Here is a 112,183-nt window from a genome sequence, read left to right on the forward strand (position 1 = left end):
AATGGGGTTTCCGCACCTTCAGCAAGGAGAAGCCGGTTTTCCTGCAGTCGCGGCTAAGCGCGGGAGGCTTGCTGCGTCCGCCCTACGGCAAGACGTTCGAGCGGATTTTCAGCCTGCTCCGGCACATCACCTGACAGAGGACAGCCATCGGTTGTACGGCGCGTTAAGCCTATCTTCACCATGATGCGGCAGGCTTCACATCTGCGGTCATGTCTTGAGTACCGCGGCGCCACAAACGCCCAGGCAACAACCCGCGCCTCTTTTGGGGCGCGGGTCATTCGCCCGCGCTCGATCTCCCAGCCTGGCTAGTCTAGACTAGGCAAGAAATCGGCCCGGCGGGGCGTGAAACTGTCAACGAGCCGCCCCGCTTCCAGTGCCTTGACGCCGTGCACCAGATTGGACGGCACGATGAAGCTGCCGCCGGCCGCGAGGATTTCGGTCCGGCCGTCGATGGTCACCTCGAAGCGGCCCTCGGCGACGTAGCTTGCCTGGACATGCGGGTGCGAATGCAGGGCGCCGACGCCACCCTTGTCGAAGCCGAATTCGACCATCATCAATTCATCGGTGTGCAGGAGAACGCGCCGCCTGTTGCCATCCGGCGTCGCCGTCCAGGCGCTTTCGCCGGCATGCGCGAAAATCTTCGGCTCAGTCATCACCATCTCCTCATCGCGCCAGCCAGCCGCCATCCACCGGCACCACCGCGCCATGCATGTAGTTCGACGCCGGCGCCAGCAGGAAGACGGCGGCGTCGCCAATGTCCCCCGGCTCGCCCCAGCGGCCGGCCGGGATACGCCCCAGGATGGCGGCACTGCGGTCGGGATCGGCACGCAATGCCTGCGTGTTGTTGGTCTCGATATAGCCGGGCGCGATGGCGTTGACGTTGATGCCCTTTGCCGCCCATTCGCAGGCGAGCAGCCGGGTGATGCCGAGCACGCCATGTTTCGAGGCGGTGTAGGACGCAACGCGGATGCCGCCCTGGAAACTCAGCACCGAGGCGATGTTGACGATCTTGCCCTGGCGTCCACCGGCAAGCGCGCGTCTGGCGAAGGATTGGCAGAGCAGGAAGACCGTCTTCAGATTGACGTCGATGACGTCGTCCCAGTCGGTCTCGCTGAGATCGACGGCATCGGCGCGCCGGATGATGCCGGCATTGTTGACCAGCCCGTCGAGCGGGCCGCTTTCGTCCCAGACCCGGTCCAGCATCGGGCCGGCGGATGCCGTGTCGGCAAGGTCGGCGCTCACCGCCTCGAATTGCCCGCCGAAGGCGGCGACCTTGCTTGCCGTATCGTCCATCGACGAACGGCCGACGCCGATCACCACGCCGCCAGCACGAGCGATCGAGACGGCAATGCCCTGGCCGATGCCAGTGTTGGCGCCGGTGACGAGAATGCGTTTGCCGGCCAGGCTGAAGGCAGAAAGGTCGCTCACCGCAATTCGTCCAATGCCACCGGGTCGACATCGGTATAGTCGACATTGTCGCCGGCCATCGCCCAGATGAAGGCGTAGTTCGAGGTGCCGGCGCCCGAATGGATCGACCAGCCCGGCGACAGCACCGCTTCCTCATTGCCCATGACGATATGGCGCGTTTCGTCCGGCTCGCCCATGAAGTGGAAGACACGCGCCGTTCCGGCCAAGTCGAAATAGAGATAGGCCTCCATGCGCCGGTCATGCACATGGCACGGCATGGTGTTCCACACCGAGCCCGGCGCCAGCTGCGTCATGCCGACCACCAGCTGGCAGGTTTTTGCGCCCTCGGCGTGGATGAACTGGAAGATCGAGCGCTCGTTGCAGCTATCCTTGCTGCCGAGATCGAGACGCTTGGCGTCGCCGATGCGGATCAGCCGGCTGGGCCAGGCCTGATGCGCCGGCGCGCTGAGCAGGTAGAATTTAGCCGGCACGGCTTTGTCCGCCGAGGCGAACGACACATCCTTGCTGCCCATGCCGAGATAGAGCATGTCGCGCGCCTGCAATTCATGAGGTTGGCCGCCGGCCTCGATGACACCGGCGCCACCGATGTTGACGGCGATCAGCTCGCGGCGGTCGAGAAAATCCTTGGTCCCGGTCGGCTTGATCGCCTCCAGCTGAAGTGGTGCGTCAGTCGGCAGGGCGCCGCCGACGATCATGCGATCGTAATGGGTGTAGGTCAGGCTGATACGGCCGGGTTGGAACAGATCTACGATGTGGAAATTGTGGCGCAGTTCGTCGGTTCCCATCGCTGCGGCGGCGACCGGGTCGATGGCAAAGCGCGATGTGTAGTCGGTATGGCTCTGGCTCATTGCTGTCCTGACTTGAGATGGGTCATTCGCCGCCAGCGGCCTTGACCGAACTGGCATAAAAAACCTGCCTTGCATGCAGGCGCTCGCGATAGCGCTGCTGGCTGGCGGTGAGATGCGCGCGCATCGCCTCGCGCGCGGCTTCGGCATCGCCTGATGTAATCGCGTTGAGGATCACCAGATGCTCGCGCTGCAGCCCGCGCTGGTAGCTGTCGGATTGCACCAGCTCGGTCGACCAGGGCGAGGTCACGTCGCATGGAATGGCGCGCCGGCCGAGCACGTCGAGCATCTCGACATAGAAGGGATTGTTGGTGGCGCTGGCGATGGCGCGATGGAAGGCGAGATCGGCAGGACCGGTCGGCTCTGAGGCGAGCAGCAGCCGTTCGAATTCGAAGAAGGCTTCCTGGATCGCCGCCTCCTGCGCGGCGTTGCGGCGGATGGCGGCGAGCCCGGCCGATTCGATCTCGATCGCCAGGCGCACCTCGAGCACGTTGAGCGCGATCGAATCCTTGCTGCCCATGTCGGCGGCAAGTGCGCCGAACATCGTTGAGATGTGCTCGGTGACGAAGACGCCGGCACCCTGGCGCGGCTCGACCAGGCCGTCGGCGGCAAGCTTGGCCAAAGCCTCGCGGATGACGGTGCGGCTGACGCCGAAGGTCTCGGTCAACTGGCCTTCGGTCGGCAGTTTGTGGCCGGGCAGGATCTCGCCCGCCTGAAGCTGCTTGCGGATCGCCGCGACGACGGTCTCCGACAGTTTTGGTTTTCTCTCGACCCTGAGGTCGGTTGCGGTATCCGATGCCATATCGCCCTCTATTTGAACACGCTCGGCAACCAGAGCGAGATGGCCGGAATATAGGTCACAAGCCCGAGAACCACGAGGCTCGCGCCGTAGAACGGCCAGATCGAGCGCATCGCTTCCCACACCGTGATCTTGCCGACCGCGCAAGCGACGAACTGCACCGTGCCGACCGGCGGCGTGTTCAGCCCGATGCCGAGGTTGAGGATGGTGATGACGCCGAAATGCACGGGGTCAACGCCATAATGCGTGACCAGCGGCAGGAAGATCGGCGTGCAGATGATGATCATCGGCCCCATGTCCATGAAGGTGCCGAGCAGCAGCATCAGAACGTTGAGCAGCAAGAGCACGACCAGCGGGTCGGTGGAGATGGCGTTCATGCCGGCAATCAGCAGCACCGGCACCTTGAGATAGGCCATCAGCCAGCTGAAGGAGGCCGCCGTGCCGATGATGAGCAGCACCATCGACGTCGTGCGCACGGCGCCCTTGGTGGCATGGACGAAATCGCCCCAGGCCATCGAGCGATAAACGAAGACGGTGACCAGCAAGGCGTAAAGGATGGCGATGCAGGAGCTTTCCGTCGCCGTGAAAATGCCCGAGCGGACACCGCCGAAGATGATGCCGATCAAAAGAAGTCCGGGAACGGCGATGACCGCCAGCTGGCCGACGCGCGCGAAGCCGGGGAACTGCTCGACCGGATAGCCGCGGCTGCGGGCGACGAAATAGGCGGTGACCATCAGTGAGGCGGCGAACAAAAGGCCGGGCAGGATACCGGCGGTGAACAGGTCGGCGATCGAGATCTTGCCGCCGCCGGCGATCGAATAGATGATCATGTTCTGCGACGGCGGCAACAGAAGCGCGATCAACGCCGCCATCGAGGTGACGTTGACGGCGTAGTCCGCACCATAGCCGCGTGCCTTCATTTGCGGAATCATCAGCCCGCCGACGGCCGCCGCTTCCGCCACCGCCGAGCCGGAAATGCCGCCGAACAGCGTGGCGGCGATGATGTTGACCTGGCCGAGCCCGCCCCGGACATGGCCGACCAGTGAGCCGGCAAAGGAAACGATGCGTTGCGCGATGCCGCCGCGCACCATCAGATCGCCGGCGAAGATGAAGAACGGGATCGCCATCAGCGAAAACGCTGACATGCCCGACTTCAACTGCTGGAACACCACCAGCGGCGGCAGGCCGAGATAGAGCACCGTGCCGAAGGATGCGGCACCGAGGCAGAATGCGATCGGCGTGCCGGCAAACATCAGCAGCGTGAAGACGCCGAACAGGATCCAGAGTTCCATCTAGGCCTCCTGAACCGCCGGCATTTCCGGCACGTCTTCGAGATTGATATCCTTGTCGATATCCAAGCCTGACCAGCGCTGTGCAATGCGCTCCGCCGAGAACAGGCAGATCAGCACGCCGCCGGCGACCAGTGGCAGATAGTCGAAGCCACCGGGCAGTTCGAGCGCCGGAATGATGGTGTGCCAGGTCAGGCCGACCAGCTTGCAGCCGTACCAGACCATGCCGAAGCCGAAGCCGAGCGCGATCAGGTCGGAAAGCATGCGCAGCGCGCCTTTGCTGCCCTTCGGCAGGACATAGAGCAGCACGTCGAACCCCATATGGTAGTTCTCGCGCACGCCGACCGCGGCACCGAGGAAGATGAACCAGTTCATCAGCATGATGGCGCTGGTTTCGGTCCAGCTCGGTGACGAATTGAGCACGAAGCGAGAAAACACCTGGTAGGCGACGAGCGCGGTCATCGCGACCATGCCGATGCCCGCCAGATACAGCGCGCCATCGCAAATCCTGGAAAGAACGGCGCTGACGCGCGCCATCGGCTGCGTCTCGCTTTTTACCGATCCTGTCGCCATCCGGTCCTCCCGATGCTTGCTAGGAACGGCGCGGGGCGGGGCGCAGAGCCCGGCCCCGCAACCGGCCTACTTGGTTGCCTGGATTCGGGCGGCGAGGTCCTTCAGCTCGGGTGTCGACAGATACTTGTCATAGACCGGCTTCATGGCATCGATCAGCGGCTGCTTGTCGATCTCGCTGACCTTGACGCCGGCCTTCTCGACGAGATCGCGCGACTTCTTCTCCTGCGCGTCCCACAGTTCGCGCATCTTGACGACGCTGTCCTTGGCCGCTTGCCGGACGATCGCCTGGTCTTCCGGCGTAAGCTTGTCCCAGCTCGCCTTCGACATCACCAGCACTTCCGGAACGATCTGGTGTTGGTCGGTGGTGTAGTGCTTGGCGACCTCATAGTGCTTGGCGGATTCGAAGCTCGGCCAGTTGTTCTCGGCGCCGTCGATGACGCCGGTCTCGAGTGCCGAATAGACCTCGCCATAGGCCATCGGCGTGGCGTTGGCGCCCAGCGCATTGACCATGTCGACGAACACGTCCGACTGGATGACGCGGAACTTCATGCCCTTCAGGTCGGCGATCGAGGTGATGTCCTTCTTGGTGTTGTAGAAGGAGCGCGCCCCGGAATCGTAGAAGGCGAGGCCGACGAGGTCATGCGCCTCGAAGGCTTTCAGGATGTCGTCGCCGATCGGTCCGTCCATCACGTGGCGCATCTGCTCGACCGAACGGAACATGTAGGGCAGCGATGGCACCGCGGTTTCAGGCACGATGCCGTTGAACGGCCCCATCGAGGCACGGTTGAGGTCGATGACGCCGGTCTGCGTCTGCTCGATCGTGTCCTTCTCCTCGCCGAGCTGCGCCGAATGATAGACCTCGACCGAATAGCGGCCATTGGTGCGCTGCTTGATCAGGTCGCCCATGTATTTGACCGCCTCGACCGTCGGATAGCCGTCCGGGTGCGTGTCAGCCGAGCGCAGCACGGTGTCGGCATTGGCAATGCCGACCAGCAGTGAGCCGAAGGCGAACGTGGCTGCGGTCAACTTAGAAAAATGCAACATGACTTCCTCCCTTTTATAAACCGAATCGCCCGGCTCAGAGCCGGTACGCCTTCTTCGCAAGCGTGTAGGCAAGCTCCCGCGCCAGCTCATGCGCCTCGTCCTCGCGCAGCCGATGCTCGGCGACGAGACGCGCCAGGAACGCGCAGTCGACCCGCCGCGCCACGTCGTGACGCGCCGGTATGGATGGAAAGGCGCGGGTGTCGTCGTTGAAGCCGACGGTGTTGTAGAAGCCGGCCGTTTCGGTGGTCATCTCGCGGAAGCGCCGCATGCCTTCCGGGCTGTCGTGGAACCACCAGGCCGGCCCGAGCTTCAGCGCCGGGTAGGTGCCGGCTAGCGGTGCCAGTTCGCGCGCATAGCTGGTCTCGTCGAGCGTGAAGAGGATGATCGTCAGGTCCCGTTCCAGGCCGACACAGTCAAGCAGCGGCTTCAGCGCCGTCACATAGTCGGTTCGGGTCGGGATATCGAAACCCTTGTCGCGGCCGAACTTCTGGAAAATAGAAGGCGAATGGTTGCGCCACGAACCGGGGTGGATCTGCAGCACCAACCCGTCATCCCAGCTCATCTTGGCCATTTCGGTCAGCATCTGGGCGCGGAACAATTTTCGCTCGCGCTCGTCATCCGAGCCGCGACGGACACGATTGAACAGCTCCTCGGCCGCCGCATCCGAAAGATTGGCGGTCTCCGCCGTCGGATGGCCGTGATCGGACGAGGTCGCGCCAAAGCTTTTGAAGAAGGCGCGCCGCTGCCGGTGGGCGTCGAGATAGCCGGTCCAGTTGCCGGTGTCGCAGCCGGTGATCTCGCCAAGCCGGTCGAGATTGGCCGAGAACCCCTCGAAATCGGGATCGACGACGGCGTCCGGCCGGTAGGCGGTGATGACCTTGCCCTCCCAGCCGCTGTCGCGGATCATCTGGTGCCATTTGAGATCGTCGAGCGCGCCTTCCGTCGTTGCGATGACCTCGATGTTGAAACGCTCGAACAGTGCTCGCGGGCGGAAATTCTCCCACTGCAGCAGGGTTGCGATCGTGTCGTAGTGACGGTCGGCGGTGCTGGCAGTCAGCGGTTCGTCGATGCCGAACAGATGCGCCAGCACATGGTCGAGCCACAGCCGGGTCGGCGTGCCGCGGAAGAGGAAATAGTTTTCGGCAAAGCGCCGCCAGATCGCCCTGCCGTCGGTCTCCACCGGTGCGCCGTCCAAGGTCGCGACGCCGAGATCCTCGAGGCGGACGCCCTGGCTGAACAGCATGCGGAAAATGTAGTGGTCCGGCACGATGAGCAATTGCGCCGGATCCGGGAAAGGCTCGTTCAGCGCATACCAGCGCGGATCGGTGTGACCGTGCGGACTGATGAGGGGCAGATCCTTGATCCCGGCATAGAGATCGCGGGCGATCGAGCGCGAATGCGCTTCGGCGGGAAACAGCAAATCCGCATCGGTCAGTGCCACGACGATCCTCCCAGGGCCGCTATCGGTAGGGTCGGCAAGAAATAATGTCAACATACAAAAATTAGATTGTTGTATGATGACTTTCACCATTGCATGGCAAGAAATCGGATGTTACGCCGCTTGCCAACCATCCCCGAGGCGAGTTCATGCCGTCCGACCAGACCAGCCGAGCCACGACGACAAAACGCCTTTCCGGCGAGGCGGCACAAACATTGCCGGCTTCGGTCGCGACACCTTCGTATGATCGCAGCCGCGTCGTCCCGGGCATCGTGCATCTCGGCGTCGGCGCCTTCCATCGCGCCCATCAGGCCGCCTATGTCGACGACTGCCTGGCGGCTGGCGAGACCGGCTGGGGTATCGTCGGCGTCTCGCTGCGCAGCGCCGACACACGCGATGCGCTCTCGCCGCAGGACGGGCTCTACACGCTGGCGATCAGGAGCAGCGGCGAGGAGAAGCTTCGCATCATCGGCTCAATCGGTGCGCTGCTGGTGGCCCCGGAAGACCCGGACGCGGTGCTCACCGTGCTGACCGATCCCCGCACTCGCATCGTGACGCTGACGATCACCGAAAAGGCCTATCTAAGGTCCGCCAGCGGCGGTCTGGACACCGCTCATCCCGATATCGTCCACGATCTGGCAAATCCGCAAACGCCGAAGACAGCGCATGGTTTCCTGACCGAGGCGCTTGCGCGGCGACAGGCCGTCGGCACGCCGCCTTTCACCGTGCTGTGCTGCGATAACCTGCCGGCTAATGGTGCGACGCTGCACCGGCTGCTGATCGAATTCGCCAGGTTGCGCGATGCCGAACTCGCCAGTCAAATCGCCGACCAAGTCGCGTTTCCCTCCAGCATGGTCGACCGCATCGTGCCGGCGACCACCGACGCCGACCGGGCGCGGATCGCTGTCGAACTCGGCGTCGAGGACGCCTGGCCGGTCATGACCGAGCCGTTCTGCCAATGGGTGATCGAAGACAATTTCCCTGGAGGCCGGCCAGCCTGGGAACAGTTCGGCGTCACCATGGTCGACGACGTCCGGCCGTTCGAAGACATGAAGCTCAGGCTGCTCAACGGCTCGCATTCGGCCATCGCCTATCTCGGCCTGCTCAGCGGTCACGCCACCGTCGACCGCGCCTTCGCCGATCCGGCGATAAGAGCCTTTGTCGATGCGCTTTGGGCCGAAGCCATCCCGACGCTGCCCAAAAATGCCGGGCTGGATACAGCGAGCTATACGGCAGAGCTCGCCAAGCGCTTCTCAAACACAGCACTTGCCCACCGCACGGCACAGATAGCCAACGACGGCAGCCAGAAACTGCCGCAGCGCATCGTCGCCTCCGCTATCGAGCGCCTCCGTGCAGGCGCCTCGCCGGCGCATCTCATGTTGGTGGTAGCCGCCTGGATCGCCGCTTGCGAGGCGCGTGGCAAATCCTTGCCCGAGGCGCATTTCACCGATCCGCTCGACACATCGATGGCGACGATTCGGGACAGGCGCTTGTCGGCCACCGAAACAGTCAACGCGGTGTTCGATCTGGCCGGCTTTGCCAAAAGCGCGCCGGAGCGCCAAAGATTGATGGAGCTGACAATCGTCCACCTCGAACAGCTGCAGCGTGGCGGGCCAGCAGCAGCCTTCGCTGCATTGGACATCTAAACAAAAAAGCGAGGCAAGGCCCCGCTTTTCACTTAGTCATCTGAAGCGAATTCTACGCCGGCAGAATGGCGCCTTCCAGCGTGGTGAGCTGGCTAAGGAACTGCTCTGCCTTGCTCCGGACCTGGTCGTCCTTGGCGTCGGCGGCGTCTTCCCTGGCTTCCTGGATGCGGCGCGCGAGATCGGCGCGGTCGACGTCCTTCACGGCGACAGCCGATTCCGCCAGCAGCGTGCAGCCGGAAGGAACGATGTCGGCGAAGCCGCCGAACACCACATAGCGCTCTTCGCCACCCGACGCGGCCTTCACCGTGACGACGCCCGGCTTGATCGTGGTCATGACCGGCGCGTGATGCGCCAGCACGGTCATCTCGCCCTCGGCGCCGGGAATGACGACGGATTCGACCTGCTCGGAAACCAGCAAACGCTCCGGCGAGACCAGTTCGAACTTGAAAGCTTCAGCCATGATCAATCTAGCGAATAGGGAATAGTGAGTCGCGAGTAGTGAAAAAACGCGCCCGGCTCATAAACCCCTATTCGCTACTCCCTATTCGCTATTCGCTTCTTATGCCGCTTCAGCCGCCAGGCGCTGTGCCTTCTCGACCGCTTCCTCGATGCCGCCGACCATGTAGAAGGCAGCTTCCGGAAGGTGGTCGTAGTCGCCGTTGCAGAGGCCCTTGAAGCCCTTGATGGTGTCGGCGAGGTCGACCAGCTTGCCCGGCGCGCCGGTGAACACTTCGGCGACGAAGAAGGGCTGCGACAGGAAGCGCTCGATCTTGCGGGCGCGGGCAACCGTCTGCTTGTCCTCTTCCGACAGCTCGTCCATGCCCAAGATGGCGATGATGTCCTGCAGCGACTTGTAGCGCTGAAGGATCGACTGCACCTGGCGTGCGACGCCATAGTGCTCGTCGCCGACGACCAGCGGGTCGAGCATGCGCGAGGTCGAATCGAGCGGGTCGACGGCCGGGTAGATGCCCTTCTCGGCGATGGCGCGGTTGAGCGTCGTCGTCGCGTCGAGGTGGGCGAACGAGGTCGCCGGCGCCGGGTCGGTCAGATCGTCGGCGGGCACGTAGATCGCCTGCACGGACGTGATCGAGCCCTTGGTGGTGGTGGTGATGCGTTCCTGCAGCGCGCCCATGTCGGTGGCGAGTGTCGGCTGATAGCCGACGGCCGAGGGAATACGGCCGAGCAGAGCCGACACTTCCGAACCCGCCTGCGTGAAGCGGAAGATGTTGTCGACGAAGAACAGCACGTCCTGGCCCTGGTCGCGGAAATATTCCGCAACCGTCAGGCCGGTCAGGCCGACGCGGGCGCGCGCGCCCGGCGGCTCGTTCATCTGACCGTACACCAGAGCGGCCTTGGAGCCTTCGCCGCCGCCCTTCTTGTTGACGCCGGACTCGATGAACTCGTGATAGAGATCGTTGCCCTCGCGGGTACGCTCGCCAACACCGGCGAACACCGAGTAGCCGCCATGCGCCTTGGCGATGTTGTTGATCAGTTCCTGGATCAGCACGGTCTTGCCGACGCCGGCGCCGCCAAACAGGCCGATCTTGCCGCCCTTGGCGTAGGGAGCCAGCAGGTCGAGCACCTTGATGCCGGTGATCAGGATCTGTGCTTCAGTCGACTGCTCGACATAGGTCGGAGCCGGCTGGTGGATGGAGCGCATTTCGGTTGCGTCGACCGGGCCTTCTTCGTCGACCGGCTCGCCGATGACGTTGATGATGCGGCCGAGCATGCCCGGGCCGACCGGTACGGTGATCGGCGCGCCGGTGTCGCGCACTTCCTGGCCGCGCACCAGACCTTCGGTCGAGTCCATGGCGATGCAGCGCACGGTGTTTTCACCCAGATGCTGGGCCACTTCGAGTACCAGGCGGTTGCCGACATTGGTCGTCTCGAGCGCGTTCAGGATCGCCGGCAGGTGATCGCCGAACTGCACGTCGACAACGGCGCCGATGACCTGGCGGACCTTGCCGACAACGCCGGTTGCCTTGGTGGCCACTGCCGGTGTCCTGGCCGCGGCGGCCTTTGCCGGTGCTGCCGCCGTCTTGGCCGGAGCCGCCTTCGCGGCTGCTGCCGGAGCCTTGGCCGCCTTCGCGGGGGCTGCGGTCTTCGCGGCTGCTGCCTTGGGGGCCGCCGTCTTGGGGGTCGCTGCTTTCGCCATCGTCTTTACCCTTTTTCGTCCTTTGTTTCTCACGCGGTTCGCTCGCGGGCCGATGACCCGCGAACCGCGCCTAGAGCGCCTCGGCGCCCGAAATGATTTCGATCAGTTCCTTGGTGATCTGCGCCTGCCGCTGGCGGTTGTAGGTGATCGACAGCTTGTTGATCATCTCGCCTGCGTTGCGCGTCGCATTGTCCATGGCGCTCATCTTGGCGCCCATTTCGCCGGCCGCGTTTTCGAGCAGCGCCCGGAAAACCTGCACGGAGATGTTGCGCGGAATGAGATCGGCGAGGATTTCGCCCGGCTCCGGTTCGTATTCATAGACGGCGCTGCCGCCATCCACCGCCTCGGCCGGAGCCGAAGCGAGACCGGCCGGAATGATCTGCTGCGCGGTCGGGATCTGGCTGATCACCGACTTGAACTGCGAATAGAACAGCGTGCAGATGTCGAAGCCGCCCTCGTTGAAGAGGTGGATAACCTTCTTGGCGATGGCGTCGGCATTGACGAAACCTAGCGTCTTGACCTCGCGCAGGTCGACACGGTCGATGATCATCGATGCGTAGTCGCGGCGCAGGATATCGAAGCCCTTCTTGCCAACGCAGATGATCTTGACCTGCTTGCCGTCGGCCAAAAGCCTGCGGATGTGGTCGCGGGCAAGACGGGCGATCTGCGAATTGAAGCCGCCGCACAGGCCGCGCTCGGCGGTGCAGACGACGAGCAGATGCACGTCGTCCTTGCCGGTGCCGGTCATCAGCGCCGGGGCATCGCCACCGCCGCCGATTGCCTGGGTGATGTTGGCGAGCACCGAACCCATGCGCTCCGAATAGGGGCGCGCCGCTTCCGCGGCCTCTTGCGCACGGCGCAGCTTCGCCGCGGCGACCATCTGCATCGCCTTGGTGATCTTCTGCGTCGCCTTGACCGAGGCGATACGGTTACGAAGGTCTTTTAATGAAGGCATGCTTCAAACCTGATCCCGTCTTGCGCTTCGCTCAGGCGAAGGTCTTGGCGAAAGCGTCGATCTCGGCCTTCAGCTTGGCGCGCAGATCGTCCGACAGCGCCTTTTCCTTGCGGATGGCCTCGAGAACGTCCTTGCCGGCCGCACGCATGTGGCTGAGCAGGCCATGCTCGAACTTGCCGACCTGGTTGACCGGCAGCTTGTCGAGATAACCGTTGACGCCGGCGAAGATCACCGCGACCTGCTCTTCCGTCTTCAGCGGCGAGAACTGCGGCTGCTTCAGGAGTTCGGTCAGGCGCGATCCGCGGTTGAGCAGGCGCTGCGTGGCGGCATCGAGATCCGAGCCGAACTGCGCGAAGGCCGCCATTTCGCGGTACTGCGCGAGCTCGCCCTTGATCGAGCCGGCAACCTGCTTCATCGCCTTGATCTGCGCGGCCGAGCCGACTCGGCTGACCGAGAGGCCGACGTTCACCGCAGGACGGATGCCCTGGAAGAACAGGTTGGTTTCGAGGAAGATCTGGCCGTCGGTGATCGAGATCACGTTGGTCGGGATATAGGCCGACACGTCGTTGGCCTGCGTCTCGATGATCGGCAGGGCGGTCAGCGATCCGCCACCCAAATCGTCGTTGAGCTTGGCGGCGCGCTCGAGCAGGCGCGAGTGCAGGTAGAAGACGTCGCCCGGATAGGCTTCGCGGCCCGGCGGGCGGCGCAGCAACAGCGACATCTGGCGGTAGGCGACGGCCTGCTTCGACAGATCGTCGTAGCTGATCAGCGCATGCATGCCGTTGTCGCGGAAATATTCGCCCATGGTGCAGCCGGCGAACGGCGCCAGGAACTGCATCGGCGCCGGATCGGACGCGGTGGCAGCGATGATGATCGAGTATTCGAGCGCGCCGCGCTCTTCCAGCACCTTGACGAACTGCGCCACGGTCGAGCGTTTCTGGCCGACGGCGACGTAGACGCAGTAGAGCTTTTCCTTCTCGGGGCCGTTGTCGTGCACCGATTTCTGGTTGAGCATCGTGTCGAGGATGATGGCGGTCTTGCCGGTCTGGCGATCGCCGATGACCAGCTCGCGCTGGCCGCGGCCGACCGGGATCAGCGCATCGATGGCCTTGAGGCCGGTCGACATCGGCTCGTTCACCGACTTGCGCGGGATGATGCCGGGCGCCTTGACGTCGACGCGCTTGCGCTCGACTGCCTTGATCGGGCCCTTGCCATCGATCGGATTGCCGAGCGCGTCGACGACGCGGCCGAGCAGGCCCGGACCGACGGGGACGTCGACGATGGCGCCGGTGCGCTTGACGATGTCGCCTTCCTTGATGTCGCGGTCGGCGCCGAAGATGACGACGCCGACATTGTCGGCTTCGAGGTTGAGCGCCATGCCGCGGATGCCGCCGGGGAATTCGACCATCTCGCCGGCCTGGACATTGTCGAGGCCGTAGACGCGGGCGATACCGTCACCGACGGACAGCACCTGTCCGACTTCGGAGACCTCGGCCTCCTTGCCGAAATTCTTGATCTGGTCTTTCAGAATTGCGGAAATTTCCGCGGCGCGGATGTCCATCAGCCGACCTCTTTCAGTGCAAGCTTGAGCGAATTGAGTTTGGTTTTGAGCGACGTATCGATCTGGCGCGAGCCCATCTTGACCACCAGCCCGCCGAGCAGCGACGGATCGACGGTGACGGAGATGGCCACGTCCTTGCCGGCAACGCTCTTCAGCGCCGCCTTGAGTTCGGTCTGCTGGGCAGCGGTCAGCTCATGCGCCGACGTCACTTCAGCAGCGGTCTCGCCACGATGTTCGGCGGCGATCTGGCGGAACGCCCTGATCATGCCGGGAATGGCGAACAGCCGGCGGTTGCGGGCGACGACGCGCAGGAAATTGCCGGTGAGGCCGGTAATCCCGGCCCTGTCGGCGATCGCCGCGATGGCCTTGGCCTGGTCCTCGCTGGAAAACACCGGGCTGTTGATCAGCCGGGTCAGGTCGGCGCTGCCCGCGAGCATCGCTTCGAAACTGCTGAGGTCTGCCTCGACCTTGGCGACTGAATTTGCCTGCAGGGCGAGTTCGAACAGCGAACCCGCATAGCGCTCTGCGACACCTGAGATTGGCGATGACGATTGGGCCACGGACCGTCTTTTCTCTTGTCTGACAGGCCGCAGATTGTTGGCGCGAGCAAAAACTCTGGCTAAATCTTTGACCTTACTGCATTTTTCCAAGCACGGAGGCGCGGCTTCCGCTATCCCCGGCCGAAAGTCGATTGCCGTCTAGCACAGGCATTTTAAGACCGCAATGCGTCGTTCCGCATGGTTTTCAGGCACTATTGTCGCATCTGGCGAAAGAACCCCGTCTTCCGCCCCGGAAACCCCAAGGATTCAAGGCAGAAAGCCGAAGGCGAAGGCGAGTGGCAACGCCGCCAATGCCAACTCCACCACAATGGACACCCAATTGAAAGGCGTATTGGCGCCATCCGACATCATCGACAGCAGCCGGCCGAAGGCGGTGAACAGCCAGGAGAAGCCAAGCGTCATGTAGATCAGCGGCTGCGCGAGCAGGATGCAGCACAGGCCGACGCCCAGATAGAAGCCCGACATCCTGCCGCGCCCTTCGGCGATCGCCGCCACCTTCTCGGGCTTGACCTGCAGCCGAAGGATCCGGAAGGCCAGGCTAGGCGCCAGAAAAAACAAAAGGCCCAGCAGCACGGTGACGACGGCGCTCGACCAGGCCAGCCATTCGCCCTGGCTCATCGGCCACGGAAACGCAAAATCCATCTTGCCTCCCCCTCACAGCAATTCTGGATGCATTGAATGTCGCCCGTGGAGGAAGTCAAGCGCGCAGCCGGAAAGTCGGGGGTTCGGCAAGGCCGCATTGGAAATGTCATCGCCTGATATGGGCTGCCCGCTCGCGGCTTCGCGGCCGATTCGGCTGCCAGGCAAACAACCTCTGGACAAGAGGATCCGCGGCACAATTTCTTCAACAGTATAGATTGCATGCCTTGCCGTAACGTAACGCAAGTATTATGCTTCAAATGTACCTTTCGCCGACTTCTTGTTTAGTTTAGCAAATTCACATGTTTCACGATCACTTGTGAAATCTGCGCGGACGGAGTGCGGCAGGCAGGATCTCGAAATTCGGAGACGATCATGCCGGATCTTTGTCGGGCGTTGCATCTGGCCAGCATCTGGGTCGTTGCGGCAGCCCTTGTCGGGATCACGCAGGGCGCACGCGCGGACTGCATCGCCGAACGGCCGACGGTCATGGCTCCCGCCGATCCTTTGGTCTGCCAGCAGCTCGAGGCCACGGTCAGGAAGCCCTCGGCGCTGTCGCTGGGAGACTACGAGAACAAGCTCAACCAATATCTGGGCAGTTACTGTTATCGCGACGAGGCTGCCGGATGGGTACACGACAAATACGTGCGCCAGGCCGGGCCGCGCATCGCGACCCTGGTCAACGGCGCCTGGCAGGGCCTCGACCAGGGAACCCATGCACCGGTGATGATCTGGTATTCGCCTGACATGATGGACTGGCTTCGCAAGAACCGCTCGGCCGACGGCGAGGCCGATCATCCGCCGCCGGTTCCCGACGGCGCCATCATGGTGAAGGAGATGTTTTCGGAGCCGGCGTCGGATTGCCGGACGGTCGATCCCCTCAGACTTTTTCCAACCAGCGGCGCCGCGATCATGATCCGCGATGCCAGCGACTCTTACGATGGCTGGTTCTGGGGCTGGTACGGCTTTGGCAGCCAGAGCGGCTGGACTCCGGATTGGCCAGCTCTCCCGGCCGACAACAACAGCCTGCCCAACATGGGCTTCGCCCAGTACTGCATGAACTGTCATGCCTCGGCGGCCGACAATCTGACCTTCGCATCTCCCAAGAACATCGCGGGTGAGCCAGGCAAGCCGCTCAACTATCTCGCACAGGATTTCTTCAAGGGAGCGCCGGCAACGACCTTGCACCAAGCCGTCGTTTTGCCGGTCAATGCCAACCCGCGTCTTGGCGAACCGCTCTACAGTCCGAACGCCGACGTGATCGTCGCGCTGCAGGCCTATGTCCGCGAGATGCCGACCTATGAGACCGTCTCGCGCATGCCTTCCGAAACTTACGACAACACCTGGGTCGGGGCCAAAGGTCCCGATGCGTCCGATACGTTCCTGACCTCGAGCCAGTGCCTCGGTTGTCATGATGCCGGCAGCACCGGGCTGCAGTTCGACATGACCAAGCCAAACCCGCATGGCGATGGCTTGATCAATCTGTCGCCGCTGGCGACCTGGCGAACCTCGCCGATGGGGCTGGGAGGCCGCGACCCGATATTTTTCGCGCAGCTGGCCAGTGAAACGCAAAGCTTTCACCCCAAAATGTCCGGTGTCGTGCAGGACGTTTGCCTTGGCTGCCACGGCATCGCCGGAGAACGGCAGTTTCACATCGACGAGAAGGCGCGCTCGGGCAAATGCGAACTGTTCTCGCGCGACATGGTCGATGCGACTCCCTGGCCCGCCGACAATCCAAGTGCCGCGCACGCCAATTACGGCATGCTTGCCCGCGATGGCATTACCTGCACCTCCTGTCACCGCATGGTGCTCAACAGCAAGGCCAGCGGACCGCTCGGCGATGCGCCGCAGAACACCTGCGTCGACGAGCGGCAGGCGCTGCTCAATCCGCACGCGACCGGTTTTGCCAAGACCTTCACCGGCAGCTTCATGGTCGGTTCGCCCGATACGCTCATCGGCCCCTTCGAGAAACCGGAAGTCGGGCCGATGCATACGGCGCTGGGCATCAAACCGGTCCACGACGCCACGATCATGAGCTCCGAGGTTTGCGGGACGTGCCACACGGTTCATTTGCCGGTTCTGCAGGGCACCAACACCTTGGCGCATATCTACGAGCAGACGACCTATCCGGAATGGGCGTTCAGCGCCTATCGAACCGGCAGCACGCCGGACGGACCGCTTCCGCTGGGCGCCGGCGCCACACCGCGCAGCTGCCAGGGCTGTCACATGCCATCGACGGAACAGGACGGATCGCCGACGATGAGCAAGATCGCCAGCATCCAGGAAAATCTGAATTTCCCGCAGACCGAGTCCAGCAACGCACCGGATCTTTCGGTTCGCGCGGGATTTGCCCGCCACACGCTCGTCGGCCTCAATGTCTTCCTGGTCAAGATGGCGCAGCAGTTTCCCGATGTCTTCGGCATCAGGACGCGCGATCCGATGATGGGCAAGAAGGCTCTCGATCCTCTCGTCCTCACCGAGCAGGCAATGCTGGACCAGGCCTCGCAGGCGACCGCCACCGTCGCCATCAGCGACCTTGCCATGAGCGCCGAAGCGCTCGATGCCAAGGTGACGGTGAAGAACCTGGCCGGTCACAAGTTTCCCTCCGGAGTGGGTTTCCGGCGTGCGTTTCTCACCTTCAGCGTGCTCGACCAGAACGGCGAGCAGCTCTGGGTCTCCGGTCGCACCAACGCCGCCGGCGTGATCGTCGACGCCGACGGCAAGCCACTCGATGGCGAGCTTTGGTGGAAGGATGATTGTTCCGGCCGCGTCCACCCTGGCGAACGGCCGCATCAGCCGCATTACCAGAAGATCACGCGGCAGGATCAGGTTCAGATCTATCAGGAACTGGTCTCCACGCCGCCCGCCAATACGCCCAATCCGGTCTGCAATGCTCATGCGAAGCCGGAAGGCGAACTGACGACCAGCTTCCTGTCGATCTGCACGGAGGTTAAGGACAACCGGATATTGCCGGCGGGCTTCCTCCCGGTCGAAAGCCGGCTCGAAATCGCCAAGGCATTGGGCGCCGATGAGGAACTCGCCGTCGATGTCGGCACGACCGCTGTCGAGGACGACCCCGACTACATATCGGGCGGCAGCGACACGCTGAGCTACTCGATACCGCTTGCCGATTTGCCGAAGGGCGCACGCCCTGCCAGCATCGAGGCTGACCTCTACTACCAGGCGACGCCTCCGTCCTATCTGCAGGATCGATTCTGCACCGCCAAGGGCCCCGATACCGATCGCCTGTATTTCCTGGTCGGGCATCTCAATCTCGCCGGCACGCAAGCAGACGGATGGAAGCTAAAAGTGGTCGGCAGCGGAAATGTCGCCGTCCAGCCCTGATCTCTGCTTTGACGCAATTCCCCAGGGAAAGCGCTAGGCGCTTTTCCAGGGAAAACCGTTTCACACTTTTTTTGGAATTGCTTCCGGCAGCATGAAGGCCACCGCGGCCTCGGCATGGATGCGCGTCGTGTCGAAGACCGGAATGTCGAAATCCGGCTGGCCGATCAGCATGGTGATCTCGGTGCAGCCCATGATGACGCTGTCGGCGGCCTCGTCGCGCCGCAGGCGTTCGGTCTCGGCGATATAGGCCACTTTCGAGGCTTCGGTGACGACGCCCTGGCACAGTTCCTCGTAGATGACGCGATGGACCATGTCGCGGCCGGCTGCATCGGGCACGACCGGCCGCAGACCATATTTGTCGGCAAGCCGGCCCTTGTAGAAATCCTGCTCCATCGTGAACCGCGTTGCCAGCAGCGCCGGGCGCTGCATGCCGGCGCGCTTGACGGCCGCCGCGGTAGCGTCGGCGATGTGGATCAGCGGGATCGACACCGATGCTTGCACCTGGTCGGCCAGCTTGTGCATGGTGTTGGTGCACAGTAGCAGGCCTTCCGCGCCGCCCGCCTCAAGTCTGCGCGCCGCTTCGACGAGAAGCACGCCGGCGCCGTCCCAGTCACCGTGATGCTGCCGCTCGGCGATCTCGGCGAAGTCGAACGACCACAGCAGCAGCTTCGCCGAATGCAGCCCGCCGAGACGCTCGCGCACGATCTCGTTGAGCAGGCGATAATAGATCGCTGTTGATTCCCAGCTCATGCCGCCCAGAAGGCCAAGGGTTTTCATATGATCTTCCTGTCTCGCCGGCTTTGAGGCAGCCTAGCGCTGAAATCGCGACCTTACAAAAAGCTCTGCGGATCGATGTCGACCTGTACCCTGACCGAGCCGCGCTGTTTCGGGCCATTGGCCAACATGGCGCGGATGAAGCCTTGCATGTCGGCGCGCCGCTCGCCCTGGATCAGCAGGCGAAAGCGGTGACGGCCGCCGAGCAATGACAACGGCGCCTCCGCTGGTCCCAGCACGAACAGATCGGTGGCCTCGGGCGCGGCACGGCGCAGGCCGCGCGCATGGCCCTCGGCTTCCGCCCGCGTCACGGCGCTGACGATGACGCCGGCGAGCCGGCCGAAGGGCGGCAAGGCTGCCCGTTCACGCTCGGCGATCTCGCGCTCGTAAAAAGCCTCGGCATCGCCGGAGACGATCGCCCGCATCACCGGATGGTCGGGCTGAAAAGTCTGCAGCAGGCCGAGGCTCTTCTTGCCGGTGCGGCCGGCGCGGCCGGTGACCTGGCTGAGCAGCTGGAAGGTGCGCTCGGCGGCGCGCGGATCGCCATTGGCGAGACCGAGATCGGCATCGACGACACCGACCAAGGTCATATTGGGGAAGTTATGCCCCTTGGCGACAAGCTGCGTGCCGATGACGATGTCGGCCTCGCCATTGGCGATCGCCTCCAGCTCCAGCCGCAACCGCCGCACGCCGCCCATCAGGTCGGATGACAAAACGATGGTGCGCGCATCCGGAAAATGCGCGACGACCTCTTCGGCGATGCGTTCGACGCCGGGTCCGCAAGCAACCAGATGGTCCAGCGTGCCGCATTCCGGGCAGGCTTCGGGGCGGCGCTCATTGTGTCCGCAATGATGGCAGACCAGCTGGCCGCGAAAGCGATGCTCGACCAGCCAGGCCGAGCACACCGGGCAGCCGAAGCGGTGGCCGCAGACCCGGCACAGCGTCAGCGGCGCATAGCCGCGCCGGTTGAGGAACAGCAGCGATTGCTCCTTCCTCTCCAGCGTCTGGCGCATTTGGTCGAGCAGCGCCGGCGACAGGAAGCCGCCGCGCGCTGGTGACGCTCGCCGCATGTCGACTGCCTTGAGATGAGGAAGAGCCGCCTCGGCAAAGCGGGCGGAAAGCACGGCCCTGTTGTAGCGGCCCTGGCTGGCGTTGACCCGGCTTTCGACCGATGGCGTCGCCGACGCCAGCACCACCGGAAAGCTGCCGATATGGCCGCGCACCACCGCCATATCGCGCGCATTATAGAAGACGCGGTCTTCCTGCTTGTAGGCGGGGTCATGCTCCTCGTCGACGACGATCAGGCCAAGCTCCCTGAACGGCAGGAACAGCGCCGAGCGCGCGCCGGCGACGACGCGCACGCCGCCTTCCGCCACTTGCCGCCAGACCCGTTCCCGCATCCGTGGCGGCAGGTCCGAGTGCCATTCGCCCGGCTTGGCGCCGAAACGCTGCTGGAAGCGCTCGAGAAAGGCGTGCGTCAGCGCGATTTCCGGCAGCAGGATCAGCACCTGCTTGCCCTGGTCGAGCGCGGCCGCCACCGCCTCGAAATAGACTTCCGTCTTGCCCGACCCGGTGACGCCGTCGAGCAGCGCGACATTGAACACACCAGCCGCGACATTGGCGCGCAACATCTGCGCGGCGTCATTCTGGTCCGGCATCAGTTCCGGTATCGCGTAGCTGGTGTCGGGCGTTGCCACCACCGGGCGCGGCGGGATCATCACCGTCTCGAACACGCCCTGTGCCCTCAACCCGTCGATCACCGTCGACGATACGCCGGCCGCGTGCGCAAGGCCGGACCGCGTCCAGGCAAGGCCGCCTTCGGCCGTCTCCAGCACGCGTTCTCGGGCCCCCGTCATCCTGTCGGGCGTTAAGAGGGTGCGCTGCAGCCCCTCGATCCATGGTTCGGGGTCGAAAGCCTCCGGCGCCCTGAGCAGCATTCGCGCCACCATGCCGGGCGGCGACAGCGTGTACTGCGCCACCCAGTCGACGAAGCGGCGCATGGCGCGGTCGATCGGCGGGCAGTCGAAGACCTGCTCGATCGGGCGCAGCTTTTTCGCATCGACCTTCTCGACCGCGCCATCCCAGACGATGCCGGCGACCTGGCGCGGACCGAGCGGCACGCGCACGATCGAGCCCGGCACCACGCGCATGCCGGCCGGCACGGCATAGGTGTAGGGGCGTTCGGCGGGCATCGGCACCAGCACCGGTGCGGCTGCGACAAAGGGCGAATCTTCGATCATGAGGCGTGACCTTGCCCCGACTTTGGTCTAGATCAAAGCGCAACGCTGAACGTGCCTTTCCCAGCACGACGAAATCGTCAGGAGACCGCCATGAAATTTTTTGTCGACACCGCCGACGTCAAGGATATCCGTGAGCTGAACGATCTGGGCCTGCTTGACGGCGTCACCACCAACCCATCGCTGATCCTGAAATCCGGCGGCAAGATCGCCGATGTCACCAAGCAGATCTGCGACATCGTCAAGGGTCCGGTCTCGGCCGAAGTCACCGCCACCGAATATTCCGAGATGATGCAGCAGGCCAGGGTTCTGGCCAAGATCGCCGACAATGTCTGCATCAAGGTGCCGCTGACGCTGGACGGCCTGAAGGCCTGCAAGACCATCCGCACCGAGATGAACCGCCTGGTCAACGTCACGCTGTGCTTCTCGGCCAACCAGGCGCTTCTGGCGGCCAAGGCCGGTGCGTCCTTCATCTCGCCCTTCGTCGGCCGCATCGACGACATCGGCATCGACGGCATGGAGCTGATCCAGGAGATCCGGCAGATCTACGACAATTACGATTTCCAGACCGAGATCCTCGTTGCTTCGGTTCGCACCGTGAACCATGTCAAGCAGGCGGCACTCATCGGCGCCGATGTTGTTACCGCGCCGCCGGCGACGCTGAAGGCACTGGTCAAGCATCCGCTGACCGACAAGGGCCTGGAACAGTTCCTCGCCGACTGGGCAAAGACCGGCCAATCTATCGGCTGAGATGGCGATCGGCTGAGGCCAATACCGTTTCAAATAAAAAAGGCCGAGCAATCGGCCTTTTTTGTTGATCCAGGTTTGGAAGGGGTCTAGCCCGCCGTCTTGCCGTGCCTGACCAGGTCCTGGGCGATGGACAGCTGCAGCGCTTCGGCCAGTTCGCGCGCGGCACGGTTCTCGGCGTCGATCTGCGCCCGGTATGAGGCGAATTCCTGACGCGGCCTGTCGAAGGACGAGGTGATCGAGCGCCTCCCGGACGCGATCTTCGCACCGGTCTTGGCATCGCTCAGCGTATAATTGGCGGTCAGCGTCACGGAACCGGCGGTCGGCTCGTCTTCGTCGGTTCCGACCTGCACGAGTGCCGAGGACTCGACGGCTTCGCCCACACCGAGAAAGAGCGAATAGACGGGCGAGGCCGGTTCGCCGGCGCCTCGTCCAAACCCAAAGATCAAATTGTTGCGCACCTGCTGGCCGAAACGCGTGTTGACCGGCTTGATGCCGATCGACGCCAGTTCGGCATTGGCGCTGACGGTCGAGCCGGTCGACAACGGCGCGTTCGAATAGAGCGGCCGCACCGTGCAGGCTGAAACCAGCGCAAGCGAGCCGACAAGGCCGGCAAGCGCCATGCGGCGCAGCAAGCGGTTCAGCTCTGTCTTTTCCCGATCAGGCAACGACATTGACGATCCTCTGCGGCACGATGATCACCTTGCGCGGAGCCTTACCTTCGAGCGCTTTCTGCACGAAGTCGAGAGCCAATACCGCTTTTTCGACCGCACCTTGGTCCGCGTCGCGGGCAATTGTCAAATCCCCCCGCTTCTTGCCGTTGACCTGTACCGGATAGATAACTTCGTTGTCGACGACCAGTGCCGGATCGAAGACCGGCCAAGGCCGTTCGGCGACCAGATCGGTGCCGCCGAGCGTTTCCCAGCACTCCTCGGCCAGATGCGGCATGACCGGCGCGATCAGATGCACGAGTAGCTCCACGGCCTGCCGGCAAGCGCCTTTCAGCGCCGCATCGGCCTTGCCTTCGGCCACTTCGTTGAGCGGCGTGGTCAGTGCGTTGGCCAGTTCGTAGATGCGAGCGATGGCGCGGTTGAAGGCGAGCTTCTCGATATCTTCGCCGACCGCTTTCAGGATCTTGTGCGCCGCCTTGGAGACCACTCCAGCTTCGCCGCCACCAGCCGCCACGGGCTCGACACCCACCAGCGTTTCCGCCGCCGTCGACACCAGGCGCCAGATGCGCTGGATGAAGCGATGCGCGCCGGCGGCGCCATCGTCGGTCCATTCAACATCGCGCTCGGGCGGCGAGTCCGACAGCATGAACCAGCGCGCCGTGTCGGCGCCGTAGCCGTCGGTGATGTCTTCCGGGCTCACCGTGTTCTTCTTCGACTTCGACATCTTTTCGAGCGGGCCGATCGTCACGGCTTCGCCGGTGGCGATGTCGATGGCCTGGCGCTTGCCGTCAACGTCCTCCAGCCGCACTTCGGTGGGCGCCAGCCAGCGGCCATTCGATGACGAGCCGACTCGGTAGGTTTCGTGCACCACCATGCCTTGCGTGAACAGGCCCTTGAACGGCTCGGCCAGGCCGACATGGCCGGTCTCGCGCATGGCGCGAGTGAAGAAGCGCGAATAGAGCAGGTGCAGGATCGCGTGCTCGATGCCGCCAATATACTGGTCGACCGCCAGCCACTCATTCGCTGCCTTGGGATCGGTCGGCTCATACGCCCAGGGCGCCGTGAAGCGGGCGAAATACCAGGACGAATCGACGAACGTGTCCATCGTGTCGGTTTCGCGCCGCGCTTCCTTGCCGCATTGCGGGCACTTCACATGCCGCCAGGTCGGATGGCGATCGAGCGGATTGCCCGGCCGGTCAAAATCGACATCGTCGGGCAGCCTGACCGGCAGGTCGGCCTTCGGCACCGGCACCACGCCGCAATCCTCGCAATGGATCATCGGGATCGGGCAGCCCCAGTAACGCTGGCGCGAAATGCCCCAGTCGCGCAGGCGGAAATTCACCTTGCGCTCGGCCATCGGCCGGTTGCCGATGGTCTTCTGCTCCAGCAGTTTCGCGACCTCGTCGAAGGCCTGGTCCGGCTTCATGCCGTCGAGGAAGCGCGAATTGATCATCACGCCGTCGCCGTCATAGGCTCCATCGATGATTTGGAAGCTCGCTGGATTCTCGCCTTCCGGCATCACCACCGGGATCACCGGCAGGCCGTATTTGTTGGCGAAGTCGAGGTCGCGCTGGTCGCCGGACGGACAGCCGAAGATGGCGCCGGTGCCGTATTCCATCAGCACGAAATTGGCGACATAGACGGGCAGCGTCCAGCTGTCGTCAAACGGATGAACGACGCGGATGCCGGTGTCAAAGCCCTTCTTCTCGGCCGTCTCCAGCGCCGCCACCGAAGTGCCCATATGGCGGACCTCGTCGACGAACTTGGCCAGCCCCGGATTGGTCTCCGCAGCCTTCCTGGCCAGCGGATGATCGGCGGCGACAGCCATGAAGGAGGCGCCGAAAATGGTGTCGGGCCTTGTCGTATAGACTTCCAGCTCATGCTCGCCACCGATGGCGTCGGCCAGCGGCCAGCGGATCAGCAGGCCCTCGGAGCGGCCGATCCAGTTCTGCTGCATCAGCTTCACTTTTTCCGGCCATTCGTCGAGGCCGTCGAGCGAATCCAGCAGGTCCTGCGCGAAGTCGGTGATCCTGAAGAACCACTGCGTCAGTTCGCGCTGTTCGACCAACGCGCCCGAACGCCAGCCGCGCCCGTCGATGACCTGCTCGTTGGCGAGCACGGTCATGTCCTCCGGATCCCAGTTGACCTTGGAGGATTTGCGCGTCACCAGCCCCTTCTCGACAAAATCGAGGAACAGCATCTGCTGGCGGTGGTAATAGTCGACGTCGCAGGTGGCGAATTCACGCGCCCAGTCCAGCGACAGGCCCATGACCTTGAGCTGCTCGCGCATCGTGGCGATGTTCTGGTAGGTCCATTCCTTGGGATGGACCTTGTTCTGCATCGCCGCGTTCTCGGCCGGCATGCCGAAGGCGTCCCAGCCCATCGGATGCAGCACGTTGAAGCCCTTGGCTCGCTTGTAGCGCGCCACCACGTCGCCCATCGTGTAGTTGCGGGTGTGGCCGATATGGATGCGCCCCGACGGATAGGGGAACATCTCCAGCACGTAGTATTTCGGACGCGGATCGTCGTTGTGCGCTTCGAAAAGCTTCTTGGCGTCCCAGGCCTTTTGCCATTTGGGCTCTGACGCGCGCGGATTGTATCGTTCGGTTGCCATGGGACGTTTTTCACTTAAAAGCATGCGGACTGCGGGCGACAGCTCGGCAGTTCATTGGATATGGTCCGGGTGTTCACCATGGTTTGGCAAACCCGTCAACCATATGGGTCTCGCGTCGATCAAAAACGCGGATCAAAACAGCGGGATTTGCATATGGGCGACGCAGTTCAGCAGTTTTTCGCGGTCAAGGCGAAGATCGCCGCCGCCGAGCGCGAGGCCGGTCGCCAAGCTGGCGCGGTGACTCTGGTCGCGGTTTCCAAGACCTTTGACGCCGCCGATATAAGCCCGGTCATGGAGGCCGGCCAGCGCGTCTTCGGCGAAAACCGCGTGCAGGAGGCGCAAGGAAAATGGCCGGCGCTGAAGGAGGCTTTTCCCGACATCGAACTGCATCTGATCGGCCCGCTGCAGTCGAACAAGGCGAAGGAGGCGGTGGCGCTGTTCGACGTCATCGAGACGGTCGATCGCGACAAGATCGCCGTTGAACTCGCCAGGGAGATCACCAGGCAGGGCCGCGCGCCAAAGCTCTATGTCCAGGTCAACACCGGCTCCGAGCCGCAGAAGGCCGGCATCGAACCGCGTGACGCGGTCGCCTTCGTCACTCGTTGCCGTGATGTCCATGGCCTCGCCATCGAAGGCCTGATGTGCATCCCGCCGGCCGACGAGAACCCTGGTCCTCACTTCGCCCTGCTGGAGAAGCTTGGGCATGAGGCCGGCGTCGCCAAACTGTCGATGGGCATGTCCGGCGATTACGAGACGGCGGTCGCCTTTGGCGCCACCAGTGTCAGGGTCGGCTCGGCGATCTTCGGCAGCCGCTGACACGCCACGGCCTTTGGGCCAATTCGGCAGGTACGTTGTGCCAGCACTGGAAACGAAACGTACCGTTCCTATTTGCTTGGTGTCATCACGATTCTCCTGGAGCCTCTACCCATGCGTTACAACCAGCTTGGAAATACGGGGATGTTCGTCTCCGAACTTTGCCTCGGCACCATGACCTTCGGCGCCGCCGGCGAAAACGCCCAATGGGGCCTGATCGCCAGCCTCGACCAGAAGGGCGTCAACGAGATCGTCGCCCGCTCGCTCGCCGCCGGCGTCAATTTCTTCGACACGGCCGACGTCTATTCGTTCGGCGAGTCCGAGCGGTTGCTCGGCCAGTCGCTGAGGGATCTCGGCGTCGACAGGCAGAAGGTGGTTATCGCCACCAAGGTCCACGGCGCCATGGGCGACGGTCCGAACCAGCGTGGCTCGTCACGCGGCCACATCATGGATTCGGTCGATGCCAGCCTCGAGCGGCTGCAGCTCGATCATATCGATCTCTATCAGCTGCACGGTACCGACACGGTGACGCCGATCGACGAGACGCTGCGGGCTCTTGACGATCTGGTTGCCAGCGGCAAGGTCCGCTATGTCGGCGTTTCCAACTGGCAGGCATGGCGCATCGCCAAAGCACTCGGCATCGCCGACCGCAAGGGCTTTGCCCGTTTCGAGACCGTCCAGTCCTATTATTCGATCGCCGGCCGCGATCTCGAGCGTGAAATCGTGCCGCTGCTCAACGAGGAGAAGCTTGGGTTGATGGTGTGGTCGCCGATGGCGGGCGGGCTGCTCTCCGGCAAATACGGCCCCGGCGCGCCCGGCAATGGCGAGGGCCGCCGTGCCTCCTTCAACTTCCCGCCGGTCAACGAGGAGCGCGCCTGGGCGGCCGTCGCCGTCATGCGCGAGATCGCCAGGAAGCACGATGTGAGCGTTGCCACGGTGGCGCTCGGCTATGTCCTGGCCAAGCCTTTCGTGATGAGCGTTATCATCGGCGCCAGCCGCATGGAGCAGCTGGAACAGAACCTTGCCACCACCCAGCTGAAGCTCGACACCGACGATCTCGTCCGCCTCGATGAGGTCAGTGCCTTGCCGGCCGAATATCCCGGCTGGATGGTGGAGCGCCAGGCAGCCGGCCGCCGCCCGGCACCGTTCACGCCAAAAGCATAGAAGCTGCCAGCGCAGACATCTCGGGAGCCCGTCGGCTCCCGAGAGCCCGCTCACCTCAAGTCAGCTCGGGTCAGCCGCACGCTCTCTCCCAGAAAATCGAGAAAGGCCCGCACCCGCGCCGGCAGATGCCGGCCCTGGCCGACATAGACGGCGTGAGTGGCTTCCTCGTCGCCCGGATTGAAATCCTCAAGCAACCGCACCAGCCGGCCGGCCGCGATATCGGCTGCCACGTGCCAGTGCGCCAGCCGGGCAATGCCTGCGCCCGCCAGCGCCATCAGCCGCATCGCCTCGCCGTCGCTGACCAGCGTGTTGCCGGTGATCGGAACCATGATGGGGTTGCCGGCCGCATCGAGGAACGGCCAGCCATCGAGATGCCGCACGAAGCCGAAGCCCATGCGGTTGTGCCTGTCGAGATCGGCCGGTGTCAGCAGCGTGTCATGCGTGCTGAGGTATGAGGGCGCGGCAACGACGACCACCGGGCTTTGCCCGAGCTTGCGCGCCACCAGCCGTGATTCGCCGAGCGGGCCGGCACGGATGGCGACATCTGCGCGTTCCGCCATCAGGTCGATGACGCTGTCGGTCAGCACCAGATCGACCGAAATCTCGGGGTAGCGTTCGAGGAAGCGCGGCAGAAGCGGGATCAGCCGGTGCACCCCGAAGGGAACGTAAGAGTTGACGCGCAGCCGTCCGCGTGGCGCCGCACCTGCCGCTGCCTCCTGTTCGGCCGCCGCCAGGTCGGCCAGGATGCGCAGGCCGCTGTCGTAGAACGCGGTGCCTTCCGGCGTCAGTTGCAGTTTTCGCGTCGAACGGCTGACCAGCCGAGCGCCAAGCCGGGCCTCCAGCCGCGCGATCAGCTTGCTGACCGCCGACGGCGTCATGCGCAGTTCGCGCGCCGCCGCCGAAAAGCTGCCCGCCTCGACGACGCGTACGAACACTTCGATCTCGCCGGAGCGATTGATGTCGGGCCTGGCCATCTGTGAATCTATTTCACAGAAAATGTGCCCAAAGCAAGTCTGGTTCACAATGCATCGCAACACGATCTTTCGGGTCGGGGCGCGGGACGGCGCTCTTCGTCATCGAAGTGGAAATCGCCATGCCTCTTGCTCTCTACGCCCTCGCCGCCGGTGCCTTCGGCATTGGCGTCACCGAATTCGTCATCATGGGTCTGCTGCTCGACGTCAGCAAGGATCTCGGCGTCTCGATTTCGGCCGCCGGCCAGCTCATTTCAGGCTATGCGCTCGGCGTCGTCATCGGCGCGCCCCTGCTGACCATCGCCACCGGCAACTGGCCGCGCAAGACCGTGCTTCTGGCGCTGATGGCGATCTTCACGCTGGGCAATCTGGCCTGCGCGCTGGCGCCCGACTATTGGACGCTGATGGGCGCCCGCATCATCACCGCCTTTGCCCATGGCACCTTCTTCGGTGTCGGCTCTGTCGTCGCCACCGGGCTGGTCGCGCCCAACAAGAAGGCCTCGGCGATCGCGCTGATGTTCACCGGCCTGACCATCGCCAACATCCTCGGCGTGCCCTTCGGCACCTGGCTCGGCCAGGCCTTTGGCTGGCGGGCGACCTTCTGGGCGGTAACCGTGGTTGGCCTGGCGGCCTTCGCCGTTATCCTGCTTCTGGTGCCACGCAGCCCGACCGCGCCTGAAAAAAGCGACCTGCGCGCCGATCTCGCCGTGCTGCGCCGCACGCCCGTGCTGCTCGGTCTCGGCACCACCGTGCTCGGCTATGCCGGCGTCTTCGCCGTCTTCACCTACATCGCCCCGTTGCTGACGCAGATCAGCGGCTTTAGCGAAGCGGCCGTGTCGCCGATCCTGCTCGTCTTCGGCGGCGGTCTCATCGCCGGCAATCTCGCCGGCGGCAAGGTCGCCGATCGCTGGCTGGTGCCGGCTGTGGTGGGCAGTCTCGTGGTGCTGGCCCTGGTGCTCGCAACCATGACCTTCGCCATCCACAGCCAGGTGATGGCCGTGATCTATGTCGGCCTGCTGGGTGCCGCCGCCTTCGCCACCGTGGCGCCGCTGCAGATGTGGGTGCTGGAAAAGGCGCAAGGTGCGGGCCAGAGCCTCGCCTCGTCCTTCAACATCGCCGCCTTCAATCTCGGCAATGCGGCAGGCGCCTGGCTTGGCGGTGCGGTGATTGCCCATGGCCTTGGCCTCGGTGCGCTCACCTGGGTCGCCGCCCTGCTGCCGCTCGCAGCACTCGCCGTCGCAGGGCTGGCCTTGCGTCTCGATCGCACCCCTACGATCGGCGAGCCTGTCTCCGTCCGATCGTAACGCTCGCCGGGAAAACCGGATCGCTTTTTTGACATCCCTTCCACACCATCAGGAGCCAAGAAGATGGACTTTCGACCTCTCGGTGCATCGGGCCTGAAAGTGCCCGCACTCTCATTCGGCGCGGGAACCTTTGGCGGCTCCGGCCCGCTGTTCGGCGCCTGGGGCAACAGCGACGCCAGGGAAGCGCGGCGGCTGATCGACATCTGCCTCGAAGCCGGCGTCAATTTGTTCGACACCGCCGACGTCTACTCGAACGGCGCGTCGGAAGAAGTGCTTGGCGAAGCCATAAAGGGCCGCCGCGATGCCGTGCTGATCTCGACCAAGACCTCGCTGCCGATGGGCGACGGCCCGGCCGATTACGGCTCGTCGCGTTCGCGGCTGATCAAATCCGTGGACGATGCGCTGAGGCGCCTCGGCACCGATTACATCGACCTGCTGCAGCTGCATGCCTTCGATGCCGGCACGCCGATCGAGGAGGTTCTGTCGACGCTGGACGGGCTCGTGCGCGCCGGCAAGCTTCGCTATGTCGGCGTCTCCAATTTCTCCGGCTGGCAAGTGATGAAGTCGCTGGCGCAAGCCGACAGCCGAGGCTATCCGCGTTATGTCGCGCACCAGGTCTATTATTCGCTGGTCGGCCGCGATTATGAGTGGGAACTGATGCCGCTTGGCCTTGACCAGGGCGTCGGCGCGCTGGTGTGGAGCCCGCTCGGTTGGGGCCGCCTGACCGGCAAGATCCGCCGTGGAGCAAAGCTGCCGGAAAAGAGCCGGCTGCACGACACCGCCAGCTTCGGCCCGCCAGTCGAGGACGAGCATCTCTACCGGGTCATGGATACCCTTGACGCGGTGGCCGAAGAAACCGGCAAGACCGTGCCGCAGATCGCCATCAACTGGCTGCTGCAGCGCCCGACCGTGTCCTCGGTCATCATCGGCGCCCGCAACGAGGAACAGCTGCGCCAGAATCTCGGCGCCATCGGCTGGACCTTGATGCCGGAGCAGATCAGGAAACTCGACGCCGCGAGCGAAGTAACCGCGCCCTACCCCTATTTCCCCTATCGTCGCCAGGAAGGTTTCGCCCGCCTCAACCCGCCGGCGGTCTGAGCGTCGCGACACATCAACCGTTCGGGATCAGGGAGATTCAGGTCAGGCCGAGTCGAGAATGGTGGCTTCCGAGAACCGGAGCGGAGCGTACTTAAAGTACGTGGGCACCGGAAGCGCAGGAACCCGCCATTCGCAGGCCGGCCTCACCTGAATATCGGCACGTCCTAATGCAGCACGAACTCGCCGTCGACCTTGCGCCATTCGTTCGGCGCGATCAGCTTCTGGTGCGTGTAAACAACCGAATGCAGCGGCCCGTCGAGCCTGGTCTTCCAGAATTCGATGAACCGGATCAGCACCGGAAATTCCGGCGCCAGATCATAATCCTGCCAGATGTAGCTCTGCAGCAGATGCGGATGGTCGGGAAAGTGATAGAGAATCTTGGCCGTGGTCAGGCCATAGCCCTTGAGCATCAGGTCCATTTCGGAATGGTCGCGCATTGCTATCCCCTTGGGCGGTCCTTGGTTGAGTCTCCTTTCCTCCCAACGTCAGAGTGTGCGCGCCGTTGCTTAACTGTCTATTGATTTTTCCTGATCGAAAACGGGTTTTCCGCGCGAAAACATGCAGTTAGCAGCGGTATCGCCCGAGTGCTGACAGCAGGCGCAAGCCTGTCTGCGGCATCCCGCCGCGCAAACCCAACGTCTAATATTGCCGTGACGGCGGAACTGGTAATAATGCCGCCGAATTCGCGGCCGCGTCGCCGCGATCCCGCCGGCGTTTCAAGCCCGCGGATTGGTTTGGGAGGAAAGTGAAGAAATGTCCGAGGTTCATGTCCATCGCGTCCAGCCGGCGTGGAAGAAAAACGCGCTGATCGACAATGACACCTACCTGAAATGGTATGCCGACAGCGTCAAGAACCCGGACAAGTTCTGGGGCAAGCACGGCAAGCGCATCGACTGGTTCAAGCCTTTCAGCAAGGTCAAGAACACCTCCTTCGATGGCAAGGTCTCGATCAAATGGTTCGAGGATGGGCTGACCAACGTCTCCTACAATTGCATCGACCGGCACCTGAAGAAGCGCGGCGACCAGACCGCCATCATCTGGGAAGGCGACAACCCCTACGACGATAAGAAGATCACCTACAACGAGCTTTACGAGCATGTCTGCCGGCTCGCCAATGTGATGAAGAAGCACGGCGTCAAGAAAGGCGACCGCGTCACCATCTACATGCCGATGATTCCGGAAGCCGCCTATGCGATGCTGGCCTGCACGCGCATCGGCGCCATCCACTCGATCGTCTTCGGCGGCTTCTCGCCGGACGCGCTGGCCGGCCGCATCGATGACTGCAAGTCGACCTTCGTCATCACCGCCGACGAGGGCCTGCGTGGCGGCAAGCCGATCCCGCTGAAGGACAACACCGACAAGGCGATCGAGATCGCCGCCAAGGCCGGAACGAAAGTCGAAAAGGTGGTGGTCGTGCGCCGCACCGGCGGTAAGACCGGCTGGGTGGCCGGACGCGACGTCTGGTACCACGACGAGGTCGCGACGGTGAAGGCCGAATGCAAGCCGGAGAAGATGAAGGCCGAGGATCCGCTGTTCATCCTCTACACCTCGGGTTCGACCGGCAAGCCGAAGGGCGTGCTGCATACCACCGCCGGCTACCTCGTCTATGCCTCGATGACGCACCAATATGTCTTCGATTACCATGATGGCGACATCTACTGGTGCACCGCCGATGTCGGCTGGGTCACCGGCCACAGCTACATCGTCTACGGGCCGCTCGCCAACGGCGCCACCACGCTGATGTTCGAAGGCGTGCCGAACTATCCGTCGCAGTCGCGCTTCTGGGAAGTCATTGACAAGCACAAGGTCAACATCTTCTACACCGCGCCGACGGCATTGCGCGCGCTGATGGGCGCCGGCGATGCGCATGTCGCCAGGACGTCGCGCAAGTCGCTGCGCGTGCTGGGTTCGGTCGGTGAGCCGATCAATCCGGAAGCCTGGGAGTGGTATTACAACGTCGTCGGCAACGGCAAGGTGCCGATCGTCGACACCTGGTGGCAGACCGAGACCGGCGGCATCCTGATCACGCCGCTGCCCGGCGCCACCGACCTCAAGCCAGGTTCGGCGACCCGGCCGTTCTTCGGCGTCGAGCCACAACTGGTCGACGGCGAAGGCAAGGTGCTGGAGGGTGCCGCCGACGGCAATCTGTGCATCACCGATTCATGGCCCGGCCAGATGCGCACCGTCTATGGCGACCACGACCGCTTCGTGCAGACCTATTTCTCGACCTACAAGGGCAAGTACTTCACCGGCGACGGCTGCCGCCGCGACGCCGACGGCTATTACTGGATCACCGGCCGCGTCGACGACGTCATCAATGTCTCCGGCCATCGCATGGGCACGGCGGAAGTCGAATCGGCACTGGTCAGCCACGACAAGGTTTCGGAAGCCGCCGTCGTCGGCTACCCGCACGACATCAAGGGCCAGGGCATCTACTGCTACGTCACGCTGATGGCCGGTGAGCAGCCGAGCGAGGAATTGCGCAAGGAACTCGTCGCCCATGTCCGCAAGGAGATCGGTGCCATCGCTTCGCCCGACAAGATCCAGTTCGCGCCCGGCCTGCCGAAGACGCGCTCGGGTAAGATCATGCGCCGCATCCTGCGCAAGATCGCCGAGGACGATTTTGCAGCACTTGGTGACACCTCGACGCTCGCCGATCCGGCCGTCGTCGAGGACCTGATCGCCAACCGGCAGAACAAGAAGGGCTGATGCAGGGCGAGGCTTTGTTGGGCACTGTCAGCGACCTATGGCGCTATCCGGCGAGTTCGCTCGCCGGCGAACGCCTGGACGCGATTTTGGTGGATCAGGAAAGCATCGACGGCGACCGCATGTTCGGTCTCGTCGATGTTTCCGACAACGAAATCGCGCGGCCGGACCGCGACGTGAAATGGCACAGAGTGCCGCGCATCAAGACCCGTTTGTCGCCAAACCGCGAATTGGAGGTTGCCGTTCCGGACGGCGACTGGCTGGCGGCGCCTGGGGCCGAAAGCGATCGCGCCGTTTCGGCCTATCTCGGCTTCGCAGCCTCTATCCGGCCGTTTCGGAGGGAAAACGCGGCGCCCGGCTATTCCGGACCGTTGACCGCAGAGCGTTACCGCAAGGCCCCGATCCACCTGCTGACTACGGCGTCACTGGCACGGCTGAAGGCATTGCACCCCGAAGGCGTCCCCGACCCGCGCCGCTTCCGCCCCAACATCGTCGTCGACATGGCGCCGATCGAAGGATCGTTCCCGGAGACGGAATGGATCGGCCGCAAGCTGGCGATCGGCGACCTGCTGCTGACCATCTCCGAGCCATGCCGCCGCTGCGGCTTCACCATCATCGCCCAGGATGGTTTCGATCACGACCCGGCCATCCTGCGCAATCTGGTTCGTCACAACGCGCACAATCTCGGCGTCTACTGCACGGTCGACCAGCCCGCCCGCGTCGAAATCGGCGCAGCGATGCGATTCATCTGATCATCGGTAGAGATCAGCCCGCGTCGGCGGCAGGCCGCTCGGGCCGCGTGCCCGTCTGGTGACAACGGTCTGAAAAATCTGCGCCGAGGCGCGTTCGAAGGTGATCGAACAGCCGGTGAGATAAAGCAGCCACAGGCGTGCCTTGGCTTCGCCGACCTCGGCGATCGCCTCGTCGAAGCGGGCGTGCAGACGCTCCGCCCACAGCCTGCAGGTGCAGGCATAGTGCTCGCGCAGGTTCTCGACATCATAGACGAGGAAGCCATGCGCTTCGAAATTGCCGAGCGTCATGCCGATCGTGTCGAGTTCACCGCCGGGGAAGATGTATTTGATCAGCGCCTTGTATTCCGGTCCCTTGCGCAGGGTTTTCTTGATGTCGCCCTTGCTGCGCCTGGTAATGGCGTGATGCAGATAGACGCCGCCCGGTTTCAGCAACCGGTGGATGGTGGAGAAATAGGCGGCATGGTTGGCGAGCCCCAGATGCTCGAACATGCCGATCGACGATATCTTGTCGAAGCTACCGGAGAGCTCGGCGTAGGATTTTATTTCGATGGTGATCTTGTCCTCCAGCCCTTCGGCGCGGATGCGTTCGCGGGCAAGGTTGGTCTGTGCCTCTGACAGCGAGACACCGTGGCCGACAACACCATAGTTCTTCACGGCATGGATCAGCATCGCTCCCCAGCCGCAGCCTATGTCGAGCAGCCGCTCGCCGGGCTTCAGCCGCAGCTTGCGGCAGATATGGTCGAGCTTGTCGATTTGCGCCTGATCGATGCTGTTGGCGAAATCCTTGAAGTATCCGCAGCTGTAGACCATGCGCTCGTCGAGGAAGAGCTGATAGAAGGCATTCGAGATGTCATAGTGATGCTGGATCGCTTCCTGGCTCGAACCGCTGACGAAGGGATTGCGCCCCGAAAGATCGGTCCGCGCCGTCATCTGTTTCCTTGAAAACAGCACGGCCGGCAGGTCACGCAGGATCGCCAGCTTTGGCAATGCCTTGAGTTTCGACCTGAGCTTGCCTTGCGAAGGCAGTGCGTAGAAATCAAACAGCGATCCGTCTTCGACATCGACCGCCTTGGAAATCCACATCTCGATCAGCGTCGAGAAGTTGGGTCGGCGAACCATCTGCCAGACAATGTCGGGGTCGTTGACGGTGAGCACGGGGCCGGTGGCGGGACCAATCCGCTCGCCGGTCCAGAGCTTGACAGCAAAGCCCGGCTTCAACGTTTCAACAACCGTTCGAACGATCCGCGCGGCCTTGTCGGTGGCGTCCATGCTTCCTCCCAGAAGGCAGAGCGCCAATGTTGTCTGTTTGCCCCCGGACCGCAAGCCGCCCGTCTGGCCAGCCTGTCTGGAAAGACACACATCCGGCTTTTTGACGGAGCCGCCTTGCCATTTGCCAAATCAGACCCCATCATCTCGGTGTGTTCAACAAATCGAAAGGAGGTGATCCGATGTCGAGTGATTTCGTTTTCCAGAACGTGGCCTCAGCGGATTGCACTTTCGGGAAGCAGTCTTCCCGTTAAGGCGCGAGATGCGCGGCGGGTGACCTCACAGGTCGCCGCCATTGGCCGCGCCACGGACGGAAACACGGAAGGCCGCGGCTTCGAAGGAAGCGGCGGCCTTTTCCTTTTGGACCAAAATCACGCAGAACTGCCCGGCTTCTCAACGACTCATTTGGCGACGGTGATCTTCTCGATGTTCCGGACGATGTCGTCGAACGCCTGCTTCAATTCCGCGCCGGTGGCAGCCTCGTAATAGTGTTTCAGAGACGACGTGTCCGCCGTGGAGCAGTCCTGAAGCACGCTTTTTGCCTGGTCCCGTTCGGTCACCGTCATGGTCGGATCGTTCAAGTCGAAGCCGATCGTGAATATCTCGATACCGTCGCGCTTCATCTCACCGCAAATGCCTTCGGCATTGCCGCGCGACATCTGGCCCGCATTCTGTGAATTTGGCGCACCGCGCCCGCCGGCGAAGGCTGTGTTGAACTGGCCGTCGGTCATCAGGATGGCGACCTTGGCGACTTTCCTCTTGTCGAAATTGGCGGGACCCGCACTGAGCCCGGCATTGACGATGGTCGAGCGCCACGAGGGTGAAAGCATGTAGTAGCCCCACTGCGCAGCGATGCCGCCGGCGGTCACGCCAGCCGCGCTGAAATCGTCGATTGTGTCGAGCAGCTTGTCCTCGTCGGCCGACAGCGGGATGAGTTCCGGCGTCGGGCAGGTTTTCATGTGATCGTCCCGATTGATTTTGGCCAGGTACTCTTTGCCATTGTTGTCCCACCGCGATGTGAAAGGCCCGTCGGACGAAGTGTCGGCATAGCCATCCTTGTCCTTGCGTTCGGTGGCACATTTGTCCGGCGCTAGTGTCACCGACACCGAAACCGGAGCATCCACAGGTGGCGGCAGATCCGGCCCGCCCTTCGTCTCAACGAAGACGCTGTCAGCAAGACCGCCAGTGTTCACTGCTTCGGCATAGGGAACAATCGCCACACGCACACGCGGATTTTTCGGATCGATGTTGTTGTCCAGCAGATCCTTGACAGCCCCAGACGCGGCAACTTTCAGGTCGCCGATCTTGTTGGTCTTGGCCCATACATTCGGCCCCATCGACCCGGTCACATCGAGCATCATCGCCACTTCGATGGTCTTGTCCGAGTAGAGCGCCGTTGTGGAAGCGGCGACGCGTTTCATGTCACCCATGTTGAAAATCGGGAAATACAGGGCGACATCGACATGGGCGTCCGCCCGGACCGTCTTGGCGGTCCTGTTGACAATCAGCCTGTCCATGACGATCTGGTCGGCCGGCAGGATGCCTGCCTGGCTGTTGGCGTCGAGAAAGGCCTGCACCGATGCGTTGGCATCGGCTTCCCTAGTGACGCCGGTCGTCAGGTCGCGCGCCGTCGACGTCACAGCGGCGTCGACCACGCCCTGCAGGCTCGATCTGGCATTGTAGAGCTGCGTTACGTTGACGGAAAAGCCAACAGCTAGCGCCAAGACCGAGGCGGTAAGGCCGAACAGGACCGCGAAATTTCCACCGCGATGTCTGGCGAAGACGCCAACCGCGTGAACAAGACCCCCGTAATTCCGCATCCTACAGCCTCCACTCGCCTCGGCCTCGTCGCCGCAGGAAGGACAATGCAGGATTCCAGCCGGGTGACGCCGCCACGGGGCAGAAGACCAGCCGTGTGCCAACAACTTGTTGTTTTTGTTTGGTTTCGAGCTGCGTAAAGGTGAACGACTGGTAAACAGAAAAACGATCTTGCGGCTTCGTTTACGAGCCGCTTACCATGATCAGACCAAGGGATCCCGGAATGCACGATGACGTCCTGTTGCGGCACAGGACTTCTGTGCCGAAGCGGACCAGCTGTTCCTAAATCGCAGCTGTCCCGAAAACGAAGTGCAAAATGATGCGGCTGCCGGGACCTAGGGTGTGTTGAGATTGAGGTCAGGCCGGCTTCACCTGAATATCTGCACACCTTAGGCAAGCATTTGCGCGCTGACGGTCCTGTCGATGCCGTGATAGGGCGGGTTGAACAGATTGCCTTCCTGCTCATAGGTCCACACCTTGAACAGGCTCAGCCGGTGCGGGCCGAAGCTGTGCAGCAGCGGTACGTCGGTGGCGTCGCGGCCGCGCGCGATGACGACGCGACCGATCCTCGGCGTGTTGTGGCGGGGATCGAACGTGTACCATTTGCCGTCGAGGAACACTTCCAGCCACGCCGAGAAATCCATCGGCGCCGGATCGATCGGCACGCCGATGTCGCCGAGATAGCCGTTCACATAGCGCGCCGGAATGTTCATGCAGCGGCAGAGCGTGATCGCCAGATGAGCAAAGTCGCGGCAGACGCCGACGCGTTCCTCATGCGCCTGGGCCGCGGTGCGGGTCGGACGCGCATAGCCATAGCCGAACGATAGCCGGTTGTGGACATAGTCGACGATCGCCCGCACCCGCGCCCAACCCGAGGGGACATGGCCGAAAAGCTGCCATGCCAGGGCGCTCAGATGATCGGTCTCGCAATAGCGGCTGCCGAGGAGATAACCGAGCACCTCGTCCGGCAGTTCCGCCACCGGCACTTCCCTGGCCAGTGTGTTGACTTCGTCGGTCTCGCCGCTGTCCTCGATGACTGCATCGTAAAGAATGCGAAAGCCGCCGGCGGGCGCGGTGAAGCGACGGCAGGCATTGCCATGCAGATCGTGGTAGAGGCTGGTCGGCACGGCAGGCGACGTCAGCACCCGCGTCTGCCGCTTGATGTCGGCCTGCCTGTCCTTGTGGATCTCGAGCAGTGAAATCACCGGGGTGGCCGCGGTGCATTCGATGGCGATTTCGTAGCCGAGCCGGATCAGCATCGCAGTCCCCCCTCGATTATCGCGGAAAACAGTTTTGTTGAAACGCGAGAGGCGGGCTGTGGTTCCCTGGAATCATCGAAAAGATGATCCCTCGCACCTTCCCATAAAGAGGCCGCAACGTTAGGTTCGGCGATCGCCGCAAGCGCTCCCCCCCAACTCAAGGAAAACCATGTTCGCAGGCAAGAAATTCGCGGCCTTCCTCTTCGATATGGACGGCACGCTGCTCAACTCGATCGCCGCCGCGGAGCGGGTGTGGAGCGCATGGGCGACCCGGCACGGCCTCGACGTGGCGGCTTTCCTGCCGACGATGCACGGCATCCGGGCGATCGAGACCGTCCGCCGGCTGGCGCTTCCCGGGCTGGATCCCCAGCACGAGGCGGACGAGATTTCGCGGGCCGAAATCGCTGACGTCGAGGGGATCCATGCCATTGCCGGCGCTGCTGCTTTCCTGGCTTCGTTGCCGCCGCAGCGCTGGGCGATCGTCACCTCATCGCCGCGCGCGCTTGCGCTGCGGCGGATCGAGGCGGTGGGGCTTCCGCTTCCCGCCACCCTTGTCACAGGCGAAGACGTGTCGCACGGCAAGCCGGCGCCCGACTGCTTCCGGCTGGGCGCCGAGCGGCTCGGCGTCGACCCGCGCGATTGCCTGGTTTTCGAGGATGCAACGCCTGGCATCCAGGCGGCCGAAGCAGCCGGCGCCACGGTGGTCGTCGTCACAGCGACACATCAGCACCAGATGGAAACGCCGCACGCCACCATTTTTGACTACAGCAACCTGACCGCAGTCGCCGACGCCCAGGGCCGGCTTGGTCTGGAGCGTATCCAAAGCGCGGCGGCTTCCTGATGCAGGTCGCCCAAAACTGCGCAGCGGTTTTGGGACAACGACATGCCTAAAAACAAAACCCGGCAAACGCCTAGAAATCGCTGGTCAGGCCCTTGACCTCCCAGTCGCCGTAGCGGCCGGGTTCCTTGCCGCCACGGCCGCCGATTTCCTTCGGCGCCGCGGCTTCCTTCTCCAGATACTTCACCCGCCTTGCTTCGGCTTCCGCGAGGGCACGGCTGGCTTCCGGCGTCAGCGCCTTTGGCTGGACGTCATGGCCAAGGTCGGCATCGGTTTTACTGGTTTCGTCGTTCATGCGATATTTCCGGCGGATTGAAACGGGAACTGGCATTTCCCATCATATAGCGATGAGCCCACAGGGATCGAGCCCCCTTCACCAGCTGGACAGGAGCAGACGATGAACACACTTCGCACCGCCATGCTTCTTGCCGCGATGACGGCGCTGTTCATGGGAGTCGGCTTTTTGATCGGCGGATCGGGCGGCATGATGATCGCGCTGGTCATCGCCGCCGGCACCAATCTGTTCAGCTACTGGAACGCCGACAAGATGGTGCTGTCGATGAACCGCGCCGTCGAGGTCGACGAAAAGAACGCGCCCGAATATTACGCCATCGTTCAGTCACTGGCCCAACAGGCCGGCCTGCCGATGCCGAAGACCTATCTGATCGACAATCCGCAGCCGAACGCCTTCGCCACCGGCCGCAACCCGCAGAACGCGGCGGTTGCCGCCTCCACTGGCCTGCTGCAGCGGCTGAGCCATGAAGAAGTCGCCGCGGTGATGGCGCACGAGCTCGCCCATGTGCAGCACCGCGACACGCTGACCATGACGATCGTCGCCACCTTTGCCGGCGCCATCTCGATGCTCGGCAATTTCGCCTTCTTCCTCGGCGGCAACCGCGACAACAACAATCCGTTCGGCTTTGTCGGCGTGCTGGCGGCGATGATCGTGGCGCCCTTCGCGGCGATGATCGTGCAGATGGCGGTCAGCCGCACCCGCGAATACGAGGCCGACCGGCGCGGCGCCGAAATCTGTGGACACCCGCTCTGGCTGGCGTCCGCCCTTGACAAGATCGCCCGCGGCGCCGAACGCATTCCAAACCCCGATGCCGAGCGCAATCCGGCAATGGCGCATCTCTTCATCATCAATCCTCTTTCCGGCGAGCGCATGGACAGTCTGTTTTCCACCCACCCGAGCACCGAAAACCGCATCGCCGCGCTGCAAGCGATGGCGCGCGAGATGGAAGGCGGCGACACTCGGGTCGCACCGCGCCAGGCGCCGATGCCGCGGCAGGCGGACGAACAGCGGCCATCGGGCCCGTGGGACCACGCAGCTCGGCCCGAGCAGCCGGCAGAACCGGCCGGGCCGAAGCCCAATCCGTGGGGGCGCAACCCGACCGGGCCCAAAGGCCGGTGGTCGTGAGCGTGGCGGACAGAGGACCTCGACGCACCGTCTCAGGCGATCCGGAACACAATGCCGGCGGCGACTTCGTTGCCGGTCTCGCCGCCCGCAAGGCGGCGGCGCGCCTGCTTGCCGCCGTCATCGACGCCAGGACGCCACTCGACGGACTGACCGATCATGAAAACGGCCACCCGCAATACAAGGCGCTCGACCTGCGCGATCGCGGCCTGGTGCGCGCCATTCTGGTCACCGCACTGCGCTATCGCATGACCATCACCGGGCTGCTGGCGCGGCGCCTGGAAAAGCCGCTGCCGCCCAACGCCACCGCGCTGTCGCACATATTGCATGTGGCGGCGGCACAGATCCTGTTCCTCGACATTCCTGACAGCGCCGCCGTCGACCTGGCGGTGACCCACGCCAAGTCCGATCCGCGCACGGTGCGCTTTTCCGGTCTGGTCAACGGCGTGCTGCGCACGCTCGCGCGGATCAAGGAAGCCGAACTTCCGACAACCCTTGCCGCTACCGACGAAGCGCCGAAATGGCTCTCCGAGCGGCTGAAGGCTGCCTATGGCAATGAGAAGGCCAGGCAGATTCTCGCCGCCCATCGGCACGAAGCGCCGGTCGATTTCTCGGTCAAGGCCGATCCCGAGCTGTGGGCCGAACGGCTCGGCGGCATCGTCCTGCCGACCGGCACGGTGCGCGTGGAAAAGCTTGCCGGACCGGTCACCGAATTGCCCGGCTTTGCCGATGGCGCCTGGTGGGTCCAGGACACCGCGGCCAGCCTGCCGGCGCGGCTGTTCGGCGATGTCGGAGGGCTCCGCGTCGCCGATCTCTGCGCCGCCCCTGGCGGCAAGACCGCTCAGCTCATTCTCGCCGGCGCCAAGGTCACCGCCGTCGACACCTCGAAAAACCGGCTGGCGCGGCTGACGCAAAATCTCGAACGTCTCGGCCTGTCGGCCGACATCGTCCAGGCCGACCTGCTCAAGTACGAGCCGGAGGAATTGTTCGACGCCGTGCTCCTCGACGCGCCCTGCTCATCGACCGGCACGGTGCGGCGGCATCCCGACGTGCCATGGACCAAGACGGCGGCCGATGTCGAGAAGCTCGCCGACCTGCAACGCAGGCTGCTCGCCCGCGCCGTCACGCTGGTAAAACCCGGCGGCAGGATCGTCTTTTCCAACTGTTCGCTCGACCCGATCGAGGGCGAGGACCTCTATCGCGCCTTTCTGGCCTGCACGGCTGAAACAGCCAACGATCCGCTGCAGCAAGGAGAGATCGCCGGCATCGATCCGTTCCTGACGCCGCAAGGCACGCTGCGCACCACGCCCGCCGATCTGGACCTCGGCGCGCCGGAACGCTCGGGCCTGGACGGCTTCTTCGCCGCCCGCATACGCCGAGCCGGCTAAGGATTTAACCACCCGGATTTACTGACTTTTTTAGGGAGGGTCGGGGGCAAAACCGGGTGACCGGCGCCGCCCGATGGAATTCGCCTTCGCACGAGTCGTGCAATCATGTAAACTTGCGCCGGGGTAGAGGACGATCAGGAGGGGATTTGGCACTTGCTGCCAGCAACACGACGCGTCTATGGACGCTTGTCGCGAAGGAGTTCTGGCGCAAAACGCGCCGGCGCCTGCGTGCCGGGCCGATGTATCGTTGGCGCTATTCCGGCCGCACGCCCGAACGTGTGCTGATCGCACCGCCGGACCTGCGTCTGGCCGACCCCCAGATCGCGCTCGAGATCTACTACGGCCGTTATCCCTTGTCGGGGCATCTGGTCGAGACCGGCGGCAAGTCGCCCTTCCAGATCAACGTGCCCAACCATGGCTGGCAAAAGACGCTGCACGGCTTTCGCTGGCTGCGCCACATGCGTGCCGCCGGCACTGAGCTCGCCGCCGCCAATGCCCGCGCGCTGGTCTCCGACTGGATCACCATGCATGGCAGCCATATTTCCGGCATCGCCTGGGAGCCCGGCACGACGGCCAAGCGCATCATCGCCTGGCTGCAGCATTCCCCTGTCGTGCTGCAGGGCGCCGAATTCCCCTTCTACCGCGCCTTCCTGAAGTCGCTTGCCGTCCAGATCCGCTACCTCAGGTCGATGACGCGCGAAATGCCGGATGGCAAGGACAGGCTGCGCGCCCGCATCGCGCTGGCCTTCGCCGCCCTGTCCTTGCCGGCGCCGGCATCGGCGCTGCGCGGCGCCACCCGCAACCTCGCCGGGGAGCTCGACCGCCAGATCCTTGCCGATGGCGGTCACATTTCGCGCAATCCGATGGTCGTCCTGGAAATCCTCGCCGACCTTTTGCCGCTGCGCCAGACCTATGCCAACCAGGCCGAAACGCCGCCGCAGGCCCTCATCGGCGCCATCGACCGCATGCTGCCGGCGCTGCGCTTCTTCCGCCATCAGGACGGCAGTCTAGCCCGCTTCAACGGCATGGGCGCCACCATCCACGACCGGATCGCCACCATCCTGCGTCACGACGACACCGCCGGCTCGCCGCTGCTGCATGCGCCGCATTCCGGCTATGAGCGCCTGTCGATGGGCGGCGTCACTGTTATCGCCGACACCGGCCTGCCGCCGCCGGTCGACGTGTCCAACGCCGCGCATGCCGGCTGCCTCGCCTTCGAACTGTCGTCCGGCCGCCAGCACTACATCGTCAACGCCGGCATCGACACCTATGGCGTCGCCGAGTTCCGGCCGCTGGCACGCGCCACCGCCGCGCACTCGACCGCCACCATCAACGACACCTCGTCGGCACGCTTCACCCATTCGCTGCGCGTCAACGACCTGCTCGGCTCGCCGCTGATCGGCGGCCCGCAGCATGTGCAGTGCAAGCGCATCGACCAGAAGGGCGTTCAGGGTTTCATCGCCCGCCATGACGGCTATGTCCCGCGCTTCGGCTTCCTGCACGAGCGCGAGCTGAAATTGTCGTCGAACGGCAACGTGCTGACCGGTAGGGATCGCTTCCAGCGGCCCGGCAATGCCACGATCCGCAACAACGGCCGCGACTTCGTCACCGTCCGCTTCCACGTCCACCCCGACGTCAATCTGCTGCAGGACGAGCACGATCGACTGGTCCTGGCCGGCGATCAGGCCGACACCTGGGTGTTCACCTCCAGCGAAGTGGTGCCGGAGGTCGAGGAATCGATCTATTTCGCCGGTCTTGGCGGCCCGCGCCGCAGCCGCCAGATCGTGCTTGCCTTCAAGGCCTCGGAAGTCGCCGAAGTCCAGTGGCAACTGACGCGCACCAGCATCGCCGGTTACCCGGAAAACAACTGATCGTATCTGCCTCGCGCATGAGGCCGAAAAGTTGCAGACTTTTCGGATAAACATCATGCGGCAACAAGAGCCAGGCAGCGCTTCCGGTTTGATTTCCCGATATCCTGTGCTAGGGCGCGGGCACCCACCACACCAGCCGTGAAAGGCCGCCAGCCCATGGCCGTCGCCGCCAAGAACATTCCAGCACCCGACCTCGTTCCGGTCCGTCGCGCCCTGCTCTCCGTTTTCGACAAGACCGGCCTGATCGATTTCGCCAACGCGCTGGCGGCCGCCGGCGTCGAGCTGGTCTCGACCGGCGGCACGGCAAAGGCGATCGCCGAGGCCGGCCTGGCCGTGCGTGATGTCTCCGAGCTCACCGGTTTTCCCGAGATCATGGATGGCCGCGTCAAGACCTTGCATCCGTCGGTACATGGCGCGCTGCTTGGCGTGCGCGACGACCCGGAGCATGCCGCGGCAATGCGCAAATACGGCATCGAGCCGATCGATCTCGTCGTCTCCAATCTCTATCCGTTCGAGGAGGTCCGCCGCTCCGGCGCCGACTATGCCGCGATCGTCGAGAACATCGACATTGGCGGCCCTGCGATGATCCGCGCCTCGGCCAAGAACCACGCCTATGTCGCCATCGTCACCGACCCCGGCGACTACGCCTCGGTGCTGAATGCGCTGGAGATGAACATCGGCTCGCTGTCGCTGGATTTCCGCAAGAAGCTGGCCGCCAAGGCGTTTGCCCGCACCGCCACCTATGACGCGGCGATCTCCGGCTGGTTCGCCGAGGCGCTGGAGATCGAGCATCCGATGTGGGGCGCCTTCGGCGGCAGGCTGGTCGAGGTGATGCGCTACGGCGAGAACCCGCACCAGAGCGCCGGCTTCTACGTCAATGGCGACAAGCGGCCGGGCGTCGCCACGGCACGCCAGCTGCAGGGCAAGCAGCTCTCCTACAACAACATCAACGACACCGACGCCGCCTTCGAGCTGGCCGGCGAGTTCGATCCGAACCGCTCCGCCGCCGTCGCCATCATCAAGCACGCCAACCCGTGCGGGGTGGCCGAGGGCACGTCGCTGAAAGCAGCCTACGCCAAGGCGCTCGCCTGCGATCCGGTCTCGGCCTTCGGCGGCATCGTCGCCATGAATCGCACCCTCGACGCCGAAGCTGCCAAGGAGATCGTGAAAACCTTCACCGAGGTGATCATCGCGCCCGACGCAACCGACGAAGCAGCCGCAATCATCGCGGCGAAGAAGAACCTGCGCCTGCTGGTGACCGGTGGCCTGCCGGACCCGCGCACGCCTGGCATGACGGTCAAATCCGTCGCTGGCGGCATGCTCGTCCAGGGCAGGGACAATGCCGTGGTCGATGACCTCGAGCTGAAAGTGGTGACCAAGCGCGCACCGACACCGGCCGAAATGGCCGACCTCAAATTCGCCTTCCGCATCGCCAAGCACGTCAAGTCCAACGCCATCGTCTACGTCAAAGACGGCGCCACCGTCGGCATCGGCGCCGGCCAGATGAGCCGGGTCGATTCCTCGCGCATCGCCGCGAGGAAGGCGCTCGACGCGGCCGAGGCGGCAGGCCTTGCCGAGCCGCTGACCAAGGGCTCGGTCGTCGCCTCCGACGCTTTCTTCCCCTTCGCCGACGGATTGCTGTCAGCGATCGAAGCCGGCGCCACTGCCGTCATCCAACCCGGCGGCTCGATGCGCGACGACGACGTCATCGCCGCCGCCGACGCGCACGGCATCGCCATGGTGTTTACCGGCGTGAGACATTTCCGGCATTAGTTCCGGCAAAGAGGCGTTCCGAGAATTCGCTCCGCTGAGTCGGATGGCGTGGGTTTCGAGAACCGGAGCGGAGCGGACACTCAAGTCCGTGAGCACCGGAAGCGCAGAAACCCGCGTCAGGCGGCCAGCGGAGTAGAATTATCGAACGCCTCTTACTCCACCGGCTGGTCCGCGGGATAGGGCGTCCTGATCAGGATCGCCATGCCGATGGCCAGGAACAGGATGATCACCGCCATGCCGAGCCGCGCCGAGTCGCTGACGGCGGTGATGGTTGCCACCAGAAACGGCGCCAGGAAACTGGTCGCCCGCCCGGCCAGCGCATAGATGCCGAAATAGCGGCCGGATTCCGCCGCCGTGACGCTGCGTGCCATGTAGGAGCGCGACGACGCCTGCACCGGCCCGAAGGCCAGCCCGATCAACAGGCCATACATGATGTAGGCTTTTTCAGCCGCGGTGCCGAACAGGCCGCCCGAATCGACCGTCGAGAGCTGTATCAGGCCGAGCAGCGTGAAGCCCGGACCGGTCGAGACGACGCCGATGGTGGCGATGGACAGCATGACCAGCGCAATCATCACCACCACCTTGGAGCCGAGTGCGGTGTCGAGGCGCGCCGCGACCCAGCAGCCAAGGATGGCGACGACATTGAGGATGATGCCGAACATGCCGATCTCGGTGATCGACCAGTGGAACATCGCCGCCGCAAAGGTGCCGCCCAGCGCCAGCAAGGCGTTGACGCCGTCCTGATAGATCATGCGGGCGACGAGGAAGCGGAAGATGCCGCCGCGCTGGCGCACCTCGGCCAGCGTCGATTTCAGCTCCGACAGGCCCTCACGCACCGCCGGCCCGATCGGTATGCCCTTGATGGCATCCGGCGTGAAGAAGAACATCGGCAGGATGAACAGGAAGTACCAGCCGGCCGACAGCGGCCCGGTGGCGCGCGCATCCTCACCGAGCTTCGGGTCGAGCCCGAACAGCGGGTCGATGCCGATGATCGTCTTGCCGGTCTCCGGCGAGCCGGCCATGCAGGTGACGACGAAGATCAGCGCGATCATGCCGCCGAGATAACCGAGGCCCCAGGCGATGTTGGAGATGCGGCCGATTTCGCTTTTCGGCACCAGCCGCGGCATCATCGAATCGTTGAACACGGTCGAGAATTCCGCCGCCACAGAGGCCAGCGAGAACAAGGCCACGACCAAGAACAGGTTGGAGCCGGGGGCCGCGAACCACAACAGGCAAAGGCTGGTGATCTTGATCGCGGCGAAGAACGCGATCCACGGCTTGCGCGGTCCGGTCTGGTCAGCGATCGAGCCGAGGATCGGCGACAGCACGGCGATGACCAGTCCGGCCGCGGCGATGCCGTAGCCCCAGACCGCCTGGCCGGTATTGGGATCGCTCGCCATGCGCGAAACGAAATAGGGGCCGAAGATGAAGGTGGTGACGACGGTGAAGAACGGCTGCGCCGCCCAGTCGAAGAACATCCATCCCCAGATGCCACGCCCAGACGCACGCTGCACTGTTACCTCGGCCATATCCCCTCCTCAGCATCCGCTGCGCCCGCGTCGCGCGCCATGTCTGCATGTTTCCGATGGTCATGCAAACGAACAAGCGTCGCGCCGCCCCCTTATTGCCCTTGGGTTCCTCCCCCCCACGCAGTGGGGGGGAGAGGTGGCTCGGCGAAGCCGAGACGGAGTGGGGAAATGCGCCATCCCATGTTTCAGGTAATCGTTCAAGGAAGGGCTTCACCCTAGGAAGCCCCCTCTCCGACCGCTTCGCGGCCACCTCTCCCCCGTTCTGGCGGGGCGAGGAACCCAAGCTTGCGAGGCCTCACATCCCCGTCAGATCGCTCATCAACCCGGACGCGACCGACAGCCGCGACACGGTGATGTCGCCGCCTTCGGTCAGTGCCTGCAGCCGCTCGCGGATGCGTGCCACCCGCTCGCCACCGGCTTCCAGCCAAGCCGCCACCGGATCCGCTGCCGTCGCATGGCCGGTGAGTGCCGCGACAGCAATGCCGCGCCGCGCTGAGCCGATCGTGTCGGTGGCGCGCGATAGCGCCAGCTGATCGTAGTAGTCCGAGGGCGTGATCGAGCGTGCCGCATCCTCGACGCGCGGGATGCGGAAGGCATCGCTGACCGCGAAGAACGCCTTGGCCGCGGCGACGATATCGGCGCCGGCCGTACGCGCCGTCAGCGCGATGTCGGGGATGAGCTCCGCCACCTCGTTGAGCGCCAATTGCCCGGCCAGCTTTTCCGGCGCGCCGGCCTTGAACAGCCCGTGCCGCTTCTCCTCGATACGCTCGCGCGAGAAGGCCGGCAGCAGCGAAACGAGCTTGGGCTCCAGTGCCTTGCGCGCTTCCTGCAGCTCAGTGATGCGCTGGCCAAGCGGTGCGGTGCCGGCATCGTTCTTGAGATACCAGCCGCTGGTCACGTAGATCAGCCGGCTGACCGCCTGGTAGAGATCGAGCTGCACCTGACCGTCGATGAGATTGTCGAGCGCGTCGATCTCGCGATAGAGCGCCGGCAAGGCAAAACCGTCGCGCACCACCGCGAAGGTGCGCACCACATCAGCCGCGGTGCGGCCGGTCGCTTCCTGCAGCCGGTTGACGAAGGACGGGCCGCCGCGATTGACCATGTCGTTGGCGACGACGCGGGCAATGATTTCGCGGCGCAGCCGGTGACCATGGATTTCGGCGGCGTATTTCTTCGCCATCCGGTCCGGGAAATAGCCCATCAGGTCGCGATCGAAATGCGCGTCGTCCGGCACGTCGCTGGCGACGATATCGGAAAACAGCACGATCTTGGCATAGGCGAGCAGCACGCCGAGCTCGGCCCTGGTCAGCGGTTCGCCACGTGCTTCGCGCTCGGCAAGGGCTGCCGGCGACGGCAGCGTCTCGACGGCGCGATCGAGCAGGCCGCGTGCCTCCAGCGCCGTCATGAAACGGCTCTGATGCGCGATGTCGGCGAGGCCGCGCTTGCGAGCGATCGAAAGCGCCAGCGTCTGCTCGTAATTGTTGGACAGCACCAGTCCGCCAACCTCGTCGGTCATTTCGGCCAGCAGCTTGTTGCGTGCCGGACGCGTCAACGATCCCTTGCGCATGGCCGAAGCCAGCGCAATCTTGATGTTGACCTCGACGTCGGAGCAGTTGACGCCGCCCGAATTGTCGATGGCGTCGGAGTTGCAGCGGCCGCCATTCAGACCGAACTCGATGCGCGCCCGCTGCGTCACGCCGAGATTGGCGCCCTCGCCGATCACCTTGGCGCGCACGTCGAGCGCGGTGATGCGGACGGCATCATTGGCGCGGTCGCCGACCTCGGCGTTGGTTTCGCTGGATGCCCTGAGATACGTGCCAATGCCGCCGAACCACAAAAGGTCTACCGGCGCCTTGAGGATGGCGCCCATGATCTCGACCGGCGTGGCGGTGGTCTTGGTCAAGCCGATCGCCGCCGCCGCTGCCGCCGGCAAGGTGATCGACTTCTGGTTGCGCGAGACGATGATGCCGCCTTCCGACAGTTTGGTCTTGTCGTAGTCCTGCCAGCTCGAACGCGGCAGGGCGAACATGCGCTCGCGCTCGGCCATCGACGCCACCATATCGGGATCGGGATCGATGAAGATGTCGCGATGGTCGAAGGCGGCGATCAGCCTGGTCTTCGGCGACAGCAGCATGCCGTTGCCGAACACGTCGCCCGACATGTCGCCGACACCGACGACGGTAAAGGGCGAGGTCTGGATGTCGCGGTTCATCTCGCGGAAATGCCGCTTGACCGCTTCCCAGGCGCCCTTGGCGGTGATGCCCATCTTCTTGTGGTCGTAGCCGGCCGAGCCGCCGCTGGCGAAGGCATCGTCGAGCCAGAAGCCGTGCTTCTCGCTGATGGCGTTCGCGGTGTCGGAGAAGGTCGCCGTGCCCTTGTCGGCGGCAACGACGAAATAGGGATCGTCCGGGTCGCGGCGCACGACGCCGACTGGCGGGATGACCCCGTCGAGGCCGATATTGTCGGTGATCGACAACAGACTCGAGACAAAGTTCTTGTAGGCCGAGGTGCCGGCCTCGAAGATCGCGTCACGGCTGCCGCCCGCCGGCAGGCGCTTGGGGAAGAAACCGCCCTTGGCGCCAACCGGCACGATGACGGCGTTCTTGACCTGCTGTGCCTTGACCAGGCCGAGCACCTCGGTGCGGTAGTCCTGGGCGCGGTCCGACCAGCGCAGGCCGCCACGCGCCACCGGGCCGAAGCGCAGATGCAGGCCCTCGACCTCGGAACCGTAGACGAAGATCTCCCGCCACGGCCGCGGCGCCGGCAATCCCTCGACCGCATGCGAATCCAGCTTGATCGCCAGCGACTGGCCTTTCTCTTTCGTATCGGCAACGAAATGATTGGTGCGCAGCGAGGCTTCGATCAAATTGAGGTAGCGGCGGATGATGGTGTCGTCGTCGATGTTCGGCACATCTTCCAGCGCATCCTTGATCTTGGCTTTGAGGTGCTTTGCCGCCACCACGCCTTCGGTCTCGGCCGTCGGGCCAAGCCGGGCGATGAACAACGCATGCAGGCCGCGGGCGATGTCGGGATAGCGGTTGAGCGCGGCGGCGATGAAATCCTGGCTTTGCGGAATGCCGACCTGCTGCAGATAGCGGCCATAGGCTCGCAGGATGGTGATCTCCCCCGACCACAGGCCGGCGGTCTGGGCAAGGCCGTTATAGCCGTCATTGTCGACGTCGCCGCGCCAGACGGACAGGAACGCGTCCTCGAACAGCGCGCCGCCATCGGCAAGGTCGATCGGCTTGCCGTAGCTGTTCTCCAACTCCATGTCGTGGATGAAGACCATGCCGGACTGGTCGCCGCCGACCTCGAACGTGCGCTCGCTGATGACGCGGAAGCCGATGTTTTCCAGCACCGGCACCCGCCGCGACAGCGCCACCGGGCTGCCGTGGTGATAGATCTTCAACGACGCCTGATGCGGCTTCTGCTCGGCATCACGATAATAGTCGATGGCGATCGGATTGCCGGCGCTGATCCTGGCGATGCGCCCGGCATCGGCCAGCGCCACCGCCGCGCTGAACGAATCGCGGTAGCTTTCCGGCAGCCGCGCGGCAATTGCCTTCAACCCCTGGTCGCCGCCATTGGCGTCCGCCGCATCGGAAAGGGCATCCTCCCAGGTGCGCACGATGTCACGGATCGCCGCCTCGATCGCCGCTTGCTCGACCTTTGGCGTCTTGCCGCCGGAGCGGCCGATGATGAAATGCACGCGCGCCAGCCCGCCTTCGGGGAAGGCAGGGTAATAGGCCGACAGCCGGCCTTCGAACACGGTCTTGAGATAGCTGCCGATCTTCTCGCGCACGACGCTGTCGTAACGGTCCCGCGGCACGAAGACGAGGATCGAGACGAAGCGGTCGAACTGGTCGGCGCGCACCAGCGCCCGAACGCGCGGCCGTTCGACAAGGCCAAGGATGGCGGCGGCGTGCTTCCTCAGGATCGGCACCGGAACCTGGAACAACTCGTCGCGCGGATAGCTCTCCAAAACGTTGATCAGCGCCTTGCCCGAGTGGTCGTGCCGGTCGAAGCCGGACTTGGCGATGATGGTTTCGGCCTTTGACCTGAGATAGGGGATCTTCATCACCGAACGCGTGTAGGCGGTCGAGGTGAACAGGCCGACGATGCGCAATTCGCCCGCCAGCGTACCTTTGGCGTTGTAGGTCTTGACGCCGATGTAATCGAGATAGATGCGGCGGTGCACCGAAGACTTGGCATTGGCCTTGGTGACGATTAGCGGCTCCGGTCCATGCAGGAAGGCGCGGATTTCCGGCGTCGTCGTCACCGCTTCCGTACCGCGCCTCAGCACCAGCACGTCGGGATCGGACAGGATGCCGAGACCGGGCTTGTCGGCGCGCTCCAGCGTGCCGCTTTCCTCGCCGCCGGTGTATTTGAATTCGCGCATGCCGAGGAAGGTGAAATTGTCGTCGCGCAGCCATTCCAGGAAGGCGATCGCCTCGGCAACGCTCTTCTTGTCGAGCGGCACCGCCGTATAGCGGAACTCCGAGATCGCCTGGTCGAGGCGGGCCAGCATCGGCCGCCAGTCGTGGACGGCGGCGTGCACCTGGCCGAGCATCTTGCGCAGCCGCTCGGTCAATCCGGTCGCCTGCTCGGCGGTCAGCCGCGGGATATGGACATGGATGACGCTCAGCCGGTCGTGATTGCCGTCGTCCTTGGCGAAATTGCCGTCGCCGAGGATTTCCTCGACGCCGTCTTTGCCGTGGCGAACGGTGATGACCGGATGAGTGACCAGGGTCGGTTCGCCGGCGCTCTCGGTGACCTCGCCGAGAATGGAATCGAACAGGAACGGCATGTTGTCGTTGACGACCGTGATCACGGTCACCGGGCGGCCCTCGCGGGCAACGCCTGAATCGGCATCGACGGCAACGACGCACTCGCCCTTCTTGTGGCCGGCAACCGCCTGGCCGGCGAGTTCGGCGGCACGTTCGAGGTCGGCCGCTTGATAGGTTGCGATGTCTTCGGCCGGCGCGCGGGCGAGCAGATAATCGGCAAGCCTGGTCGGCCTTTCCTCCGTTTTCGCCGCTGACGTGGCCTTCTTCTTCGACTTGCTAGCGGATTTCACGCTGGCCATGATGCCATTCCCTCCCGTCGCATGCTTTTGTGACTATGGTAGCAGATGACCGCTGTTTGGCGACAAAGGTTTGACGGCTTGCCAAGAATTATCGGAATTCTGCGGCAATCCGTCGCCCACCGAGGAGAAATGACCCATGACCGGCAAGATCACCGCGCTTGACCTCGCTTCGGGAGAGCTGAGCGAAGCGACAAAAGCCTATTTCGCCAAATGCGAGGAGAAGCTCGGTCTCGTCCCCAACGTGCTGCGCGCCTATGCCTTCGACGACAAGAAGTTGCGCGCCTTCACGGACATGTACAACGACCTGATGCTGGGAGAGTCCGGCCTGTCGAAGCTGGAACGCGAGATGATCGCGGTCGCCGTCTCCTCGATCAACCATTGCTATTATTGCCTGACCGCGCATGGCGCGGCGGTGCGCCAGCTGTCCGGTGATCCGGCACTCGGCGAGATGATGGTGATGAACTTCCGCGCCGCTGACCTTTCGCCGAAGCAGGCCGCGATGCTCGAATTCGCCGTCAAGCTGACCGAAGAGCCGGCTAAGATCGTCGAGGCTGACCGGGCCGCACTGCGCAAGGTCGGGTTCACCGACCGCGACATCTGGGACATCGCCTCGACCGCTTCGTTCTTCAACATGTCGAACCGGGTGGCGGCGGCAATCGACATGCGGCCGAACGACGAATACCACGCCATGGCGCGGTGAAGCACTGCGGTTGCGAGCCAACCACCCTGCATATTAGCTATGTCGCATTCTCGTTGCTTGTTTGCCGGTTTGGTCCGATGATCGGCGGGCGGCATGACCGCATGCCGGTTCCATGCCGCTGATCAAGGGAGGAGAACATGGCGAAGTTTCTCTACGTCTATCACGGCTCGGGCAAGATGCCGACCGAGGAGGCCGAGCGGAAAGCGGCAATGGACGCCTGGACGGACTGGTACGGCAAGCTCGGCTCGGCCGTGGTCGACGGCGGCAATCCGGTCGGCATGTCGAAGATGGTTCTGCCCGGCGGCAAGGTCGAGAACAACGGTGGCAGCAATCCAACTGCAGGCTATACAATAGTCGAAGCAAAAAACATTGACGATGCCGTCGGCAAGGCCAAGGACTGTCCTATCCTGATGGACCCAGGTTTCAGCGTCGAGATCGCGCCTATCATTGAAATGATGTGACGCGGCGTCCTACCGAACGTCCGCGTCACAAAAAAACGGTTCCCGCTTTTCGCTGACGCGGTCCTTCGGTTCGGGTACATGCTCTATCACCGCGCCGCGATGGCCGCGGCGGCGCCGGCCATCGTCGTGGCGCTGACGCGGTTGGCGATCCTCATGGCGCGCTTGCTCTTCAACAGCTTGCGCGCCTGCGAGGCGGCGAGCACCCAGGCGAGATCGATGGCGACCAGCACCACCGCCATCGTCGACGTCAGCTCGACCCAGCCGACGATGCTGACCGAAGCGAGGTCGATGATGGTCGGCAGCAGCGCCAGGTAGAACATCATGATCTTGGGATTGCCGAGCGTCACCGCCATGCCGGCGAAGAACAGTTTTGCGGGCGAATCCTCGCGCGGCATTTCGCCTGCGTTTGCCTCGACCGGCGCGGTCCACATCTTGAAGGCAAGATAAGCGAGATAGGCGACGCCGATCCATTTCACGACGACGAAAGCGAAGTGAAAACTCTGCGCCACGACAGCCAGCCCGAACACCGCCAGCGACAGCCAGATGGCCTCGCCGATCCACATGGCGAGCAGGAACGGGAACACGTCGCGAAAACCCTTCGAGATGACGCGAGCGACGAGTGCCGCGATCGACGGGCCGGGCGAGCCGGCAGCAACGAACAAAGCGGCGGCGAAGATCAGGAGCGAGGTAAGGTGCATGGCAATGCCTTCGAGCGTTGGGGAGCGGACAATACCTGATCGGCGGCGATTTGCCACCCTGCGGCCTGCTGCGAAATTCATCCTCTGAAGAGGCCTTGGCGCTGCCCCTCATCTGGCTGCCGCCATCTTCTCCCCGTGAACGGGGAGAAGGACGCTGTCATCGACGGTTTCGCCACCGTCAGCGGTGCAGAAGGAGTGCCGAGACTTGGGGCGCGGGCTTCTCCCCGTTTGCGGGGAGAAGGTGCCGGCAGGCGGATGAGGGGCAGCGCCGACCTCGACGATTGCAGGCCTTGCCGTTCCCATCGGGTGCCGCTAGAAGAGCCGCCGCGAAACAATTTTGAGCTTCACTTTGCCTACGTAACCGCCGGTCTCGTCAACTCCCCGACACACTGCATGGCGCCGCATTCGCGGTGCCTGTTTTCATTTTCATGTGTTCCTCTGGGCGGCGGTTCGAGACCGGTTTGGCACTGCTGAACCGCTGTCGCGCGCGACCGCCCGTGACACCTGATTTCCGATCGCCACAGCCTAATCGCCACGCCGCGCCCGCATGGGCATCTCGACAGCGCCGACCTTATGAACTTCCCGACGGGAAGGGCTTATCGGCATGTCTGGACTATCGCGTATCCGCTGGGCGATCGCGCCCAAGACCGCACCTCGACCGCTCATCAACTGCAACCGTTGCGGCACCGTGAAGGCCTATTGCTGCAGCGGGAAGTTCCGCGTCAACGCCAACGGCAAGCGCATCGACGTCTGGCTGATCTATCGCTGCATCGACTGCGACAATTCCTGGAATTTCGGCATATTGGAGCGCTGCAACCGCCTCGATATCGAGCCGGCGCGGCTGGCGGCGCTCGAAAGCAACGATCCCGCACTCGCCCGGCGCCATGCTTTCGATGTCGTTGCCCTGCGCAGCCGGGTGGGGCGTGTCGAGGAGTTTCCCGATGTCGCCGTCCACAAGCAGAGGCTTGGCGATACGAGGGAAAGCGCAACCGGGCTGGAACTCCAGCTCCGGCTCGAAATGCTGACATCGCTGCGGCTTGACCGGTTGCTCGCCGGCGAACTCGGCATTTCGCGATCACGGCTACAGGCGATGGAAGAGCGGCGTTTGCTGGTCGTTGATCCGGAAGGCACCAAGGCCTTGCGCAAGCCGGCCCGCGAGGGAACAACGATCCGCATCGATTTGATCAACGAACTTGATCGGCAGGCCATCATCTCGGCTGCTGGTGGATAAATGAAGAGAGGGGCGAAGCACTGACGTACTCTGCCCCTCTCAGCTGTCGAAAAAAGAGATTACGCCGCGCCGACCGCCTTGGCCGACTTCTCGAAGCGCTTGCGCTCGTTCGGGTCGAGATAGAGCTTGCGCAGGCGGATGGTCTTCGGTGTCACCTCGACCAGCTCGTCGTCCTGGATCCAGGCCAGCGCGCGTTCCAGCGTCATGCGGATCGGCGGGGTGAGCTTGACCGCCTCGTCCTTGCCGGCGGCACGGATGTTGGTGAGCTTCTTGCCCTTCAGCACGTTCACTTCGAGGTCGTTGTCACGGGAGTGGATGCCGATGATCATGCCCTGATAGACCTTGACGCCCGGGTCGATGACCATCGGGCCGCGGTCTTCCAGGTTCCACATGGCATAGGCCACCGCCTCGCCCTGCTCGTTGGAGATCAGCACGCCATTGGTGCGGCCCGGCAATTCGCCCTTGTAGGGCTCGTAGGCGTGGAACAGCCGGTTCATCACGGCCGTGCCGCGCGTGTCGGTCAACAGTTCCGACTGGTAGCCGATCAGGCCGCGCGTCGGCGCGTGGAAGACGATGCGCTGGCGGTTGCCGCCGGACGGGCGCAGCTCGACCATCTCGGCCTTGCGCTCCGACATCTTCTGCACGACGATGCCGGCATGCTCCTCGTCGACGTCGATGACGACTTCCTCGACCGGCTCCAGCAATTCGCCGTTCTCGCCCTTCTGCATGACGACGCGCGGACGCGACACGGCGATCTCAAAACCTTCGCGGCGCATCGTCTCGATCAGCACGGCCAGCTGCAATTCGCCGCGGCCGGAGACGAAGAACGAATCCTTGTCGGGCGATTCCTCGATCTTCAGCGCGACATTGCCTTCGGCCTCGCGCAGCAGGCGGTCGCGAATGACGCGGCTCGTCACCTTGTCACCTTCGGTGCCGGCCAGCGGGCTGTCGTTGACCAGGAAGGACATGGTCACGGTCGGCGGATCGATCGGCTGCGCATGCAGCGGCTCGGTCACCGCCGGATCGCAGAACGTGTCGGCGACGGTGCCCTTCGACAGGCCGGCAATGGCGACGATGTCGCCCGCCTGCGCTTCGTCGATCGGCTGGCGCTCGAGGCCACGGAAAGCGAGGATCTTGGAGATACGGCCGGTCTCGACCAGCGTGCCGTCATGGTGCAGCACCTTGACCGGCTGGTTGGACTTCAGCGTGCCGCTCTCGATGCGACCGGTGATGATGCGGCCAAGGAACGGATTGGCTTCCAGGATGGTACCGATCATGCGGAACGGGCCGGGATGAACGGTCGGCGCCGGCACATGCTTGATGACGAGATCGAACAGCGGCGCCAGGCCCTGGTCCTTGGGACCTTCCGGATTTTCGGAAACCCAGCCGTCGCGGCCTGAACCGTAGAGGATCGGGAAGTCGAGCTGCTCGTCGGTGGCGTCGAGCGCTGCGAACAGGTCGAACACCTCGTTGACCACCTCGACATGGCGGGCGTCCGGACGGTCGATCTTGTTGATGACGACGATCGGCTTCAGGCCGACCTTGAGCGCCTTGCCGACGACGAACTTGGTCTGCGGCATCGGCCCCTCGGCGGCGTCGACCAGCACGATGGCCGAATCCACCATCGACAGGATGCGCTCGACCTCGCCGCCGAAATCGGCGTGGCCGGGTGTGTCGACGATGTTGATGCGGGTGTCCTTCCAGTCGACCGAGGTCGCCTTGGCCAGGATGGTGATGCCGCGTTCCTTTTCGAGGTCGTTGGAATCCATGGCGCGTTCGGCGACGCGCTGATTGTCGCGGAAGGAGCCGGATTGCCGGAGCAATTGGTCGACGAGGGTGGTTTTTCCATGGTCGACGTGCGCGATGATCGCGATATTACGAATTTTCATGTTCTGGTCTCGGAAGCGTTGCGGGCAGCAGGCCAAAAGGCGCTGCCTCTTTCGGTTGCGCGGCTCATACAGGGTTTTTCGCAGTTGCGAAAGAGGCGGCGCGACACCAAATACTCATCAAATCTTAAGCATCTGCGTGTGAGATGATTTTGTTAACCAAGGCGGGAACCTTTCGGGGCCCGGGCAGTTCGAACGTCATGACCGATAAACTCAACCGATTTTGGCCGCTCATCGCGTCCATTGCCTTTGCCGCCCTGCTGGCAGTTAACGCCGCGCAGTCGGCCGCGACGCAGAAGGAGGCGCGGCCTGCCTTGCCGACCAATGCGCCATCCGCCGAGCAGGTCTTCGCCGACGCGCCCGACGGCGTCGACCCTATGGTGACCGGCCCGGTTAGCGCCGCCTTCAAGCAAAGGCAGGACGCTGCCAACTGCGACAGCGCCGTCTGGCCCAACATTCCGATGGTCTGCTACCCCGACTGACGACCGCCGGCAGCGGTCGTCATTCCGGAGATGACGAAAGTCGGCTTACGCCGACCGCACCGGGTCGAGCGTGACCTTGTAGAGCTCGTTGTCCTCGCGATCCATCAGCCGCACCGTCATCTGCTCGCTGGCGCCGTTGATATCGACCAGCCCGAAGAATTGCAGGCCGGCCGACGGCGGCAGGTTCTGGCCTTGCTCGGCGGTCGGCGCCTTGATGAATTTCAGCTCCGGACCGAACGTCATGTCGAAATCGTTCGGGCCGAACGTGCCGGCATGGATCGGGCCCGAGACGAATTCCCAGAACGGGTTGAAATCCTGGAACTGCGCCTTGTCGGGATTGTAGTAGTGCGCGGCGGTGTAATGCACGTCGGCGGTCAGCCAGACGGTGTTGCTGATGCCGGCATTCTTGATGAAGCGCAGCAGATCGGCGATCTCGAGTTCGCGTCCCTTGGCCGGGCCGTTGTCGCCGTTGCTGACCGCTTCGGCGCCGACCTTTTTGGCGCCATCGTCCCAGACCACAAGGCCGAGCGGCATGTCGGCGGCGATGATCTTCCAGGTCGCCTTCGAGTTTGCCAGTTCGCGCTTCAGCCATTTCGTCTGCTGTTCACCGAGCATACGCGATTGCGGCGTCATCTCGTCCTGCATGTCCGGACCGTTGGGGCCGCGATACGAACGCATGTCGAGGAAGAACACGTCGAGCAGCGGTCCGTAGGCAATCTTGCGATAGACGCGGCCGGGCTCGGACGGTTCGTAGCGGATCGTCGTCATTTCATGGAAGGCGCGCGCCGCACGTGCCGCCAGAACATGGATGGATTTCTCCGTGTAGCGGTTGTCGGCGCTGAGATCCTTCGAATCCGACCAGTTGTTCAGCACTTCGTGGTCGTCCCACTGGTAGAAGGTCGGGCAGATAGCGCTGAGGCTCAGCACGTTCTTGTCCATCATGTTGTATTTCCACTGGTCCCGGTATTCCTCCAGTGTCTCGGCGACCTTGCGCTTGCCGTCGATCAGCACGACGTTCTTCCACTTGCCGCCGCCGGGCAGGTCGACCTCGTCCTTCATGGCGCCGTCGGCATAGATGGTGTCGCCCGAATGCAGGAAGAAATCGGGCGTGTGCTTGCCGATCGTGGCGTAGGTCTTCATGCCGGTCTCGTCGATGCCCCAGCCCTGGCCCGCGGTGTCGCCCGACCAGGCGAACTTGACGTCGCGCCTGGAAGCGGGCGCGGTGCGGAAACGGCCGATGATCGGCTCGGAGACGGCGTTGATGTCGGCGAGATCGGCGGCCGTCATGCGATAGAAGATGTCCTGGTCGGAAGCGAGGTCGGTGAGCAGACGCTTGACCGTGTAGTCGCTGGCCGGCGAGGTATCGAGCGGCGCCAGGCGGACGGCGTCGGTGAAACTTTCGGTCGAAGACACTTCGAACATGACGCGCGACGGTCGGTCGGTGCGCGTCCACACCATGCCGCTGGTGGCGTCGACATCGCCTGACTGGACACCATGGGTGAAGGCCGGGCGCTGGTTGGCGCGCGAATAGTATGGCAGCGCCAGGCTGGAGACGCCGACCAGGCCAACGGCGCTGGCGGAAGTGACGAAAGCACGGCGGGTCATCGAGAGCTTGTTCATGGCTGTCTCCTGGATGGCTTGAAAATTGCCGCCAAGGTCAAGCGTCAATGTTTCAGGCACATCTCGAAACCATGAAGGTTTTCTGACGATCAACAGGCGAACTGCTGACCTCCCCCACGAGAGGGGAGATTGGCAGCTTGGCCGGCAGCCCCTCTTCTTACGCCGCCTGCGGTTCCGGATCGAACACCGGCCGGCTGGTGTTGATCAACAGCGAGATACAGGCGGCGGCGATCGCCGTCATGCCGGCGATCAGGAAGGCCAACTCGTAATTGCCCTGCAGCTCGCGCATTGTGCCGCCGAAGGCTGCGGCCGCGGCAGCACCAATCTGATGGCCGGCGACGATCCAGCCAAACACGATCGGGCCGCTGCGGTCGCCGAACGCCTCGTTGGCGAGCCTCAGCGTCGGCGGCACGGTGGCGATCCAGTCGAGGCCGTAGAGGACCGCGAAGATGATCAGGCTGGTCGCCGAGAAGCCGGAATAGGGCAGGTAGATCAGCGACAGGCCACGGATGGCATAATAGACGCCGAGCAGCTTGCGCGGGTCGTAGCGGTCAGTGAGCCAGCCTGACAGCGTCGTGCCGATCAGGTCGAAAATGCCCATCATCGACAACAGGCCGGCCGCCTGCACCTCGCCGATGCCCATATCGCCGCAGAAGGCGATCAGATGCGTGCCGACCAGCCCGTTGGTGGTGAAGCCGCAGACGAAGAAGGTGGCGAACAGGTACCAGAACACGCGCGTGCCGGCGGCACGGCGCAGCGTCGAGAACGTGTGCGCGAGGAAATTGCCCTGTGAAGCAGGCGGCGCCGGCGGCACGTCGTCGGCCTCGGCGCCATATCGCACCATGCCGATCGAAGCCGGCCGCTCCGGCACCAGCAGCCAGACCAGCGGCACGAGAGCCGCGGTGGCGATCGCAACCGCGATGACGACCGGCTGCCAGCCACCCGACTGCGCCAGCGCGGCGATCAGCGGCAGGAACACCAGCATGCCGGTGGCGCTGGAGGCCGACATCAGTCCCATGACAAGGCCGCGATTGGTCTTGAACCAGCGGTTGACGATGGTGGCGCCGAGCACGCTGGCAACGGCACCGGAACCGATGCCCGAGAACACACCCCAGGTGATGAACAGATGCCAGGGCTTGGTCATCAGCAGGCTGAGCGCGGTCGAGCCCGACATCACCACCAGCGAGGCAAGCAGCGTGCGGCGCAGCCCGATCCGCTCCGTCAAGGCCGCCGCAAATGGACCGGTCAGGCCGTAGAGCAGGATGCCGACACCGGCGGCCAGCGAAACGACGTCGCGGCGCCAGCCGAAACTGTTCTCCAGCGGCAGCATCATGACGGCGGGCGCGGACCGCAGCCCAGCCGCGATCAGCAAACAGAAAAAGATGACGCCGACCACGACGAAAGCGTAGCGCTGGCCAAACGGGCGGGATTGAGTTATCATGTTACTGACCGGTACGTTGCAGATGGAGGTGAGGTATACGTACCGATCGGTAACATTGTCAATCGAGTTCCATGATGCCAACGGACAAAAATATTGAACTGACCATCAACGACGGTCATGCATCGGCGCCACCGAAGGCTGCCAAGAAAATCCTCGACGTGGCGTACGACCTGTTCTACCGGCGCGGCATCAGGGCGATCGGCGTCGACGAGATCGTCAAGCGCGCCGGCGTCACCAAGCCCAGCCTCTATCGCAGCTTTCCCTCCAAGGACGAATTGGCGGCCTCCTATCTCAGGCAGTACGATCAGGAGTACTGGGAGCGTTTCGATGAGGCGGTCGCCGCTCATCCCGGCGACCCGCGCGCACAGATCAAGGCGTTCCTGACCCGCATCGGCAAGCGCACGCAGATGGCTGAATATCGCGGCTGCGGCATGACCAATGCGGCGGTCGAATATCCCGAACACGGCCATCCGGCCCGCGTGGTCAGCGAAGCCAACAAGCACGAACTGCGCCGCCGCCTGCGCGCCATGGCGGTTGCGATGGGCGCGCAAGACGCCGACACTTTGGGCGACGGCCTGCTGCTCCTGATCGAAGGCGCCTATATCAGCGGCCAGCTGTTCGGGCTCGGCGGCCCGGCGCAAACGGTCGCCCGCAATGCCGACCTGCTGATTGAGGCGAGCTTGAAGAAATAGCGTTTGGCGCTACGCTGCGCTGGCTTGCAACGGAGATTGTCGGCCATGCGCGCTCTTCTGATCCCGTTCGTCTTCGCCGGTTTCTGCCAGCCTGCGCAGGCCAGCGACATATCAAGCGCCTATACCGATCTCGATTGGAAGAAGGACTGCGTGACCTACGCGCAGGCCGAAGAGGGCGACGGCGACTGGGCCGATCTCGCCTGTTCGGGCTATCGCGGCTACCCCGTGCTGATCGCCTATGACGACGCTCGTGAATCGCTGTTTTATGGTTTTCCGCCCGGCAGCGACATGACATCGGTCTGGGAGAGTTTTTCCGGCTTCAATTCATCCGGAGCCAAAATCGAGTGGCGCATCGAGACCACGGGCGACAAGGCCGTGCCCTTTGCCGTGATCCACCGCCGCTCGATCAGCAACCCGGACGACCAGAACAAGCCGACCGAGGTGCTGCTCGTCGCCAAGGTCGGCCAGATGGACGCCCGTGATGGCTGCACCGTCGGCCTGGTGCTGGCCACGGGCAATCCCGCCGCCAACGATCAGGCGCGCAAACTCGCTGACGAGAAAGCGCGGACATTCGCCTGCGGCAAGGACAGACACACGGTCATCGGCAACGTGCCGGCTTTCGGCCGCGTCGATAACTAATGCATGTCGCCCAAAAGTGGCCCCGGTTTTTGGGGCAACGGCATGCTTAAAAACAAAGACTTAAAGCGCGTCACCTGAATCTGTTTCAACGCGACGCGCTTTATCGGGCTACTTGCTCGCCTTGGCCCGCGCGATCGCGTCGAGGATCATCTTCTTGGCATATTTGGAATCGTGCCAGCCTTCGATCTTGACCCATTTGCCGGGCTCGAGATCCTTGTAGTGCTCGAAGAAGTGCTGCACCTGCTGGCGCGTGATGTCGGGCAGCTGGGTGTATTCGGTGACGTTCTCGTAGCGCAGCGTCAGCTTGGGCGACGGCACGGCGATGATCTTCTCGTCCTGGCCGGCATTGTCTTCCATGATCAGCACGCCGATCGGCCTGACATTGATGACGCAACCCGGCACCAGGGCGCGCGTGTTGCAGACCAGCACGTCGATCGGATCGCCGTCGCCCGACAGCGTGTGCGGCACGAAGCCGTAATTGCCGGGGTAGCGCATCGAGGTGTGCAGGAAGCGGTCGACGAACAGCGTGCCGGCCTCCTTGTCCATCTCGTACTTGATCGGCTCGCCGCCGATCGGCACCTCGATGATGACGTTGACGTCCTCAGGCGGATTCTTTCCGGAGGCTATGGCTTCAATGCGCATGGTTTTGTCCCTCTTTTGATGAGAGATCGATAGCGGGCGCTGCCGCGCGGCGCAATGCGGCGAATGGTGCTGGGCACGATCGGAAGGCGTAATGGCACAAAGGGCCGGGCCGTCACTCCCAGACGAAGGCGACCTTTTTCAGCGCCTTCTGCTCGAAGATCTCGACACCTTCGGCGACGTCGCGCCCGCCAGCGCCGGCATAGAAGGCGAGCGCGTTCTGGTTGTCCTCAAGCGCCCACACCACCATGCCCTTCAGCCCGTGATCGGCCAGCCGCGCCCTGGCTGCCGCGAACAGGCGGCTGCCGAGCCCGATGCCCTGATATTCCGGGCGCAGATACAATTCGTAGATTTCGCCTTGCTGCTTGAGTTCCCGGGCGCGGTTCTTGCCGATCGTGGCATAGCCGGCGATCTTGCCGCCTATCTCGACCACCAGCACGGTGGCGGCGCGGCGGATGGCATTCGCCCACCAGTCGGCACCACGGCGGTTGATCATCGATGTCAGCGTGCGGTGCGGAATGATGCCGGAATAGGCGCCGCGCCAGGCCTGCAGGTGCACCTCGGCTATGGCACCAGCGTCGCTCGGTTCGGCCTTCCGGATGTCGATCGTCAGCGTATTCATGATTTGTTAACCATAAACCCGCATTGCCCGATTGCAAGAGTCAGCGCGGCCCGCCGACCGCTTTCTCACAGGCGATCATCGCGTCAGCGAAGTGGCTTCGATGCCTTCTCGGAAAGGCTCAAATCTCGACGAGATGGTCGTCGAGCTCGTTGGTGTCGCCTGATGTGACCGGGAAATGCTCGGCCAGCACCGCGCCCACCGATTCGATCGCCTTGACGAAGCCGTCGGCAAGCCGGTCGTCGCCGGCCTGCGCGGTCAAGTCGCGCACGACACCATCCCAGACATGCTGGCCGACCTTGGCATCGATGCCCGAATCGGCGACCACCTCGGCGTAGCGCTCGGCGATCGAGACGAAGACCAGCACGCCGGTGCGCGCCGTGGTGCGGTGGACGTTGCGGGCGAGGAACTGCTTGATCGCATTGGCGTGCGCCGCCTGATAACGCAGCCGCCTCGGCACCAGATGGATGCGCAGGCCAGGTAGCGCCCACAACAAGGCGAGTACGCAGGCCAGCGCCAGCAGCTGGGCCATGACGAAATGCGGCAGCCTGATCGACAGCCACAAGGCCTCCAGCCCGTAGCCGACGGCGAGACTGACGATCAGAATGCCCGCTGTCGCCATGAAGGCGGCCGGGAAGAAATAGCCGTCGCTGGCATGCGCCACGACGCAGTAGATCTCACCATCGGTCCTGGTTTCGGCGGCGCGGATCGCAGCGGCGACGCGCTCATGATCTTCCGGGCTGATCGGTCGTGTTGCCATGATCTTGTCTCACCAGCTTCCTGAAGAACCGCCACCACCGGACGAACCGCCGCCACCGGAAAACCCGCCGCCGCTGCTTGAGCCGGACGACCACCCGCCACCGGAACTTCCCGACGACCAGCCGCTGCCCGACGACGAACCCGTTGTCCAGCTGCTGCCCGAGGATCCGCTCGGTCCGCGGCCGTAACGAAACGTCATGCCCAGCCATTTGTACACGCCCGGCGACAGCTTTGTGCCGAACATCGGCGGCAAGAACGCCATCGCCATCCCGCCGAAAAACATCGTCGCCCACAGGATCAGGAACACCGCGACGATGGGGTCGATGGAGCTGGCGTGGGGCGGGTTGCGGGCGCCGCGCGCTTCCAGCTCCTCCGGATTGCCTTCCAGCACCATGACCATGTCGTCGACGGCCTTGCTGATGCCGCCGGAGAAATCGCCGGCACGGAAGGCCGGCACCATGTCGTTTTCGATGATCAGCTTGGTGTGCAGGTCGGTCAGCGTGCCTTCCAGCCCATAGCCGACCTCGATGCGCATTTTGTGGTCGTTCTTGGCCACGAGCAAAAGCGCGCCATTGTTCTCGCCGGCCTGGCCAAGTTTCCAGAAGCGGAACAGCCGGTTGGCGTAGGGCTCGATCTCCTCGCCATCGAGGCTGTTGATGGTCGCGACGACGATCTGGTCGGAGCCCTTTGTCTCGAAATCGGCGAGTTTTTGCGTCAACGCTGCCTTGGTCGCGGCATCGATGATGCCGGCATTGTCGACGACACGCCCCGTCAGCGCCGGCAACTCGGCGGCGAAGGCCGTGACCCCGAAAAACAGCGCCGCCACAGCCACCAGGACTGCCGCGGCGAAGCGGCCGGGTCTCGACAGGCTGATGGTGCGTGTCGTCATGCCGTCACCAGCTTCCCGAAGAGCCGCCGCCGCCGGACGAACCGCCGCCGCCGGAAAAGCCACCACCGCCACCACCCGAAGACCAGCCGCCGCCGGAACTTCCCGACGACCAGCCGCCACCGGACGACCGTCGGTGTGGCTCGAAGGTCATGCCGAGCCAGCGATAGCGGCCGGGACCGAGCTTCTGGCCGAAGATCGGCGGCAGGACGGAGACCGCGATGCTGCCGAAGAAGATGATCGCCCAGATGCTGATGAAGACGGCGAAGAACAAGTCGTCGGAATTGAAGGGCGCCTGCTGGTTGCGCTCGCCACGCGCCACCAGTTCCTCCGGATTGCCTTCCAGCACCATGATCATGTCGTCGACGGCCTTGCTGATGCCGCCGGAGAAATCGCCGGCGCGGAAAGCCGGCACCATATCGTTTTCGATGATCAGCTTGGTGTGCAGGTCGGTCAGCGTGCCTTCCAGCCCATAGCCGACCTCGATGCGCATCTTGTGGTCGTCCCTGGCCACCAGCAGCAGGACGCCATTGTTTTCCTTCGCCTGGCCGAGCTTCCAGAAGCGGAACAGCCGGTTGGCGTAAGGTTCGATCTCCTCGCCGTCGAGACTGTTGATGGTGGCAACGACGATCTGGTCGGAACCTTTTGTCTCGAAATCGGCGAGTTTTTGCGTCAACGCTGCCTTGGTCGCGGCATCGATGATGCCTGCAATGTCGACGACACGGCCCGTCAGGGCGGGTAGATCGGCGGCGAAGGCAGTGAGGGGAAGGAAGAGGAGACTTAGAATGGCATACAGCAAGGCAAGGTTAGCGATCCTTCGCGCCCCCCTCTGTCCTGCCGGACATCTCCCCCTCAAGGGGGGAGATTGGCTGTCATCGCTGACAGCAACTCGTCTGCAACGTAGAAAATTGGCGAAAGCGGAAAAACTGCCAATCTCCCCCCTTGAGGGGGGTGAGGCGTGGTCCGCGTAGCGGACGGAAAGCCAATTGCTTGGCTTTCCGAGCGACGAACGCCCGGAGCGACAGCGAAGGGCCGGGTCCGGTAGGACAGAGCGGGGTGGGACGGAGCACAAGGCCGACAAAAACCAGCCTCACCAGGCGTTCTTCACCCGCCCTGCTTGGTGCCGAAATCGACCTTCGGCGTCTGCAGCTTGTCGTCGTCGATGGTGAAGTTGGCAAAGGGCTGGTTGCTGCGGAACCAGAACGTTGCCCACAGCACCGAGGGGAAGGTCCTCAGCGTCAGATTGTAGTCCCGCACCGCCTGGATGTAGTCGCGCCGCGCCACCGCGATGCGGTTTTCGGTGCCTTCGAGCTGCGCCTGCAGCGCCAGGAAATTCTGGTTGGCCTTGAGGTCGGGATAGTTCTCCACCACCGCCAACAGCCGCGACAATGCGCTGGTCAGGCCGGCCTGGCTGTCCTGGAATTTCTTGAAGGCTTCGGGGTCGTTCAGCGTTTCAGGCGTCACCGTTATCTGCGTTGCCTTGGCGCGGGCCTCGACCACGGCGTCGAGCGTGTCCTTTTCATGCGCGGCGTAGCCCTTGACCGTCTCGACCAGGTTGGGGATGAGGTCGGCGCGGCGCTGATACTGGTTCAGCACCTCGCTCCATGCCGCCTTGGCGTTTTCCTCCGCCGTCGGGATGGTGTTGTAGCCGCAGCCGGCAAGCAGCGGCAGCACGATCGCCATCATCAGGAAGGCGGGCAGCGCGCGGAACATCGACGGTGGAGCAAGACGCTGGGCAAACATGATGGGGTCCCTCGGTAGAAGTTGCATGCGAAGCATTACCACAATCAGCGCGCAAGAAAACCGCCCGACCGGCAGCCGCTTGCCTGGCACGCCTGGTGGCGTTGCAAGGCTCTGTGATTGGCCGCGCGAACGCGATAAGGTCTGAGCAAAACGGGACATCATCATGGCGCAACGCCAGGACAGCGAGAGGGAATCGCGCCGTATCCTCGAGCGCATCGCGCGCGAGACGGATCCGGCCGGCAATTCGTTTGTGGCGCGCAGCACGAAAGGCATGCGCGACCACGTCACCGCGGCCGATGCCGACCGTGCCGACCCGATCGAAGTCTGGGGCACGCGCATTGGCCGGACAATCGGCCTGCTCCTGACACTGGGCCTGATGGTCTGGCTTGTGCTTTACGTCATCCGGGGCAGCTAGGAATCAAAGAACAATGAGCGCCGAAAAAACCGACGCGCCGCGTGCGGTCATCGTCATCTCCAGCCATGTCGCGCGCGGCTCGGTCGGCAACCGCGCCGCAGTCTTTGCGCTGGAGACGCTGGGCTTTCCAGTCTGGGCGGTGCCGACAATCATCCTGCCCTGGCACCCCGGCCATGGGCGGGCGACACGGATCGTGCCGCCGCTCGATCAGTTCAAGGCGCTGATGGCCGATCTCGAGCGCGCGCCATGGCTGGGCGAAGTCGGCGCCGTGCTGTCCGGCTATCTCGGCGAGCCAGGCCAGGCCGAGGCCGTTGCCTCTCTGGTTGCCGCCGTGAAGGCCAGGACGCCTGACGCCGTCTATATCTGCGATCCGGTGATGGGCGATTCGGGTGGCCTGTACGTGCCGGAACCGACTGCCGCTGTCATGCGCGATCGGCTGATGCCAATCGCCGACATCGCCACCCCCAATCGCTACGAACTGGAATGGATGGCCGGCGCCCCGTTGCCCGACCTGAAATCGGTGATCGCGGCCGCCCTTCACGCCGGCCCATCGACCATGCTGGTCACCTCGGCGCCGTCGATGATGACCGGCGGCACCGGCAACCTTCTGCTCGACGGCAACCAGGTGCTGCTGGCCGAGCACCGCCTGATCGACAAGCCGCCGAATGGACTGGGCGACCTGACGGCGGCCGTCTACCTAGCGCGCATCCTGTCCGGCCAGCCGGCGATCAAGGCGCTGCAGTCGACCACGGCGGCGGTCTACGAGATCCTGGCGCGCACCGCCAAGCGCGGCGGCGACGAATTGCAGCTCGAAACCGACGCACAGAGCCTGTCGCACCCGATGGCGATGGTGCAGCTTCGCCACCTCACGCATCCGGGGCGGGACCGCAGGGCGTGACTCCAGCCACGACCGCCGTGCTTGTCGGCGTCGACGGCTGCAAGGCCGGTTGGATCGCCGTACGGCACGATCTCGGTTCGACACCTCGTAACCCCGGTTCGACACCTTCCGTCGCTGTCTTTGCAAGCTTCGCCGCCCTGCTTGCAGCACTCCCCGCTGACGCGATCGTCGCTGTCGATATGCCGATCGGTCTGCCCGAGCTTTCGAAAAGAGGCGGGCGCGGACCGGAAGCGCTGGTGCGGCCGCTGCTCGGGCAGCGGCAATCCAGTGTCTTTTCGATCCCGTCTCGCGCCGCGCTCTATGCCGACACGGGCGACTTCACCACAGTCGAAGCCTGGTACGCCGCGCATCGCCGGGCAAGCGAGGTGGCCATGACCACATCCGACCCGCCGCGCGGTGTTTCGATCCAGGCGTTTGGTATCTTTTCGAAGATCCGCGAGATCGACGCCCTGCTCATCGCCCGGCCCGAATTGCGCAGCCGCGTCTTCGAATCGCATCCGGAAGTCGCCTTCTGCCGGCTGAACGGCGATCAGGCCATGCAGCTGCCGAAGAAGATAAAGGGCAGCATCAATCCGGCCGGCATGGCGGAACGCAAGGCGCTGCTAAGCCGCCATGGCTATGAGATGAGCTTTCTCGACGAGCCGCCGCCGCGCGGTGCCGCCGCCGATGATTTTCTCGATGCAGCCGCGATGATGCTGATTGCCGGTCGCATCGCCAGCGGCGAGGCACGGCCATTTCCCGACCCGCCGGGCCGTGACAGTTTGGGCATCCCCGTCGCGATCTGGGCGTGAGCCCCAAGCAATTCCAGGAAAAATGCGAAACAGTTTCCGTCCGCAATTGCGTTGAAACAAAGAGATAGCTCGAGCCATGCACCTTGCATGGCGATTGCCGGGCAGCCATCTGCAATTCGGCATTGCCCGCAACAGGCTTTTGCCGTTAGAGCCTCTTTAGAGCAATTCCAGGAAAAGTGTGAAACGGTTTTCCGTCCGGAATTGCGTCAAAACAAACAGAGACCCGCAACGAGCTGCCGCATCCAACCCGGAAAGGCTCCAGACGCCGCCCATGTCCCATCTCCCTGACCATCTTCTCGCCGGCTACCGCAATTTCATGACCGGCCGCTATCTCACCGAGAGCGGACGCTATCGCGAGCTTGCCCGCGAAGGCCAGGCACCGGAAACGATGATCGTCGCCTGCTGCGACTCCCGCGCGGCCCCCGAAGCGATCTTCGACGCCGGCCCCGGCGAACTCTTCGTGCTGCGCAATGTCGGCAATCTGGTGCCGCCCTACGCGCCGGACGGCGAGTTTCATTCGACCTCTGCCGCGCTCGAATTCGCGGTGCAGAGCCTCAAGGTGAAGAACATCGTCGTCATGGGCCATGGTCGCTGCGGCGGCATCCGCGCCGCGCTCGACACCAATTCCGCACCGCTGTCGCCCGGCGACTTCATCGGCAAATGGATGAGCCTCATCGCGCCGGCGGCCGAGACCGTGTCCTCCAGCACCTTCATGACGGCGTCGGAACGCCAGACCGCGCTGGAGCGTATTTCGATCCGCTATTCCATCGCCAATCTCAGAACCTTTCCTTGCGTCTCGATCCTCGAAGGCAAGGGGAGGCTGTCGCTGCATGGCGCCTGGTTCGACATTTCGACCGGCGAACTCTGGGTGATGAACAAGGAGACCGGCGATTTCGAACGGCCGGAGATGGCGTAGACCATGATCCCGAACCGAAGGATCGCGCCGGCGAAAGTCGCAATCGGTTTTTCGGGTAAGCTCATGGTCAAACAGCAAGACGGTGGCAGCACATGATGGGAGATCGCCGTTCGATCACTTTCGTCGCGGCAGCGTTGCTGTTTTCGATCATTCCTGTTCGCGCCGACGATGGCGCCATCATCAGCCGCTGGTATTCGGCACTGCTGGTGGCCGATCGCACCGAACTGTCCGACCTGCTCGCCGATGACGTCCGCATAAAGCTTGAAGACCTCGGCATCGTGCAAAGCAAGCAGGAATTCATCGCCTCGATTGACGAATGGCAAGGCGCCGTCGCGGGTGCGGAGATCCGGCACCGGATCGAGAAGAGCGAAGGCGGCGTCACCACGGTGATCGCCTGCTATGATTTTCCCAACAACGACATGCTGATGCAGGAAACCTTCGCGGTGACCGACAACCGCATCACCGCCAGCTCGCAAGCGGCGATCGCCGAAAACTGCGACGATTACTGACGAAAACCTGACCGGCAGCCCTGTTGCGTGCGGCGAACCTGCGCCCTACATCGGGGATGAACCGCCCTTCCCTTCGCTGCCAACATTCGAAAGATTGTCCATGCCTTCCACGAAAGCCGTCGACCTCGCCGCCCATCCGCTGACCGCGTGGCAAGGGCCGCTCGGCCTGCCCGATTTCACCCGCATTGGTGACGACGACTTTTCCCCGGCCTTCGATGCGGCGCTGAAGGCGCATGAGGCGGAGATCGAGGCGATCGCCGGCAACCAGGATGCGCCGACCATCGAGAACACGCTGCAAGCGTTGGAACTCGGTGGTGAGGCACTCGACCGTGTCTCGTCCATCTTCTGGTGCCGCGCCGGCGCCTACACCAACGAGACGATCCAGGCACTGGAGCGCGACATCTCGCCAAAAATGTCCAGGCATTTCTCGGCGATCTCGATGAACGAGAGGCTGTTCGCCCGCATCGACGATCTCTACCAGCGCCGCGAGAGCCTGAAGCTCGATGCCGAGACGCTGCGGGTGCTGGAGAAGACCTGGAAAGGGTTTGTCCGCTCTGGCGCCAAGCTCGACGCCGACGGCAAGAAGCGGCTGGCAAATATCAACGAGGAATCGTCTTCGCTTGGCACCAGTTTCGGCCAGAATGTGCTTGCCGATGAGCGCGACTGGGCGCTGTTCCTCGACGAGGCCGACCTTGCCGGCCTGCCGGATTTTTTGAAGAGCTCGATGGCCGAAGCCGCAGAAATGCGCGGCCAGAAGGGCCGCTATGCCATCACTTTGTCGCGCTCGATCTACGAGCCGTTCACGACCTTCTCCGAACGCCGCGACCTGCGCGAGATTGCCTTCCGCGCCTTCACCATGCGTGGCCAGAATGGCGGCGCCACCGACAACACCACTGTGGTGCGCGACATGCTGAAGCTGCGCGCCGAAAAGGCAAAGCTGCTCGGCTACGGCTCGTTTGCCGCACTGAAGCTCGACGACACCATGGCCAAGACGCCGAGGGCAGTGCATGCGCTGCTCGACCCGGTCTGGGAGAAGGCACTGGAAAAGGCCGCGGCCGACCAGAGCGAATTGCAGCGGCTGGCGACCGAAGCCGGCAGCAACGAAACATTCGCCGCTTGGGACTGGCGCTTCTACCAGGAGAAGCTGCGCGCCGAAAAGTTCGCCTTCGACGAGGCGGAACTAAAACCCTATCTACAGCTCGACCGCGTCATCGACGCCTGCTTCGACGTGGCGACACGGCTGTTCGGCATCACCTTCGAGGAAAAGCAAGGCATTGCCGTATGGCATCCCGACGCGCGCGTCTTCGTGGTGAAAAATGCCGACGGCAGCGAGCGCGGCCTGTTCCTCGCCGACTATTTCGCGCGGCCGTCAAAGCGCTCCGGCGCCTGGATGAGCGCGCTCAAGTCCGGCTACAAGCTTGGCCACGGGTCGAAACCGGTGATCTACAACATCATGAACTTCGCCAAGCCGCCGGCGGGCGAGCCGGCTCTGCTGTCGGTCGACGAGGCGAAAACGCTGTTCCATGAGTTCGGCCACGCGCTGCACGGCATGCTGACCGATGTCACCTGGCCGTCGGTTTCCGGCACCTCGGTCAGCCGCGATTTCGTCGAACTGCCCTCGCAGCTCTACGAACACTGGCTGACCGTGCCGGCGGTTCTGGAAAAGCATGCGCTGCATGTGAAGACCGGCAAGCCGATGCCCAAGGCACTGCTCGACAAGATGCTGGCGGCGCGCACCTTTGGCGCCGGCTTCGCCACGGTCGAATTCACCGCTTCGGCGCTGATCGACATGGCCTATCACGCGCGGCCGGATGCGCCAGAAGCGCCGCTTCGTTTCGAAACCGAAACGCTTGAAAAGCTCGACATGCCGGACACCATCGCCATGCGCCATCGCACTCCGCATTTCGGCCATGTGTTTTCCGGCGACGGCTATTCGGCCGGCTATTACTCCTACATGTGGTCGGAAGTGCTCGACGCCGACGCCTTCGCAGCCTTCGAGGAGACGGGCGACCCGTTCAACCCGGCGCTCGCCGAGCGGCTGCGTAAGAACATCTACGCCGCCGGCGGCTCGAAGGACCCCGAAGAACTCTACACTGCCTTCCGTGGCAAGATGCCGTCGCCTGAAGCGATGATGGCCAAGCGCGGGCTGGTGTAATCCAGCCCTCACACCTTCCACGGATCGGCCACCCGCGGCCAGATCGGCCGCGTCAGCTTGGTGTAGTTGGTCACCGCCGGATTGCTCGGATACGAACTCGGCGCCGAGACATAGATGATCTCGGCGGCGATCGGCTCGAAGCCGGCATAGAAATGATTGGTCGACTTGATCAGCAGGATGTCCTTGGCCAGAGGATCGACGCCGATGTTGACGAAGATATCCGGCTCGAAGGTCTGCGTGCGATTGGTGTTGAGGATGATGTCGACCTCGGTGCCTTCGATGCGCACCAGCGCCGTCGGCCCCAGCGTCACCCGGCTCGGCCCGAAACTCTGCCAGCCCTCTGGAACCGCTTTCAGCACACGCACACGCGCGTCGATCGGCTCGCCGGCCTGAGGCCCGGCCTTGCCGCCGAAACGCAGGTCGATGACGGCGCCCTCGCCTGCGGCCAAACAGAAGGTCACCGCGATCGGATCCCAGATCGTCGCGACGCCGACATTGTTCAGGCCGCGCGCCAGCATCTGGCGCAGCACGATGGTGCCGTCGCCGGGCACACCGCCGCCGGGATTGTCCCAGATATCGGCGATGACCACGGGCTTGCCCGGGTTTTCAGCGCGCACGGCCAGCGCCCGATCGATGCCGTCGGCGGCGCTGAGCATGGTCATCGTCGTCTTTTCGCGCAGCGCGTAGAGTTCCAGCCCCAGCCGTTCCGCCAGCGCATCGCCCTTGGCCTTGTCATTGTCGGTGACGACCAGGATGCGCGTGCCCATTTCGGCCACGTCGGCCGCCATGAAGCCGTGGATGACGGAGACCGACAGCACGCCGTCCTTGCCGTGCAGCGCCTTGATGCGGTCGACGAAGGAGCGCATCGGCTCACGGCTGGTCGGCAGCACCTGAATCATGCGGCAGTCGAAGGTCGAGATGACGGGCTTGATCTCACCGCGCGCCGCGGCGAGCCCAAGCGCCACGACATGTTCGCCGCGCTCGTAGAAATCGGTGTGGGGGAACTCGAGGAAGTAGGCCATGATGTCTGATGCCGCGACACGCTTCGGTGTCAAATGGCTGTGCGGATCGAACTCCGAGGCGATCACCACCTTCGGACCGACCATCTCGCGGATGCGCCCGAGCAGATCGCCTTCGCAGTCGTCATAACCTTGCGCCACCATGGCGCCATGCAGGCCGAGAATGACGGCATCGACCGGCAGCGCTGCGTTGAGCTGGCCGAGAAGTTCGTCGCGCAGCGCCTCATAGGTCTGCCGCTGCACCAGGCCGCCGGGCTCCGCCCAGGTGGCGGTGCCCTCGATGACGGTTAGCCCTTCGGCCGCCGCGCGCCGGCGCAGAGCGACCATCGGCGAGGAACACAGCGTCGGCGTCTCCGGATGCTTGCCGGGCCCGGCATAGAAGGCCATCTCAAACGAAGCCCTGTCGGTCGGCACCGGCGAGAAGGTGTTGGTTTCCGTCGCCAGCGAGGCGGTGAAGATGCGCATGAGAACTCCGTGGTGGATGGTAGTCTAGCAGGCTATTTGACCGCCCCGAGCGCCAGCCCCCTTACGAGGTAGCGCTGCAGCCAGATGAACAGGATCGCCACCGGCAAGGTCGCCAGCAGCGTCGCCGCCATGACGTGGTGCCATTCGATGGTGTAGCGGCCGGCGACCAGCGAAAACACCTGGATCGGCAAGGTGTAGCTTTCCTGGCTGCGCAGCATGGTGAGCGCCACGACGAATTCGTTCCAGGCATTGATGAAGGTGAAGATCGCGGTCACTGCGATCGCCGGCAGGCAGAGCGGCAGGAACACCTTGCGCAAGGTCAGCCAGCGGCCGGCACCCTCCATCCAGGCCGCTTCCTCGAGATCGCGCGGAATGGTGTCGAAATAGCTTTGTAGCATCCACACGGTGAAGGCGACGTTGAAGGCCATGTAGATGAGGCCGAGCGCCGTCGTGCTCTCGACCAGGCCCCAGGCCGCCATCAACCGGAACAGGCCGAGCACCAGCACGATCGGTGAGATCATCTGCGAGATCAGCAGGAACTGCCGCAAGGCGCCGTAGCCGGCAAAGCGGAAGCGCGACATGGCGTAGGCGGCCGGAACCGAAATCAGGATGGCGCCCACGGTGGCGATGATCGATACGTAAAGCGAATTGAGCAGCGCCCGGCCGAAGCCGGTCGCCACCCACATGTCGGAAAAATTCGACCAGCGGAATTCACTTGGCCACCAGGTCGGCGACAGCACTTCCTGTCTTGGCTTGACCGCGGTCAGGAACATCACCGCGAAGGGGAAGATCGTCACCACGATCAGCGGCGCCAGCAGCAGCCACGCGATGATGGAGCGCTTCAGCTTGCCCGTCATGAGCTTATTGGTCATGCGCGTTGCTCCCGCATCGCCAGCCGCACATAGATCATGGTGAAGACCAGCAATATGGCGAACATCACCAGCGACACCGCCGATGCTTCGCCCAGTTTGCCGATGCGGAAGGCCAGCTTGTAGAGATGGGTGACCAGGATATCGGTCGAGTTGGCCGGCCCGCCTTGCGTCATCACCCAGATGATCGGGAAGGAATTGAAGACGTAGATCGTGTTGAGCACGATGGCGATGTTGATGAACGGTTTTAGCAGCGGAAAGGTGATCTCGCGGAACTGCTGCAGCGGCGTCGCGCCTTCGAGCGCCGCCGCCTCGTAGAGGTCGTCCGGGATCGACGACAGGCCGCCGAGGAAAATTGTCGTCGTGAATGGCACCGTCACCAGGATGCCGATCAGCACCTGCATCGGAAAAGCGGTCTCCGCGCTCGCCAGCCATTGGATGTTGTGGTCGATGAGGCCAAGGCCGATCAGCGCCGAATTCAGCATGCCGCTTTCGCCGCTCAGCGCCCAGCGCCAGACCACCGCGGTCATGGTCAGCGACACTGCCCAGGGCAGCATGATGAGGACTCGGGCAATGCCGCGGCCATAGAAATCGGTGTTGAGGATCATCGCCACCGGGATCGACAGCAGCAACGCGCCGCCAACGACCAGCACGGTCCACTGGCCGGTGCGCCAGAGCGCGGCCATGAAATCAGGATCGGCAAGCAGCGCCGTGAAATTGGCGAAGTCGTTGAATTCGCGAAGCTGGCCGAAGCGGCTCACTTCATGCGTCGATATCTGGATCAGGTCCCACACCGGCCAGAAGATGACGACAGCCGCCAGGAACAGGCTGGGCAAGGTCAGGAGATAGGGCAAGAAGCGATTTTGCATCGGCCGGGCTGTACCGTGTTTGCGGTGGACATCAGTGGCGCTGGCTTGCCAGCTTAGCTCAATCTCGCCTCGTTCTTCCCAAGGACATCGCTTCAGGATTTGAACTTCCTGCGGCGTTTGCGCTGCCCCTCACCGCCCTGCCGGCATCCTCTCCCCGTATAGCGACGGGGAGAGGGCTCGCTCTCATTGACACTTTCGCCAATCTCCAAAGTGGCAAGAACGAAGACCGGGAAAGGTGTGGCGCGCCCCGCCTGAGTGGGGCGCGCCACGGGCGCAGGGAGATACGCCCTATTTCTTGAGCACGGCGTTGGCCTTGGCTGCCGCGTCCTTCAATCCTGCCTCGGGGTCGCCGCCGAGGTATATCTTCTGCATGGCGTCCGAGGTGATCTGGGCGACCTCCTCCCAGCCGGGGATGATCGGCGCGAAGCGGGCGTCGGGCAGCAGCGCCGTGAACGCCGCCAGGTCGGCGTTGTTGACGTAGTAGTCCATCTTAGCTTCTTCCTTGTTCACCGGCAGGAAGCCTTCGCCCTGCGTGAACTTGGCGCGCTGTTCCGTGGTGAACAGGAAATCGAGCAGCTTCCAGGCCTCGTCCTTGTTCTTGGAGTTCTTGAACATGATGATCGAGTCGGTGACGCCATAGGTGCCGCGCGCGCCGGTCGGTCCGGCCGGAATGGCCGCCACGCCGTATTTCAGGTTCGGCGCCTCGTCCTTGATCTGGTTGGACAGGAAGGGTGCTGTGATCATCATGCCGACCTTGCCCTGCTTGAACAGGTTCTGCACATCCTCGCGGTTGTTGGAGGTGACACCCGGCTCGGTCAGGCCTTCGTCGATCATCGACTTGTAGAGCTTGGCGGCTTCAAGCGCACCCGGCGTGCCGAGGCCGGAAGTGCCGTCCTTGTTGAGGATTTCGGTGCCCTGGGACCACATCGCATAGTAGTAATAGACGTCGGTCTCGATCTCCTTGCCTTGCAAGCCGAAACCGAAGGTGCCGGAACCGAGCGCCTTGATCTTGCGCGCGTCTTCCTGCAGCTCGGTCCAGTTGGCCGGCGGATTGGCGATGCCGGCTTTCTCGAACAGCTCCTTGTTGTAGTACATGGCGCGCGCCGAGGCCGCGATCGGCAGGCCATAGGTCTTGCCGTCCATGATCGACGGCGACAGGAAGGTGTCGATGAAGCGGTCCTTGAAGTCGGGCTTGATGTAGCTGTCGAGCGGCTCGGCGACATCCTGCTGGACGAAGTCGATCAGCCAGCGCGTGCCGATGATCGACAGATCGGCATTGGTGCCGGCGGTGATGTCGGTGGTCAGCTTCTGCAGCAGCACCTCCCACGGCACCACTTCGAACTTAACGGTGATGCCGGGGTTGGCCGCCTCGAATTCCTTCTTGACGCTGTCGAAATAAGGGCCAGTCTTGGCGCTGTACTCGGCGACGGTGACGCGCACCTCGCCCGCATTCGCCTGCGCCGCAAATGCCAGCATGCTCATTCCGGCCATCAAGCCGACAGTCCATTTTGCAAGGCTCATTTGATGTCTCCCATTTTGATTTTGCGCCTGCGCGCCTCTTCGCGACCGGCGCAGAAGATTTATGTGACTTTCCTACATTATCGATGATTTGAGGGCTTGCAAGCAGATTATTCTGTTGCTTAATTACATTTTGTGGCCTAAGCAGGTTTCGCAAAAGTGTCCCACGGTTTTGCGGCAAGAACCTGCGGCAAACGAAGAAACCTAAGCAGACGACGTGGTAGCGAAGCGAGCGGAGTCTGCTTAGGCCTGACACGATTGTCAGAACTCCCGGAGGGATGACGCACGGTGGTTTCGCAAGCCGAGTTCGAAGGCAGGGCCGAGTTCGAAGGCAAGACTGTCGTGGTGACGGGTGCCGGCGGCGGCCTCGGCACGGCCATCGTGGCGCTGATGGCGCAAAGAGGCGCCAGGGTCATCGGCTGCGATCAGTCCAGCGAAGCCTTGAAGAGCCCGCACCTTGCCTCCCGCCACGTCTTCGACCTTCTCGACCGGGCTTCGATAGAAGCGGCGATCGGAGCGATCCTCGACAGGGATGGCGTGCCGGACATTCTCATCAACAATGCCGGCTGGACGCGCGCCGAGACGCTTTCCGCGCTCACCGCCGACAAGATCGAGCACGAACTCGACCTCAACCTGACAGGCGTGATGATGTTCGCCGATCCGCTGGTCAAGGCGATGGCCGGCCGCGGTTCGGGCAGTGTCGTCTTCATCTCCTCAGTCAATGCCATCGCGCATTTCGGCAATCCCGCCTATGCCGCGGCCAAGGCCGGCATCAACGCCTATGCCAAGGCGATTGCCGTCGAGCTCGGCCGCAACGGCTTGCGCGCCAATGTCGTTTGCCCCGGATCGATCCGCACCGCCGCCTGGGATCACCGCCTTGCCAAGGATCCCGAAATCCTCGGCAAGCTGCAGCGGCTTTATCCGCTTGGCCGCATCGTCAACGCTTCGGAAGTGGCCGAAGCGGTGGCCTTCCTTGCCTCCGATCGCGCATCGGGCGTAACAGGTGTGGTGATGCCGGTGGACGCTGGCCTGACGGCCGGTTGCCTGCCATTCATCGACGACATATTGGGAGCGTGACCATGACCGACGTCGAGTTTCGCGACCTGTCGAAATCCTTCGGGCAGCACAAGATCCTCGAAAACATCAGCCTCGATATCAAGAGCGGCGAGTTCGTCGTGCTGGTCGGGCCATCCGGCTGCGGCAAGTCGACCTTGCTGCGCATGCTGGCCGGGCTGGAGACGATCACCTCCGGCGATCTGTTGATCGGCAGCGTGCGCGCCAACGAGCTGCCGCCGCAGCAGCGCAACATCGCCATGGTGTTCCAGTCCTATGCGCTGTTCCCGCATCTGAAGGCCTCGGAAAATATCGGCTTTGGCCCGAAAATCCGCGGCGAGGCGCGCGCCACGGTCGACGCAAAGGTCAAGAAAGCGTCGGGCGTCCTCAATCTCTTCTCCTATCTTGACCGCTACCCCCGCCAGCTGTCGGGCGGCCAGCGCCAGCGCGTCGCCATGGGCCGCGCCATCGTGCGCGAACCATCGGTGTTCCTGTTCGACGAGCCCTTGTCCAACCTCGACGCGCAATTGCGCGTGCAGATGCGCGTCGAGATCAAGGCGCTGCACCAGCGGCTGAAATCGACGATCGTCTATGTCACACACGACCAGATCGAAGCCATGACCATGGCCGACCGCATCGTGGTGATGGACCGCGGCAGGATCCAGCAGGTCGGCGCGCCGCTGGAGCTCTATGACCGGCCGGCCAACAAGTTCGTCGCCAGCTTCCTCGGCTCGCCGTCGATGAGTTTTGTGTCCGGTTCTCTCAAGGCAACGCCTGAGAAAACCTGGTTCGAGTCGACCGGTGGCGGGCGGCTTGCGCTTGCCGGCAGACAGGTGCCGGCGGGCAGCGCGGTGGAGGCCGGCATCCGGCCCGAACATTTTGTCATCGGCGAGGCTGTCGACGCGATGACGATCAAGGTGGATGTCGTCGAGCCGACCGGCTCCGAAACCCATGTCTATGGTGCCATTGGCACCGATACGGTGCGCGCCGTGTTCCGCGACAGGGTGCCGGTCAGGCCGGGCGACGTGCTGCCGGTGAGCGTCGATCCCGGCAACATCCACCTGTTCGACAAGGCGACGGGTCTGCCCGTATGAAAACACAGATATGAAAACGCCGGCCGACATCATCACGCGCCTGCAACTGATGTCGCAGGACGGCACGAAGTCGGATCGCAAGCTGGCAGCCTTCGTGCTCGCCGACCTCGATCTCGTCTCCAAGGCGGCGATTTCGGATATTGCCGCGCGCGTCGGTGTCAGCGAGCCGACGGTGACCCGGTTCTGCCGCAACCTCGGTTGTGAGGGCCTGCGCGACTTCAAATTCTATTTGGCGCAAGCCATCGCCATCGGCGGCCAGTATCTGTCGCCGGAGCCGTTGAGCCGCGACGCCCGCGAACAGCGCATCGCTTCCGCCATCACCGAAGCTGCGATTGCCGCCATCCAGCGCGCCAGCGAAAACCTCGACATGACGACGCTGGTCGCCGTCGCCGCGCGGATTGCCGTCTCCGGCAATGTGCTGTGCATCGGGTCGGGCGGCATTTCGTCGATGATGGCGACCGAGATGCAGAACCGGCTGTTCAGGCTGGGCGTGTCGGTGCTGGCGCAGATCGACGGACAGCTGCAGCGCATGTACGCCGCCGTAGCCACGCCCGACACCACGCTAGTCGCCTTTTCGGTTTCCGGCTATGCGCGATCGGTCATCGATGCGGTGCAGGTCGCCCAGCAATATGGCGCCACCACCATCGCCATCACCCCGCCGGACTCGGCACTTGCCAAAGCCGCCGACACGGTCATCCATTTCCAGTCGCTCGAGGACGGCAACATCTACAAGCCGACATCATCGCGTTATGCGCTGCTGTCGATCGTCGACATGATCGTCACATCGGTCGCCGAGACGCGCGGACCAAGGGTTTTGGAAAACCTGCGCCGCATCAAGCAGAGCGTTAACACGCTGAAGGTCGACGATCCCCGTCTGCCGCTCGGGGATTGATCCGTGAACAGTTGCCGCGCAGGACCTCAGGAATAGCGGATGACCAATAGGCCTGCTTGGGTTTATATCGCTACTGCGGGACTGTCCTTGATCGTCGCTGTTCTGGCCATTGTACAGGCCATTACGCTTGCTTGGCTGTCTGCATTTGCTGTGAATGAACCGAGGTTGGCTTCTCTCAACCTCAGGTTTTGGATGTTCCTGATCATTGGAGGGGCGTCATTCGTAGTTTGTGCCGTCGCTGTCATACGATGGGTCCGGCAGGAGAACGAGGCCAGTCGTAAACGCTAGAGGGAGGACCCCAACCTCCCGTCGCGGGCATCAGGACTGCTGGCCGAGCGCCTCTATATTTTTCTCCAGCATCGCCGGGTCGCCTGCGATGCGCAAGGTCTTCAGCCGGGCGGTGCCGCCGGCGACAACCGACACGGCGGACGCCGGCACGCCCAGCGCCTTGGCGATCAACTTTTCGAGCGCTTTGTTGGCGGCACCGTTTTCCGGCACGGCACGAACGCGAGCCTTCAGATGGCTTCGCCCGTCAGCCGCTGTTTCGACGCCTTCAAGCCTGTCCAGCGCAGCCTTTGGCGTCAGCCGGACAAACAGCTCGACACCGTTTTCGCGCAGGCGAAACGGCGCGCTCACAGGATGGCTGCCTCAGACGACCCAGGATAGCACGGTGGTGAGCAGGAACTGCCGCAGGAAAAACAGGATCAGAAGCAGGATGATCGGCGAAATGTCGATGCCGCCAAGGTCCGGTATGAAGCGGCGGATCGGCCGCAACGCCGGCTCGGTCAGGCGGTAGAGCATGTTGCCGATGCTGCCGACGAACTGGTTGCGCGAGTTGACGACGTTGAAGGCGTAGAGCCAGGAGAAGATCGCCGAGGCGATGATGACCCACCAGTAGAGGTCAAGTGCCATGACGATTGTTTGAATGAGGGCGATCATGCCGGTCTCCAATTGTTGCCGACATGTAGCCATTGCGGGCGAAACCGGCAAGGGCCGCCTTCTCCCATACGCCGGCCTGACGCATGGCGGCCACGGATTTCGGCAAAACGCCGCCTTGACAGGAAAGCGCGGCGCCCGATAAATGCGCCCATCCGCTGGACGGGGCTGTAGCTCAGCTGGGAGAGCGCGTCGTTCGCAATGACGAGGTCAGGAGTTCGATCCTCCTCAGCTCCACCAGCGGAATAATCGATTTCTACTCTCCGCGACATTTTGTGCTCTCCACGACAAGAGCAATGCACGGCGCCCGCCCTGGCTCGCGGGCGGGCGATATTTGTTGTGCCAGCGCGCCTTCGAGGCCGCGACGTAATACTGCGCCCTTGTCTCGCGATGTCAGGCAAAACGGCTGTCAATTGGACTTATAGAGGAAGGGGCCTTTGGATTGTTTCCGTTTTCTTTGGAAGCTGCCCCATTAGATTGACGTCAGCAAATCAGTTTTTTCTGTGCGTTGCGACAAGGGCGTTTCGGCGGGGGCGACCGAAGACGTTTATATGATTTCGAGTCGAAATGAAGAAGCCGCCTGCGGAAGCAAACACGTGTCAATTCGCGAGAATCTCGCTGCAAACCTTAGACGCCTCTGCAAGGACCATGCCTCCGTAAGCGCGGTATGCCGTGAGCTGGGCATCAACCGCACGCAGTTCGAACGCTACCTGCAAAGGCAGACCGTTCCGAACAAGGCCACCGCCAAGCTGATATGCGACTATTTCCAGATCGACGAAGCCGAATTGTACCGGGATCCCGGTGTCCCCGAACCCAGGGTGCGCGGCCTGCCGCCGGTTTCCGAGAGCCTGTTCACCCAGATGATCCGCCCTCCCAGTCCATCGATCGCGGGAGGCACCTATTTCACCTATTTTTCGATCCCTCACCGCCCCGACCTCTTGATGCGATCGGTGACCTTCGTGCGGCGCGAAGCCGAGCTGGTCACCTTCAGACGGGTCACCGGATGGTCGGAACGGCGGGGATCGACATGGGCACGGGCGCGCGGCAACCATTATGGGGTGGCGATCTCGCGTCTGAACTGGATCTATTTCAGCGGCATCAATCGCCGCCAGACCGGCGAGCCGTCGCTGATCTCCGTGCAATGGGCCCCCATCTCCGAACCGGTGCTAACGGGCAAGGCCATGCTTCTGACCGACGCCGGGCCGGCATTCGTGTCCGTGATCATGCGGCGCGACACTGCCAACATCCGCCCGAGGCACGCCATCAGCATGGTACATGTCTCAGGCCCAACGATTCGAGCGTCGACTACCTGGTGGTCAGCATCACCCGGCACGGGCTGGGCTAGGCCCTCCCGGCCACGCCGTTTACGCTAAATAAGAATAAGAATGCACCAAAAGAGCGCATACCAACGATTGTCAACTCTGTATCTGAACAAAATCGATATTTTACACTTAAACCTCAGGAAAGATAAGTCACACGACCGCCTTTTGCGCGCTGCTTTACTACAATTTTAACAGACCATTAACTCTTACGACCTTACCTTTCTTGTCGTGGATCCCCGTTTTTAGGGTCTTTCAACGGGTCCCCATGAGGGTCAAGAAGGGATGAAAATGGCCAAGAAAGTGACCCCCGCTCCGAAGCTGACGATTGCCGCCGGCACGCAGACTGTCTTCTTTTCGCAGGCCGGTCACATCGGCCAGAACGTCATGCTAGCGGCGACCAATCATGGCCTGTCGGCATGCCCCACCGCCGCGCTCAGTCATTCAGCGATCAAGCGCCTGCTTGGTCTCGATCGCCTCACCGATGCGCCGATCTATGCCTTGACCATCTCGACCCCGCAAACATGCCCGTCATCAGCGGGTCAATCTATCAATTAGTCGGCTTAGTATATTCCAGTAACGCGTTCCTTGAGTTCCATCAGATAACAGGAGGTGCACGTGCCAAATCAATCCTTACGTCAGTCGGAGATCGATAGTCTTCAATATATTTCGTCGATGACCAATGAGCTCGTGCAGATGGCCGAAGCAAGCCGTTTTCCCATGATCTCCTATTTGCTGGGCATGGCCTATGCCGAAGCCTTCGACGTTCTTCGCGGCGCACGACCCGCCAGGCATGCGCAGCTCAGCGGCAACCCGCTGCACCCCAAGGCGCAGGCGAAAGACAATCGCGCTCATGCGAGGCGAGCGTAGCGGCATGCAATCGTCAGCCGCATGCGCGGTGGCAGGCTCGACCTTCCGGCCAAATCGCTGGGAAACACTGTGCGCGTTGCAAAGCCTGCTGCCGCTGCTGAAAAAGGCCGCCACGGATCTTGGCCGCGCCGACATGGTCTACTGGTTCGAACAGGCCGATGCCGAGGTCGCCAACATCATCAGTGGCAGGCCGTCCGATGCGACCGCCATTCCAGCCTTGATCGCATCCCGCCCGCAGAACCGCCATCCGGTCGCGCAGGCCTAGGGCGGTTCGGTGTTTGATTGAATCGCCGAACCCGCTCTAACCTTTTGTTTTCACGCAATTCCGGCGGAAAACCGCCACACGCTTTCCGGCAATTGCTCCAGGGACCTTGCAATGAACATGATTGTCAACATCAAGAGCATCGACACAAGGGACAGCATTTTCAGCCGGCTCGACGCCCTGATCGCAAGCCGATCGCCATCGCCTGTCGCCGCACGGATCGAATCGCGCCAGCTCTTCTCGATGGCAATTGCCGATAGCTGCCAGGCCGACAGTCTCTGGGGCGCGGTGGACGCCTTCCACGCCCATTTCGATTTCATGATGCAGACCATCGAGATCAACGGCGCCGATGACCCGAACCTCAGGATCCTGCGCACGAAATGCCGCTTCTATCTCGAACAGGTCGAGGCTCTGTGCAAGTCGCTGAGCTATTGATGGACGGAGCCTGCTCTGAGATTCAGGTCAGCCCGCCTGAGTACCGGAAGCGCAGGTATCAGCCGTTCGCAGGCCGGCCTCACCTGAATATCAACAGACCTTAGTTGCGGAGGCTGAACACGAATGGTGCCGTGCGGCTTTGGCGCGTGCCGAGTTCCGGCGGCGGTGCCGGCACGGTGGCCCCTTGCAGCACGGCCAGCGCCGCACGGTCCAGATCGGCATCCCCGGAGGAACGGGTGAGCCTTGCAGACAGGACCCGGCCGGACGAGTCGACCGTGAAGGCGACATACGGCCTGCCTTCCACGCCGCGGGCCTTGGCTGAACTGGGATAGCGCGTGTGCCGCTTGATCCAGGCCCCAAGACGGGAGTCCCATTTGCTGGAGTCGCCGGACCGCGATGTTGACTCCGCGGACTTCGGCGCGGCTGTCCTGCTCGCTGGCCTCGCATCGGCGCTGGCGACGCTTGCCGTCTTCGGCGGTGCCGCCTTCTCCCTCTTCGGCCGCGGTTTTGGCTTGTCGACGGGTTTTTTCGCCTTGGCCTCGACCGGTCTCTTGTCCTTGGACGCCTCGACCGGCTTCGGCTGCGGCAATGGAATGACCACGTCGGGTGTGACAGCCTCGACAATATCCGGGACGACCTCGTCCGGCGGCAGCTGGTCGACCTGCTCAGCCATCTCGGTCTGCGTGAGTTCGGTCTCGTCGGGCGGAACCGCTTGCGGCTGTTCGACAACCGGCTCCACCTTCTCGACCGGTTCTTCGGACGTCGGCTCGACCTGATCTGATGTCACCGCGTCCAGCGCGGCAACCTGTTCCGCGACGGTCGGCATCACCACCATCGGCGCCATCTCGATCACCTGGACCGGTGGCGGGCCGCCATCTGCTTCGTTGACCATGCTGAAGGTCTGCACGGCATAGGCGACCGCGACATGAGCTCCAAGGACCAGCACGGCTGCACCCGCCCACAAGCCAAGGTCGCGCCGGCTGAAGCGCGACAACTCGACTGAGGGCAAGGCGGCCGCTTGCATCATGGCACTGCTGTGCCGGTGGTGCTGGGCGCCTGGGCATCGGCGGGAGCCGTCTCCAGGCCGACCAGCGCGATCTTCAGATAGCCCGCACCGCGCAGCAGGTTCATCGCCTCCATCAGGTCGCCATAGGCGACCGCCTTGTCGGCGCGCAGGAAGATGCGCGTCTGCTTGTCGCCCTTTGTCCTGCTGTCCAGCGTGGCGGCGAAAGCCGGGCGTGGCACGCTGTCGTTGCCGATCGCCAGCGTCAGATCGTCCTTCAGCGTCAGGAACAGCGGTGTTTCCGGCCGCGGCGCGGGCGTTGCGGTCGAGCCCGGAAGATCGACATTGACATCCACCGTCGCCAGCGGTGCGGCGACCATGAAGATGATCAGCAGCACCAGGATGACATCGATGAACGGGGTGACGTTGATCTCGTGGCTTTCCTCGAGATCGTCGTCCATGGTCTGTCGGATTCTGCTTGCCATGGCCTTGCTCCGCTAGTCCGCCGCCATCATTCCGCAGCCATCGCCGTTGCCGGCGCGACGATGCGGAAGTCGAGGTCACGGCTGACCAGCCGTTCGACCCCCGCCGAGGCATCGGCGAGGATCTGCCGGTAGCCGGCTATCGAGCGGGCAAAGACGTTGTAGATGACGACAGCCGGTATCGCCGCGACAAGGCCCATCGCCGTGGCCAGCAGCGCTTCGGCGATGCCAGGCGCGACCACGGCGAGATTGGTGGTCTGCGCCTGTGAGATGCCGATGAAGGCGTTCATGATGCCCCAGACGGTGCCGAACAGGCCGACGAAAGGGGCGGTCGAGCCGATCGTCGCCAGCAGGCCGGTGCCACGCGACATGCGCCGCGACGCCGCCGCCTCGATGCGCGACAGGCGCGAGGTGACCCGTTCCTTCAGCCCATCGCCCGAGACATGGTCGAGCGCTCCGGCCGAAAGCGCGGTCTCCTCCTCGGCCGCCCGCACCAGAAGCGCGCCGGGGCCGCCGCTGCGATCGAGCGCACGGCTGGCCTGCTTCAGCGTGGCGGCATCGCCGATCGCCCGGACGGCGCGACGGATGCGCAGCTTGCCGCCGAAGATTTCCAGCGATTTGGCCAGCCATATCGTCCAGGTGACAAGGGAGGCAAAGGCCAGTCCGATCATCACCGCCTTGACGATGATATCGGCCGCCATGAACATGCCCCATGGCGACAGATCATGCGGCAAGGTCAGTTCCATCGCCGTCGAAGGCCCTGCCTCGGCCGGCGTGTTCGGCTGGGCGCCTGGCTGCTGTTGCGCAGGCGCCACCGTGGCCGGCGGCGCGACTGCCGGCGCGGCAGGCGCCTCGATCGCGGGGGCGGCGCCGGCCGGTTGCTCCTGGGCCGTCGCACAGCCGGCCGACAGGATCACCGATGCGACCAACGCCGCCAACAAACCATTTCTCGACAACAGCTTCTTCCTTGTTCTCACAGCGGCCAGCCGCCACCACAGGCACGTCTCGTCACTGCACATAGCCGACCGGTTGGCCGGTGACGGGGTGCGCGAACACGCCCATCTCCACGCCGAAAATGCCTTTCAGCACATCGCTGCGCATGATTTCGCCGGGTGTGCCGCGTGTCAGCAGCTTGCCGTCCTTCAGCGCGATCAGCTCGTCGCAATAGCGCGCCGCCATGTTGGGATCGTGCAGCACGACGACGACGCAAAGGTCGCGTTTGCGACTGAGATCCCTGACCAGCCCAAGCACCTCGACCTGATGGGCGATGTCGAGCGCTGAGATCGGCTCGTCGAGCAGCATGACGCCGGCATTCTGCGCCACCAGCATAGCGAGCCAGGCGCGCTGGCGTTCGCCGCCGGACAATTCGTCCACCAGCCGCTCAGCGAAACCTTCCATGTCGGTCAGGGCTAGCGCCTCGTCGACATGCTGCCTGTCTTCCACGCGGAAACGGCCCAGCGCACCATGCCAGGGATAGCGCCCGAGCGTCGCCAGTTCGCGCACCGTAAGACCGGTCGCCGCCGGCGTCGTCTGCGGCAGATAGGCGAGCGCGCGGGCGAGTTCGCGGGCACCCCATTGCAGCAGCGGGCGCTTGGCGAAGGTGATGGCGCCTGAGCTTGCCGGCTGCTGGCGCGCGATGAGCTTGATCAGCGTCGACTTGCCCGACCCGTTATGGCCGATCAGCCCGTAGACACGCGAGCGCTCCAGTTCGAGCGAAACCGGACCGAGCAGCGTCCGCCCGCCGACAGCAAAGCGCACCGCGTCGATATGGAAGGCAGTCTGGGCATCAATTCCAGCCACGGTCATGGCTTCTCTCCAGCGCGACCGCCCGCATCTCCAGATTCTGGTTTCGGCAGGCCGATGCCCGATTGACTATGAAACATGACCTTACTAGTCAACATTGAAGATGACTGCAACGATCAACAATTCGTCGCGACCGTCAATATCGCCGCGAAATTCGGATCCGCACCGCCGGCATCTGCCGCCGGCTGCATGACGCCCGGCATCTGTTGTCGTCGCGTTGATGCAAAGTGGCTGGAGCAATTCCAGGAAAAGTGTGAAACGGTTTTCCGTCCGGAATTGCGTCAAGGCAAACTCGAGTGCCGGTCGAAAACTGGGAGCCAAAGATGATCAAGGCGACACCCTTCGACTTCCCCTATGATGGCAGGCTGGTGGCCGAAAACACCGCGCTTGTTGTCATCGACCTGCAGCAGGATTTCCTGTCAACGACTGGCTATTTCGCCAGGCAGGGATATGACCCCTCGCCGCTAAGGGCGATCCTGCCGACCGTGAACCGGCTGATTGCTGCCGGCCGCAAGGCCGGTGTCCGGATCATCCACACAAGGCAGGGCTATCGAGCCGACATGGCCGACATGACGCCTTACGAGAAATGGCGCCGCAAGCGCGCCGGGCTCGAAGGCACCGAAATCCTGCTTCGCTCGGGACCGGGGTTTCAGATCGTTCCGGAGATCGATGTCGCGCCGCAGGACATCATCGTCGACAAGACCTGCAACAGCGCCTTCACCTATACGGATTTCGAGCTTGTGCTGCGCGCGCAAGGCATCACGCATCTGATGTTTTCCGGCTGCACGACGGATGTCTGCGTCCACACCACGCTGCGCGAGGCCTGCGACCGCAATTTTCAGTGCCTGACGATCTCGGACGCTTGCGCCAGCGGCGACCAGAAGGCGCATGAGGCGGCGCTTCACATGGTGACAGTCGAGGACGGCGTCTTCGGCACGCTGACGGAGTCGAGCGCAGTTGTCGAAGGCCTGGCGCGGCTGAGTGGCGCGACAGGTTAACTCCAACGGCGCCTGCTCAGCCCGCTGCACGCGCCACTTGCGGCACGCGCGGCGCATATGCCCCAGGCTGCGGCACCTCCGCCTCGCGACGCGCCAGCGAATTGCGCAGCAGGGCGATCGTTTCGCGGCCGACCGTTGCGATCTCGCGCGGCGTGTCGACGCCGACAATCATGAATTCATCGATCCCGAGAGCCGCATAGGCAAGCAACGACAAGGCGGCCTGGGCTGGCGGCCCGGCAACATCGACCGCCTTGTGGCCGGTGGCGGCGGCAGCGCCCTGGTGAATCCTGACCGGAAGCGCAAAGCGCAGCTTGCCGGCCCGGCCATGTTCGGCGGCGGCGCCGCGCACCCGCTCCATCAGCTGCCGGACCTCGTCGATCGAGCCTGGCGCCAGTTCGAAGACATCGGCGTGCCGGCCGGCCACCTTGAGCGCCGTTCCGGACTGCCCGCCCATGCGGATGACCAGGTCGGCGCCGTGCGGACCCTTGCGCGGCACATAGCCGCCCTTGACGCTGTAGAACGCGCCTTCATGGTCGAACGGCCGGTCGTTCGACCACAGCCGTTTCAGCAGGACCAGATATTCGTCGATGCGCTGCCAGATGACGGTGTGCCCGACCGGCCGCGTTTCGGCATCGTCGTCGTTCAGCGGCTCGCTGATCATCCTGAGCGCCAGCCGTCCGCCGCTTTTCCTGTCGATCGACGCCAGCTGGCGGGCCGCCACCGTCGGTTCGACCACGCCCGCCCAGTGGGTGAGCACGACTTCCAGCGACGAGGTGCGGTCGAGCACCTGGGCTGCAAGATCCATATTGGTCAGCAGCCCGGCCGAATCGTCGACGACGATCTTCCTGAAGCCGCTATCCTCGACCAGCCCGAGCTTGGTCGCGGTCTCGGCAAAGTCGTAGAAAAAGGGAACGGCGGTACCAGCGGGATGAGTCTTTCCGGGAACATGCGTGAACTCGATCGGCATTGCCATCTCCTCCATCTCTGGAATCACTGATGCGGTGAAATTCGAATCCCAGCCGCGCGAAAGCGCACCGAGTATCCGGTTCACTCAACTCCGATTACCTGAAAGCGGCGGGTAGCTAACTCCGGTCGATCTGACGAGTCAGGGAATAAGGCCCAGAACAACGGCCCCGGTGAACACGAACGCAAGGGCAAAGACGAGATAGGCGAAGGCACCGGCATAGGCCGGGCGAAAGGCCTGAGCATTGGCCAGCCTCTGGCCGCTGCGATCCGTCTGGGCGTTCTGGATATAGGACATATCGACCTCCGTCTCGCTGGTTAATCTATAAAACTTGTAGACTTTGTCGATTGCTATTTTTTGACGATAGGCAGAAAGATTTTCTCATATCGAGCCGAAAATTGGCAACGGCTTGCTGAGAGGACGTGCTTGGGGCCACTGCTCAACATGGCCGCCCGCATTGCTCTGGGTCCTGGATGGACCGAAGTCCTTGTCTCCGCCGCACCCAATTCGTGCATTGGCCGCCCGGAGCGGGCGGGATAGCATCGCCCACTCGGCAAACACGAAATCGTCTGACAAGGGAGCAGAAAAATGGGCGCAAGACTGGTCGGCAAGGTCGCCATCATTTCAGGCGGTGCAACGGGAATGGGCGGCGCGGCCTCGGAGCTGTTCGCCGCGGAAGGCGCCAAGGTGGCGATCATCGACCGCAATGGCGAGGCGGCCGCTGCAACCGCGGCGGCGATACGCGCGCGGGGGCACAGCGCCGAACACTGGGTCGCCGACGTGTCCGATGAAGCCCAGGTCGAGGCCGCCGTGAAAGGCGCGACCGAAAAACTCGGCCCGGTCACCGTGCTGTTCAACCATGCCGGCACCATCGTCATCAAACCCTTCCTGGAGACGACCGTGCAGGAATGGGACTGGCTGCATGCCGTCAATGTGCGCTCGATGTTCCTGATGACACGCGCCGTGCTGCCCGGCATGATTGCCGCAGGCGGCGGTTCGATCGTCTGCACCTCGTCGATCTCGGCGGTGGCGGCAACGCCGATGGAAGTGCTCTATGACACCACCAAGGGCGCCTGCCACATGTTCGCGCGTGCCATAGCCGTCGAGTTCCGCGACCGCAACATCCGCTGCAACGCGGTCTGCCCCGGCTTCATCCGCACGCCGCACGGCCTGCGCGAGGTTGCTGATCTCGGCCGGCTCGGCGTCGACGTCTCCGACGCAGCACTGGCAGCGCAGCAGGGCCGGATCGGCGAGCCGGAAGAGGTGGCGAAGGCCGCGCTTTACCTGGCCAGCGACGAGGCCAGCTTCGTCACCGGTGCGCATCTGTTCGTCGACAACGGCTTTACCGCGATGTGACCAACGGAACGCTGACAGCCCCTGGCCGTCAGCGCTCCTCCCTGCGAAACGGCTTGAGCAGTGCCGACGGCGCCACCGCGTTGCGCGACATGACGGCCATGGCGACAATGGTGAAGATGAAAGGCAGCATAAGGAACGCCTCGTAGGGGATATGCCCCAGCCCGCTCGCCTGCATGCGCAACTGCAAGGCATCGACAAAGGCGAACAGCAGCGCCGCCCCCGCCGAACGCCACGGATCCCAGCGGCCGAACACGACCAGCGCGATTGCCACCCAGCCGCGGCCGGACACCACGCCGAAGGTGAAGGCGTTGAACTGCGCCATCGACAGGAAGGCGCCGGCCAGCCCTATCAGCGCACCGCCGAGAATAACCGCCTGGAAGCGCGTCGCGATGACGCTGACGCCGGCCGAATCGGCGGCGCGCGGATTTTCGCCGACCATGCGCACCGACAGGCCCCATGGCGTGCGGTAGAGCACGAAGGCGGCCAGCGGAATGGCAAGGATCGCCATGTAGACCAGCGCAAACTGGTTGAAAACCGCCGGCCCAAGCACCGGAATGCTCGACAGGACCGGGATCGGCAGCGTCTCGAACCCCTTGATACTAGGCGGCACCGATTGCTGGCCGAAGATCAGCCGGTAGAGAAAATAGGCGAGGCCCGACGAAAACAGTGTCACGCCAATGCCGCAGACATGCTGGCTCAGGCCCAGCGCAACGGTGAACAGTGCATGCAGCGCGCCCATCAGCATGCCGGTCAGCACGGCCGCCAACACGCCGAGCCACAGGCTGCCGCTAAGGCTGGTGGCGGTGAAGCCGGTCATCGCCGACAAGAGCATGATGCCTTCGATGCCGAGGTTGAGCACGCCGGCGCGCTCGGAGAACATTTCGCCGAGCGTGGCAAACGCCAGCGGCGTGGCGATGCGAATGATGGCGGCCAGGAAGCCGACCTGAAAAATCTGTTCGAACACGGCGCTCATCGGGCGGCTCCGACGCGGCGGATGCGGTAGGCGGTGAACAGCAGCGCCACCAGCATGGCGAGTAGCGCCGTGCCCTGGATGACATCGCTGAGGAAGGCCGGCACGCCGGTCGCCCGCGACATCGCTTCGGCGCCGGTCATCACCGCGGCCAGGAAGATCGCCGCCGGCACCACGCCAAGCGGATTGAGCCGCGCCAGCATGGCAACGACGATGCCGGAATAGCCGTAGCCCGGCGAGATGTCGCTCATCACCTGGAAATGCACGCCGCCGACTTCGCCGACACCGGCCAGCCCGGCAAGCGCGCCGGACAGCAGCGCGGTCGAGATCAGCACCCGCTCGACATGGATGCCGCCATAGCGCGCGGCTTCCGGATTCTCGCCGGTGACCCTGATCCTGAAGCCGAGCGTCGTGCGCACGATCAGGAACCAGATGACCGGTGCCGCGATCAGCGCCACGACAACACCGAGATGCAGCCGCGTGCCTTCGAGCAAAACCGGAAAATTCGCCGAATCCTCGATCGGTGGCGAGATCGGATAGCCGCTGAAACTGTCCTTCCACGGCCCCTCGATCAGCGCCATCAGCGCATAGTAGATGACCGAGTTGAGCAGCAGCGAACTGACCACGTCATCGACCTTGAATTTGACCCGCAGCGTCGCCGGCACCAGGGCGACGGCAGCGCCTGCGGCAGCCCCGGCCACCGCCATCAACAGCATGGCGAGCGGCCCCGGCATCGGGATCGCGCCGACAAAGCAGCTGGCGACAGCGCCGGCCAGCAATTGCCCCTCGGCACCGATGTTCCAGAATTTTGCCCGGAAGGCGACCGCCACCGCCAACCCGGTGAAGATCATCGGCGCAGCACGCACCATCGTTTCGGTGATCGCGTAGCTGTCGCCAAGCGAGGCGGTGAACATTACGCCATAGGCTTCGAGGACGCCGGCCCCGGCCAGCGCGATCAGGCCGCTGCACAGGACAAGCGTGGCTGCGATCGCCAGCAGCGGCAAAGCCAGATTGAACCAGGCCGGCGTCGAGGTGCGGACTTCCAGGCGGAACATCAGCTGTGGCCCTCCGCGCCGGTCATCATCAGCCCGAGCCGGGCCACCGTCGCATCGGCGCTGTCGAGCGTGCCGACGATGCGGCCTTCATACATCACCGCGATGCGGTCGCAGAGCACCAGCAGTTCCTCGAGATCCTCGCCGATAACGATGATGCCGCAGCCCTTGGCCCGCATGTCGAGGAATTTTTCGTGGATGAAGCGAGCAGCGCCGATGTCGAGCCCGCGCGTCGGCTGCGAGACAACAAGCACTTTCGGATCGAAGGCAAGCTCACGCGCCAGCAGCGCCTTCTGCAGATTGCCGCCGGACAGCGCCCCGGCGCGGGTCATCGGCCCGGGGCAGCGTATGTCATAGGCCTTGATCTGCGCCTCGGCGAAGGCGCGGATCGCATCCGGTTTGAGCAGGCCTTTGCTGCTGAACGCTGCCGTGCCGATGCGCGGCAGCACCATCGAATCGGCGAGCGGCAGATTGGTGACCAGCCCGGTCGTCATGCGGTCTTCCGGGATGCGACCGAGGCCAAGCGCCTGCACCTCGCGCGGCGAAAACCCAGACACTTTTTGGCCGGCGATGGTCATCCGACCGGCATCCGGCGCACGCGTGCCCGAGATCACCTCCGCAAGCGCCCGCTGGCCATTGCCCGAGACACCGGCAATGCCGAGGATCTCGCCAGCGCGGACGGAAAGCGATACGTCGCGTAGCGCCGTGCCCGAATGCTGCGATGTGGAAATTCCGTCGAGCGTCAGCACCGCCGCACCGGGCGTCGATGGCCCCCTCGCCGGCGGCACGATCTCGTGGCCGCACATCAGTTGCGCCATTGCGGCCGACGTCGTGTTGGCCGGGTCATCGACACGGCCGGCGACGCGGCCATGCCGCAGCACCGTGCAGCGATGCGTCAGCGCCCGTACCTCGTTGAGCTTGTGCGAAATGAAGATGATGCCGAGGCCCTGCGCCGCCATCGAGCGTAGCGCCGAAAACAGCCCGTCGACCTCGGTTGGCGCCAGCACCGCCGTCGGTTCGTCGAGGATCAAGAGCCTGGCACCGCGAAACAGCGCCTTGACGATTTCGAGCCGCTGCTGCTCGCCGACCGACAGCGCCGAGACCGGAAGGTCGGGATCGAGCGTCAGCCCATGCTGGCGGCGGATCTCGGCCAGCCGCGCCAACCCACCGGCGCGGTCGATCCGCCCCGATCTGCCGGGAATGCCGATGAGCAGATTTTCCAGCACCGTTAGTCGTGGTGCCAGATGGAAATGCTGGTGCACCATGCCGATACCGGCGGCCAGCGCATCGGCCGAACTGGTGATCCGCACCGGCTGGCCCTGGATGAAGATCTCGCCGGCGTCGGGCGCATAGGCGCCGAACAGCACGTTCATCAGCGTCGTCTTGCCGGCGCCGTTTTCGCCCAGCAGACCGAGGATCTCGCCCGGCGCGACGCTGAGGTCGACGACCTCGTTCGCCTTGACGGCGCCAAAGCTCTTGGTGATGCCGCGCATTTCGATGAGTGGGGCGGGCGTCGGCAAGGATACTCCTGATCGGAATTGGCTTTACGATTCAGCTTTGAGGGATGCGCTGCACCCCCCTCTGGCCTGCCGGCCATCTCCCCCTCGAGGGGGGAGATCAGCCTTCACTTATGTCAGTACTTTTCCTGCAAGAGATTTTCGACGGTAGAGACGACAGCCAATCTCCCCCCTTGAGGGGAGATGTCCGGCAGGACAGAGTGTGCGACAAGCACAGAACCCAAAAATGTTAATCCGAAACCGGCGTGTTCTCGTCGACGTCGACGCGGAAATTGCCTTCGAGGATTTCGGCCTTCTTCTTCTCGACCAGATCCTTGACCTCGGCGGGCAGCGTCTTGTCGAAATTATGGTAGGGCGCGAGATGCGAGCCGCCCTTGGCCATGCGCGAGAAATCGCCATAGTCCTGCGCCGTGAAGACGCCGGCCTTGACCAGCTTGATCGCCTGCTCGACCGTCGGATACATATCCCAGACCGGCCCGGTGATGACCGTGTCGGGGCCGAGGCTCGACTGGTCGGACATGTTGGAGATGGCGAAGATCTTCTTGTCCACCGCCGCTTCGATGACACCGAAACGCTCGGCATAGATGACGTCGACACCGGCGTCGATCTGGGCGACCGCGGCCTCCTTGGCCTTCGGCGGATCGAAGAAGGAGCCGATGAAGGCGACCTTCTTCTTGATGTTGGGGTTGACCTCCTTGGCGCCGGCAAAGAAGGCGTTGACCAGCCGGTTCACCTCCGGAATGCCCATCGCCGCGACGGCGCCGATCGTGCCCGATTTCGACATCTTGCCGGCGATCATGCCGGACAGATAGGCCGGCTCGTGGATCCAGTTGTCGAAGACGCCGAAATTCGGCTCCGCTGGTCCGGCGCCGGAGCCGAACAGGAAGGCGGTCTTCGGGAATTGCTTGGCGGTGCGGCGCGATTCACGCTCGGCGGCGAAGGCGTCGCCCAGCACCAGCTGGTAGCCGCCTTGCGCATATTCGCGCATGACGCGGCTGAAATCGGCGGTTTGCACCTTTTCCGACCATTTGTACTCGATGCCGAGTTCCTTAACGGCCTTCTGCAGGGCGACATGGATCTGGTTGTCCCATGGCTCCTCGATCGGCGTGGCGAAGATCGCCGCCACCTTCAGCTTCTTGTCCTTGCCGAAGGCGGCGCCCGGCAGCATCGCCGCAGCCAGGCCAAGCGCGCCCAGCTCGAGCACATTGCGTCGCGAAAGCCCTTCAGGTTTTATCTGGATTCTGGTCTTGCGGTTTTCCATTGCATTCCCCTCTGTTCGACAGCCGTGTCGAGCCGGCTGTTCGTGAAAATGTCAGACGAGGAACTATGGAACGGGTCCGGACTTTTGTCCACATGGTCAAATTTGACCGCCCGATCCAGCCTTGATCTTAGCCGGCCAAGAGAGGCTGCTGATCAAACCCGTTCGAGCGCAATCGCTATGCCCTGGCCGACGCCGATGCACATGGTTGCCAGCGCATAGCGGCCGCCGCGTTCGCGAAGCTCCAGCGCCGCCGTGCCGGATATGCGCGCGCCCGACATGCCCAAGGGATGGCCGAGCGCGATGGCGCCGCCATTTGGATTGACGTGCTCCGCATCCTCGGCAATACCGAGCTGGCGCAGCACGGCGATGCCTTGCGAGGCGAAGGCTTCGTTGAGCTCGATGACGTCGAATTGCTGCGGCGTCAGGCCGAGCCGCGCGCAGAGCCTTTGCGTCGCCGGCGCCGGCCCGATACCCATGATGCGTGGCGCCACACCGGCGGCTGCGCCACCAAGGATACGAGCGATCGGCGTCAGGCCGTATTTCTTCACCGCCGCTTCCGAGGCAACGATCAGCGCCGCCGCCCCGTCATTGACGCCGGAGGCATTGCCGGCCGTCACCGTGCCGCCTTGCCGGAACGGCGTCGGCAATTTGGCCAGCGCCTCGACCGTGGTGCCGGCGCGGGGATGCTCGTCCTTCAACACAACCACTGCGTCGCCCTTGCGCTGCGGGATCGTCACCGGGGTGATTTCCTTCGCCAGCCGGCCATTGGCCTGTGCGGCGACAGCCTTGTCCTGGCTGCGCACGGCAAAGGCGTCCTGGTCGGCGCGCGACACCGAAAAATCCTCGGCGACGTTCTCGCCGGTCTCCGGCATTGAATCGACGCCGTATTGCTTCTTCATCAGCGGATTGACGAAACGCCAGCCGATGGTGGTGTCGTAAATCTCGGCGTTGCGCGAAAACGCCGCGTCGGCCTTGGGCATGACGAAGGGCGCGCGGCTCATCGATTCGACGCCGCCTGATATCATCAGCTCCGCTTCACCGGCCTTGATGGCGCGCGCGGCGATGGTTAGCGCATCCATGCCGGAGCCGCACAGGCGATTGACCGTCGAGCCCGGGATCTCCTTCGGCAGGCCGGCCAGCAGCAGCGCCATGCGCGCCACGTTGCGGTTGTCCTCGCCGGCCTGGTTGGCGCAGCCATAGACGACGTCGTCGACCGCTTGCCAGTCGATGCCGGGATTGCGCTCGACCAGTGCTCTCAGGGGTATCGCGCCAAGGTCGTCGGCGCGCACCGAGGACAGCGAGCCGCCGAAGCGGCCGATCGGCGTGCGGATGTAATCGCAGATATAGGCCTCGGCCATGTCATGCAGCCTTTGCTTTTCCGCTTCCCTCATGCGCCGCCTTGGTGCGGGCCTGCAGGTCGCGCAATGTCGTCAGTTCGAGTTCGCTTGGCGCCGGTGTTTCGTCAAGCGCCTGCGCGAACTTTACCATCCAGCCACAGGTCTCCTGCACCTGCTGGCGCGTGACGCCGGGATGCAGCGACACGACCGTGAATTCCTTGGTCGCCGGGTCCGGTTTCCAGATGGCGAGATCGGTGATCAGCAAGGTCGGGCCAGCGGTGTCGATGCCGAGACGCTTTCGATGATCGCCGCCCTCGCCATGGCCGAAGGAGGTGAAGAAGTCGATCTTTTCGACCATGCCGCGCTTGGTCTGCGCCATGGTGATGTAGATCTCCTTCGACGACGTCGCGATCTCCGGTGCGCCGCCGCCGCCGGGCAGCCGGGTCTTGGGGTGGAAATAGTCGCCGATGACGGTGGTGTTGATGTTGCCGAACTTGTCGAGCTGGGCAGCACCCAAAAACCCGATCGAGATGCGGCCGCCCTGCAGCCAGTAGCGGAACATCTCCGGCACCGCGACGGTGGTGACCGCGGTTTCGCACAATTCGCCATCGCCGATCGACAGCGGCAGCACGTCTGGCGCGGTGCCGATCGTGCCGCTCTCATAGATCAAGGTGATGTCAGGCGCATGCGTCAGCCGCGCGACATTGCAGGCGGCGGACGGCGCGCCGATGCCAACGAAGCAGACATCGTCATTCCGCAGCGCGCGGCTGGCGGCGATCGTCATCATCTCGTTGGGGGTGAAGTCCGGATTGTCGCTCATGCCGCTTTCCTCAGATGCTCGACACGGGCCGCGAAATCGTCGGCGCTCTTTTCGATGACGTTCGCCTGCATCCACGCCTGGAATTTCTCCCGGTCGGCGGCGATCTCGTCCCATTCCAGATAGGCCGCATTGTCTCGCGCGTAATACCCATGCGCGTAGGACGGGTGCGACCCGCCGGGCACGACGGAGATCGCCGCGATCGTCCAACGCGGCAGCACGGTCAAATTGGGGTGCAGATCGTCGAAATTGTCGACCACTTCCTCCACCGTCACCACCGCGCGTTTGGCCGCCAGCACCGCTTCCTTCTGGATGCCGATGATGCCTTCGACCAGCACATTGCCGTTCCGGTCGGCCTTCTGCGCGTGGATGAAGGTGACATCGGGCCGGATCGAAGGGACGGCCGCAAGCACCTCGCCGGTGAACGGACAGGTGACCGACTTGATGTTCGGATTGACCGCCGCCAGCCCAGCGCCGCGATAGCCGCGAAACACCGCGCAGGGCAGGCCGGCAGCACCGGCTTCATAGGCATTGGCCATGCCGGCATGGCTGTGTTCCTCGATCTCGATCGATCTGGGAAAACCGTTCTCGATGGCGTCGCGAGCGCGCCGCAGCAGGCCGACGCCCGGATTGCCGACATAGGAGAAGACGATCTTCTTCGCCATGCCCATGCCGATCATCTGGTCGTAGATCAGGTCCGGCGTCATGCGGATCAGGGTCAGGTCGCGAAACCCCTGGCGGATCGCCTCATGCGCCGCCGCCGTCGGGATCAGATGGGTGAAGCCCTCGAAGGCGACCGCGTCACCATCATTCAGGTTCTCGGCCACGGCCTGTTTGAGCGGCAGGAACTTGACCATCGCATCGGCTCCGCGTCTTAGAAAGTTCGTATTGCGAACATATGTTTTGTATGCAATACTTTCTATGCTGAATGAGGGCATTGAGTCAATCCTGGCAAGGATGCCGTTCCGCGGAGGTGAGATGGACGAAGAGGCGGCTTCCCGTGACCATGTCGGCTCGCTCGAGCGTGGCCTTGCCGTCATGGAGATCCTGGCCCGGCACCCTTCGGGGATGACACTGACTGAAATGGCCGAGGAGGCCGGCCTGACCCGCGCTGGCGCCCGTCGCTTCCTGCTAACGCTTGTCGCCACCGGCTACGCCACCCAGGCAGGCCGCGTGTTTTCGCTGTCGCCGCGCCTGCTGACCGTCGCCCGCACCTGGCTCGGCGGCGCCTCGCTGTGGAGCTTCGCCGCCCCGACCATGCGCGCAGTGGCGGCTGAGTTGAATGAGGCCTGCTCGGCGGCGATCCTGTCGGGCCAGGATGTCGTCTACGTCGCCCGCATTCCCGGCCGCCGCATCCTCAGCGTCTCGCTCGACGTCGGCACCAGGCTGCCGGCCTATTGCACCTCGATGGGGCGCATCCTGCTTGCCGGCCTGACGCCCCAGGAATTGGACGCATTTCTCGGCCAGGCGACGATCGAGAAACGGACACCGAAGACGATCACCGACAGGCGGCTGCTGGCCTACGCCATTGGCAAGGCCAAGGCGGACGGCTTTGCTGTCGTCGACGAAGAGCTGGAGCTCGGCCTGCGCTCGATCGCCGTGCCAATCCACGACCGCGCGGAGCGCACGGTTGCGGCCATCAACGTCTCGACCCAGTCCGCCCGCTTCTCCGTCGCGGAGATGGAACGGGAAATCCTGCCGGCACTGCTTGAGGCCAAGCAGCGCATCGAGGATTTCTTCGTGGTCTAGATCATCGAGGTCGCGTCTTGCCACTCAATGTTTGATGCGGTCGCGCATCGCGTACCAGAGCATGCCGAGCACATAGAGCGAACCGCGCAGCGCCGTGCCGCCCGGGAACGGCATGGGCGTGAGCGTCGAGAACAGGTCGAGCCGCGAAGCGTCACCGGTGATGGCCTCGGCCAAAAGCTTGCCCGACAGCGTCGACAGGATGACCCCCTTGCCGGAATAGCCATGCGCGAAATAGACCTCGCCATAGTGCCCGACATGCGGCAGCCGCGACGTCGTCACCGACACCAGCCCGCCCCAGGCATGATCGATGCGGCAGCCCTGAAGTTGCGGAAAGGTCTTTTCCATGTGCGGCCGCACGAAGCCGGCAATGTCGGCCGGCGGCGACGGTGTGTAGCGCTCACCGCCGCCGAACAGCAGGCGTCCGTCCGCCGACATGCGGTAATAGTTGACGACGAAGCGGGTGTCGGACACCGCGACATTGGCCGGGATGACATTGCGTTTGCCCTCCAGCGGCTCGGTGGCGACGATGTAGTTGCCGACTGGCATGATGCGGCTGTTGACGCGCGGCTCCAGCCCATTGAGCAGCGCATCGCCCGCCAACACGACATGCTTTGCCCGGACCGACCCCTTGGCAGTCGAGACCCGGATCGAAGGTTCGCGCTCCAGCCGCACTGCAACTGAGTTTTCGTGAATGATGACGCCGGCCGCCGCCGCGGCGCGGGCAAGGCCGAGCGTGTAGTTCAGCGGATGCATATGGCCGCCAAGCGGCTCGTACATCGCGCCATGATAGGGCGTGTCGACCTTGCCGCGCGCTTCCGCCGCCGACAGGATTTCGGCATGCGGAAACTTCATCACCGTGGCCAGGCACTTGGCCTCTTCCTCAAGGTCTTTGAGATCGGAGCCATTGACCGCGCCGACCAGATGGCCGGTCAGCCTGAGGTCGCAATCGATGACGTGGCGCTCGATGATGTCGAGCACCAGCCCGCGCGCCTCGAAGGCGAGGTCGAACAGCGCCTTCGCCCGCTCGGGGCCGTAGAGCTTGACCAGGCCCTTGGCGCCTTTGCGCAGACCGGGGATCATCTGGCCGCCATTGCGCCCCGACGCGCCCCAGCCGATCTTGCCACCTTCGAGCAGCACCACCTTCAACCCGCGTTCGGCGGCGTGAAGGGCGGCGGACAGGCCGGTACAGCCGCCGCCGACCACAACCAGGTCGGCATTGACGTCGCCTTGCAGGGCAGGATGGTCCGGCGACGGATTCGCCGTCGAGACATAGTAGGATTTGCCGATATCCAAACCGGAATTGAAACCCTCGGAATTGAAGCCCATCATTACACCTTCAACAGCAGGTGGTCTCGTTCCCAGCTCGTCACCACGCCCTGGAACAGGTCGAGTTCGACGCTCTTGACGCGCAGATAGGTCTGGAAGAAATCCTCGCCGAGCAGTGCCCGCACCGGGTCGCAAGCGGTGAAACGATCCAGCGCCTCCTCCATGGTTTTCGGCAAAGTGCTCTTGTTCTTGTAGGCATTGCCAGACGCCTCGGCCGACCGCGCCAGCTTCTGCTCGACGCCGAGATAGCCTGCCAGGAGCGAACCGGCGATCGCCAGATAGGGATTGGAATCGGCACCCGGCAAGCGGTTCTCCACCCGACGTGCGGCGCGGCCACCGGCCGGCACGCGCAGCCCGCAAGAACGGTTGTCATGCGACCACTCGATGTTGGCCGGCGCGCTGTGGTTCGGCCGGATGCGGCGGAACGAGTTCACGTTCGGCGCAAACAGCGGCATGATTTCCGGGACATATTTTTGCAGGCCGCCGATGAAATGGCCGAACATTTCCGTGTCGGCATCGTCAGTGCCGGCAAACAGCGTCTTGCCGGCCTCATCGATGACCGACATGTGCAGATGCATCGAGCTCCCCGCCTGTGCCGCGATCGGCTTGGCCATGAAGGTGGCGTGCATGCCGCTCTGCTGCGCGGCCTGGCGCGTCAGCCGCTTGAACAGCAGCACCTTGTCAGCCAGCGGCAGTGCATCGCCATGCAGGAAGTTGATCTCCAGCTGCGCTGTGCCCGATTCATGGATCAACGTGTCGAGCGGCAAGCCGGCCGCCGCGGCATAATCATAGATGCGGCGGATCACCGGCTCGAATTCCTCGAGTGCAGCCATGTCATAGGGATGCTGCACGGTCTCCGTGCGGCCATTGCCGCCGACCGGTGCGGTCAGCGGCCGGTCGGGGTCGGGATTGGGCGCGGTCAGATAGAATTCGAGCTCCGGCGCCACCACTGCCCGCCAGCCACGCTGGCGATAGAGATCGAGCACGGCTCTCAGCACATGGCGCGGCGACGCCATCCATGGCCGGTCGTCCATGTGGAACGCATCGGCAAACACATAGGCCTTGCCAGCCCCGGCGCCGGGCGCCAGGCAGAGCGTCGAGACGTCAGGCACCATCCGCATATCCGGGTCCGAATAAGCAAAACCCTCGTCGATCGAACCGGAATAGCGGCCGTCGATGCTGACCAGAAAAGCGCTGCTCGGCAGATAAAGCGCGCGGTCTTCCAGCGCCTTGACGAATTTGGCCGTCGGCAAGGCCTTGCCGCGCAGGACGCCGTTCATGTCGGGCACCAGGCACTCGATCTCGTTGATGCCGTGCTGGGCTAGCCAGGTCCTGGGATCGTTGCCGCTGGAGAGCAAGGTATTCGCGTTTTTATCAAGCATTTCGTTCATGTCCGTACCAGAGAGAGAATGGCTTGCGCGGCCACGTCCGTTCCAGGGGTCAGCGCCATATGGGCTGCATTGTCCCTGAGGCGGGCGCGCATGGCGTCATCGGCCAGCAGGCCGAGAATGGCTCCCTCCAATACTCCTTCGGTCCAGCCGTCACGGCCGATATGGTTGCCGACGCCGGTCTCCTCGGCGCGCCGCGCATTGTCATGCCCGTCCCAGCAATAGGGCATGATCAGCGACGGCACGCCGAAGCGCAGCGCCTCGCAAAAGCTGTTGTTGCCGCCGTGATGGATGAACAGGTCGGATTTCGCCACCACCGAGGGCTGCGGAAACCAGGCGTCGAGATAGACATTGTCCGGCACCGCGCGGTACGTGTCGCGCAGGCCGCCGGCATTGACGATGAACCGCGCCGGCAGCCTGTCGAACACAGCCAGCATGCGCTCGATCAGGCCGACATCCATGGCGCCGAGACTGCCGAAGCTGAGATAGACCAGCGGCCCGCCATTGCGCGGAAACACCGGCACCTCGAACGGTCCTTCCGAACGCACGCAGCCTTCGAGATAGACGAAGCGGGCCGGGTCGAGCGGCTCGGCGCGCTCGCGGCGCACGATCGTCGGCGTCAGCAGCAGGTTGAGATCGGGGGAGACTTCAAGGAACAGGCCCTTCGGCAGCGGTGCCAGGCCGGCATCCGTCCGAAAGCGGTTGAAGCGGTCATGCGCCGGCGCCGAAGCCTTGAGATAGCGGGTCTCGAACGCCGCGCGTTGCGGGTCGTCAGTGCCAAGCCCCGACAGATAGGGCGGCACCTGCGCATCCGGAAGCTCGGTCTCGGCGCAGGAGACAACGCGCACCCATGGGCAGCCGGCAGCGGCGATCGCCGGGAACATGATGACATTGTCGAGCACCACGGCGTCCGGCTTCAGCCGCGCCAGCAATTGGCGCAGCGGCGCTTCGGCGTTGACCGCGGTGTCGACGATGGCTTGCCAGGTCGGCGCGACATAGGTTTCGAGCTGGTCGATCGGGCTCAGCCTGAAATGCGGCAGATGCCTGCGCACGAAGGCCTGCCAGTAGCTCTGGCGCTCGCTGTCGCTCAGTGGCTCGTCGGTGGGCAGCTGGTATTCCTGAAAACCATAGTCGGCAAAGACGCCGGAAAAGCCGGCATGGCAGATGAAGACCGGTCGGGCGCCTTTCGCCCGCAATGCTTGTGCGATGCCAACGCAATTCAACGCCGCGCCGAAACTCGCTTCGGGAAACAGCGCGATGGTCGGGCTGGCTTTACGCGTCAATTAATCCTCGTCATTCCGGCCGGCTGATCATGCCGAACAGGGCGGGCGCCCCGCGACTGGCCGCTTGCGGTCGCTGGTTGCGGGAGAGCCGCAGGTGAATGCGAAGCAGATCGGCCGCCACCTCATACTGCCGGCTTTCAAGATGGTCGAGTATATTCAGGTGCTCGCGCAGCGATTGCCGCAGCCGGAAGACGTTGACGCCGGCATAGATGCCGGGCAGCCGGCGCAGCCTGAGGTGATCGGCCAGCGCATCGGCAATGAACCGGTTGGCGCAGCCTTCAGCGAGCATGCCGTGAAAATCGATGTCCAGCCGCTGGAACTCGCGGGTGTCGAATGCGGCGTCCGGCAGCGCCAACAGCGCTTCCATGCCCTGGCGCAAGGCCGCGGCGCGTGCGTCGTCCAGCCGGAAGCCGGGCGTCAGGATGGCTGCGGGCTCCAGTAGCAAGCGGTACTCATAGCTTTCGCCTTGTGCCTCCGGATCGTCCGGCGCGCGGCGAAACAGCCAGGATTGGCCGGGCGCGCGGTCGAGCAGATTCTCTTCCGTCAGTTTGTTGAGAGCTTTTAGTACCGTCTTTCGCTCGGCGCTGTACCGCCGCATCAATGCCGCGACGGTCACCGTCTGGTCCAGTCGCCGCGCCGACCGGTCGCGCAGGATCGCCTCGGCAAGCTCGTCCTCCTCGGTAAGAGGCAATTCAGCCGCAATAGCCGGCTGAGTCGTGAGGTCGATGGCCAGGTGATAACCGGAATCAGCCTCCCAACGCACAACGCCCTGTTCCGCGAGCAGGCTAAGCGCCGCCCGTACCGGCGTGCGCGACACATTGCATAGCGAGGCGATCTGCTGTTCGGGCAGCCGCGAGCCGGGCTCGAAGCCGCGCTGCCGCGCTACATCCAGGATGCGCTGCGCCAGGTCGAGGTGGTTGGTGCGGGGTCGTCGGGCGGCAGCTTGCATGACAATGCTCGTGAACGGACGTGACCTATATGCTTTGACCGATCGGCCTCGCGGACGCAATCGGCCAGATTCCTCGGTCGCTTGGCAAATTATGGATTGACGTACTTTTTTCTGCAATAGTACTGTCAGGACAATCGGCACAAAAAAGACCGAGGGAACGGGATCGAGGCGGCGGCATGGGTCGCAGGCGTTGGTCCGGCGAATGAAATTCGACGATCAACCAGAATGGGGAACCTGTCATGACCGCCACGACCTTCTTGCGGCACCGTTCGCTGAAGATGCCGTCAATCGCACTCGGCCTGGCCTTGGCGCTGTCGGTGCCGGCGGCCGCCGCCGATCTCGTCATTTCCAACTGGGACGGCTACATGGCGCCCGACGCCATGGCCGCCTTCAAGACCGCGACCGGGGTTTCCGGCGAAGTGGTTGTTCATGCCACCAATGAAGAGATCATGGGCAAGCTTATCGCCGCCGGCGGCAAGGGCTATGACGTGGTCTTCGTCTCCTCGCCCTTCGCCGAGGTGCTGAACAAGCTCGGCCTGACCGAGCCGATCGACCACACCAAGGTCCCCAACCTCGCCAACCTCTATCCGGAAGCGACCAAGCTGCCGCACGATGTCGGCAACAATTTCTCGGTGCCTTACACCTGGGGCACGACAGGCCTCTGCTACCGCTCTGACCTGGTGAAGGTCGCGCCGACGAGCTGGAGCGATCTGCTTGCCCCCTCCGACGACCTCAAGGGCAAGACCACCATGCTGGCGACCGATCGCTGGCTGCTGGCGGCCGGCCAGCTCGACAAGGGCTTTTCGGTCAACGAGACCGACCCGGCCAAGATGGCCGAGGTCAAGGACCTGCTGATCTCGGCCAAGAAGACCCTGCTCGCCTATGACGACACCACCTTCTATTCGAAGCTGGTTTCCGGCGAAGCGCTGATGGTGCAGGCATGGGACGGCTGGTGCAATTACGGCATCGCCGAAAAACCCGAGATCAAGTACGTCATCCCCAAGGAAGGTTCCGACCTGTGGGTCGACACGATGGTGGTGATGAAGGCCTCCGCCAACAAGGACGCCGCCTTCCAGTTCATCAACTTCATGCTCGACGCCAAGAACCACGCCTGGGCGGCGCAGAACATCGACTACAAGGTGCCGAACAAGCCGGCTATGGAAAGCCTGCCCGCCGACTTCCTGGCAAAATTCCCCAACATGGCGATGCCGGTGGCCGACCTCGTCAAGTTCGAGCAACTGCGCGACGTCGGCGACGCCCAGCGCGACTATTCGAAGATCGTCAGCGAGATCAAGGCCGCGCAGTAAGCGGCGTCAAACCAGATATCACGGCCGGCAGCGCTACTGCCGCCGGCCTTGAGCGGTACCCGAAAATTGTCCCAGACCCGACTTCGCTCCTCCTTGCTGATGGCCCCGGCGCTGGTCTGGCTGACCGCGCTGATGGTGGTGCCGTGCGCATTGGTGCTGGCGCTCGCCTTCTTCCGGCGCGGCATCTATGGCGGCATCGAATACACCTTCACGCTGGAGAATTTCGGGCTGGTGTTCGACCCGCTCTATGCGGGTATCTTCCTCAACTCGGCGCGTATCGCCGGCACGGCGGCGCTGATCGCGGTGGTCATCGGCTATGCCGCCGCCTACGCGATCGCAGCCGCACCACGCCGGCTGCAGCCGGTGTTCCTGTTCTTCGCCGTGCTGCCGTTCTGGTCCAACTATCTGATCCGCACCTATGCCTGGATCGTGCTGCTCAACCGCGAAGGCCTGATCACCCAGTTGCTGCGTTGGTTCGGCTACACCGGTGAGCAGCCGTCGATGCTCTATACCGAGGGCGCGGTCATTGCCGGCCTGGTCTATAACTATCTGCCCTTCGTCATCCTCGCCTGCTACGCGCCGCTGTCGCGGCTCAATCCGGAACTCGCCGAAGCCTCGCGCGACCTCGGCGCTTCGGCCCTCACCACCTTTCGCCGCGTCATCCTGCCGCTGACCGTGCCCGGCATCGCCGCCGGCGCCGTGTTCGTCTTCGTGCTGTCGATCGGCAATTTCGTCACCCCTGCCCTGCTCGGCGGCGGCCGCTTCCAGATGATCGGCAATCTCGTCTACGACCAGTTCCTGACCGCCAATGACTGGCCCTTCGGCGCGGCCTTGGCAATGGCGCTGATCGCCATCATGCTGCTGGTGCTGATGGCGCAGGCCCTGGCTGCGGATCGTGCCTCCGGGCGTGCGGCCGAGGCCAAGGGTGACGCCGATGGCTGAGCGCTTCTTCCTTCCCTTCTCCTCGTTCACGGGGAGAAGGTGCCCCGAAGTGGCGGATGAGGGGCGGCGCAAGCTCCTGCAATGTCGGGCGCTGCCTCTCATCCGCCTGCCGGCATCTTCTCCCCGTAAACGGGGAGAAGGACGCTGGTCGCTCGCTTGCCTCCAGACTACCGGAGGGCAACCATGACTTCATCGCCTGCCCGCGCTTTCGGCATGCGGACGATCCTCATCCTCGTCTTCGCCTTCCTCTACATCCCGATCGCCGTGCTGGTGGCGCTGTCCTTCAACAAAGGTGGGCTGCCGACGGCATGGTCCGGCTTTTCGCTGAAATGGTACGCTTCGCTGGCCGGCAATTCCGCCATCCTCTCCGCCGCGCTCAACACGCTGATCGTGGCACTGGTGTCGACGGCCATCGCCACGCTGCTCGGCACGCTGCTGGCGATCGGCGTCGAGATGCGCCGGCAGTACGGCAAGGGTCTCGAGGCGCTGATCTTCGCGCCGATGATCATCCCCGACATCGTGCTGGCGATCGCGCTGCTGTCGTTCTTCTCCATGCTCAACCTGACCATGGGCCTGCACACCATCATCCTTGCCCATGTCGTCTTCAACCTCGCCTTCGTCTGTTCGGTAGTGCGTGCCCGGCTGAAGAGTTTCGACTGGTCGATCGTCGAGGCGTCCGCCGACCTTGGCGCTTCAGCTATCACCACCTTCCGGCGGGTGACATTGCCGGTCATCCTGCCGGCCGTGGTCGCCGGCGCGCTGCTTGCCTTCACGCTGTCAGTCGACGAGTTCATCATCGCTTTCTTCACCGCCGGCGCCGGCCGCGCCTCGACCACGCTGCCGATGCAGATCTATGCGATGATCCGTTTCGGCATCACGCCGGAGATCAACGCCCTCGCAACCATCGTCATGGCTGTCAGCATCACCGCGCTGACCCTGTCGCAGCGGCTCAACCCTGGGATAACAGGCCAATGAGCGAACCGCGCACGCTGCTGGCCATCGATCATGTGTCGAAGAACTTCGGTCGGGTGACCGCTGTCGACGGCATCTCGCTCGACATCCGTGAGAACGAGTTCTTCGCCCTGCTTGGCCCTTCCGGCTGCGGCAAGACCACGCTGCTGCGCATGCTGGCCGGTTTCGAGACGCCAAGCGACGGGCGCATCCTGCTCGACGGCCGCGACATCGCCAGGACCCCGCCCAACAAACGGCCGGTCAATTTGATGTTCCAGTCCTACGCGCTGTTTCCGCATATGAGTGTCCGGGCCAATGTGTCCTATGGGCTGGAGATGGAGCGTTTGCCGGCTAGCGAAATCCGCTCCCGCGTCGATGCCATCCTGGCGACGACCGAACTCGTCGCCTTCGCCGACCGCAAGCCGGAGCAATTGTCGGGCGGCCAGAAGCAGCGCGTCGCGCTGGCCCGGGCGCTGGTCAAGCGGCCCCGGCTGCTGCTGCTCGACGAACCGCTCGGCGCGCTCGACAAGAAACTGCGCGGCGCCATGCAGCTGGAACTGAAGCGCCTGCAGCACGAGGTCGGCATCACCTTCGTCATCGTCACCCACGACCAGGAAGAATCGCTTGTCATGGCCGACCGCATGGCGGTGCTGAGAGACGGCAAGCTGCTGCAATGCGACACGCCGCATACGATCTACGAACATCCCGCCGACCGCTTCGTTGCCGATTTCATCGGCGTGATGAATTTCGTGCCGGGCAAGGCCGCCACCGATGGTGTCATGGCAGGCAATGGCACTCGGATCGCCGGCAAGGTTCCCGCCTCGCTTTCGCCCGGTGCGTCCGCTGTCGCGTCGGTGCGGCCCGAGCGCATCCGGCTGTTCCCGTCGGATGAGACCGCCAACCGCACCACCGGCACGGTCGAGGCACTCGCCTATCACGGTCTCGACCTGCAGCTGCATGTCCGCAGTGCTCTGTCGCCAAAACCGTTCCTGGTGCGTGTCACCGCCGATGCCGCCGACCGCCGGCCGGTGTCGTCAGGCGACCAGGTCGAACTCGGCTGGGACGCCGCCGATGTCAGAATTTTCGCAGAGTGAAGGAGACGCCTGATGGCGCAGAAGACGATCGCGTTTTTTCCCGAAGCGGCCTACGGCCCGGCGCTCAATTCCGTCGGCATCGCCCAGGCGGTCGAGGCGCGTGGACACAGAGCGGTGTTCCTGTCCGATCCCGGCTTCGTCGATGTCTACAAGGGCTACGGCTTTGAGGCCCATCCGGTGAACCTGTCCGAGCCGATGCCGCCGGAGCAGATGGCCAAGTTCTGGGAGGATTTCATCAACGGCCACATCCCGAACTTCCGCAAATCGCCCTACGACCAGATCGACAATTACGTGAAGGATTGCTGGACGGCGATCGTCGACAGCGCCAAATGGGCGCAGAAGGATCTGCCACGCGTACTCGCGGCCATCAAGCCGGACGTGATCTGCGTCGACAACGTCATCCTGTTCCCTGCGATCAAACAGTTCGGCAAGCCGTGGGTGCGCGTCATCTCCTGCTCGGAAAACGAGATCGAGGACGACGACATCCCGCCGCATCTCTCCGGCTGCGGCGAGAACGACCATGCCGGGCACCAGCGCTACCGCGACCATTTCAACGCCGTGATCCAGCCGATCCACGACGATTTCAACGCCTTCCTCACCGCCAACAACGAGGCGCCCTATCCGATCGGCCAGTTCTTCGAGGCCTCGCCTTACCTCAACCTGCTGCTTTATCCCGAGGCGGCAAAGTTCAAGCGCCGCCATCCGCTCGACCCGGCAAAGTTCCAGTATCTCGAAGGCTGCGTGCGGCAGGAAAAACCCTACACGGTGCCGACCTTCGCTGAGAATAATGACGGCCCGCTGCTTTACGTTTCCTTCGGCAGCCTGGGCGCCGGCGATGTCGACCTGTTGAAGCGCATCATCGCGACGCTGGGCAAGACGCGCTACCGCGCGCTGGTCAATGTCGGCGGCTACAAGGACCAGTACACGGACGTGCCCGGCAACGTCATCGTCGAGAGCTGGTTCCCGCAGCCTTCGGTCATTCCGCAGGTCGAAGCTGTCATCCACCATGGCGGCAACAACTCGTTCACCGAGTGCCTCTATTTCGGCAAGCCGGCGATCATCATGCCCTATGTCTGGGACGGCCACGACAACGCCACCCGTGTCGAGGAAACCGGCCACGGCTTCGGCATGCCGCGCTACGACTGGAACGACGCCAAACTGGTCGCCAAGATCGAAGCCTGCCTGACGGATCCAGCGATGAAAGCCAAGCTCGCGAAGACCTCGGCACAGATGCACGCGCAGAACGGTCCGGAGAAGGCGGCTGGTTTGCTGGAGGCGTTGTTGTGACCTCCTCCGCACCACACCTCTACCAAGCCTCAACCCGCACCGACCTCGCCGACTGGGGCGCGCAGCCGGATGCACTGGACGGCGCTTCCCACTCCACCGGCCGGCTGGTGCACAAGGGGCCGAACAACCAGCCGGAATCCGGCATCTGGGTCTGCACGCCCGGCCGCTGGCGCCTTAGCATCCCGCGCGATGAATTGTGCCATTTCGTCGCCGGCCGCGCGACCTACCGGTCGGATGTCGGCGAAGAGATAGAAGTCACCGCTGGAACCGTGGTCATGTTCCCGGCCGGCTGGGCGGGCGAATGCATCGTGCATGAGACCATGCGCAACGTCTACATGCTGGCTTGAAAGGATGATCCCGAAAAGTGGGAATTGGTTTTCGGACAAGATCATGCTCAAGCAAAGGTACACGGAGTTTGATGACATGCCGACACCGCATTGGCCGAAGGCCTCGATCGTGGACCTGGAAGACTGGGGCGCGGGCAGCAACACGCTCGCCGGCTCGCCGCGTGCGTCGGGCAAGATCCTGTCGCAGAACCCGGACGGATCGAGCGAATGCGGCCTGTGGTCATGCACGTCAGGCACGCGGAAGGTCACCTTCCCGGCCGACGAGTTCTGCCATTTCCTGTCGGGCCGCGGCAGCTACATCCACGACAATGGCGAACAGATTCCGGTCGAGGCCGGCACGCTTGTGTTCTTCCCCGCCGGCTGGACCGGCATCTCCATCATCACCGAAACGCTGACCAAGGCCTTCATGTGCCGGTGAGCACCAAGGCCATTCTAGGGGAATCGATATGACAACGCCGATCATGAAATCGCCGCTCGCCATCACCGATCTCGTCGACTGGGGCGCCATCCCGACGATGATCGAGGGCGAGTCCCACACTTCGGGCAAGCTTCTGTACAAGGGGCCGGAGGGTCGTTCCGAGTGCGGCCTCTGGGTCTGCACGCCTGGCAAATGGCACTGCCACGTCACCCGCGACGAGTTCTGCCACTTCCTCGAGGGCCGCTGCACCTATGTCCATGAATCCGGCGAAGTGATCGAGATCGAGCCGGACACGGCGGCCTTCTTTCCGCAGGACTGGAAAGGCGTCTGCACCGTCCATGAGACGATCAAGAAGGTCTACATGATCCGCTGAGCGGATCTGAGAGGATATCCATGCATTTCTCCCCTGACCGGCCGGCTTTCTTCGTCAACCCGGATTACCGGCCGATGGCCGGCGCGAACAAACCGGTGATCGATCCGGCGACGCTGGAAACGGTCGGGGCCATCGCGCCCGCCAGCGATGGTGAGATCGACACCGCGCTGACCGCGGCCACCAAGGCGCAGGCCGTCTGGAAAAAGCTCGACGCCAAGAGCCGCGCCAAGCATCTGCATGCCGTCGCCAATGCCATCGAGGCGGCCGACTTCACGCGCTGCGCCGAGCTGATGGTGCGCGAGATGGGCAAGCCCTATCCGGAAGCCATCGGCGAGATCGCCAATTGCGCGCCGATCTTCCGCTACTACGCCGAGATGGCGCGCGACGATGCCGGCAAGATCGCCGGCACGACGCAGGCCGGTTCGTTCCAGTATGCGCGTTACGAGCCCTACGGCGTGTCGGTGCACATCATGCCTTACAACTTCCCGATCCTGCTGATGTGCTGGACCGTCGCCGCTTCGCTGGCCGCCGGCAATGCCTGCATCATCAAGCCGGCCGAGGCGACCACCCTGTCGACGCTCGACTACATGACCGTGTTCCGTTCGCTGCCGGAAGGGCTGGTCTCCTGCCTGCCCGGCGGCGCTGCGACAGCGCAAGCGCTGATCGCTTCCGACCGCACCCATGCCGTCGCCTTCACCGGCTCGGTCGCCGCCGGCAAGGCGGTTGCGGTGGCCTGTGCCGAACGCATGAAGCCGTGCGTCATCGAAGCCGGCGGCAGTGATCCGCTGATCATCAGCCAACACGCCCCGCTCGAGGTCGCCGCGGCCGGCAGCGTCACCGCTGCCTTCCATCTCACCGGCCAGGTCTGCACCTCGGCCGAGCGCTTCTTCGTCGTCGACGCCGTGCATGACCGCTTCGTCGCGCTGTTCGCCGAAAGGACACGCGCGCTTCGCATCGGCAACGGACTGGACAAGACCGAGATCGGCCCGCTGGTCAGCGAAGGCGCGCGGGCCAAGGTCATGCGGTTGGTGGACGACGCTATCGCCAACGGCGCC

The 112,183-nt window shown here is 63.7% G+C and carries 106 protein-coding genes, 1 tRNA gene and 1 pseudogene (2 of these 108 running past the window's edge); 49 read left to right on the forward strand and 59 right to left on the reverse strand.

Going from position 1 to position 112,183, the window contains the following annotated elements; translation table 11 throughout:
- Positions 1-134, forward strand: partial view of a coniferyl aldehyde dehydrogenase gene (locus B5V02_RS34330; protein WP_111548386.1) — the final stretch only. Its footprint begins 1,288 nt before the window's first position; 134 of the gene's 1,422 nt are visible here — the last part of the coding sequence; its start codon lies beyond the left edge, outside the window; the stop codon is at positions 132-134.
- A gap of 171 nt (positions 135-305) precedes the next feature.
- On the opposite strand, the gene B5V02_RS34335 is transcribed toward B5V02_RS34330, so the two are convergent.
- From B5V02_RS34335 to uxaC, 8 genes are all read right to left on the reverse strand, one after another.
- Positions 306-653: a cupin domain-containing protein gene (locus B5V02_RS34335; RefSeq protein WP_111548558.1), complete on the reverse strand. Its 348-nt coding sequence runs from the start codon at positions 651-653 to the stop codon at positions 306-308.
- Positions 654-663: 10 nt separating this feature from the next.
- The gene (kduD, locus tag B5V02_RS34340; protein WP_111548387.1) at positions 664-1,428 is read right to left on the reverse strand and encodes a 2-dehydro-3-deoxy-D-gluconate 5-dehydrogenase KduD; all 765 of its coding nucleotides are present in this window, start codon (positions 1,426-1,428) and stop codon (positions 664-666) included.
- On the reverse strand, positions 1,425-2,276 hold the full coding sequence (kduI, locus tag B5V02_RS34345; RefSeq protein ID WP_111548388.1) for a 5-dehydro-4-deoxy-D-glucuronate isomerase: 852 nt from the start codon (positions 2,274-2,276) through the stop codon (positions 1,425-1,427). The genes kduD and kduI overlap by 4 nt, the downstream gene beginning before the upstream one ends.
- A 22-nt stretch (positions 2,277-2,298) precedes the next feature.
- On the reverse strand, positions 2,299-3,075 hold the full coding sequence (locus B5V02_RS34350; RefSeq protein WP_111548389.1) for a FadR/GntR family transcriptional regulator: 777 nt from the start codon (positions 3,073-3,075) through the stop codon (positions 2,299-2,301).
- 8 nt (positions 3,076-3,083) lie between these two features.
- Complete coding sequence (locus tag B5V02_RS34355; protein WP_111548390.1) at positions 3,084-4,364, reverse strand: TRAP transporter large permease; 1,281 nt, start codon at positions 4,362-4,364, stop codon at positions 3,084-3,086.
- A complete protein-coding gene (locus B5V02_RS34360) occupies positions 4,365-4,934 on the reverse strand; it encodes a TRAP transporter small permease (RefSeq protein ID WP_167458787.1) in 570 nt (189 codons plus the stop codon). It lies immediately after the preceding gene.
- A 66-nt stretch (positions 4,935-5,000) separates the two neighbouring features.
- Complete coding sequence (locus B5V02_RS34365) at positions 5,001-5,978, reverse strand: TRAP transporter substrate-binding protein (RefSeq protein WP_111548391.1); 978 nt, start codon at positions 5,976-5,978, stop codon at positions 5,001-5,003.
- A gap of 34 nt (positions 5,979-6,012) precedes the next feature.
- The gene (gene uxaC / locus B5V02_RS34370) at positions 6,013-7,473 is read right to left on the reverse strand and encodes a glucuronate isomerase (protein WP_167458788.1); all 1,461 of its coding nucleotides are present in this window, start codon (positions 7,471-7,473) and stop codon (positions 6,013-6,015) included.
- Positions 7,474-7,565: 92 nt separating this feature from the next.
- Between uxaC and B5V02_RS34375 the strand changes: the two genes are divergently transcribed.
- On the forward strand, positions 7,566-9,062 hold the full coding sequence (locus B5V02_RS34375) for a mannitol dehydrogenase family protein (RefSeq protein ID WP_111548560.1): 1,497 nt from the start codon (positions 7,566-7,568) through the stop codon (positions 9,060-9,062).
- A gap of 52 nt (positions 9,063-9,114) precedes the next feature.
- Here the strand turns inward: B5V02_RS34375 and B5V02_RS34380 are convergent, their stop codons facing one another.
- From B5V02_RS34380 to B5V02_RS34405, 6 genes are all read right to left on the reverse strand, one after another.
- Positions 9,115-9,522, reverse strand: a complete 408-nt coding sequence (locus tag B5V02_RS34380; protein WP_111548393.1) for a F0F1 ATP synthase subunit epsilon — start codon at positions 9,520-9,522, stop codon at positions 9,115-9,117.
- Between the two features lie 99 nt (positions 9,523-9,621).
- Positions 9,622-11,217: a F0F1 ATP synthase subunit beta gene (gene atpD, locus B5V02_RS34385; protein ID WP_167458789.1), complete on the reverse strand. Its 1,596-nt coding sequence runs from the start codon at positions 11,215-11,217 to the stop codon at positions 9,622-9,624.
- Positions 11,218-11,287: 70 nt separating this feature from the next.
- Positions 11,288-12,172, reverse strand: coding sequence for a F0F1 ATP synthase subunit gamma (locus B5V02_RS34390; protein WP_111548394.1), 885 nt, complete (start codon positions 12,170-12,172; stop codon positions 11,288-11,290).
- A 31-nt stretch (positions 12,173-12,203) separates the two neighbouring features.
- A complete protein-coding gene (gene atpA / locus B5V02_RS34395; RefSeq protein ID WP_111548395.1) occupies positions 12,204-13,733 on the reverse strand; it encodes a F0F1 ATP synthase subunit alpha in 1,530 nt (509 codons plus the stop codon).
- Positions 13,733-14,293: a F0F1 ATP synthase subunit delta gene (locus B5V02_RS34400; RefSeq protein ID WP_111548396.1), complete on the reverse strand. Its 561-nt coding sequence runs from the start codon at positions 14,291-14,293 to the stop codon at positions 13,733-13,735. The genes atpA and B5V02_RS34400 overlap by 1 nt, the downstream gene beginning before the upstream one ends.
- Before the next feature lie 246 nt (positions 14,294-14,539).
- Positions 14,540-14,935 (reverse strand): AGROH133_08824 family phage infection protein, encoded by a 396-nt coding sequence (locus B5V02_RS34405; protein ID WP_111548397.1) that lies wholly within the window; start codon positions 14,933-14,935, stop codon positions 14,540-14,542.
- A 372-nt stretch (positions 14,936-15,307) separates the two neighbouring features.
- Here B5V02_RS34405 and B5V02_RS34410 point away from each other — a divergent pair, with 372 nt between their 5' ends.
- A complete protein-coding gene (locus tag B5V02_RS34410; protein ID WP_208647181.1) occupies positions 15,308-18,277 on the forward strand; it encodes a hypothetical protein in 2,970 nt (989 codons plus the stop codon).
- A 60-nt stretch (positions 18,278-18,337) separates the two neighbouring features.
- Here the strand turns inward: B5V02_RS34410 and B5V02_RS34415 are convergent, their stop codons facing one another.
- Both B5V02_RS34415 and B5V02_RS34420 read right to left on the reverse strand, forming a co-directional pair.
- Entirely contained in the window at positions 18,338-19,054 is a 717-nt protein-coding gene (locus B5V02_RS34415; protein ID WP_111548398.1) for an aspartate/glutamate racemase family protein, read from the reverse strand.
- A gap of 53 nt (positions 19,055-19,107) precedes the next feature.
- On the reverse strand, positions 19,108-21,291 hold the full coding sequence (locus B5V02_RS34420) for a primosomal protein N' (RefSeq protein ID WP_111548399.1): 2,184 nt from the start codon (positions 21,289-21,291) through the stop codon (positions 19,108-19,110).
- A gap of 90 nt (positions 21,292-21,381) precedes the next feature.
- On the opposite strand from B5V02_RS34420, the gene fsa reads away from it, so the two are divergent.
- Positions 21,382-22,038, forward strand: coding sequence for a fructose-6-phosphate aldolase (gene fsa, locus B5V02_RS34425; protein ID WP_111548400.1), 657 nt, complete (start codon positions 21,382-21,384; stop codon positions 22,036-22,038).
- An 86-nt stretch (positions 22,039-22,124) separates the two neighbouring features.
- Here fsa and lptE read toward each other — a convergent pair whose 3' ends face one another.
- Positions 22,125-22,709: an LPS assembly lipoprotein LptE gene (lptE, locus tag B5V02_RS34430; protein ID WP_111548401.1), complete on the reverse strand. Its 585-nt coding sequence runs from the start codon at positions 22,707-22,709 to the stop codon at positions 22,125-22,127.
- Positions 22,696-25,320 (reverse strand): leucine--tRNA ligase, encoded by a 2,625-nt coding sequence (gene leuS / locus B5V02_RS34435; RefSeq protein WP_111548402.1) that lies wholly within the window; start codon positions 25,318-25,320, stop codon positions 22,696-22,698. Before leuS ends, lptE begins: the two co-directional genes overlap by 14 nt.
- A 153-nt stretch (positions 25,321-25,473) precedes the next feature.
- On the opposite strand from leuS, the gene B5V02_RS34440 reads away from it, so the two are divergent.
- Together B5V02_RS34440 and B5V02_RS34445 are read left to right on the forward strand one after the other, a co-directional pair.
- A complete protein-coding gene (locus tag B5V02_RS34440) occupies positions 25,474-26,136 on the forward strand; it encodes a YggS family pyridoxal phosphate-dependent enzyme (RefSeq protein ID WP_111548403.1) in 663 nt (220 codons plus the stop codon).
- A 111-nt stretch (positions 26,137-26,247) separates the two neighbouring features.
- Positions 26,248-27,297 (forward strand): aldo/keto reductase, encoded by a 1,050-nt coding sequence (locus B5V02_RS34445; protein ID WP_111548404.1) that lies wholly within the window; start codon positions 26,248-26,250, stop codon positions 27,295-27,297.
- A gap of 50 nt (positions 27,298-27,347) precedes the next feature.
- On the opposite strand, the gene B5V02_RS34450 is transcribed toward B5V02_RS34445, so the two are convergent.
- A complete protein-coding gene (locus B5V02_RS34450) occupies positions 27,348-28,271 on the reverse strand; it encodes a LysR family transcriptional regulator (RefSeq protein WP_111548405.1) in 924 nt (307 codons plus the stop codon).
- A 119-nt stretch (positions 28,272-28,390) separates the two neighbouring features.
- On the opposite strand from B5V02_RS34450, the gene B5V02_RS34455 reads away from it, so the two are divergent.
- Both B5V02_RS34455 and B5V02_RS34460 read left to right on the forward strand, forming a co-directional pair.
- On the forward strand, positions 28,391-29,572 hold the full coding sequence (locus B5V02_RS34455) for an MFS transporter (protein WP_111548563.1): 1,182 nt from the start codon (positions 28,391-28,393) through the stop codon (positions 29,570-29,572).
- Positions 29,573-29,635: 63 nt separating this feature from the next.
- Entirely contained in the window at positions 29,636-30,670 is a 1,035-nt protein-coding gene (locus tag B5V02_RS34460) for an aldo/keto reductase (RefSeq protein ID WP_111548406.1), read from the forward strand.
- Between the two features lie 164 nt (positions 30,671-30,834).
- On the opposite strand, the gene B5V02_RS34465 is transcribed toward B5V02_RS34460, so the two are convergent.
- Entirely contained in the window at positions 30,835-31,107 is a 273-nt protein-coding gene (locus tag B5V02_RS34465; protein WP_111548407.1) for an usg protein, read from the reverse strand.
- Positions 31,108-31,423: 316 nt separating this feature from the next.
- Between B5V02_RS34465 and acs the strand changes: the two genes are divergently transcribed.
- Together acs and B5V02_RS34475 are read left to right on the forward strand one after the other, a co-directional pair.
- A complete protein-coding gene (gene acs / locus B5V02_RS34470) occupies positions 31,424-33,379 on the forward strand; it encodes an acetate--CoA ligase (RefSeq protein WP_111548408.1) in 1,956 nt (651 codons plus the stop codon).
- A complete protein-coding gene (locus B5V02_RS34475; protein ID WP_111548409.1) occupies positions 33,379-34,128 on the forward strand; it encodes an MOSC domain-containing protein in 750 nt (249 codons plus the stop codon). The genes acs and B5V02_RS34475 overlap by 1 nt, the downstream gene beginning before the upstream one ends.
- Here the strand turns inward: B5V02_RS34475 and B5V02_RS34480 are convergent, their stop codons facing one another.
- The 3 genes from B5V02_RS34480 to B5V02_RS34490 all read right to left on the reverse strand — a co-directional run bounded on the left by B5V02_RS34480 (position 34,129) and on the right by B5V02_RS34490 (position 38,471).
- Positions 34,129-35,397, reverse strand: a complete 1,269-nt coding sequence (locus tag B5V02_RS34480) for an SAM-dependent methyltransferase (RefSeq protein WP_111548410.1) — start codon at positions 35,395-35,397, stop codon at positions 34,129-34,131. It lies immediately after the preceding gene.
- A 398-nt stretch (positions 35,398-35,795) separates the two neighbouring features.
- Entirely contained in the window at positions 35,796-37,214 is a 1,419-nt protein-coding gene (locus B5V02_RS34485; RefSeq protein WP_111548411.1) for a pilus assembly protein, read from the reverse strand.
- 387 nt (positions 37,215-37,601) lie between these two features.
- Positions 37,602-38,471, reverse strand: coding sequence for a transglutaminase-like domain-containing protein (locus B5V02_RS34490; protein WP_111548412.1), 870 nt, complete (start codon positions 38,469-38,471; stop codon positions 37,602-37,604).
- 169 nt (positions 38,472-38,640) lie between these two features.
- Between B5V02_RS34490 and B5V02_RS34495 the strand changes: the two genes are divergently transcribed.
- On the forward strand, positions 38,641-39,312 hold the full coding sequence (locus B5V02_RS34495) for an HAD-IA family hydrolase (RefSeq protein WP_111548413.1): 672 nt from the start codon (positions 38,641-38,643) through the stop codon (positions 39,310-39,312).
- 70 nt (positions 39,313-39,382) lie between these two features.
- Here B5V02_RS34495 and B5V02_RS34500 read toward each other — a convergent pair whose 3' ends face one another.
- Positions 39,383-39,604 (reverse strand): DUF1674 domain-containing protein, encoded by a 222-nt coding sequence (locus B5V02_RS34500; protein WP_111548414.1) that lies wholly within the window; start codon positions 39,602-39,604, stop codon positions 39,383-39,385.
- A gap of 102 nt (positions 39,605-39,706) precedes the next feature.
- Between B5V02_RS34500 and htpX the strand changes: the two genes are divergently transcribed.
- The 4 genes from htpX (at position 39,707) to purH (ending at position 45,758) form a co-directional block, all read left to right on the forward strand.
- Positions 39,707-40,729, forward strand: coding sequence for a zinc metalloprotease HtpX (htpX, locus tag B5V02_RS34505; RefSeq protein WP_111548415.1), 1,023 nt, complete (start codon positions 39,707-39,709; stop codon positions 40,727-40,729).
- Positions 40,726-42,114 (forward strand): RsmB/NOP family class I SAM-dependent RNA methyltransferase, encoded by a 1,389-nt coding sequence (locus tag B5V02_RS34510; RefSeq protein WP_425374446.1) that lies wholly within the window; start codon positions 40,726-40,728, stop codon positions 42,112-42,114. Before htpX ends, B5V02_RS34510 begins: the two co-directional genes overlap by 4 nt.
- Before the next feature lie 146 nt (positions 42,115-42,260).
- Positions 42,261-43,985, forward strand: coding sequence for a heparinase II/III family protein (locus B5V02_RS34515; RefSeq protein ID WP_111548417.1), 1,725 nt, complete (start codon positions 42,261-42,263; stop codon positions 43,983-43,985).
- Between the two features lie 156 nt (positions 43,986-44,141).
- Positions 44,142-45,758 (forward strand): bifunctional phosphoribosylaminoimidazolecarboxamide formyltransferase/IMP cyclohydrolase, encoded by a 1,617-nt coding sequence (gene purH, locus B5V02_RS34520; RefSeq protein WP_111548564.1) that lies wholly within the window; start codon positions 44,142-44,144, stop codon positions 45,756-45,758.
- 152 nt (positions 45,759-45,910) lie between these two features.
- Here the strand turns inward: purH and B5V02_RS34525 are convergent, their stop codons facing one another.
- Entirely contained in the window at positions 45,911-47,287 is a 1,377-nt protein-coding gene (locus B5V02_RS34525; protein WP_111548418.1) for an MFS transporter, read from the reverse strand.
- A 295-nt stretch (positions 47,288-47,582) separates the two neighbouring features.
- Positions 47,583-52,373, reverse strand: a complete 4,791-nt coding sequence (locus B5V02_RS34530; protein WP_111548419.1) for an NAD-glutamate dehydrogenase — start codon at positions 52,371-52,373, stop codon at positions 47,583-47,585.
- 136 nt (positions 52,374-52,509) lie between these two features.
- Here B5V02_RS34530 and B5V02_RS34535 point away from each other — a divergent pair, with 136 nt between their 5' ends.
- Together B5V02_RS34535 and B5V02_RS34540 are read left to right on the forward strand one after the other, a co-directional pair.
- A complete protein-coding gene (locus B5V02_RS34535) occupies positions 52,510-53,073 on the forward strand; it encodes a peroxidase-related enzyme (RefSeq protein ID WP_111548420.1) in 564 nt (187 codons plus the stop codon).
- Positions 53,074-53,210: 137 nt separating this feature from the next.
- Positions 53,211-53,534 carry a YciI family protein gene (locus B5V02_RS34540; protein ID WP_111548421.1) on the forward strand — a complete coding sequence of 108 codons (324 nt, stop codon included), beginning with the start codon at positions 53,211-53,213 and terminating at the stop codon, positions 53,532-53,534.
- Between the two features lie 86 nt (positions 53,535-53,620).
- Here the strand turns inward: B5V02_RS34540 and B5V02_RS34545 are convergent, their stop codons facing one another.
- Positions 53,621-54,232 carry a LysE family translocator gene (locus B5V02_RS34545; protein ID WP_111548422.1) on the reverse strand — a complete coding sequence of 204 codons (612 nt, stop codon included), beginning with the start codon at positions 54,230-54,232 and terminating at the stop codon, positions 53,621-53,623.
- Positions 54,233-54,836: 604 nt separating this feature from the next.
- On the opposite strand from B5V02_RS34545, the gene B5V02_RS34550 reads away from it, so the two are divergent.
- A complete protein-coding gene (locus B5V02_RS34550; protein WP_111548423.1) occupies positions 54,837-55,463 on the forward strand; it encodes a DUF1062 domain-containing protein in 627 nt (208 codons plus the stop codon).
- 59 nt (positions 55,464-55,522) lie between these two features.
- On the opposite strand, the gene typA is transcribed toward B5V02_RS34550, so the two are convergent.
- The gene (gene typA / locus B5V02_RS34555) at positions 55,523-57,352 is read right to left on the reverse strand and encodes a translational GTPase TypA (RefSeq protein ID WP_111548424.1); all 1,830 of its coding nucleotides are present in this window, start codon (positions 57,350-57,352) and stop codon (positions 55,523-55,525) included.
- Between the two features lie 197 nt (positions 57,353-57,549).
- Between typA and B5V02_RS34560 the strand changes: the two genes are divergently transcribed.
- Positions 57,550-57,831: a hypothetical protein gene (locus B5V02_RS34560; protein ID WP_245446359.1), complete on the forward strand. Its 282-nt coding sequence runs from the start codon at positions 57,550-57,552 to the stop codon at positions 57,829-57,831.
- Positions 57,832-57,876: 45 nt separating this feature from the next.
- Here B5V02_RS34560 and B5V02_RS34565 read toward each other — a convergent pair whose 3' ends face one another.
- Positions 57,877-59,451 carry an alkaline phosphatase D family protein gene (locus B5V02_RS34565; protein WP_111548565.1) on the reverse strand — a complete coding sequence of 525 codons (1,575 nt, stop codon included), beginning with the start codon at positions 59,449-59,451 and terminating at the stop codon, positions 57,877-57,879.
- Positions 59,452-59,608: 157 nt separating this feature from the next.
- The gene (locus tag B5V02_RS34570; RefSeq protein ID WP_111548426.1) at positions 59,609-60,892 is read right to left on the reverse strand and encodes an MFS transporter; all 1,284 of its coding nucleotides are present in this window, start codon (positions 60,890-60,892) and stop codon (positions 59,609-59,611) included.
- A 74-nt stretch (positions 60,893-60,966) separates the two neighbouring features.
- On the opposite strand from B5V02_RS34570, the gene B5V02_RS34575 reads away from it, so the two are divergent.
- Both B5V02_RS34575 and B5V02_RS34580 read left to right on the forward strand, forming a co-directional pair.
- Positions 60,967-61,584, forward strand: a complete 618-nt coding sequence (locus tag B5V02_RS34575; RefSeq protein WP_111548566.1) for a TetR/AcrR family transcriptional regulator — start codon at positions 60,967-60,969, stop codon at positions 61,582-61,584.
- A gap of 45 nt (positions 61,585-61,629) precedes the next feature.
- Positions 61,630-62,223, forward strand: a complete 594-nt coding sequence (locus B5V02_RS34580) for a hypothetical protein (RefSeq protein WP_111548427.1) — start codon at positions 61,630-61,632, stop codon at positions 62,221-62,223.
- A gap of 108 nt (positions 62,224-62,331) precedes the next feature.
- On the opposite strand, the gene ppa is transcribed toward B5V02_RS34580, so the two are convergent.
- The 6 genes from ppa to B5V02_RS34615 form a co-directional block, all read right to left on the reverse strand.
- Complete coding sequence (gene ppa, locus B5V02_RS34585) at positions 62,332-62,865, reverse strand: inorganic diphosphatase (RefSeq protein ID WP_095084142.1); 534 nt, start codon at positions 62,863-62,865, stop codon at positions 62,332-62,334.
- Between the two features lie 112 nt (positions 62,866-62,977).
- Positions 62,978-63,484 carry a GNAT family N-acetyltransferase gene (locus B5V02_RS34590; RefSeq protein ID WP_111548428.1) on the reverse strand — a complete coding sequence of 169 codons (507 nt, stop codon included), beginning with the start codon at positions 63,482-63,484 and terminating at the stop codon, positions 62,978-62,980.
- Positions 63,485-63,602: 118 nt separating this feature from the next.
- A complete protein-coding gene (locus tag B5V02_RS34595) occupies positions 63,603-64,241 on the reverse strand; it encodes a TPM domain-containing protein (protein WP_111548429.1) in 639 nt (212 codons plus the stop codon).
- A gap of 9 nt (positions 64,242-64,250) precedes the next feature.
- Positions 64,251-65,129: a TPM domain-containing protein gene (locus B5V02_RS34600; RefSeq protein WP_111548430.1), complete on the reverse strand. Its 879-nt coding sequence runs from the start codon at positions 65,127-65,129 to the stop codon at positions 64,251-64,253.
- A 4-nt stretch (positions 65,130-65,133) separates the two neighbouring features.
- Positions 65,134-65,982 carry a TPM domain-containing protein gene (locus B5V02_RS34605; protein ID WP_111548431.1) on the reverse strand — a complete coding sequence of 283 codons (849 nt, stop codon included), beginning with the start codon at positions 65,980-65,982 and terminating at the stop codon, positions 65,134-65,136.
- A gap of 248 nt (positions 65,983-66,230) precedes the next feature.
- Positions 66,231-66,869 (reverse strand): LemA family protein, encoded by a 639-nt coding sequence (locus B5V02_RS34615; protein ID WP_111548433.1) that lies wholly within the window; start codon positions 66,867-66,869, stop codon positions 66,231-66,233.
- A 163-nt stretch (positions 66,870-67,032) separates the two neighbouring features.
- On the opposite strand from B5V02_RS34615, the gene B5V02_RS34620 reads away from it, so the two are divergent.
- From B5V02_RS34620 to B5V02_RS34645, 6 genes are all read left to right on the forward strand, one after another.
- Positions 67,033-67,284: a hypothetical protein gene (locus B5V02_RS34620; protein WP_111548434.1), complete on the forward strand. Its 252-nt coding sequence runs from the start codon at positions 67,033-67,035 to the stop codon at positions 67,282-67,284.
- A gap of 13 nt (positions 67,285-67,297) precedes the next feature.
- Positions 67,298-68,182 (forward strand): pyridoxal kinase PdxY, encoded by an 885-nt coding sequence (pdxY, locus tag B5V02_RS34625; RefSeq protein ID WP_111548435.1) that lies wholly within the window; start codon positions 67,298-67,300, stop codon positions 68,180-68,182.
- Positions 68,179-68,973 (forward strand): DUF429 domain-containing protein, encoded by a 795-nt coding sequence (locus B5V02_RS34630; RefSeq protein WP_111548436.1) that lies wholly within the window; start codon positions 68,179-68,181, stop codon positions 68,971-68,973. The genes pdxY and B5V02_RS34630 overlap by 4 nt, the downstream gene beginning before the upstream one ends.
- Positions 68,974-69,244: 271 nt before the next feature.
- Positions 69,245-69,889, forward strand: coding sequence for a carbonic anhydrase (locus B5V02_RS34635; protein ID WP_111548437.1), 645 nt, complete (start codon positions 69,245-69,247; stop codon positions 69,887-69,889).
- 95 nt (positions 69,890-69,984) lie between these two features.
- Positions 69,985-70,398, forward strand: coding sequence for a nuclear transport factor 2 family protein (locus B5V02_RS34640; RefSeq protein ID WP_425374450.1), 414 nt, complete (start codon positions 69,985-69,987; stop codon positions 70,396-70,398).
- A 100-nt stretch (positions 70,399-70,498) separates the two neighbouring features.
- On the forward strand, positions 70,499-72,553 hold the full coding sequence (locus B5V02_RS34645; protein ID WP_111548439.1) for a M3 family metallopeptidase: 2,055 nt from the start codon (positions 70,499-70,501) through the stop codon (positions 72,551-72,553).
- Positions 72,554-72,561: 8 nt separating this feature from the next.
- Here B5V02_RS34645 and B5V02_RS34650 read toward each other — a convergent pair whose 3' ends face one another.
- From B5V02_RS34650 to B5V02_RS34665, 4 genes are all read right to left on the reverse strand, one after another.
- On the reverse strand, positions 72,562-74,037 hold the full coding sequence (locus B5V02_RS34650) for a M81 family metallopeptidase (RefSeq protein WP_111548440.1): 1,476 nt from the start codon (positions 74,035-74,037) through the stop codon (positions 72,562-72,564).
- Between the two features lie 32 nt (positions 74,038-74,069).
- On the reverse strand, positions 74,070-74,894 hold the full coding sequence (locus B5V02_RS34655; RefSeq protein ID WP_111548567.1) for a carbohydrate ABC transporter permease: 825 nt from the start codon (positions 74,892-74,894) through the stop codon (positions 74,070-74,072).
- Positions 74,895-74,905: 11 nt separating this feature from the next.
- The gene (locus B5V02_RS34660) at positions 74,906-75,775 is read right to left on the reverse strand and encodes a carbohydrate ABC transporter permease (RefSeq protein ID WP_111548441.1); all 870 of its coding nucleotides are present in this window, start codon (positions 75,773-75,775) and stop codon (positions 74,906-74,908) included.
- Positions 75,776-76,063: 288 nt separating this feature from the next.
- A complete protein-coding gene (locus tag B5V02_RS34665; RefSeq protein ID WP_111548442.1) occupies positions 76,064-77,296 on the reverse strand; it encodes an ABC transporter substrate-binding protein in 1,233 nt (410 codons plus the stop codon).
- A 285-nt stretch (positions 77,297-77,581) separates the two neighbouring features.
- Between B5V02_RS34665 and B5V02_RS34670 the strand changes: the two genes are divergently transcribed.
- The 3 genes from B5V02_RS34670 to B5V02_RS34680 are packed head-to-tail and all read left to right on the forward strand — an operon-like array spanning position 77,582 to position 80,332.
- On the forward strand, positions 77,582-78,370 hold the full coding sequence (locus tag B5V02_RS34670; RefSeq protein WP_111548443.1) for an SDR family NAD(P)-dependent oxidoreductase: 789 nt from the start codon (positions 77,582-77,584) through the stop codon (positions 78,368-78,370).
- Between the two features lie 2 nt (positions 78,371-78,372).
- Entirely contained in the window at positions 78,373-79,440 is a 1,068-nt protein-coding gene (locus tag B5V02_RS34675) for an ABC transporter ATP-binding protein (RefSeq protein WP_111548444.1), read from the forward strand.
- A gap of 10 nt (positions 79,441-79,450) precedes the next feature.
- Positions 79,451-80,332, forward strand: coding sequence for a MurR/RpiR family transcriptional regulator (locus B5V02_RS34680; RefSeq protein WP_111548445.1), 882 nt, complete (start codon positions 79,451-79,453; stop codon positions 80,330-80,332).
- A gap of 318 nt (positions 80,333-80,650) precedes the next feature.
- Here B5V02_RS34680 and B5V02_RS34690 read toward each other — a convergent pair whose 3' ends face one another.
- Positions 80,651-80,968: a DUF167 family protein gene (locus tag B5V02_RS34690; protein WP_111548447.1), complete on the reverse strand. Its 318-nt coding sequence runs from the start codon at positions 80,966-80,968 to the stop codon at positions 80,651-80,653.
- Positions 80,969-80,980: 12 nt separating this feature from the next.
- Positions 80,981-81,271, reverse strand: a complete 291-nt coding sequence (locus tag B5V02_RS34695; RefSeq protein WP_111548568.1) for a YggT family protein — start codon at positions 81,269-81,271, stop codon at positions 80,981-80,983.
- Positions 81,272-81,432: 161 nt separating this feature from the next.
- On the opposite strand from B5V02_RS34695, the gene B5V02_RS34700 reads away from it, so the two are divergent.
- The 6 genes and pseudogenes from B5V02_RS34700 to B5V02_RS34725 all read left to right on the forward strand — a co-directional run bounded on the left by B5V02_RS34700 (position 81,433) and on the right by B5V02_RS34725 (position 84,154).
- Positions 81,433-81,508, forward strand: a tRNA-Ala gene (locus B5V02_RS34700).
- 356 nt (positions 81,509-81,864) lie between these two features.
- Positions 81,865-82,613: pseudogene (locus B5V02_RS34705) on the forward strand (helix-turn-helix domain-containing protein).
- A 265-nt stretch (positions 82,614-82,878) separates the two neighbouring features.
- Positions 82,879-83,145 carry a nitroreductase family protein gene (locus tag B5V02_RS34710; protein WP_111548569.1) on the forward strand — a complete coding sequence of 89 codons (267 nt, stop codon included), beginning with the start codon at positions 82,879-82,881 and terminating at the stop codon, positions 83,143-83,145.
- A gap of 60 nt (positions 83,146-83,205) precedes the next feature.
- On the forward strand, positions 83,206-83,457 hold the full coding sequence (locus B5V02_RS34715; protein WP_111548448.1) for a hypothetical protein: 252 nt from the start codon (positions 83,206-83,208) through the stop codon (positions 83,455-83,457).
- 4 nt (positions 83,458-83,461) lie between these two features.
- The gene (locus B5V02_RS34720; RefSeq protein WP_111548449.1) at positions 83,462-83,722 is read left to right on the forward strand and encodes a hypothetical protein; all 261 of its coding nucleotides are present in this window, start codon (positions 83,462-83,464) and stop codon (positions 83,720-83,722) included.
- 111 nt (positions 83,723-83,833) lie between these two features.
- Entirely contained in the window at positions 83,834-84,154 is a 321-nt protein-coding gene (locus B5V02_RS34725) for a hypothetical protein (protein WP_111548450.1), read from the forward strand.
- A 100-nt stretch (positions 84,155-84,254) separates the two neighbouring features.
- Here the strand turns inward: B5V02_RS34725 and B5V02_RS34730 are convergent, their stop codons facing one another.
- Genes B5V02_RS34730 through B5V02_RS34745 form a run of 4 tightly spaced genes read right to left on the reverse strand, consistent with a single transcriptional unit; the run spans position 84,255 to position 87,445 of the window.
- Positions 84,255-85,181: a TonB family protein gene (locus B5V02_RS34730; protein ID WP_111548451.1), complete on the reverse strand. Its 927-nt coding sequence runs from the start codon at positions 85,179-85,181 to the stop codon at positions 84,255-84,257.
- Positions 85,178-85,642 (reverse strand): TonB system transport protein ExbD, encoded by a 465-nt coding sequence (gene exbD / locus B5V02_RS34735; RefSeq protein WP_111548452.1) that lies wholly within the window; start codon positions 85,640-85,642, stop codon positions 85,178-85,180. Before exbD ends, B5V02_RS34730 begins: the two co-directional genes overlap by 4 nt.
- A 26-nt stretch (positions 85,643-85,668) precedes the next feature.
- Positions 85,669-86,595, reverse strand: coding sequence for a tonB-system energizer ExbB (gene exbB, locus B5V02_RS34740; protein WP_111548570.1), 927 nt, complete (start codon positions 86,593-86,595; stop codon positions 85,669-85,671).
- Between the two features lie 52 nt (positions 86,596-86,647).
- Positions 86,648-87,445, reverse strand: a complete 798-nt coding sequence (locus tag B5V02_RS34745) for an ATP-binding cassette domain-containing protein (RefSeq protein ID WP_111548453.1) — start codon at positions 87,443-87,445, stop codon at positions 86,648-86,650.
- A gap of 75 nt (positions 87,446-87,520) precedes the next feature.
- On the opposite strand from B5V02_RS34745, the gene B5V02_RS40310 reads away from it, so the two are divergent.
- Together B5V02_RS40310 and B5V02_RS34750 are read left to right on the forward strand one after the other, a co-directional pair.
- Positions 87,521-87,769, forward strand: a complete 249-nt coding sequence (locus B5V02_RS40310) for a hypothetical protein (RefSeq protein WP_146606209.1) — start codon at positions 87,521-87,523, stop codon at positions 87,767-87,769.
- Positions 87,766-88,440, forward strand: coding sequence for a cysteine hydrolase family protein (locus B5V02_RS34750; protein WP_111548572.1), 675 nt, complete (start codon positions 87,766-87,768; stop codon positions 88,438-88,440). Before B5V02_RS40310 ends, B5V02_RS34750 begins: the two co-directional genes overlap by 4 nt.
- A gap of 16 nt (positions 88,441-88,456) precedes the next feature.
- On the opposite strand, the gene B5V02_RS34755 is transcribed toward B5V02_RS34750, so the two are convergent.
- Both B5V02_RS34755 and B5V02_RS34760 read right to left on the reverse strand, forming a co-directional pair.
- On the reverse strand, positions 88,457-89,407 hold the full coding sequence (locus tag B5V02_RS34755; protein WP_111548571.1) for an LLM class flavin-dependent oxidoreductase: 951 nt from the start codon (positions 89,405-89,407) through the stop codon (positions 88,457-88,459).
- 138 nt (positions 89,408-89,545) lie between these two features.
- Positions 89,546-89,701 carry a hypothetical protein gene (locus B5V02_RS34760; RefSeq protein ID WP_111548454.1) on the reverse strand — a complete coding sequence of 52 codons (156 nt, stop codon included), beginning with the start codon at positions 89,699-89,701 and terminating at the stop codon, positions 89,546-89,548.
- 291 nt (positions 89,702-89,992) lie between these two features.
- Here B5V02_RS34760 and B5V02_RS34765 point away from each other — a divergent pair, with 291 nt between their 5' ends.
- Entirely contained in the window at positions 89,993-90,760 is a 768-nt protein-coding gene (locus tag B5V02_RS34765) for an SDR family NAD(P)-dependent oxidoreductase (protein ID WP_111548455.1), read from the forward strand.
- A gap of 28 nt (positions 90,761-90,788) precedes the next feature.
- On the opposite strand, the gene B5V02_RS34770 is transcribed toward B5V02_RS34765, so the two are convergent.
- The 7 genes from B5V02_RS34770 to B5V02_RS34800 form a co-directional block, all read right to left on the reverse strand.
- Positions 90,789-91,733, reverse strand: a complete 945-nt coding sequence (locus B5V02_RS34770) for an ABC transporter permease (RefSeq protein ID WP_111548456.1) — start codon at positions 91,731-91,733, stop codon at positions 90,789-90,791.
- The gene (locus tag B5V02_RS34775; protein WP_111548457.1) at positions 91,730-92,785 is read right to left on the reverse strand and encodes an ABC transporter permease; all 1,056 of its coding nucleotides are present in this window, start codon (positions 92,783-92,785) and stop codon (positions 91,730-91,732) included. Before B5V02_RS34775 ends, B5V02_RS34770 begins: the two co-directional genes overlap by 4 nt.
- Positions 92,785-94,275, reverse strand: coding sequence for an ABC transporter ATP-binding protein (locus tag B5V02_RS34780; protein WP_111548458.1), 1,491 nt, complete (start codon positions 94,273-94,275; stop codon positions 92,785-92,787). Before B5V02_RS34780 ends, B5V02_RS34775 begins: the two co-directional genes overlap by 1 nt.
- A 253-nt stretch (positions 94,276-94,528) precedes the next feature.
- Positions 94,529-95,560, reverse strand: coding sequence for a BMP family protein (locus B5V02_RS34785; protein WP_111548459.1), 1,032 nt, complete (start codon positions 95,558-95,560; stop codon positions 94,529-94,531).
- Positions 95,561-95,712: 152 nt separating this feature from the next.
- Entirely contained in the window at positions 95,713-96,918 is a 1,206-nt protein-coding gene (pcaF, locus tag B5V02_RS34790; protein ID WP_111548573.1) for a 3-oxoadipyl-CoA thiolase, read from the reverse strand.
- Between the two features lies 1 nt (position 96,919).
- Positions 96,920-97,717, reverse strand: coding sequence for a CoA-transferase subunit beta (locus B5V02_RS34795; protein ID WP_111548460.1), 798 nt, complete (start codon positions 97,715-97,717; stop codon positions 96,920-96,922).
- Entirely contained in the window at positions 97,714-98,571 is an 858-nt protein-coding gene (locus B5V02_RS34800; RefSeq protein WP_111548461.1) for a CoA transferase subunit A, read from the reverse strand. The genes B5V02_RS34795 and B5V02_RS34800 overlap by 4 nt, the downstream gene beginning before the upstream one ends.
- Positions 98,572-98,692: 121 nt before the next feature.
- Between B5V02_RS34800 and B5V02_RS34805 the strand changes: the two genes are divergently transcribed.
- A complete protein-coding gene (locus B5V02_RS34805; protein WP_111548574.1) occupies positions 98,693-99,463 on the forward strand; it encodes an IclR family transcriptional regulator domain-containing protein in 771 nt (256 codons plus the stop codon).
- Positions 99,464-99,487: 24 nt separating this feature from the next.
- Here B5V02_RS34805 and B5V02_RS34810 read toward each other — a convergent pair whose 3' ends face one another.
- Genes B5V02_RS34810 through B5V02_RS34825 form a run of 4 tightly spaced genes read right to left on the reverse strand, consistent with a single transcriptional unit; the run spans position 99,488 to position 104,409 of the window.
- Positions 99,488-100,792 (reverse strand): NAD(P)/FAD-dependent oxidoreductase, encoded by a 1,305-nt coding sequence (locus B5V02_RS34810; protein WP_167458790.1) that lies wholly within the window; start codon positions 100,790-100,792, stop codon positions 99,488-99,490.
- The gene (locus tag B5V02_RS34815) at positions 100,792-102,171 is read right to left on the reverse strand and encodes a glutamine synthetase family protein (protein ID WP_111548575.1); all 1,380 of its coding nucleotides are present in this window, start codon (positions 102,169-102,171) and stop codon (positions 100,792-100,794) included. Before B5V02_RS34815 ends, B5V02_RS34810 begins: the two co-directional genes overlap by 1 nt.
- 5 nt (positions 102,172-102,176) lie before the next feature.
- Positions 102,177-103,460 (reverse strand): nucleotide disphospho-sugar-binding domain-containing protein, encoded by a 1,284-nt coding sequence (locus B5V02_RS34820; protein ID WP_111548463.1) that lies wholly within the window; start codon positions 103,458-103,460, stop codon positions 102,177-102,179.
- A gap of 10 nt (positions 103,461-103,470) precedes the next feature.
- On the reverse strand, positions 103,471-104,409 hold the full coding sequence (locus tag B5V02_RS34825; protein WP_111548464.1) for a GntR family transcriptional regulator: 939 nt from the start codon (positions 104,407-104,409) through the stop codon (positions 103,471-103,473).
- Positions 104,410-104,648: 239 nt separating this feature from the next.
- On the opposite strand from B5V02_RS34825, the gene B5V02_RS34830 reads away from it, so the two are divergent.
- From B5V02_RS34830 to B5V02_RS34875, 9 genes are all read left to right on the forward strand, one after another.
- Entirely contained in the window at positions 104,649-105,716 is a 1,068-nt protein-coding gene (locus B5V02_RS34830; RefSeq protein ID WP_111548465.1) for a polyamine ABC transporter substrate-binding protein, read from the forward strand.
- Positions 105,717-105,815: 99 nt separating this feature from the next.
- A complete protein-coding gene (locus tag B5V02_RS34835; RefSeq protein WP_111548466.1) occupies positions 105,816-106,658 on the forward strand; it encodes an ABC transporter permease in 843 nt (280 codons plus the stop codon).
- Positions 106,659-106,841: 183 nt separating this feature from the next.
- Positions 106,842-107,633, forward strand: a complete 792-nt coding sequence (locus B5V02_RS34845) for an ABC transporter permease (protein ID WP_111548468.1) — start codon at positions 106,842-106,844, stop codon at positions 107,631-107,633.
- On the forward strand, positions 107,630-108,703 hold the full coding sequence (locus tag B5V02_RS34850) for an ABC transporter ATP-binding protein (protein ID WP_111548469.1): 1,074 nt from the start codon (positions 107,630-107,632) through the stop codon (positions 108,701-108,703). Before B5V02_RS34845 ends, B5V02_RS34850 begins: the two co-directional genes overlap by 4 nt.
- Positions 108,704-108,715: 12 nt before the next feature.
- Positions 108,716-109,990: a glycosyltransferase gene (locus tag B5V02_RS34855; protein ID WP_111548470.1), complete on the forward strand. Its 1,275-nt coding sequence runs from the start codon at positions 108,716-108,718 to the stop codon at positions 109,988-109,990.
- Entirely contained in the window at positions 109,987-110,337 is a 351-nt protein-coding gene (locus B5V02_RS34860; RefSeq protein ID WP_111548471.1) for a cupin domain-containing protein, read from the forward strand. Before B5V02_RS34855 ends, B5V02_RS34860 begins: the two co-directional genes overlap by 4 nt.
- Before the next feature lie 43 nt (positions 110,338-110,380).
- On the forward strand, positions 110,381-110,755 hold the full coding sequence (locus B5V02_RS34865) for a cupin domain-containing protein (protein WP_245446361.1): 375 nt from the start codon (positions 110,381-110,383) through the stop codon (positions 110,753-110,755).
- 28 nt (positions 110,756-110,783) lie between these two features.
- On the forward strand, positions 110,784-111,128 hold the full coding sequence (locus tag B5V02_RS34870) for a cupin domain-containing protein (protein ID WP_111548472.1): 345 nt from the start codon (positions 110,784-110,786) through the stop codon (positions 111,126-111,128).
- Positions 111,129-111,148: 20 nt separating this feature from the next.
- Positions 111,149-112,183: the 5' portion of an aldehyde dehydrogenase family protein gene (locus B5V02_RS34875; RefSeq protein ID WP_111548473.1), read on the forward strand. It continues 474 nt past the right edge of the window; only the first 1,035 of its 1,509 coding nucleotides appear in the window; the start codon lies at positions 111,149-111,151; its stop codon lies beyond the right edge, outside the window.

The sequence above is a fragment of the Mesorhizobium kowhaii genome, assembly GCF_003253745.1.
In the GTDB taxonomy this organism is placed as follows: Bacteria; Pseudomonadota; Alphaproteobacteria; order Rhizobiales; family Rhizobiaceae; genus Mesorhizobium; species Mesorhizobium kowhaii.

Excerpts from the sequence above, each read along its gene's own strand:
- B5V02_RS34500 (WP_111548414.1), bottom strand. The coding sequence starts at position 39,604 with ATGAACGACGAAACCAGTAAAACCGATGCCGACCTTGGCCATGACGTC.
- B5V02_RS34850 (WP_111548469.1), top strand. The coding sequence starts at position 107,630 with ATGAGCGAACCGCGCACGCTGCTGGCCATCGATCATGTGTCGAAGAAC.
- uxaC (WP_167458788.1), bottom strand. The coding sequence starts at position 7,473 with ATGTTGACATTATTTCTTGCCGACCCTACCGATAGCGGCCCTGGGAGG.
- B5V02_RS34600 (WP_111548430.1), bottom strand. The coding sequence starts at position 65,129 with ATGACGACACGCACCATCAGCCTGTCGAGACCCGGCCGCTTCGCCGCG.
- B5V02_RS34855 (WP_111548470.1), top strand. The coding sequence starts at position 108,716 with ATGGCGCAGAAGACGATCGCGTTTTTTCCCGAAGCGGCCTACGGCCCG.
- B5V02_RS34730 (WP_111548451.1), bottom strand. The coding sequence starts at position 85,181 with ATGATGCAAGCGGCCGCCTTGCCCTCAGTCGAGTTGTCGCGCTTCAGC.
- B5V02_RS34695 (WP_111548568.1), bottom strand. The coding sequence starts at position 81,271 with ATGATCGCCCTCATTCAAACAATCGTCATGGCACTTGACCTCTACTGG.
- B5V02_RS34535 (WP_111548420.1), top strand. The coding sequence starts at position 52,510 with ATGACCGGCAAGATCACCGCGCTTGACCTCGCTTCGGGAGAGCTGAGC.
- B5V02_RS34480 (WP_111548410.1), bottom strand. The coding sequence starts at position 35,397 with ATGGACGCCACCGACAAGGCCGCGCGGATCGTTCGAACGGTTGTTGAA.
- B5V02_RS34620 (WP_111548434.1), top strand. The coding sequence starts at position 67,033 with ATGGCGCAACGCCAGGACAGCGAGAGGGAATCGCGCCGTATCCTCGAG.
- B5V02_RS34455 (WP_111548563.1), top strand. The coding sequence starts at position 28,391 with ATGCCTCTTGCTCTCTACGCCCTCGCCGCCGGTGCCTTCGGCATTGGC.
- B5V02_RS34540 (WP_111548421.1), top strand. The coding sequence starts at position 53,211 with ATGGCGAAGTTTCTCTACGTCTATCACGGCTCGGGCAAGATGCCGACC.
- B5V02_RS34580 (WP_111548427.1), top strand. The coding sequence starts at position 61,630 with ATGCGCGCTCTTCTGATCCCGTTCGTCTTCGCCGGTTTCTGCCAGCCT.
- B5V02_RS34565 (WP_111548565.1), bottom strand. The coding sequence starts at position 59,451 with ATGAACAAGCTCTCGATGACCCGCCGTGCTTTCGTCACTTCCGCCAGC.
- B5V02_RS34800 (WP_111548461.1), bottom strand. The coding sequence starts at position 98,571 with ATGGTCAAGTTCCTGCCGCTCAAACAGGCCGTGGCCGAGAACCTGAAT.
- B5V02_RS34640 (WP_425374450.1), top strand. The coding sequence starts at position 69,985 with ATGGGAGATCGCCGTTCGATCACTTTCGTCGCGGCAGCGTTGCTGTTT.
- B5V02_RS34775 (WP_111548457.1), bottom strand. The coding sequence starts at position 92,785 with ATGTTCCGCCTGGAAGTCCGCACCTCGACGCCGGCCTGGTTCAATCTG.
- B5V02_RS34825 (WP_111548464.1), bottom strand. The coding sequence starts at position 104,409 with ATGCAAGCTGCCGCCCGACGACCCCGCACCAACCACCTCGACCTGGCG.
- B5V02_RS34635 (WP_111548437.1), top strand. The coding sequence starts at position 69,245 with ATGTCCCATCTCCCTGACCATCTTCTCGCCGGCTACCGCAATTTCATG.
- B5V02_RS34710 (WP_111548569.1), top strand. The coding sequence starts at position 82,879 with ATGGCCAAGAAAGTGACCCCCGCTCCGAAGCTGACGATTGCCGCCGGC.
- B5V02_RS34760 (WP_111548454.1), bottom strand. The coding sequence starts at position 89,701 with ATGTCCTATATCCAGAACGCCCAGACGGATCGCAGCGGCCAGAGGCTG.
- B5V02_RS34595 (WP_111548429.1), bottom strand. The coding sequence starts at position 64,241 with ATGGCAACACGACCGATCAGCCCGGAAGATCATGAGCGCGTCGCCGCT.
- B5V02_RS34560 (WP_245446359.1), top strand. The coding sequence starts at position 57,550 with ATGACCGATAAACTCAACCGATTTTGGCCGCTCATCGCGTCCATTGCC.
- pcaF (WP_111548573.1), bottom strand. The coding sequence starts at position 96,918 with ATGGCCGAGGCCTATATCTGCGATTACATCCGCACGCCGATCGGCCGC.
- B5V02_RS34550 (WP_111548423.1), top strand. The coding sequence starts at position 54,837 with ATGTCTGGACTATCGCGTATCCGCTGGGCGATCGCGCCCAAGACCGCA.
- B5V02_RS34785 (WP_111548459.1), bottom strand. The coding sequence starts at position 95,560 with ATGGAAAACCGCAAGACCAGAATCCAGATAAAACCTGAAGGGCTTTCG.
- B5V02_RS34365 (WP_111548391.1), bottom strand. The coding sequence starts at position 5,978 with ATGTTGCATTTTTCTAAGTTGACCGCAGCCACGTTCGCCTTCGGCTCA.
- B5V02_RS34335 (WP_111548558.1), bottom strand. The coding sequence starts at position 653 with ATGACTGAGCCGAAGATTTTCGCGCATGCCGGCGAAAGCGCCTGGACG.
- B5V02_RS34445 (WP_111548404.1), top strand. The coding sequence starts at position 26,248 with ATGCGTTACAACCAGCTTGGAAATACGGGGATGTTCGTCTCCGAACTT.
- B5V02_RS34675 (WP_111548444.1), top strand. The coding sequence starts at position 78,373 with ATGACCGACGTCGAGTTTCGCGACCTGTCGAAATCCTTCGGGCAGCAC.
- B5V02_RS34830 (WP_111548465.1), top strand. The coding sequence starts at position 104,649 with ATGACCGCCACGACCTTCTTGCGGCACCGTTCGCTGAAGATGCCGTCA.
- B5V02_RS34410 (WP_208647181.1), top strand. The coding sequence starts at position 15,308 with ATGCCGGATCTTTGTCGGGCGTTGCATCTGGCCAGCATCTGGGTCGTT.
- B5V02_RS34460 (WP_111548406.1), top strand. The coding sequence starts at position 29,636 with ATGGACTTTCGACCTCTCGGTGCATCGGGCCTGAAAGTGCCCGCACTC.
- B5V02_RS34745 (WP_111548453.1), bottom strand. The coding sequence starts at position 87,445 with ATGACCGTGGCTGGAATTGATGCCCAGACTGCCTTCCATATCGACGCG.
- B5V02_RS34475 (WP_111548409.1), top strand. The coding sequence starts at position 33,379 with ATGCAGGGCGAGGCTTTGTTGGGCACTGTCAGCGACCTATGGCGCTAT.
- B5V02_RS34655 (WP_111548567.1), bottom strand. The coding sequence starts at position 74,894 with ATGACGGGCAAGCTGAAGCGCTCCATCATCGCGTGGCTGCTGCTGGCG.
- ppa (WP_095084142.1), bottom strand. The coding sequence starts at position 62,865 with ATGCGCATTGAAGCCATAGCCTCCGGAAAGAATCCGCCTGAGGACGTC.
- B5V02_RS34810 (WP_167458790.1), bottom strand. The coding sequence starts at position 100,792 with ATGATGGGCTTCAATTCCGAGGGTTTCAATTCCGGTTTGGATATCGGC.
- pdxY (WP_111548435.1), top strand. The coding sequence starts at position 67,298 with ATGAGCGCCGAAAAAACCGACGCGCCGCGTGCGGTCATCGTCATCTCC.
- B5V02_RS34405 (WP_111548397.1), bottom strand. The coding sequence starts at position 14,935 with ATGGATTTTGCGTTTCCGTGGCCGATGAGCCAGGGCGAATGGCTGGCC.
- purH (WP_111548564.1), top strand. The coding sequence starts at position 44,142 with ATGGCCGTCGCCGCCAAGAACATTCCAGCACCCGACCTCGTTCCGGTC.
- B5V02_RS34390 (WP_111548394.1), bottom strand. The coding sequence starts at position 12,172 with ATGCCTTCATTAAAAGACCTTCGTAACCGTATCGCCTCGGTCAAGGCG.
- B5V02_RS34835 (WP_111548466.1), top strand. The coding sequence starts at position 105,816 with ATGGCCCCGGCGCTGGTCTGGCTGACCGCGCTGATGGTGGTGCCGTGC.
- B5V02_RS34360 (WP_167458787.1), bottom strand. The coding sequence starts at position 4,934 with ATGGCGACAGGATCGGTAAAAAGCGAGACGCAGCCGATGGCGCGCGTC.
- B5V02_RS34680 (WP_111548445.1), top strand. The coding sequence starts at position 79,451 with ATGAAAACGCCGGCCGACATCATCACGCGCCTGCAACTGATGTCGCAG.
- B5V02_RS34450 (WP_111548405.1), bottom strand. The coding sequence starts at position 28,271 with ATGGCCAGGCCCGACATCAATCGCTCCGGCGAGATCGAAGTGTTCGTA.
- B5V02_RS34755 (WP_111548571.1), bottom strand. The coding sequence starts at position 89,407 with ATGCCGATCGAGTTCACGCATGTTCCCGGAAAGACTCATCCCGCTGGT.
- B5V02_RS34375 (WP_111548560.1), top strand. The coding sequence starts at position 7,566 with ATGCCGTCCGACCAGACCAGCCGAGCCACGACGACAAAACGCCTTTCC.
- B5V02_RS34420 (WP_111548399.1), bottom strand. The coding sequence starts at position 21,291 with ATGATCGAAGATTCGCCCTTTGTCGCAGCCGCACCGGTGCTGGTGCCG.
- B5V02_RS34615 (WP_111548433.1), bottom strand. The coding sequence starts at position 66,869 with ATGTTTGCCCAGCGTCTTGCTCCACCGTCGATGTTCCGCGCGCTGCCC.
- htpX (WP_111548415.1), top strand. The coding sequence starts at position 39,707 with ATGAACACACTTCGCACCGCCATGCTTCTTGCCGCGATGACGGCGCTG.
- B5V02_RS34570 (WP_111548426.1), bottom strand. The coding sequence starts at position 60,892 with ATGATAACTCAATCCCGCCCGTTTGGCCAGCGCTACGCTTTCGTCGTG.
- B5V02_RS34870 (WP_111548472.1), top strand. The coding sequence starts at position 110,784 with ATGACAACGCCGATCATGAAATCGCCGCTCGCCATCACCGATCTCGTC.
- B5V02_RS34355 (WP_111548390.1), bottom strand. The coding sequence starts at position 4,364 with ATGGAACTCTGGATCCTGTTCGGCGTCTTCACGCTGCTGATGTTTGCC.
- B5V02_RS34495 (WP_111548413.1), top strand. The coding sequence starts at position 38,641 with ATGTTCGCAGGCAAGAAATTCGCGGCCTTCCTCTTCGATATGGACGGC.
- B5V02_RS34720 (WP_111548449.1), top strand. The coding sequence starts at position 83,462 with ATGCAATCGTCAGCCGCATGCGCGGTGGCAGGCTCGACCTTCCGGCCA.
- B5V02_RS34415 (WP_111548398.1), bottom strand. The coding sequence starts at position 19,054 with ATGAAAACCCTTGGCCTTCTGGGCGGCATGAGCTGGGAATCAACAGCG.
- B5V02_RS34780 (WP_111548458.1), bottom strand. The coding sequence starts at position 94,275 with ATGCGCGGCATCACCAAGAGCTTTGGCGCCGTCAAGGCGAACGAGGTC.
- B5V02_RS34465 (WP_111548407.1), bottom strand. The coding sequence starts at position 31,107 with ATGCGCGACCATTCCGAAATGGACCTGATGCTCAAGGGCTATGGCCTG.
- B5V02_RS34725 (WP_111548450.1), top strand. The coding sequence starts at position 83,834 with ATGAACATGATTGTCAACATCAAGAGCATCGACACAAGGGACAGCATT.
- B5V02_RS34440 (WP_111548403.1), top strand. The coding sequence starts at position 25,474 with ATGGGCGACGCAGTTCAGCAGTTTTTCGCGGTCAAGGCGAAGATCGCC.
- B5V02_RS40310 (WP_146606209.1), top strand. The coding sequence starts at position 87,521 with ATGACCTTACTAGTCAACATTGAAGATGACTGCAACGATCAACAATTC.
- B5V02_RS34815 (WP_111548575.1), bottom strand. The coding sequence starts at position 102,171 with ATGCTTGATAAAAACGCGAATACCTTGCTCTCCAGCGGCAACGATCCC.
- B5V02_RS34865 (WP_245446361.1), top strand. The coding sequence starts at position 110,381 with ATGCTCAAGCAAAGGTACACGGAGTTTGATGACATGCCGACACCGCAT.
- B5V02_RS34575 (WP_111548566.1), top strand. The coding sequence starts at position 60,967 with ATGCCAACGGACAAAAATATTGAACTGACCATCAACGACGGTCATGCA.
- B5V02_RS34380 (WP_111548393.1), bottom strand. The coding sequence starts at position 9,522 with ATGGCTGAAGCTTTCAAGTTCGAACTGGTCTCGCCGGAGCGTTTGCTG.
- B5V02_RS34660 (WP_111548441.1), bottom strand. The coding sequence starts at position 75,775 with ATGCAAAATCGCTTCTTGCCCTATCTCCTGACCTTGCCCAGCCTGTTC.
- B5V02_RS34490 (WP_111548412.1), bottom strand. The coding sequence starts at position 38,471 with ATGCTGATCCGGCTCGGCTACGAAATCGCCATCGAATGCACCGCGGCC.
- B5V02_RS34645 (WP_111548439.1), top strand. The coding sequence starts at position 70,499 with ATGCCTTCCACGAAAGCCGTCGACCTCGCCGCCCATCCGCTGACCGCG.
- B5V02_RS34770 (WP_111548456.1), bottom strand. The coding sequence starts at position 91,733 with ATGAGCGCCGTGTTCGAACAGATTTTTCAGGTCGGCTTCCTGGCCGCC.
- typA (WP_111548424.1), bottom strand. The coding sequence starts at position 57,352 with ATGAAAATTCGTAATATCGCGATCATCGCGCACGTCGACCATGGAAAA.
- B5V02_RS34590 (WP_111548428.1), bottom strand. The coding sequence starts at position 63,484 with ATGAATACGCTGACGATCGACATCCGGAAGGCCGAACCGAGCGACGCT.
- atpD (WP_167458789.1), bottom strand. The coding sequence starts at position 11,217 with ATGGCGAAAGCAGCGACCCCCAAGACGGCGGCCCCCAAGGCAGCAGCC.
- kduI (WP_111548388.1), bottom strand. The coding sequence starts at position 2,276 with ATGAGCCAGAGCCATACCGACTACACATCGCGCTTTGCCATCGACCCG.
- B5V02_RS34350 (WP_111548389.1), bottom strand. The coding sequence starts at position 3,075 with ATGGCATCGGATACCGCAACCGACCTCAGGGTCGAGAGAAAACCAAAA.
- B5V02_RS34525 (WP_111548418.1), bottom strand. The coding sequence starts at position 47,287 with ATGGCCGAGGTAACAGTGCAGCGTGCGTCTGGGCGTGGCATCTGGGGA.
- B5V02_RS34665 (WP_111548442.1), bottom strand. The coding sequence starts at position 77,296 with ATGAGCCTTGCAAAATGGACTGTCGGCTTGATGGCCGGAATGAGCATG.
- acs (WP_111548408.1), top strand. The coding sequence starts at position 31,424 with ATGTCCGAGGTTCATGTCCATCGCGTCCAGCCGGCGTGGAAGAAAAAC.
- B5V02_RS34750 (WP_111548572.1), top strand. The coding sequence starts at position 87,766 with ATGATCAAGGCGACACCCTTCGACTTCCCCTATGATGGCAGGCTGGTG.
- lptE (WP_111548401.1), bottom strand. The coding sequence starts at position 22,709 with ATGTCGTTGCCTGATCGGGAAAAGACAGAGCTGAACCGCTTGCTGCGC.
- exbD (WP_111548452.1), bottom strand. The coding sequence starts at position 85,642 with ATGGCAAGCAGAATCCGACAGACCATGGACGACGATCTCGAGGAAAGC.
- B5V02_RS34765 (WP_111548455.1), top strand. The coding sequence starts at position 89,993 with ATGGGCGCAAGACTGGTCGGCAAGGTCGCCATCATTTCAGGCGGTGCA.
- leuS (WP_111548402.1), bottom strand. The coding sequence starts at position 25,320 with ATGGCAACCGAACGATACAATCCGCGCGCGTCAGAGCCCAAATGGCAA.
- fsa (WP_111548400.1), top strand. The coding sequence starts at position 21,382 with ATGAAATTTTTTGTCGACACCGCCGACGTCAAGGATATCCGTGAGCTG.
- B5V02_RS34530 (WP_111548419.1), bottom strand. The coding sequence starts at position 52,373 with ATGGCCAGCGTGAAATCCGCTAGCAAGTCGAAGAAGAAGGCCACGTCA.
- B5V02_RS34485 (WP_111548411.1), bottom strand. The coding sequence starts at position 37,214 with ATGCGGAATTACGGGGGTCTTGTTCACGCGGTTGGCGTCTTCGCCAGA.
- B5V02_RS34845 (WP_111548468.1), top strand. The coding sequence starts at position 106,842 with ATGACTTCATCGCCTGCCCGCGCTTTCGGCATGCGGACGATCCTCATC.
- B5V02_RS34545 (WP_111548422.1), bottom strand. The coding sequence starts at position 54,232 with ATGCACCTTACCTCGCTCCTGATCTTCGCCGCCGCTTTGTTCGTTGCT.
- B5V02_RS34795 (WP_111548460.1), bottom strand. The coding sequence starts at position 97,717 with ATGAGCGACAATCCGGACTTCACCCCCAACGAGATGATGACGATCGCC.
- B5V02_RS34805 (WP_111548574.1), top strand. The coding sequence starts at position 98,693 with ATGGACGAAGAGGCGGCTTCCCGTGACCATGTCGGCTCGCTCGAGCGT.
- atpA (WP_111548395.1), bottom strand. The coding sequence starts at position 13,733 with ATGGACATCCGCGCCGCGGAAATTTCCGCAATTCTGAAAGACCAGATC.
- B5V02_RS34650 (WP_111548440.1), bottom strand. The coding sequence starts at position 74,037 with ATGCGCATCTTCACCGCCTCGCTGGCGACGGAAACCAACACCTTCTCG.